Origin of the sequence: Paenibacillus sp. EKM301P (genome assembly GCF_011800295.1) — a bacterium.
In the GTDB taxonomy this organism is placed as follows: Bacteria; Bacillota; Bacilli; order Paenibacillales; family Paenibacillaceae; genus Paenibacillus; species Paenibacillus polymyxa.
The window spans coordinates 230,686-346,028 of sequence record NZ_JAALFM010000002.1 but is presented as its reverse complement, the minus strand read 5'-3'; the positions used below and the strand labels follow the sequence as shown (position 1 = coordinate 346,028).

The window sequence follows — 115,343 nt, the reverse complement described above, 5'->3', positions numbered from 1 at the left end:
ATGCCTACAGCTATGTACCTGTTCAAGATTTTACAGATTGGACACCGCCTACATTGCTGGCAAATGAACGCAGCTATATTCAGTCCACCGCTCGCTATGTGGGCAACATTCGTGAAAATTATATGGATTTTGAGGGGAAAAGTCCGTTTTCTGAAATTGATATGTGGCTGGAGTTGATGGAGGCTCCCTACAAATATTTTGAAAACTCCTTCTGGATTAGAGGTTTTTATGAGAAAGCACAGGAACATAATGTCGGAGTTCTGTTGACTGGGGCACGGGGCAATTTTACCGTATCGTGGGGGCCTGCACTGGACTATTATGCCCGTCAGTTTCGCCGTTTGCATTGGCTGCAATCTTGGCAGGGAGTGAGGCGGTATAGCAAGCTTACAGGCAGTCGTATGTCTCATTTACTGCCCGTGATGTTGAAAAAAGCCACCTCACTTGACGCTCGCACATGGTGGGGACGTGGCAAGCAAAGTCCGATTCCTTCACTGATTCACCCGGAGTTTGCCAAGCGGATGAATGTAGAAGATATTCCCGTATTGAGTGGAACTGGCTGGAGAAAAAATGCCGATCAGACAAGAAAAGAGAAGTTTTCAAATTTGGCGATTGCCAACAAAAATGGTGTCATGGCGACCAAACTTTCACTCCGTTATGGCCTGTGGGAACGTGATCCGACCGGGGACAGCCGTGTCATTCGCTTTTGCTTATCGGTACCTTTTGAACAATATGTACAAAATGGCCGGGACCGTGCCCTCATTCGTAAAGCTATGCGTGATCATCTCCCCGATGATGTTCGGTTGAACCAGCGAGTACGCGGCGTACAGCCTGCGGATTGGCTACATCGTATGCTTCCTTGCTGGGACACGTTTATGGGAGAGCTGCAAGTGATGTGTCATGATTTACGAGCTGCCGAATATCTCAATATGGACTACATTAAGACGGCTATGGCGAAATACCGACATCCCCGTCCGGACCAGGCATCCGATCCGAATATACGACTATTCATGCACAGCCTGATCGTGTACCGTTTTCTCTGTGGTTTGAACTGATTTGGATCTAACCGATCAGACGGCGTGCCATTCGTGGGAGGGGAGGTGATGAGATGAGTAAAAAAGAATGGCAGGAACCGACGATTGAGGTGCTGGATATTAACCAGACTATGGCGGGTAAAGGCTGGAAACAGATTGATTGGGTGTCAGACCATGATGCCGATCTGTATAATCCGAGCTAACGGAAGATAATTATACATGAGCCGATGTTGGGCTGAGATCCAAATAGCTTACTGATCATGAGCCGTCTTTATTTCATTCGGGTTAGGTTGGACCGGAAGAAATAAAGACGGAATTTTAAGAACAGGGAGTGAGTCCTATCGCGCATGACAGGAGTGCCCATAACAGTTGGGTGAAATATACAGCCTTTGGACTCAGGATTGCCAGTGAGCTGACTCTGCCTGAGCTGATCCCAGCAGAACCGGGATTGGTAGAGGATGTGGTCATCCGGCAGGTTGATTTGTCAGCATGGAGGGACCAACTGGAGCAGGCCAATTTTGTAATGCAGGGTGAACGCTTTATGTTCCTAATACCGGACACGGCCATTTATGCCATCAGGGGAGGCAAGGAAATCGAGGTAAGTATGTTGCCTGGGGCTGATCCTGACACCGTGCGGTTGTTTGTACTGGGCACATGCATGGGTGTTCTACTGTTGCAAAAACGGGTTTTACCTATTCACGGAAGTGCGGTCGTCATCGGAGGTCGGGTCTATGCATTTGTAGGTGAATCCGGCACGGGAAAATCGACGCTGGCTGCTGCCTTTAGACAGGCTGGCTATCAGATGATCAGTGATGATGTGATTGCTATAAACGTGACAGCTTCCGCAGCCATCGTATATCCGGCATATCCGCAGCAGAAGCTGGGACTGGAAAGCTTGCTTCAATTGGAGGCATTACGGGAGAACAAGCATGTACGGCAAAGAAAGCATGTTCTTTCCCTAACTGACGGTAATCCTGTAAGGGCACAATACCAAGATTTGCGTAGGATTGCAGGTGAGCTCAATAAATATGCCGTGCCTGCTGTGGACGAATTTTATAACGATCCGCTTCCCCTGAGCGGTGTATTCGAGCTTGTGAGCGATTCTCCCAACCGTGAGTCGATGCGTGAAGGGGAGCCAGTGGTGGTTACGGAACAGCCCTTGAACAAACTGGAGTGCTTGCATACATTACTACAGCATACATATCGTAGGGCGATCATTTCGCGAATGGGTTTGGGTGAATGGTATTTTGATACAGCGGCCCGGATGGCTCGGAAAGTGGAAGGCTGGCGGCTGCTGAGGGATAGCTCCTTTTTTACGGCGTCCGAGGTTGTACAACGCGTACTTGAACTCATTCATAAGGAGGAAAAGAGTTATGGCAGCCATTAATCCAGCTAAGGATCATTATCGCATCACGTATGGTGAAGAGGTCTATGTAAGTGATATGGACGGAGAAAAAGTGATGATGAGTATTCATACGGGAAAGTATTATAATTTGGGCTTCACAGGAGGACGGATTTGGGAATTGGCAGAATTCAGCCCTTCAATTGAAGATATTGTAACTGTCCTGACGAATGAATATGAAGTGGACGAGGAACAGTGCAGACAGCAGGTGCATACCTTTGTAGCTGAATTGGAGCGGGAAGGATTGCTGAGGCTCCTACGGGAGTTGGACTAACATGCGGATACAACGGCTTCTTCTCTTGTCTCCAGAGGTCAGGAGATTGTTGCCGGAAGCCTGGCTGGAGCTGGGATGCGCGAGATTTCGCCAGCGTCGTTCTTTTGGAGATTACTCAGGGGCTTGGGGGACATGTATGGAAGAAACTTCTTGGCAGTGCGAGGTCGGGCAGGAGAAGTCTATCCGTCACATTTCACAAGCTGTGGATGTAGCCAGCCGTTATACTCCTTGGCGCAGTAGCTGTCTTGTACAAGCCGCTGCCGCTATGACGTTGCTGGTACGCAGAAAACTGGACTGTACACTGTATCTGGGCACAGCCAAAAATGCTGCGGGACAATTGGCAGCACATGCATGGGTACGGAGTGGGCCGATCTATGTTACGGGAGAACGGGAGATGGGAGCGTTTACCGTGGTGGGAATATTCGGGAGACGTGCTGGGACAGCTACAAATACGAGGACAGCGGATAAAGGCAGTTCTCTGTTTTAGTTTTAGTGCGATATAAAAGGAACAAAGAACGTTCAAAGAATCGAAGGAGAAGAATCCATGACCACCAAGTCTATTTTGGAACTTGCGAATTGGAATGAGGATCAAGAATTAACGTTGTTACTCTCTCTACTTCGTAAAGACGTCAATCTATGGCAGAATACGATGACTGCTTTCCAGTTGCAGGAGATCGATTGGTCCCGCTTGCTGCGTCTGACAGAACACCATCGTGTGATACCTACGGTGTATCTCCAGCTGAAAACGTTGAATCACCCGTTCATTCCCGCAGAATTGCTGCGAAACCTTCAGGCGCAATATCATCGAAACACGCTGCGCATGCTCCATCTTCAAGCAGAAGCCGAGCGTCTGACCAGGCTGCTCACAGCTCATGGAATTCGTGTGCTGATGTTGAAGGGTCCTGCTCTGGCGCAGCAATTGTACGGGGATGTTTCCCTGCGTACCTCTAAAGACATTGATTTACTTATTGCCCCGGATGACATGGATGAAGCGGAGCACTGGATGAAGGAAGCTGGGTATGCGTCCAAAAGCGGAGAAGTGCGCGTCCTTGGCAGCTGGAAGTGGAAGGATCATCATGCCTCCTTCTTACATCCGCAAAAGAGGGTCGAAGTCGAGCTGCACTGGCGGCTTCACCCGGATGGGGGGCGGGAGCCCTCCTTTGATGAGCTTTGGGACTGCCGGCAAATGGGTAAAGCCCCAGCAGTTCGAGCCAGTCAGATGGCACCAGCGACTTCTGCCGACAGCAGGAATGTGACGACATCCTGCATGTATACGCTTGGCAGCGAGCATCAATTTCTGTACCTCAGCGCACACGGAGCGCGTCACGGCTGGTTCAGGCTGCGCTGGTTGGTTGACATCGACAGGCTTGCGGTACGTGCTGTCGATTGGAGGGCGCTACTGCCGCAAATGCGCCGTTACGGAGGCCTGCCCGCGGGCGGGCAGGCTTGGGCACTGGCCGCTGCGCTGTTCGGTACGCCGATCCCGGAGCCGATGCGTCCGATATCGGCTACCCGGCAGGCGCACAGGCTTGCGCTGAGCGCGCTGGCTTTTATGCAGGCCAGCGTCCCTGCGCCGTACCCGGTTGCCAATGGGGCGGGTACAGGCAGACTCGCTCGGTCAGAGCTATTGCCCAGCGTAGCTTTGACCGAGTCAATGAATACCGCCCCTTCGGATGGCGGTATTTCAGCTAACGGAACCTCGGGCGAAGCTGTTCTGTACGCCGTCAGTAGTGCTGCTGGCATATCGAAAGATGCCAGCAGCATCCTTGGTGACCCGGTGAATATAGTGAACACTGCTGTAAGTAGCCTTGCCAAGCCTGTAGGTGCTGCTACAGTCGCCTCCAGTCCAGCCATTGCTGGAGCTACAACAACAGCGTTTACTCCTCTGCCGGTTAGCCGCGCTTACTTGCTTTCCTTAAAGGAGCCAAGACACAGACTATGGTATCTCATCAGCCGTTTGTTTCCTTCTACGAGGGATTCAGTCATTTGCCCACTGCCTCGCCAGCTGCATTTTTTGTATATTCCTTTACGTCCATTTCTTTGGCTAAAACGTCGATTTTCAAAGCACTAACCCGATAAGGAGTGTACATGATGACTCACCTGCGATTATATATGACCAAGCTGTATAGCGTGAACGGCGGGGCGTTATTTCTTAATATTGGATGTATGATGATCGTCAGCCTACTGGAGGGTGTCGGCATTTATATGCTTGTTCCTATGCTGGCGGCCATCGGCGTATTTGGCGGTCATTCAGAGATGCCATTTCTGTCGGATGGATTTGATTATTTTTTGCCGTACATTCCTAAAAGCTGGCTGTTGCCGGGGATGCTAATGTTTTTCGTCATGCTGCTTACCGGGCAGGCTTGGCTTCAGCGTTACCAGTCCATTCTTAACTCACGGATTCAGCAGCGTTTTATGCGCTCCCTTCGAATAGACGTATACACTTCCTTTATGAAGGCGCAGTGGGCTTTTTATTTGCGTCAGCGTAAATCTGATTTTAGCCACGTGATGACGACCGAGCTGGCGCGTGTCAGTCAGGGAACGAATTTGCTTCTTCAACTGACCACGGCCGTCATGTTTACGCTAATCCAGATTGCGCTGGCTTTTTGGCTATCCCCTTCTTTAACCGGGCTGGTGTTTCTGAGTGGCTTGGCGCTGTTTGTCGTGTTCCGTCGCTCCATCCGAAATGCCAAACAATTAGGTGACCGTACCACTGAGCTGTCACAGATTTATTTTGCCGGAATTACGGATCATATGAACGGGATGAAAGATATTAAAAGCAATCTGCTGGAAGCAGCGAATATTCATTGGTTTCGCTCCCTGACGCAGCGCATGGAGGATAATACGACTCAGTTTGTTCGGCAAAATGCGACCACACAGTTTTTTCATCGCATAGCGGCAGCTGTTTTTGTCGTTAGTGTCCTATTTGTGTCGCTCCAGTGGCTGCATGTTACACCTGAAAAACTGATCGTGCTCATCCTTATATTTTCCCGCTTATGGCCCAGGTTTGCCCTTATTCAAGCGAGCCTGGAGTATATCATGTCTATGATCTCTGCTTTTGAGAGTGTAACTAAAGTGCAACGGGAATGCGAGGCTTTCTCAGATCCTTCTATAATTGGGTTTACATCCTCTGAGAATCATGTCCCATTCGATTCATCCGTATATCATTTGTCATCTACATCTGCACGGCAACCCCTATCCTTTCGTAATGGAATAGAATGCTGCCATTTGGATTATTGCTACGAGGGTGCGGCAGAGCCTGCCCTACGGCATATTAATTTGTTGATACCTGCCCGGGGAATGACTGCCATTGTAGGGAAATCAGGAGCAGGCAAAAGCACAATGGTCGATGTTCTAATGGGTTTTTTACGCCCAACGGGGGGACAGATTAAAATCGATGGTCATGTGCTGGATGACGAATTGCTGCCGCGGTGGCGGCAGTCGTTTGGTTACGTGTCACAGGACCCATTTCTGTTCCATGCGACCGTCCGCGAAAATTTGAAGCTGGCTGATAAGGATGCCAGTGAACAGCAGCTATGGGAGGCGCTACATTTTGCAGCCGCAGACAACTTTGTATCCAGACTGCCTGAAGGGCTGGACACGGTCATTGGTGATCGCGGGATCCGTCTTTCCGGGGGAGAGCGTCAACGGCTGGTATTAGCGCGGGCTATTTTGCATCATCCTCCTGTACTCATCCTGGATGAAGCGACAAGTGCACTGGATGGTGAGCACGAGGCTGCAATTCAGGCAGCATTGGAACGGATGAAAGGTCAAATGACGTTGATCGTGATCGCTCACCGTCTGTCAACGATCAGACATGCAGATCAAATTGTTGTTCTGGATCAAGGCGAGGTCATACAGCAGGGGAACTACCACCAACTGGTAGAAGAGGAGCGAGGGGCGTTCAGTCAGCTACTTTCGTATCAAAGCACTGTCAGCGCCGCCCCTTAGTCATAAGAGAGTCACCCTCCATAAATATACTAAAAATTTTGCAACAAAAAGGCGCTAATATTTTTTATTCTGATCCTTATGTTCCAGAATATAAAGTAATACAAAGCTTCAGTTTGAAGAGTACTGAAATTAACGAGGTCAAATCTTTATCCATTTTGGCATACCCATGTCTAATCCGTAAGCCTCACGGGGATCTTTTCACACAAGAAATGAAGACGACTTATAAAGACTTGATAAATGATTTTGAAATACGGAAATGACAAAAAGCTAAATAACAACCCCCCTTTTTAACAAATGGCGTGCATCGATATTAATATCGATGCACGCCTTTATTGATGGTACTGCTCCATACTAACCGCACAGCTGTCATCTTTGTCATCAACATGTCATCATTTTCTTTGTGACATGTTGGCGCTGATCATTACGTTAGCGAGCATTGCATGTCACATGAAATAGTGAAGATTTGTAACTAGCTTAAATGATAGCGAGTGAGTGACAATTGGATTACTGAAGACGACCCAATATGCTTGTATGCAGAAAGAGTCGTACTTCAAAAAAATCCATGAGGTGAATGCCGAATTTTAAATTGATGGTTAAAGGGGATTTTTAGAGAATTTAGAAAAATAATAAGTAAGTATTTCAGGAGGTTTTTATGAAAAAGAAAATGATTATTGCACTTGGTGCTTCTGCTATAATGCTGGCTAATTTTGTAGGAAGTACTTATGCAGATTCGAAAACAGTAGTTTCTGTTACAGCTCCCTACAATACAAATCAAATAGCAGAATGGTTAGAAGCGCATGCAAAGCCTTTAAAAACAACGAATCCAACTGCACCTCTTAATGATTTAAAACCACTTAAGAATATGGTAGGTTCAGCTTCAATTGTAGGTTTAGGTGAAGCTACACATGGGGCTCATGAAGTTTATACAATGAAACACCGCATTGTTAATTATTTAGTATCTGAAAAGGGCTTTACCAACTTAGTTTTAGAAGAGGGATGGGACAGAGCTTTGGAACTTGATCGATATGTTCTTACTGGTAAGGGAAACCCAAACCAACATCTATCACCTGCATTTAAGACGAAAGAAATGTTACATCTACTTAGTTGGATTCGGCAATATAATGCTAATCCAAAACATAAATCTAAAGTGCGTGTCATTGGGATGGATATTCAATCAGTAAACGAGAATGTTTATAATAATATAGTAGAATATATAAAAAGAAACAATTCAGATCTTGTGCCTAGAGTCGAAAAGAAGATAAGAGGGCTTATTCCTGTAACAAAGGATATGGATACCTTTGGCAGCCTTACGCAAAAGGAAAAAGAAAAGTATATTTCAGATGCTAAACAAATCAGTGCTTTATTAGAACAAAATAAAAGCTATCTAAATGGAAAATCCAGAGAGTTCGCATGGATAAAACAAAATGCCCGTATTATTGAACAATTTACTACAATGTTAGCGTCACCACCTGATAAACCATCCGACCTTTTTTTGAAACATGATATTGCAATGTATGAAAATGCGAAGTGGACTGAAGAACATTTAGGAAAAACCATTGTTTGGGGACATAACGGACACGTTTCGAAAACAAATATGATTCCTTTTATATACCCTAAAGTAGCTGGGCAGCATTTAGCGGAATATTATGGAAAATGGTATGTATCTATTGGAACATCAGTTTACGAAGGGCAATATAATGTCTACAATAATGACGGTGAATTTGGCCCATATGGAACATTAAAATCAGATGATCCTAACAGCTATAACTACATCTTTGGACATGTCAAAAAAGATCAATTTATTATAGATTTACGTAAGACGAACGGAGTGACAAAAACTTGGTTAAACCAACAACATCCAATTTTCGCTGGAATAACTACGGAAGGCCCTAATATACCAAAAACTGTTGATATATCATTAGGTAAATCGTTTGATATACTTGTTCAAATTCAAAAAGTGAGTCCATCTCAACTACATCAATAAATTTGTAATAATGTGGCTCAACGAAGTGTAGTATTGATGGTAGTGTTAAGTGTCAATAGAGTTGATTAAAAATGTCAGTCATGTTATTCCATTAAAGGGTCATTAGATGGAATAAGTGTTTTCAAATTAAAGGGGATGTGGGGTAGAAACACATCCCATCCCCCTAAATGAAAATTTTCTGTCTCTACATTTAGTTATTTCCTTTCCTGTAAAGCTCACGTTTCTTTACGTTTAGCAGGGCTCCTTTTCTTTTTGACTGGAGTCGGAGTGAGGGCGTCGCCTGCCACAGCCTGCTGTGCTGTCACGGCTGCTGGTTTACGCGAAGGACGTTTTTTCGCAGCAGGACCAGGATCGGTAACGACAGGCTTCACTGCCTCAATACTGGCTTGGAGGGCAGCCATTAAATCAACCACATTAGTCTGAGGCTGTGTTGGGGCAATTCGCACCTCTTCGCCAGCTACTTTATGCTGGATAAGATCCAGCAGACGCTCGCGGTACTGATCCGTATACTTTGCTGCATCAAAAGGGGTAGATAGCTGCTCAATCAGCATTTTTGCCATGGTCAGCTCTTTCTCTTTAACCTCCTCCTGTCCAGGTAAGTTGGGAACTTGAGCAATGGGACGGATTTCGTCTGGATAAAACATGGTCTCCACCGCCAAGCATTCATCCAGCACGCGAATGGCTGCCAGACTACTTTTTGAGCGGATGGAGATTTGGGCAATTCCGATTTTCCCGGTATCCTTCATTGCATTCATGAGTAGCTTATACGCATTCGAGCCAGCCTGATCCGGGGACAAATAATACGTTTTTTGAAAGTAGATCGGATCAATTTCCTGTAAATCCACAAAGTCCAAAATTACGATATTTTTATCGGCTTGTCCGCTAACTTGCTCCAGTTCTTCCTTGTCGAACATGACAAATTTGCCTTTTTCATATTCGTACCCTTTTCCAATTTCCTCCCATTCAACCTCCTTATCACAAACAGGGCATTTCCGTACGTAGCTTAATGGGCTCCCACACTCCTTGTGAATATAACGCATGGAAATGTCCTTGTCCTCAGTTGCTGAGAACATTTTAACTGGCACATGAACCAGCCCGAAGCTGATCGCGCCTTTCCAGACCGTATGCATACCGCCAGTCCTCCTTTTTTTAATCCGCATATTTCATATTTCGATTCCGGGCACCCGGGCTGTGAGCATTTCATTTTTCACTTAGTATGCTTCGTACAAAAGATTGTATGAGATGCAAATGAAGGCTGCGAATTGCTTTCACTTGCGCATGGTTTCGGTTTTTTTGGTGAATGTTAAGCCATATCCGATTCAAAGGAGGTATACAACTGATGCCTAGAAAACCCTATCCTCAGCAGATCAGTCATCGTGTGGGACAAAGTCACATTGCCTTTCGAGGGCCTGCTGGAGGCGAACAGGATGCATTGCCGCCCGAGTTTGCTCTTTCACATGGAACGCCGCCGCCTTTTCCCGTAGCTGTTGCTCATGTGGATATGGAGGCTGTAGTTTCAACATCGCCTTCTCATAGCTTTCCTTCATTGGATGTGGAACGGATTATAGACGAAGACTAGGTGACCTATATTTTGAATTTTGCACAAAAAAAAGAGGAGGAGAACAGCATGAACGTGGAACGAGCAAAAGCCATTTATGATTCATCCGAAACGATTGCCGTCCAATTGGATGGCAAACCGATTTGGATTGAGCATGTAGATGAAGCGAATGGTATGGCAACGGTACAGATCGGCAGCAGACCTGGTGATACACAAACCGTTCGTGTAGATCGACTGGAAGAACAATAGAAGAGAGGCTCCAACCTAAAAAGGCTCGCAATTGCTCAATGAGCAATTAGCGAACCTTATTTTATATAATGAATGCGATTGTGAAGACAAGTTAAACGCCAGACAAGTTAATTTGAAGGTGGAACTGATTTTTTACACTGCAATGGTCTTCAAATGTGGAGAAACCATCAACTCAGCCTCTGTCGCCATTTGAACATCTTCCACCGACAAACCTGGAGCAATTTCCTTGAGCATCAGCCCTTTACCCGGAATAACATCAATGACACCTTTTTCGGTTACAATGGTCTTTACCACATTTACAGCGGTTAGGGGCAGCTTGCATTGTTTCAGTATTTTCGGCGCCCCATTTTTGTTCACATGCTCCATGGCTACAATCACTCTCTTGGCTCCAACCACCAAATCCATGGCCCCACCCATGCCCGGCACCTTTTTCCCGGGGATCATCCAGTTTGCAAGGTTGCCTTTTTCATCGACCTCCAGGGCACCCAAAACGGTGACGTCCACATGCCCTCCACGTATGATGGAAAATGAAAGCGCACTGTCAATAAAGCAGGCTCCTTTCACGGTTGTAACGTAGTTTCCGCCTGAATCGATACAATCGAGTCTTTCTTTTCCCGGAGCTGCTTTGGGGCCAACGCCGACGATTCCGTTCTCCGCCTGCAGCATAATATTAACGTTTTCGGGGATGTAGTCCACCGCCATGGTAGGCAATCCAATACCAAGATTAACCACTTCACCATCTTTGAATTCTTGGGCTATTCTTCTAATAATCAATTCTCTATTATTCATTGTCTCCACCCACCTTTACAATCGCGTCGACAAATATTCCGGGAACGTTGATATGATTGGGGTCGATTTCCCCCGCTTTCACGTATTCGTCTGTCTGAGCAACTACATACTCGGCTGCGGTAGCCATCACCAAATTGAAGTTGCGTGAAGAGCCGTTGATGACAAGGTTCCCTGCTTCATCAGCTTTATGGGCTCTGATAAGCGCCACATCGGCTTTGAGCGGTAGTTCGAGCAGATATTCTCTTTCGTCAATTTTGATTTTCTTTTTTCCTTCCTCTACAATGGTGCCTACACCTACGGGGGTTAAAATACCACCCAAACCAGCTCCGCCTGCGCGTATTTTTTCAGCGAGCGTCCCTTGCGGGAAGAGTTGAACATCCGCTTCTTTCGTCATCAGGAGTCTTCCCGTTTCCGGATTGGAGCCGATATAGGATGCAAAAATCCGTTTGACTCTGCCACTTTTCACAAGTCTATAAATAGATAATTCCGGTGTGCCTGTGTCATTGGAAATGATCGTAAGATTATCAGCGGAATTTGAGTCGACAAGCGCACGCACCAGCTCCTCCGGAATGCCTCCTTGCATAAAACCTCCAACCATCACCGTGTCTCCGTCTTTAATTTTCTTAACTGCTTCTTCAGCGGAGTTTACTTTTTTATTCATGGTTCCGTCTCCTTATCTATTTTTAGGAAAGCAAACTTTATTGGAGATAATCGTATAGGACTCTTCCATATGGAAGCGTTAAATCGGCAATAAAATGTTTTCCGCCAACATAAGTTTTAACCGGCAAATCTGCCACAGGAGCATTGACATGGGGGATCAAGCTTAATCTGGCAGGCCCTGACCAGGCTCCTTTTACAGTAATATCTTCGAGATTATACGCCACTAACTGAGCAATTTTAGGGGTGCCGTCCACATCAGGAATTAATTTTAAATTAACTTGCGTTTTTGCGATGGCTTTAGCCGTTTCGTTTTCATCAAGCACGTTATATTTGAAAGGGGTGGTTCCCATAGCTACCAGGACGTTATTGTAATGCAATGTACCCGTCAGCGTCTCTGTATCCTCAACGACCAGGCGAGGCTTCGCCCATTTTTTCGGAAATCCCCAGATTTCACGTCCCCCCAGAATAGCAGGTGCATTATCCAAATACATTTGGGCAACAAAATTACACGGTTCTCCCTGAAAAGTACACGGAATGACAATACCGCTTTCCTCATAGCTTCCCAAACCGGATGAATCGGGCATTTTGATCCATTCATAGGAGACCGTATTACTTCCATCTGGCTGAAGTGGTTCCGGGACCGCCTGTCTTATCGCAGCGGGATCGGATTCATAGGTAATAATGAAGAATTCCCGGTTGATGAAGCGGCATGGCGGGCGTCCATAACTGCCGCTGGCCGCAGGCATGGATTGAAGTGAAAGTACATCTTTTTGATTCATAGCGATCTCCCTTCCTTTTTAAGAGGTATTTCAACAATCATTGAACACGAACTTTAAATGAGTGCATTTTCAACCAGCATTGCTATTCCCATTCCCGTTCCGATGCATAATGAGACTACGCCGTAACGTGAAGATCTGCGCACCATTTCATGAACTAACGTAACCAATACCCTAGCACCGCTTGCACCAACAGGATGACCGATTGCGATCGCGCCGCCATTGACATTGACCTTTTCCGGACTGACTCCCAGCTCTTTTTGCACCGCTAGTGCTTGTGCAGCGAACGCTTCATTAATTTCAAAGAGATCAATGTCATCAATCGACATTCCCTGTTTCTTCAGCAGTGACGAAATGGCTTTTACCGGTCCCATTCCCATATATGCAGGGTCAACACCAACAAGCGAATAACCCTTGATATATGCCAACGGCTTTAACGCATGTTCCTTACATTTGTCTTCCGACACGACTAGCATAGCCGCCGCACCATCATTGATGCCCGAAGCGTTTCCCGCAGTAACCGTTCCGTTCTCTTTAAACGCAGGTTTTAACTGAGAAAGTTTTTCTTTCGTCGTATTTCCTCTTATGTGTTCGTCCTCTGTGAAATAAGTAGTTTCTTTTTTGTTTTTGATCATGACCGGAACAATTTGCTCTTCAAAAACCTTGTTGTTTTTTGCTTCGACAGCCTTTATCTGGCTTTCATAAGCAAATGCATCTTGCTCAAGTCTTGAAATTCCATATTTTTCGGCAACATTTTCGGCGGTAATTCCCATATGGTAATGGTTGATCGGGCATGTTAGGCCATCGGCCACCAAGGAGTCTACCAATTCACCGTTACCGAGCTTGTAGCCGTTTCTAGCATTTTTTAGCAGATAAGGGGCGTTCGACATGCTCTCCATGCCACCGGCCAAGACGATGTTTCCTTGTTCTGCCAATATGGAATCGTAAGCTAACGCGACGGCATGGAGTCCTGAACCGCAAACCGTGTTTATCGTTGATTCGGGTACATCAATGGGGATACCGGCTTTTAGTGCCGCCTGTCTGGCAGGATTTTGACCATTGCCCGCTTGAAGAACATTTCCCATAAAAATTTGATCAATCAAAGAAGGCTCTAATTTACTTTGCTGAAGGCATGCTGTCATCACGGTTGCTCCCAGTTCAGGAGCGCTCAGGGGGGCAAGAGCTTTATTAAATGAACCGACCGCTGTTCTCAACGGGCTTACTATAGCTACTTTTTTCATAAAAACTCACATTCCTTTCGCTGTGTTCAAGGACACAATACATCCATGACTGCACTTCCATTCGTAATTCCGGTCCTAACCTACGAAACGTAAAAACTGCAAGATACATTTACATGCGGGCATATCATGGTGCCTAAGACAGTGAGTATGACGGTCCGATCGCCTTCTTTCCTTTCTGGAAATTAAAACCAGAATTATCATAGTTCTAATACAGATTTTGCTCAATGTTCAAATCTTTACATAGATCCAAATACAGATGTTTATAGAGCCATATCGTCCACAATAAGTAGGTCATTCTAATGTTTTCTGTTAATTTCTTGATTTTTCTGAAAATTGTGATCAAAAATTGAATTTTATGTTAAATAAGAAAGTGCAAATCAATCTGTGAAAAAAATTTCTTGGTAAATTTCATTTAGCTCATCGCAGGGGGGAAACTCCCTCTATATGTAAATTTGCAACCGACTTATAGCATCTAAAAAAGCAAAGTAGGTTGCCAATCCAAATGAATACACTTGGAATTCGGATAAATATCAATTCGTATATGTCTGGGCCACCTATAGCAATGACGTTATGACGTCAGTGTTTTTTTATTTGCTCGTGTGAACAAAAAAGAAGCCGACTGCTTGAAAGCAATTGGCTTGGAACGTAAAAATTTTACTTCAACAGCTCACGAAAAATGTACGTCTGCCGTCGTGAGCAAACGCGCAAAACGATTACCTAGCACTGCATTGTGATGAGCTACGATTTGTTCGCCGCTTAGTACCTTGCTATCAAATGTACTATGCGCATCCGATACGAGCACGTTGTTCTGGTATCCCAGACTATAGGCACTTCGGCAAGTCGTGTCGAGACAAAATTCAGTCTGCATTCCGGCAATAATCAGCTGGCTTGCCCCCAATCCCTGAAGCACATCACGCAATTCAGTTTGGTAGAAGCTGTCCCAGGATGATTTTCGGACAATTCGTTCCTGAGGAAGAGGACGCACCACGTCTGCGATGGCCCAGCCTAGACTGTTTTCCCGGAAATCCTCATCCGCTTCATCGGTATGCTGCACGAAAATGACCGGTGTACCAGAAGCTCTGGCTTCGGTTAAAAGCTGCTGCAAATGCGCTACAACTTCCTGTTCACGATACAGCTTCTCATCATACATGAACATAGCCTGCTGAACATCAATCAAGAGTAAAACGGTTTGTCCCATCAGTTCGATTCCCTCCCTATGTGTAACACTTAACTTACAATAGCATGTCTTCATGCCTTGCGGCGACATAAGGTGAACTATATAATAAAGAACAAGTTGGAACGGTCCGATTCGGACGAAAGGTGATTAAAAGAGATGACAATTTCGCAGGAACAGTTTGTATTCCGTTCTGTCTCAGAGGCACAGACCGGGACATTAGCAGGCTTTTTGGCAGCCCAAGCGGTTCCCGGAACCGTGATTGTGCTGGATGGAGATCTGGGAGCGGGCAAGACTGCTTTTTCCAAGGCTTTTGCCAGCCATTTAGGGGTGCCGGGTATCGTAAATAGTCCAACCTTCACCCTCATTAAGGAGTACGAGGGCCGATTGCCTTTGTATCATATGGATGTATACCGTATCTCTCAGGACGAGGCGGAGGATCTGGGGCTGGACGAATACTTTTACGGGACAGGAGTATGTCTGGTGGAATGGGGTAGTATTATACCGGATATGTTGCCGAATCAGCGGCTTCACATGTATATAGAAACAACGGATGTAGGGGAGCGCTTGATTCACCTGACCGGGTACGGCGAGCCTTATGAACAATGGTGCCGCAGCTTGCGGGAGAATGGAGTTTGAACCATGCAAAGAGAGCATACAGATGTAAATGAAAAGCCGCGTGAGCGGTTTTTGACGTTAGATACAGCGACGACTGTAATGGCGGCCGCCCTGATGAACGGAAAAGAGCTGCTGGGAGAAAGTAATGTTTATGGCGAACGCAATCACTCGGTGCATGTCATTACTGAGCTGGAACGGCTTTTGAGCGAAGCAGGACTGACACGCGATGATGTGGACGGTCTTGCAGTAGGTGTTGGACCGGGATCTTACACTGGCATCCGAATCGCGGTGACCGCAGCCAAGACACTAGCTTGGGCCTGGGGGGTTCCGGTGACATCCATTTCCACTTTGCAGGCTTTGGCTTGGGGTGGATGGAATCATGGTATCGAAATGAAGGGGCAAGAAGGTAAACATGAGTCTGCGAATAACGACTCGTCTGGGGCGCAGGCAGCAGATTGGATTGTGCCTGTGCTGGATGCCCGCCGTGGTCAGGTGTACACGGGGCTGTTCACTGCGAATTCAGTTAACGACAGCGGTAGCCCGCAGCGGTTAGAGGCGGATGCTATCCGGTTGATGACTGCGTGGACCGATGATTTGCTGCAACGTTTGGAGGTTTTGCCTGCCGAGGAGCGTCCTGCGGTTATTTGGCTCGTTGGTGAAACGGCGGTTCACGCCGAAACAGCGGAGCGCTTGCGTGCATGGAGCGAGCTTCGTGTCGTGCCTTATGAGCTGGAAGGAAAATGGGTTGGCCGCCTTGGGGCGGATAAGCTGCTTCGTCAGGAATATGACGAGCTACATACGCTGGTTCCGAATTATACCCAGCTGGCGGAGGCGGAAGCCAATCTGCTTCGTCAGCGCTGAAGAGGCGGTGAGCAACATGGCAAAGAACATACAGCGGGAAGAGAAACTTGAGTTTCGCTTAATGCAACTGGATGACATCCCCGATGTGCTGGAGATTGAGCATGAAGCGTTCACGCTGCCGTGGACGGAGGAAGCCTTCCGCAATGAACTGACGATGAATCATTTTGCTAAATATATGATTATGGAGCTTAATGGACGAGCCATTGGTTACGCAGGCATGTGGACGATTATGGATGAGGCTCATATTACGAATATTGCGGTTCGTGAGGCTTATCGTGGACGCAAGCTTGGAGACAAGCTGTTGGATGAGCTGATGCAGACCGCATCTTATTTAGGGATGGAGCGTATGACCCTAGAGGTACGGGTAACGAACCGGATCGCTCAGGGCTTGTATGAGAAAAAGGGCTTTAAGCCCGCAGGTGTGCGCAAGGGCTATTATTCGGATAATAACGAGGATGCCGTGATTATGTGGGCGGATATTCCCGCACACGGGGCATCCGGTGAACAGGAAGGAAGCGTGCAGGAGCAATGACGCAAGCGGAAAAAGCAGGTACAGGCTCTGTCTCTAGCGAGCCTTGCTATATACTGGCAGTGGAAACGAGTTGTGATGAAACAGCTGTTTCCGTCGTGAAAAATGGCACAGAGGTGCTTTCGAATCTGATCTCCAGTCAGATTGAAACACACAAAGCCTTTGGCGGTGTTGTGCCAGAGGTAGCGTCGCGCAAACATGTAGAAAGCATTACCTATATGCTGGACGAGGCTATGCAAACATCGGGAATCAGCCCCCGTGAGATTTCAGCGGTTGCCGTGACGCAAGGACCAGGACTGGTTGGCGCATTGCTCGTTGGTATAGTCGCCGCCAAGAGCGCTGCTATGGCGTTCGGCAAACCGTTAATCGGAACGCATCACATTGCGGGACATATTTATGCAAATCAGTTGGAGCATGATATTGTATATCCATGCATTGCTCTCGTGGTGTCAGGAGGGCATACCGAGCTGGTGCTGATGGAATGCGAAGGCCATTTTCAACTTATTGGTCGTACAAGGGATGATGCGGTTGGAGAAGCCTACGACAAAGTAGCGCGAGCCATCGGATTTCCATATCCGGGCGGTCCGCATGTGGATCGTGTAGCCCATGAATCGGAGGAAGTGGTTACTTTGCCGCGTGCATGGCTGGAGCCGGATTCTTATGATTTTAGCTTTAGCGGCTTGAAATCGGCGGTGCTAAATGTAATTAACCAGACGAAAATGCGCGGAGAAACCGTTCATGCGGGAGCGATTGCAAGAGGCTTTCAAGAGTCGGTCGTAGAGGTGCTGGTGGAAAAAGCGATTCGTGCTATGCGTGAATACGGTGCGAAGCAGCTGCTGCTTTGCGGCGGTGTTGCTGCTAATCGTGGACTACGTACAGCATTGCGGGAACGCTGTGAGCGTGAAGGCATCGAACTGCTTGTACCCTCCATGAAATACTGTACAGATAACGCAGCGATGATCGGTGCCGCGGCATACGCCAAGTGGAAGCGCGGAGAATTCACCTCATTGGACATGAAAGCTGATCCAGGGCTGTCTCTGGAAGAGTGGTCTGTTCAAACTTAATTGAGCGAATAGGAAGGACACGACACATTCAGGGTCGTGTCTTTTTTTATTCCGCGCTATACATATATATAAATAGAATTTCAAGAGGATAAAATACAGGAGTTTGAGCGAATGATTGCCAGCATCTTATTTCCTCGCATGATTCGTCACAATTGTTCACGAATTTTCATGTTCCACCAAAAAAACATGAAAATTTTATACTGCCCGAATAATGATGGGATTTGTCAAGTTGTGAACAAAGTTATCCACATATACCGTTCAAAATGTGGATAAACAGGCTCGAAGCAAGCAGGCTAAGACTTTTAGGTGATAGTAGGATGGGGGATATTTCATAGCTATATTGATTGTGAAATCTGTGGATAATGTGGATAAAAGAGTGGATAAATTTGGTTTTCATTTGAAGGTGGCGTTTTATCAATAAAAAAATGGCCTAAAAGGCCATTTTTCAATATCGTCCATACATAAAAGTTGTGGATATTCTTGTGTACAAAAAATAGAAGAGGGAAATGTGAAATTTTTATGGCTAAGATTTTATGCAGCAGCTTTATGCCTCAAGCAGTTCCTCCCAGGATGCATAGGTTTCAGTCAATTCCTGTTTATGGGTGTCGAGTTGTGCCTGAATATCCTGAAGTGCCGTGTAATCCTGATAAATTTCAGGCATGGTCATTTGTTCCTCCAAGCCTACAATTTGTTCTTCCAGCGTTTTAATCTTGTTTTCCAATGCCTCCAGCTTGCGTTGACGACTACGTTCCTCGCTTTTGGCTTGTTTGTCTGCCGCGTAGGTGGCCGCGCGTGATTTTGGAGTGGCCTCGTCTGCTACGGACGCAGAGGCAGATGGGGCCTTGCCACGATTGCTCTGATTTGCCTCGAGCGCTTCCTGTGCGATTTCCTCCAACTCTTGTTTCTTGGCTACATAGTCATCATAATTCCCCAGGAAATGTTCTATTCCTTCAGGATGAAGCTCAATGACACGTTCAGCCATTTTGTTAAGGAAATAACGGTCATGGGAGATGAACAAGAGCGTACCGTCATAGTCCATCAAAGCCGCTTCCAGCACTTCCTTGCTAAATAGATCCAGATGGTTGGTAGGCTCATCGAGAATTAATACGTTGGCTTCGCGCAGCATTAGCTTGGCCAGGGATACGCGGGCTTTTTCTCCTCCGCTTAATGAAGCTACCTTTTTCAGTACATCGTCACCGCTAAATAGGAAATTACCCAGCACTGTCCGAATCCGTGCTTCTTCCATATGAGGGTATTCGCTCCACAACTCCTCCAGTACGGTATTGGCGGGGTTCAGGTTTGTCTGCTCCTGGTCATACAGACCGATTTTGATTTTCGTACCCCAGTGGATGGACCCAGCAGCAGGTTTAAGTGAGCCAGTCAGACATTTGAGCAAAGTCGATTTTCCGATCCCGTTCGGACCAATCAGTGCCACCGTATCTCCACGTTTTAAGTCAAAGGATGCATGCTGAAATAAAGGCTTTTTCCCCTCATACGCTACGGAAAGGTCACGCACCTCTAATACTTCCTTACCCGACATATAGGCAGTTTCAAAAGAAAAGTGGGCTTTTTTTAAATCGCCCATAGGTCGATCCATGCGCTCCATTTTGTCCAGCTGCTTGCGGCGGCTCTGGGCACGTTTGGTTGTAGAGGCTCGCACGATATTGCGTTGTATAAATGCCTCCATCCGTGCGATTTCCTCTTGTTGCTTTTCGTAATGCTTGATGTTTGTTTCATACTCGGCAGCCTTTAGTTCCATATAGCGGCTGTAGTTGCCTGTATAGCGGGTGGAGCGATGGCGCTCAATTTCAATAATCGTCGTCACTAGTCGATCCAGAAAATATCGGTCATGTGATACGACCAGCAGCGAGCCGGAGTAGCCGCGCAAATAGTCTTCCAGCCACGTCAGTGTTTGAATATCCAGATAGTTGGTAGGCTCATCGAGCATAAGGACATCTGGAGCGAGCAGTAGGATGCGCGCTAGCGCAAGTCTGGTTTTTTGACCTCCGCTTAGGGTGGCTACAGGCGTTTCGGGTGCAAATGAACCAAAGCCCATGCCGTGCAGCACGCTGCGAATACGGGTCTCCATTTCATAACCACCGTGATCCTTGAACCAATCTGAGCGTCGTGCATAGCGTTCGAGCAGATCGGCATAACGCTTTTCGTTCTGCGCATTGGCCGGATCGGCGATTTCCTGCTCCATTTGCCGGAGTTCTCGTTCTGCTTCAATCAGCGGTGTGAACACCAGCATCATTTCATCCCAGATCGAACGGTCAGAATTTAAGCCACTGTTTTGCGCCAAATAACCGATGCTGGTTTCCTTCGCTTTAAAGATTTGTCCACTGTCATAGGATATTTCACCAGCAATGATTTTGAGCAGGGTCGATTTGCCTGCACCGTTCACACCTACCAGCCCAATACGTTCACGTTCCAATATTTGAAGGTTAATCCCGTCCAGAACGGGCTCAATTCCATAGGATTTAGTAATTCCGGTTACTTGCAATAGCATAGCGTATCGTTCCTCCATTACATTTTGCACAGTTCTTCCTGCCTTTTTCGCAGGTACCTTCCTTCCAGTTTACATGAAATTACCCACTATTGCACTGCTTTCACCCCCGAAACCCTTGAGCCTCGTATAGTCAATTTGTATAAACAATGATAAACTTAAACGAGAAGTGAAAAAGAATGAAAAAAACTTGCAACGTACAGCACTTACTGACAAATGGGACAATTGTAACGTTTTGATGATTATCGACGATTGTGCGGGAGGGCGGATGTGTGGATGTCTGTAATGTGAAGAACGCGCTGCGTGTACAGCAACGGCAAGCGCGTGACTCCATGGACCCGCTGACAAGGCAGAAGGCATCGGCTGTGGCCTGTCGGCATGCAATCGAGGCATGGGAGCAGCTTAGAATAGACAGAAACGGGGATAAGCTAACATTATTTAGTTATCTCTCTTTTGGCAGCGAGATTTCTACGACTCCCCTCATTGAGCATTGCTGGTCACAGGGAGATCGTGTCTTGGCCCCGAGAGTGGATTCGGTAACCCGAACCATGGAGCTGAGGGAGATGGATCAGTATGAAAATATGGTGCCCGGCGTATGGAACATCCCTGAGCCTGCATTGACATGTAAGGAATGGTTGCCTGAAATGTGGACGGGAATCGACTGGGTTGTTGTGCCCGGCTTGGCCTTTGATCGTCGTGGAGGCAGAATCGGCTATGGCGGAGGCTACTATGATCGCTTTACCGCACAGGTAGAGGCAGAGAAGCGTAATAACGGCTCTGTAGGTCCGCTTTATGTCTCGCTGCTGCTGCCGGGACAATTGTTGGCACAAGTACCCATGGAGCCAGGAGATTTGCGAGTGGACGTGCTGTTTACACCTGAAGGACGCTTAGATTGTAACCATGCAAAATCGACAAATGATGAATGAAGTAAAGTTGGGTATGTGAAAGGAGCTGTGAGGGAGTCGTGGATTCCTTTACTCATTTTAACGAACAGGGACGAGCTCGTATGGTAGATATTTCGGGCAAAACGTCTACGGTTCGTACAGCAGTCGCCGTGACTCAGATTACGATGAACCCGGCTACATTGACGGCTGTAAAAGAAGGCAGAATCGGCAAAGGTGATGTTCTTGCTGTGGCCCAGGTCGCGGGGATTCAAGGCGCGAAAAAAACGTCAGACTGGATACCGATGTGTCATCCGCTGGCTCTGACAGGCGTGAACATTACTTTTTCCGATAATGGACATGATGTACTTCATATTGAAGTTGAAGTGAAGACCGAGGGTAAGACGGGTGTAGAAATGGAAGCTTTGACAGCGGCTTCAGCCGCAGCGTTAACCGTGTATGATATGTGCAAGGCGCTGCAAAAAGATATGATCATCGGCCCTACCATGCTGCAATCCAAAACGGGTGGCAAGCATGGGGATTTTCAAAGGGAGGACCACCGGAAACCTTGACATAGACAACATTGTCGCCGAGAGGGTACTGTGATGTGATGGAGGATGCAGCGTGGCTGTTTCTGATTTTCAGAAGAGAAAGTATTCTTTCATGATAGGAGAAGGGTGATCTTATGGTGTGGAAAACGGCGATCCTAACAGCCAGTGATAAAGGGGCAAGGGGAGAGCGTGAGGATACAAGCGCACAGGTCATCCGGGAACTCGTCGAAGAAGAACTGGGCGGAGAGATTGTGGAATACCGGATCGTTCCCGATGAACCGGATGAGATTATTGCGGCTTTAATCGAAATGACCGATTATTTTCATGCAGACTTGGTGCTAACTACGGGCGGAACCGAACTGGCGATCCGTGATGTGACACCTGAGGCGACCAGACGGGTCGTGGAGCGGGAAGTGCCAGGTATGGCGGAAGCCATGAGAATGATCGTGATGCAGAAAAATCCGGCGGCCATGCTTTTTCGTGGAATCGTGGGGATACGCGGACGTACATTGATTGTTAATTTGCCAGGAACGCCCAAAGGCGTGCATGAAAACTTGGCAGCAATTATGGATCAGCTCCCGGAAGCGCTGCTCATGGTGACAGGCCAGTTCCGGTAGAAGGTAGCCCGTGTGTGTGGTATGATACCTATAAGAATTTATATGGCCGTATATGGACAGAGGTTCTCATTTTGTCCGTCAACATAAGGAGGATTACTACACATGCCCAATATTGGAGCACCGGGTTATATTTTGTTAATTATTCTGGCGCTGCTGCTATTTGGTCCGAACAAGCTGCCTGAGCTGGGCCGAGCTGTGGGGCGTACATTCCGTGAATTTAAAAACGGGGCACGCGATATTTTATCTGAAGATGAACGGACTGGGCGTAAAGAAAGCAAAGATAGTGTGGTCCAAGCATCACAGACGACGTCAGAAGTTCAACCTCAGCCTGAGGATAAACGCTTGTCATAGATTTAGTTATTCATTTTTGCTGCTTGTATAACAAACATGAGCCTCTTCTTCAGTGAAGGGCTTTATTTTTTAGGAGGCGCTGCTGCGTTCCGTTCAGAAAGGAGGAATAGGCTTGACCCCATCAGAGCATGAAATGCCGCTAATGGAACATCTGGGTGAGCTTCGTCGACGAATAATTTATGTGCTGATTGTATTTGTATTGGCGCTGGTTGGTGGATTGTTCGCGGCGGGTTCTGTCTATAACTGGCTTATTCGCTCCGGTTCGGCGCAAGCTTTTCAGTTAAATGCATTTTCCTTTTGGGACGGAATCGGTATCTACATGAAGATCGCCATGATCATTGGGATTGCAGTGGCGTTACCATTTGCATGCTACCAATTGTGGAAGTTTGTCAGCCCGGGATTAAGGCCGCAAGAACGGAGTGCAACCTTGCGATATGTGCCTTATGTGCTGCTTTTGTTCATTATTGGCGCAGCTTTTGCTTATTTCATTATTTTCCCGATGGCGATTCAGTTTACATCGTCCGTCACCAAAAGTATGGGATTGCAGGAAACGTACGGTATTGCGCAATATTTCACCTTTATGTTTAATATTGTGTTGCCTGTAGCGTTGCTGTTTGAACTCCCCCTGCTGATCATGTTTCTGACAGGGATTCGTGTATTAACCCCGATGAGGCTTCGCAAATGGCGGAAGATTTCTTATTTCCTGCTTGTTTTTGTCGCTGTTGTTATCACTCCGCCGGATTTTATATCCGATTTTTTGGTGGCGATTCCGTTGCTGGTGCTGTATGAAGCGAGTGTATACTTGTCATCAGTCGTGTACCGCAAGCAACTGCGTGCACAGGAGGAACGGGAGGCCCAATTGCGTGTAGCTGCGGAATAATAAGCAGGGCCTGAACGGCTCAATAACTAATTTCTCTAAAATTGATCAACATAGCTGTCTTAAAAATAACCATTAGCCTTGAGTTAACGGTTATTTTTAGGATAGGTGGATATAATCGTGAATGGCTGCCCATAAAAATTCCCATAAAAAATACATTAGGGACTTGAAATTCAATCTCAAGTTGAGTATCATAAAGTTGGTTGTTAGCACTGACGACTGTTGAGTGCTAATACATACAACATAACAACCAAATTACAGGATAAACACTTAATAAGGAGGCTATTTTTCATGATCAAACCTTTGGGTGAACGCGTATTGGTGGAAGCAATTGAGCAAGAAACAACGACTTCCTTCGGAATCGTACTTCCTGACTCTGCCAAGGAAAAGCCGCAAGAAGGCAAAATTATCGCGGTTGGCGCAGGCGCATTGAAAGACGGTGCCCGTATTCCTCTGGAAGTAAAAGAAGGCGACCGTGTCATTTTCTCCAAATACGCTGGAACGGAAATCAAATATGAAGGTAAAGAATATTTGATTATGAAAGAAAGCGATATTCACGCGATCATCGGTTAACCGGGACCCGGACAAGACCTAAATATAGGAATTGAAACAAATCATTCATAATCCATAGGGAGGTTTATCACAAATGGCTAAAGACATTAAATTCAGTGAAGACGCTCGTCGCTCCATGCTGCGCGGGGTAGATGCATTGGCTAACGCTGTTAAAGTAACACTCGGACCGAAAGGCCGTAACGTTGTACTGGAGAAAAAATTCGGTAGCCCGCTCATCACTAATGACGGTGTAACGATTGCAAAAGAAATCGAGCTGGAAGACGCGTTCGAAAACATGGGCGCTCAACTGGTTAAAGAAGTAGCAACCAAAACAAACGATGTAGCTGGTGACGGTACGACTACGGCTACTGTTTTGGCTCAAGCCCTCATCACTGAAGGTTTGAAAAACGTAACTGCTGGCGCAAGCCCAATCGGTATCCGTAAAGGGATCGACAAAGCGGTTAAAGCAGCAGTTGCTGAACTGCAAGCTATCTCCAAACCAATCGAAAGCAAACAATCCATTGCTCAAGTAGCTGGTATTTCCGCTGCTGATGATGAAGTAGGCGAACTGATCGCTGAAGCTATGGAAAAAGTGGGCAAAGACGGTGTCATCACTGTTGAAGAATCCCGCGGTTTTGCAACAGAACTGGAAGTAGTTGAAGGTATGCAGTTTGACCGTGGCTACATTTCTCCGTACATGATTACAGATACGGACAAAATGGAAGCTGTACTGGACAATCCATATATCTTGATTACTGACAAGAAAATCACAAACACACAAGAAATCCTGCCATTGCTTGAAAAAATCGTACAACAAGGCAAGCCACTCGTTCTGATCGCTGAAGACATCGAAGGCGAAGCGCTGGCTATGCTGGTTGTCAACAAGCTGCGTGGTACATTCAATGCTGTAGCTGTTAAAGCTCCTGGCTTTGGCGACCGTCGTAAAGCAATGCTGCAAGATATCGCTGCCCTGACAGGCGGCCAAGTAATCACAGAAGAACTCGGTCTGGACCTGAAAACAGCTTCTGTGGACCAATTGGGTACAGCACGTCAAGTGCGTATTACAAAGGAAAACACGATTGTGGTTGACGGTGCTGGAAACAAAGCCGACATCGACGCTCGTGTTAGCCAAATCCGTACGCAATTGGAAGAAACTACTTCCGAGTTCGACAAAGAGAAACTGCAAGAGCGTCTGGCTAAATTGTCCGGCGGCGTAGCAGTAATCAAAGTCGGTGCGGCTACTGAAACAGAATTGAAAGAACGCAAACTGCGCATCGAAGATGCTCTGAACGCAACCCGTGCTGCGGTTGAAGAAGGTATCGTATCCGGTGGTGGTGTAGCGCTCCTGAACGTATACAATGCAGTTGCTGCTGTTGAGCTGCAAGGCGACGAGCAAACAGGCGTCAACATCGTGTTGCGCGCTCTGGAAGCTCCAATCCGTACAATTGCTGCTAATGCAGGCGAAGAAGGCTCTGTTATCGTTGAGCGTCTGAAACGCGAAGAAGTAGGCGTTGGTTTCAACGCAGCTACTGGCGAGTGGGTAAACATGATTGACGCAGGTATCGTTGACCCTGCGAAAGTAACTCGTTATGCATTGCAAAACGCTGCTTCCGTAGCGGCTATGTTCCTGACTACTGAAGCAGTGATCGCTGACAAGCCAGAACCAGAAAAGGCTGCAATGCCTGACATGGGCGGCATGGGCGGAATGGGCGGCATGATGTAATAAGGGCCTCAAAACCCTGTAATCCCGCTATTTAAAGGGCTCCCGAGAGGGAGCCCTTTTCTATACCATTGCTACACCATGAGTGCTCATGTAGCTTACAGCAGAGTTTATGTAATTCAGCAGTTTACATTACATTCAATCATTTGCTCTAATAGCTTCTATACATATTGTGGTGTAGTATATATGCAAATTATCCAAAGGGGGAAGTTGTGTGGAGCTTCAAACTATATTAGCTTTTCTGGGAGCAGCAATTGTTCTCACCATTATGCCGGGTCCCGACAACGTGTTCACTCTGACACAGAGCATAGCAAAAGGTAGGAATGCAGGGATATTTACTACTTTAGGCCTTTGCACGGGATTGTTGGTTCATATTTTCGCAGCAACCTTCGGCCTCGCGGCAATAATTTATCAATCTTCCTTGGCATTTGCAGTAATCAAATACGCTGGAGCAGCTTATCTATTATTTTTGGCGTATAAGTCATTTAGAGCAAAAGATATGAGTTTTGAACTCAAGAGTGGTGATATCTTGAATTACAAATCATTGTATAAAAAAGGTGTCATCATGAATGTGTTGAATCCAAAGATATCACTCTTTTTCTTGGCTTTTCTTCCTCAGTTCGTAAACCAGGAAAGCGGTAATGTTTCTATTCAAATGCTAGTTCTTGGAGTGGTATTTTTAATACAAACTTTAGTGCTTTTTATTTTGATAAGTATTTTTGCTGGAAAAGTAGGCTCCTTTCTACGGAGAAATCCATCCTTTTCTAAAAAAATCAATTATATTCAAGGCTCGTTATTTACACTCATCGGCTTAAAAATCGCATTTACCCAAAAATAATAGAAGGTAGCACTTTTTAAACTAACCATTAAGGACTAGCTGTTGAGCTAGTCCTTTTTTTGTTGGAAAAGCATACAACACACGCCGAGAACAGGTGGGCGGTCACAGAGGTTTAAGATCATGACCAACGAGTTGGAGCATACGGACAGGCCTATGCCTATCTTTTCCTAGATGAAGTCAACAGCCCAATCTTTTTGGTTAATTGCACAATAAGCTAATTTGACTAGACTTTGGAGGTGACCATTAATTATGTTTAGACATTATTGTTGGCAAAAGAAAATGCATCGTAGAAAATTTAGAAGATGTTCAGTTAAAAAATTCAAAGTTTTGCCGAAGGTCATTGTTAAAGGAATTCAAGGGCCTCAAGGACCTCAAGGACCTCAAGGATCTCAAGGACCGCAGGGACCCCAGGGACTGCCAGGTCCACAGGGAGTTCCAGGTGCTCAAGGTCAGCAAGGGCTACAAGGTTTCCAAGGAATTCCTGGCCCTGCAGGGCCAGTAGGAGCAACGGGACCGGCAGGAGCAGTAGGACCAGCAGGACCGGCAGGAGCAATAGGGCCAGCAGGACCAGCAGGAGCAACGGGGCCAGCAGGGCCTGCAGGCGTCGGGATATCAGACTTCTTAAGTGTTTTCAGAGCAGATCCTGGTACGGGGACTGACACAGTTCCGGGTAACTCACCCATTACCTTTACTGGGGTTTTAGCGAATGTTGGTGGTGCATTTACTTTTACTCCTCCATCTCCAACGATAACGATTAACGAGACGGGGAGCTACTTCATCTCATTTTCTATCCACAACCAAGGTGATGCGGACTTCAATCTCACTGTTAACGGAACTCCTATAACACCCTTACCTTTTTCAGGCAATGGTGGGGGACCTACCGCAGCTGAAGTTATTATAACCGTTACAACAGTTCCAACTACAATACAACTGGTAAATGCCAATGCAACTCCTGCTCAGTTGCACAATAATATTAATACAACTATGACAATATTAAAGTTGACGCCTTAATATTGTTGCTTAGTAGTAGCTTATTCAGTAAAAGGTTTAAGGTTTATGTCTTTTATCCGGTCAGTTTGTCTAATTATTCAGAGACCTGAGATATGGAAATGCCTAGAGAGAGAATCCCTGAACGGGACAAAGCCAGACAGATGTGGTTGGAGAGCAGCGGGGCGATGCGACTTAAGGACATCGCCGCTGCTCTTTCTGTTCCTGAAAAGTCTGGTTCGCAAAGGGAAGTCTATGAACCGCTGGTAGGATACTTTGATTATTTTCTGTTTTTAAAAAAACATTATTTACAAAAAAACATTATTTACAAAAAAGTCTTATTTTCAGAAGATTCTTAAAATCGTACGAGTGGCGCATTAGCTTCAAAAGGATGAATGTTAGGTATTGAAATATAGCTGATAACGCGTTAGTATTGTGTATCTAAAATTTCATCTGGAGGCACATTATGAATGATATATTGGCATTTACGATACTGCTCATCTTTATTGTCATGTCACCAGGGATTGATTTTGCATTAATAACGAAAAGAACTCTCACTGATGGCAAGAAAGATGGTTTCAAAATTGCACTAGGTTTAACTAGCGGAGCTCTCGTTCATACATTGGCAGCCGCATTGGGGCTTTCTTTCATATTAATGAAGTCGGCTGTAGCATTTGAGGTAGTCAAATATGCAGGGGCAGTTTACTTGATATATATGGGACTGTCTTCCTTTATAAAAAAAGGAAAGAGTAACTTGGTTCAAGAGAAGCAAGAGAATTCTAGAAAATCAGCGTTTACCCAAGGATTGGTTTCCAATGCACTCAATCCGAAGGTTGCTATTTTTTTTCTCACGTTCTTACCGCAATTTGTTCTACCAGGCTATAATCCCAGTTTGCAGTTTTTACTGATGGGCTCTCTTTATGCTCTACTTTCGATTATATGGTTTACTACAATCGTATTATTGTTAAGTTACATAAGAAGATGGTTAATGTCACCCAAAGTTCAAAATATGATCGATAAGGTCACGGGACTCGTGCTGATTGGTTTTGGTTTAAATATGATCTTCAAAGTTCAAAAAACAGGATCATAAATAAAGGAACGGGCTATGGAAGCTCGTTCTTTTTTGTTAGGGGAGACGACCAGAAAGAGATACCGAGCGGCATAAGGCAAAACAGATGTGGCTGGAGAGCTACGGGCATATGAAGCTAAAGGACATCGCCGCTAGTTGAGGGTTAAACGCCTTAAGTGAAAGCGTTGACATAAATTTCAACCCTCTATATACTTAGCTTAGTTAATTGAAAATGAATAGCACTGGGATTGTTACTGTTACGCAGGCAAAACCTAAGGAACCAAATGCTAAGATCCAAGGATCTTATGTATTTTGTTATCTTAGGTTTTTTTGTTTATAGAGACAGGAAGGTTAAATATGGCGGTTTAGACAACCTGTCGAAGCCGTTTCTTCTATTATGATGTTCACATCTGAGAGGAGCGACAAACTTGGAATACAAATATGAGCTAGTTCAGGCAGACAATCATTTTCCATTAAAAATTATAGCTCATTCCTCCAATGAACCAGCATACATACCTAGGCATTGGCACGACAGCATCGAAATATCCTATGTACTCTTAGGAAAAATCGACAATATCTATATAGATGGCATGAATTATAGCTCCAGAGAAGGAGATATTGTGCTCATTAATTCGAATGCTATTCATTCCTTTTCTGTGGCTAAGGGCCAAGGTAGACAGGCTATAACCGTTCTGATTCCTTCAGGATTTATTCGAGAAAATATAAAGGATAGTAATCCCATTTTATTTGATTGTATATCCATTTTCGAAACCAACGAGCAGAGATTACAGCATTTTGAAGAGCTGCGTGATCTGTTAAACACATTATTTGTGGCTTACCTCAACCAGCACAATGACCCTTTAGTACATATTCACTTAACGTCCCTATCTTATAGATTGGTGTACCTTTTATTAATGCATTTTAAAATTGACGACGAATCGCTCCCTGGCTTTAGCACAAATAAATATTTGGAGCGGCTGACATTGATAACTGATTATATCAAAGAAAATTACGATCAGAGCCTATCCCTGGATTCCATCGCTCAGGTTTTTGGATTGTCTCCCGAATATTTGTCCCGTTTTTTTGTAAAGCATGTAGGGTTGACGCTCTTTCAATATATCAACGCCATCCGTCTGGAGAAATCTTTCCGTGTTCTTATGAGTACAGATCATTCTATTATACAAATTGCGCTGGAACACGGATTTCCGAACGAGAAGTCTTTTGCCAGGGTATTTAAAAAGGTTTATCACGTGACGCCTCATCAATATCGTAAAAAGCACAAGAGGCTTTCTGAAGCAAGGAGTCAGTAATTGACCTGAATTAGGCTAATAAAAGGCAGGATGCAAATAAAAAAATCGTTAAAATTAATAATGTAAGCGTTTTATTAATGGATCTAGGAGGTAAGACATCATGTTTAAACAGTTTAAAAAGGTTGCTAAAACATCTATGTTATTCACTTTAGCTGTCAGTACGACCTTTGCTTTCAGTTCCGGTGCATGGGCCAAGGATGCCAAGATACAGCCCACCTCATACCGGACGGTTGCGGAGGTGAAGGATTGGGGAGCAGCCATTACGAAGATCATTGTTAACCTGGGTAAGCCGGTACCCAAAGATGCGATAACAAACGATACATTTAAGGTACATGTGGAAAGAAGCGACAATAGGTTGGTAAATTCCTTTATTGAAAAAGGTAACAGGAAGGTCACCAAGGCCTATGTATCGGACAAAAGCGGCAACCCTGTAAAGAAAACCGGAAGCTACGTTGTGCTGGAAATGGAAATCGGTCCGTCCTTAACATTGGGTTCCGCTATTCATTATGATGCAGGTTCCGGGTTTAACGGATGGAATGATAACAAATATACGATCACGCAGCAAAAGGCTATTAAAACCCAATCAGGAACAATTTCCGGATTGAAGATTGATACTTCCTCAGGTGAAATCCGGAAGCTTGTTGATCAGTTTACAACTGGCAAAGCTACATTTGATGGGGTTACTTTAACTTACGCGAACTACGTACCAGCAAAAGACAAAGTGAAGAACCCTTTGGTGATCTGGCTGCATGGTATGGGAGAGGGAGGTACAGATCCGACGATTCCAATTTCGGGAAATAAGACAGCGAATTTTGCTTCTAAGGATATTCAATCTTATTTTGGCGGGGCTTATGTGCTGGCACCTCAGACCCCAACCTACTGGATGGATGGTTTTACAGGCTTTGGAGACGGAACCTCGAAGTACGAGCAAGCATTGATGTCCTTAATTAAGGAATACGTGGCCCAAAACAAAGACATTGATACAGATCGAATCTACATTGGCGGAGACTCCAACGGCGGATACATGACTATGCTGCTGATCCGTGATTATAAAGACTATTTTGCAGCAGCTGTGGTGGCGTGTGAAGCCTTGAAGGATAGCCTTATCACCGATGAACAAATTAATGACATGAAGGACCTGCCGATCTGGTTTGTCGCCGCCAAAACCGACACCGTAGTTCCACCCAACGATTACATGATTCCGACCTATAACCGTTTGGTGAATGCGGGAGCAAAGGATGTCCATATGTCGTTGTTTGATAATGTAGTGGATACTTCTGGTTTGTACAAGAAGAGCGACAAAACACTGTATGAATATAATGGCCACTGGTCCTGGATTTACGTATATAACAATGAAGTATCAAAGCTGATTAACGGAAAGAAAACAACAATGATGCAATGGCTGGCCTCCAAAACATTGAACTGAGAGGGCAGGTACAGCTTTGGAAAGCTGTTGAGGATAAGAACATGAGATTCTTGTATACCTCATATACAAGAATCTCATCCCCAGGCTACACAGTGGATAACCCTGTTATTCGAAGCTGTATTTAATTCCCCATTGCTCTCGTATCTGACTCATGATATCCATTACGTCGAGGGAGAGCGGTAGGGTATTCCGGTTACTTTTTCCGGAAATATGGCTCTCTATCTCTTCAATCTCATACTGCAGGGCTTTAGCACTATCTCCTATTTCAATCAGTTCTACAGTTCCGTCCAAATATTGAACAGTAGCGCTGGAGGCCCGAGGGAAATTATCCACGGTGATATATCCTAATTCCCCAGCCACTATGCCCCGCTTGGGCATTTTAGATCTCATCGCCAGAGAGATGACGGCCATTTCCTCTACATTGTTGTTCAGAATGATTCCAGATTGTTCATCGACACCTGTCTCAAAGCGTTTGACAGTCGATAGAATTTCTTGCGGCTGCTCCGAAAGAAAATAACGGGCAAATGATAGGGCATATGTTCCAATATCCAGCAGCGCCCCTCCCGCCAGATCCTTACTGAAAAAGCGGTTATTCACATCGTACTCTTTATGACTGCCGAAAGAGACTTGAATCATTTTCAAACGGCCGATGGCCCCGTCGTCCAGAAGCTGCCGTAGCTTTTTATAAAGTGGCATGTGGTAGATTGTCATCGCTTCAGCCACTACTAATTGTTTTTCTTCGGCAAGACGAGCAATCTCGCGTAACTGTGCGCTGTTTATCGTGATGGACTTTTCGCAGAGGACATGCTTTCCCATCGAAAGGCTGTCTATCACGTATTGGTAATGGTGGCTGTGCGGTGTGGCGATGTAGACCGCATCCAGCTCAGGGTCCTGCAGCATTTCGCTGTGTCCGCCGTAAGCCTTCAAGGCACCGTGTCGGCTGGCAAATTCCTCAGCTTTCTCTAGTGTGCGTGAGGATACTGCATACAGTGTTCCGCCAAGCTCATTTAGGGCGACTGCGAATTCTGCAGCGATCGATCCTGGTCCGATAATACCCCACTTCAAATGATCCATGGTTAAGCCCCCGTTCTTATTTTGGTGTGTCTATTTTTTGGGACATAAATCGGACTCCATGCTCGCTCCCAACGAGCACTCCTGTCACTTCCTCCGTGAACAATGATGTCTCGATTACTCCGCTAATCTTTTTTAGGCTGCTCTGAATCTTCTCGGTATCTATCCTTTCCCGAAAATAAACATCCATTAATAAATGCCCGTAATCGCTAATGGTATACCCATCTTTAGTTGGACTGCTGCGGACCATTCCGTTGCCGCCCAGGCTGGTAACCGATTTTTGGACATAAGATAGCGCATCCTCAAGAATCTCAAGTACGACAGGATGACTAAAGGTTAGCTCCTTTACCACCTTGCTCTCATCTACCAGTAATATGTAGTGCTCCGCCATCGTTGCGACCAGTTTCTCCCTGGTATGAATGCCGCCGCCGCTCTTCAGCGCCCGTAGCTGTTCATCGACCTCATCGCAGCCGTCAAAAGCAACGGAAATCTGCTCTACAGACCATAACGGAAGCAGCGGCAGACCATGCTGGATACAAAGGGCGGCTGTAGCACCGGAAGGGGTTATTACCTTAACGCGCCGACCAGATTCTTTAATCTGCCTGATTAAATAGGAGATGGTGCTTCCACCTCCCAGTCCAATGACTGTATCATCTCGGATATAAGTTAGAGCTTCTTTGGCACATTTGTTTTTTATCGTATCCGTGCTCAAAGTAATCATCTCCCCGTATTATTTGATTCTCTGCACATTTGTGCATTATAATAAAATATGTGCAAAATGATCGCCTACAGTATATCGACGGTTTTTTTATCTGTCAAATGCAATATGCGCAAAGGGAGGGCGAGATGATGAATTTGCAGGAAGACCGAAAACTTTTAATTAAGGTTGCCCAAATGTATTATGAGCAGGATATGACGCAGAGCGAAATTTCTAAAGTGCTGGGCATTTACCGGACGACTATCAGCCGGATGTTGAAGCGGGTACGAGAAGAGGGGATTGTGAGTATTACAATTAATTATGGGACAGCCGACCAGCTTCCACTGGAGCAGAAGCTATGCGAATGTTTTGGACTTCAGGAAGCTATTGTTGTTATGACCGATCCAGCTCAGCCAAGCCATCTTAAGCGTAAAGCCATAGGCCGGGCTTGCTCAGATTGGCTACAGCATAAGGTTCAGTCTAAGGATGTTATCGGTTTTTCTTGGGGAAGCAGTCTAGCAAGTGTAGTGGATGAATTCTCCACCGACAACCGCCCTTTTGTAACGTTCATTCCCATGGTCGGCGGGCCCTCAGGAAAACTAGAGAGCCGCTACCATGTGAACACTATTTGTTATCAAGCAGCGTTTAAGTGGAACGCCCGTTCATTAATGATTGATGCACCGGCGATTACAGAGCAGAGGGAAACCAGAGAGCAATTGATAAATTCCCCTTACTTCAAGACAATCTCTGATTATTGGGATAAGTTGGATATTGCGTTATTTGGCATTGGCTCAGCCAAATTGCAGGGGCGCGAGAAGTGGAGAGGATTTTATGGCGATGCATTTATTACAGAATTGGAAGATGGGCGGGCGGCCGGAGATATTTGCTCGCGTTTCTTTGACGAAAGCGGTACTTCGATCAAAACAAGTTTGGAAGATAGGACCCTTACCATTTCGCTGGAGCAAATCAAAAAGGCGAAGCTTTCTGTCGGTATAGCAGAATCATTAGAAAAGGTTCCAGGAATCCTGGGTGCATTGAATGGGGGTTACATGAATGTGCTCATCACAACGGAAGAAACAGCATTAAAACTGCTGGAACAAGCTACTGAAAACAAATCCCCATGACATGATATGAACGATTATTTGCGTACACATGATAACATGGGGCTAGTTTCTGATCCATCATCTTAGGTCACAAGTACAACATTGCTCTTTCACTTATTCACTTCAATCAGCCCATCCGGCTTTTCTCGATTAGAGAGTAATTCAGATACAGTGACGAAGGAATAACCTCTTTTCTTGAGCTCAGGGAGAATAATCTTCAAGGCATCAACGGTTTGTGTACTTTGATGTACATAATCGTGCATGAGGACAATATCACCGTTACGGGCATTGCGAAGCACCTTATCAGCGATACGGTGTACACCGGGCTTTCGCCAATCTAGGGTGTCCTGATGCCAGGACCATAAAATAATTTTCAGTCCCTTCTCTTTGGATAGCTTGACCAGTGTATCGTTATAGGAGCCGCCTGGTGGTCTAAATAGATGGGTCCCTGCTCCAGTTGCCTGAACGATGCTCGCCTGACCTTGATTCAATTCGGACAGAGCTTTATTGCGGGAAATATATTGAAAGGATGAATGAAGGAAGGTATGGTTGCCAACTTCATGTCCTTCCTCTCGTTCCCGTTTTACAAGGTGTGGCAGCTTTTCTACGCGGCTGCCGACGACAAAAAAGGTCGCTTTCGCATCATATTTCTGAAGTAAATCAAGAATGGCAGGCGTATTGCTTTCGTCCGGTCCGTCATCGAATGTGAGAGCGATAAGCTTACGATGGGTAGGAACTTCCCATACAATGTCGCCCCGTTCTTCGTAATAGGCTCTTCCCTTTGTAGGAGCGGGAGAGGCGTATGATGTGTCTTGTGCATTCGTATATGGAATGGGACAAGGACTAATACTCAGCAAAGAAACAGCGATTCCAGCGCATAGCAAACGGTTATATTTCATCAGGCTTCTTCTCCGTTCTGACGTATTCTCACATTAGCTTGCCAAGAAGAAGCGCATACCATTCCTCATTTTTTAAAATTATCTTCAGCATATTAGAACTCATGAAGAGAAGCATAGTATGGAAGATATAAGCCCCAGAACAGGTCTTAAGGGTAAATACGGTAAATTAATGAGACTAAGTTCAAGAGTGTAGCATAATGTAACAGGGGAACTTCTGCTTTTGCTCTCTCTGAATTAGTTCAAGACCTCTCATGAGTTAAAACTTGTGAGAGGTCTTGTTGGCGATTTTGTAATAAAAGGATTATTACATCCCTCAAGATTCTAAGTTAAACTTTTCAAGGTAGCTGAATAGCATCTAATATTAGTAACCCGTCTTGCATATTAATATTTTTTTTTAAGCTGTTCTCTTAATATTTCTAAATGCTTACTGAGCAGCTCTATTTTTCTTTGGAATAATTTATTTGTTTTTCTTATTTTAAAGAGGTAGATCAACGCACATGAACATATAAAAATATGAATAAAGCAGAACCAGTAGATTATGGTTACAGATATAGTCCAGGTCCCTATCAGAATCCTCTCCTTACTTCGATTTTATTAGGTGGGTTGTTTCTGCCAAAATCTCATCCAAACGATGCATTGCTTTGTTTTGTTTAAAAGTGCAAATAATAAAAATAAGAGCAAAAGAGAAGAGCAATAATTCACTTCCTAAAAATAAAAATATAGACATTTCATGAAGAAATAAATTGTCAAACATAAATTTTCCTCCAAATTTTAATAATATTTGACATATAAATCTATAATATGTTAATTTTCAATAGTATCATACCATATTATAGGAGGAAGAACATGAAAAAAGTTGTAGCGTCTGCAATATTGTCCGTCTCTCTTTTACTTTCAATGGCACCCGCTAGTTTTGCAAGTGAGGTTTCTTCAGTTACATTTTCAAATCAAGATTTCGAAAAATTATCTAGTCATTTAAATGATTTGGGTCTTTCGGAAAAAGTGCAACAAAGCCTAATAGAAAAGATTAAGGCAGGAGAACTCCCTGATTCTGACAACCCAGAGAAAAAAGATACTGGTATTACAAGTGAAGTAGAATCATCAGATGGTATGAAAATTCAAAAAACTACGTTTCCTGATGGCTCCGTAATTCAATCAACCATAGATCTTACAAACGCGAAAATAAAGGAAGAACATGTTATAACTCCAAATGATGTTTCAGGGGGATATGCCTCAGGAGGAACTGGTTATAGAACATTTACAAATGCAACAGTGAGAGAAGAAACTTCTTTTGTTAAAGCGAGATTTTTTGCTGATTATACATTAGTTCAAGGTGGCTACAGCTACATTTCGGACGCTTATGATCCTTATATTGATATAATTGGGGGGTACTCAAGTGGAGAAAATTTGGTAGTCGACCAACCTAAACAGACTGATTCAAGACCCGCTCGTGCAACCTTGACATTTACTTGGGTTAAAATAAATGGTTACTTTAGCTCTACATACAAATTATTTCTATATGTTCACAACAGTTCAGCTAGCTCACAATTACAAACATATTAATTTAATAATTTGTTAGTGTTTTACCTAAATATTTCATTTACAAGCGAGATAGATAAAAGGGCTTCCTCCAAGTTAAATAAACTTGGGAAGCCTTTCTATGAAATGATAAGCGAGTTTAATACAGGAAGCATGCGGAGGAGCAAGAGATTAGTTTTGCACTCGATCTTATACGATGCAGGCTTGGCACTGATCGATTCAGACAAAGCTTGTTTTTGCTCTCTCCATTCCGTCGTGTAAGAACAGGGTAATTATACCTAAATATATTAAATTTTACATACTATATCTCTTCATTGTATCATTCTTCCAGGCAGGAGGAAGTTAATACGGCCTGCTATTAATAGTAAGTGAGGTAAAGGCTAGCATATAAAAGACGCACATCGCCGAATTTTGCTCAATAACAGTGCTCGCTTGCTTGTTGATAACATCCTGTGCCCATGCTAAGTTGTACATATCCATCCTTGGTTTTAATGTGCAGTGGAGATCAGTCATTGTCCAGTTCTTATTCTGACGAAAAATGGAAGAGGTCGACGGGGCAAGCCGCAAAAGCTGATTTGAGGTCATGGAGCTGCGACTCGTTCCTGAACTTCGAACAGGAGATGAGACGGGATGAAAACAGATGAAAAAGAGCTACGAGCCATTAATCTGACGTTAGAAGCCGGCGAACACATCCGATCCTTTATTAGGTGTACGTATGATTTGCAGCAAAGCTCCGAGAAGATACCGCTCTGTGGAATGCTGGCAGTAACGTCCCAACGAATCATCTTTTATTCCTGCACTATGGGTATTCCTTGGATCAAATTCATTAATTATCACCATATTTCGCTGGCTAAGCTGGAAAAGGAATTGTCGGATACTAAGGAGAGCATCCTGCTGATCAATCAGGGGGTAAATGAGGTGTTCTGCCACCTGCCGAATGAAGAACGTATAGAGCGTTTTATAGCTGTACTAGAGCAGGAAGCAGGCATCTCCTGTGAGAACTAATGATTATAAGAACACAAATAAATAAAACCTCCAACTTCGTAATGTGCCAAGGGTAGGCTCCTTACGGATTTGGAGGTTTTTTTGTCTTTTAGTTAGACAGACTGCATGGATCGAGCGCTAGCTCAACAGGACTATAACCAACAAATTAAATAGCACCAGCGGCAGAATGACATTGTTGTAGGCATAGGAACGATCAGGGGTCGGGGTTCCTAAGGAGGATGAGTGATACTGCTGAGGCACTCTCAAATACAAATGATCCGCATCAATATGCGCAATCGTTCCTTCATATACCTGATGATCCATCGTTTGTACCCTAACCGTGTGGTTCATGTAGGGACTCAATTGATAATGCAAATGATCGTGGACTTTTTTGAGTTCTTGTTGGAATTCCGGTCTAGCTTGATATAAGGTTTGCGGACTGACGGTGTTGTACGACATTCGCCTCTGACCTCCATACTCATATAATGATATATCGTATGCAGGAGCCTGTGCCCTTGTGCAAATACCCAAGTAAGACAGGTTTTACAAAGAGTCAAAACATTAACATTTTACTCCAGTTCACTTGATGTTCCCTTTACATCAAAACGATACACTTACTGAGGTTGGTTTGAAAAGAAAGGGGCGTTCCGTTTTGGGTGAACTTAACAAATCTTTGGGACTGGGGACGAGGAGCCAGCAACGGACATCGTCTAAAGCTCGCATACGCACGGGTTCGCTAAAAATTCAAAGACTGCGCGAAAACGCGCTGGCGTATACCTTTTTGGCTCCATCGCTTATTTTGTTTGCTGTATTTATGTTTTATCCGATGATAAAGTCCGTTTATCTCAGCTTGCATTCTACAGATCCCGCAGGAAACGTTGCAGATTATGTGGGGTTAGATAACTTTGCTATGCTGTTCAGCTCAGGTCAGTTTCTACAGGGGATTAAGGTCACGCTGCTTTTTGCACTATTGACGGTACCTGTGGGTATTTTACTGGCGCTGGTACTCGCTGCCCTTACACACAGTAAATTACGTGGAATGCGTATCTTCCAGTTTGCCTTCTCGCTACCGATGGTGTTATCGGTGGGTTCATCTGCGGTCATTTGGAAATTCCTTTTCCATCCTACACTGGGGATGTTCAACTATGTGCTTTCCCTATTACATATCAATCCAGTTCCGTGGTTGACCAGCCCAGATTGGGCGTTGTTCTCCGTAGCCATAATGACCATCTGGATGAATCTTGGCTTCAATTACATTATCTTATCAAGCGGACTTCAAGGGATTCCAGATGACATGTACGAAAGTGCCAAAATGGACGGAGCCGGACCGTTGGTCACGTTCTGGCGTATCTCTATGCCGCTGCTATCACCGACGATCTTTTTTGTGACCGTAGTTTCCATCATTGGTGCCTTCCAGTCTTTCGCTCAAATTAATATCTTGACCAAAGGTGGTCCGGTGAACAGTACGAATGTATTTGTATATTCCATTTATCAGGAAGCTTTCGTTAATTTCCGGTTCGGAACAGGGAGTGCGCAGGCCATTGTCTTGTTTGCTGTCATTTTGCTGCTTACGATGATTCAGTTTAAGTGGGTGGAAAGAAAGGTGCATTACCAATGAAACAACACCTGAATTCAACATTATTGTATGTGCTGCTTACGATTGCAGCCGCTCTGATTTTGTACCCAGTTATTTATACATTTTTTATGGCGGTCATGTCACCGGAGGAAGCGAGCGCTTACCCACCAAGCTTTTTCCCGCATTCCTTTCATATGGCCAATTTTTCTGAAGTGTTTGAAATCGTTCCGATTGCAGCCTTTATCGGCAACACCTTTCTCATTTCGGGTCTGACAATGATCGGACAACTGATTACAGCCAGCTTGGCGGCCTATGCCTTTGCCAAAATGGAATTCAAGGGAAAAAACTTCATTTTTAGCATGTTTGTCGCGACGATGATGATCCCTTGGGAAGTTACTATTATTCCCAACTATCTGACGGTACGAAGCTGGAACTGGCTTGATACATATCAAGGGTTGACGGTTCCATTTCTGGCGACGGCGTTCGGAACGTTCCTGTTAAGACAATTTTTTCTCCAGCTTCCCAAGGAACTGTTCGAGGCTGCTCGTATGGATGGGTGCGGACATATCCGATATTTCCTGTTTCATGTGCTTCCGTTATCGCGCCCTGCGCTCGGAACACTGGCTGTGTATTCGTTCCTGAACATGTACAATTCATATCTCTGGCCTTTACTGGTCACAAATAGCGAGAATATGCGTACCGTACAGATCGGCATATCTATGCTGGAGTTTCAGGAATCGACTTCATGGAATCTGGTGTTTGCGGGTACGGCACTTGTCATTTTACCGTCTCTACTCCTGCTGATCTTTGGATTAAAACAGCTGGTGCGTGGAATGGCAGCGGGTGCGCTTAAAGGCTAATTATAGAAGCAAAAGACAGCAACACCTGCGCAAGCAGCCTATATACAAAGCTTTAACACACAAGAGTACAAACATTTCATTCAAGAATCATTTAATCAAAGGGAGAGAAGAGAGATTATGAGATTTTTTCGTTTGAAAAGTGCTTTGACCCTGCTTATTCTGACTGCTATGGTCGTTGCAGCAGGCTGTAGCAACAATACAGCGGCGGAGAAGCCGAGTAATGGTAATGATACAGGGGTAGCAGCAACTTCACCTGTAAAGCTGACTTGGTGGCATTCAATGTCCGGCAACGGTGAAAAAGCGATCAAGCAGATTGCTGCTGACTTTAACGCTAGTCATAAGGACATTCAGGTAGAGCCAGTATATCAAGGTAAATATGATGACAGCTTGAACAAGCTGAAAGCGTCGCTTGGTTCTAATAGCGGACCAGACATCATTCAAGTATACGAAATCGGCAGTAAATTCATGATCGACTCCAAAATGATCACGCCTGTACAACAATTTATTGATGCGGATAAGTTCGATTTGTCGCAGCTTGAACCGAATATTACACGATACTACACGATTGATGGCAAATTGAACGCCATGCCGTTCAATACGTCAAACCCGATTTTGTATTACAACAAGGATGCTTTCAAAGCCGCAGGACTTGACCCAGCTAATCCTCCGAAAACGTATGATGAATTCGAAAAAGCTGCCAAAGCCTTAAGTAAGGATGGTAAATCTGGTGCATCCATTGCCATTTACGGCTGGTTTATGGAGCAACTGTTTGCCAATCAGAACGCGGACTATGTGAATAATGGCAATGGACGCGAGCAAGCAGCTACGGAATCGTTGCTGAATTCGGATGCCGGTGTAAAAACGCTGACATGGTGGAAGAAAATGATCGATGAAAAGGTCGTATCCAATCTGGGACGTAACTCGGACGATACAGCGAAAGCCTTTTCCGCAGGACAAATTGCGATGACGCTGGATTCTACCGCTTCGCTGCGTAATATTGTGGAGCAGGTTGGCGATAAATTCGAAGTAGGCACAGGGTTTCTGCCAAGAGCCAATGAAGCAAAAGAAGGCGGCGTAGTTGTGGGCGGCGCGAGCTTATACATCATGAACAACAAACCTGAAGCCCAGCAAAAGGCAGCATGGGAGTTCATTAAATTCGTCGCTTCTCCAGCAGTACAGGCACAATGGAGTGTGAATACTGGGTACTTCCCGATCACGAAGGCGGCCTATGACGAGAAGGTTCTCAAAGATAACATGGTAAAATATCCGCAATTCCAGACAGCTGTTGACCAATTGCATGCATCGGCACAATCTACTGCTACACAAGGCGCAGTGATGGGCGTATTCCCAGAAGCGCGTCAGATCGTCGAAGGTGCGATTGAGGCTGTTCTGAGTGGCCAGCAACAGCCAAAACAGGCTCTGGATCAAGCTGCACAAGAAATTACAGGCAAAATCGCGCAATACAATCAAACGGTGAAGAAATAGTCGGCCCTCCCTTAAAATCGGCTGATAATTCGTAGATGTGCCTCCTTATTAGCCGATTTTATGAAATAACGGATCGAATGAGTGACCCCCTCACTTATTCGATCCGTTTTTGCATTTTTATTTTAGAATAATCGTTTAGACGAAGTGTCTAAAATGGTCATTTTTGCACATTTCCTATTGCTGGATAACTGAAAATGGGCTTATAATAAATACATAATTTTTGTACTGGACGGTCAGTTCAAAAAAGGAGGAAGCATGAAACAGCAAACGAAGGAAATTATTTTTAACGGCGCACTCAAGGCTTTTTCCGAACGAGGATTTAATGATACAAATATGGAGGAAATTGCCAAGGTGTGTGGCATAGCTAAAGGAACCCTGTACTACAATTTTAAAAACAAGCAAGAATTGTACATTTACATTTTGAAGATGGGAATGGAACGTTTTGTCCAGGATATCCATGAAGCGATGGCTCAAATTCCTATGGATCAGGTAGAAGTGAGGGTTCGCAAGCTGATCCAAGTACATATTGAGTTCATTGGAAGAGAGCCGGATTTTTGCCGTCTACTGGTCAGTAAGGGTTGGGTCTCGCAGGAACAGCATTTTAATATTAGGCAGGTGCTGGCAGACTATTTTGATTTTATGGAGGCAGAGATTGATTCCGGCAAGTTCTATGGAAAAATTTCGAGTAAGCTGGATGCAAAAACGACTGCAAATTGTTTATTCGGCATTTACATTTTTACTCCAATGCGGTCGATGGTATGGGGCGAAACGATGAATCTGCAGGAAGTTCGTGAAAGTACCGAAGTATTTGTATGTAACGCGCTGGGTATGCAACATTAAATAGACAAGTGGAGTGATGAGAACATGAAAGCCAAAAAATATGCGATTTACATCGTACTTATTATTTTAATCGCTGTAGGAATCTATGCTTTGACTGCTTTCCCACGAGGGAGCAGCAGCTTATCCGCAGATGAGTCTTCTTCTATCCCTACGGCTTATGTAGAATCCGATACGCTCAATGCCAGCTTTAAGATGGCGGGACGTATTGATCAGATGCTGGTGAATGAGGGCGACAAGGTAAAAAAAGGGCAGGTGATAGCCCATCTGGAAAGCCGTGAGCTGGAAGATAAGGTGAAGCAAGCACAGGCTGCTTTGCTGGCAGCCAAGAGCAATGTGTCCAAAGCGAAAGCCAGCGTATTGCAGGCTCAAGCAGGCGTAGGCCAGGCACAGGCTACCGTGAGCGCCGCTCAGGCCAAGAAGAGCCAAGGTACGACAGCGGTCAGTGTGACTGCTGAGGCTTCCTCCAGCCAGATAGAACAGGCCCAAGCGGCTGCGAACGCCGCCAAAGCGAAATTGGATGCCCTCAAGAGCGGGGCAAGACCGCAGGAGATTGAGCAATTGCAAGCATCTGTGAAGGTAGCGAAGGAAACGCTGGACCTGACTGTTAAAAATCTGGAGCGTGCCAAAAAGCTTCAAGAAGCCGGTGCAGCAACTCAGGCCTCACTGGATCAAGCGACATTGGAACATCAACAGGCAGTGGCCAAGTATAATGCTGAGTCGCAAAAATTGGATATGGCGCGGGAGGGAAGCCGTAAGGAGGAAATTACGGCGGCTGAAGCCCAATACCGTCAAGCCTTGGCTGCAGTGAAGGAAGCACAGGCAGGAGCGGGCAAAGTGGCTGTGCAACAGGAAGATGTCAAAGCTGCTCAGGCTTCGGTAGAGCAAGCGCAATCCGCTGTGAAGGCGGCGCAATCGACGGTAGAGCAGGCACAATCTGCGGTTGAAGGTGCCAATGCACAGGTAGCCCAGGCGGAAGCTGCACTTCAGGAGGCTCAGACCTATTTGGGCTATACTACGCTGCGTGCGCCTGAGGATGGGATCGTAAAATCCAAGTCGCTTAGCTTGGGTGAGATGGCTAGCGCAGGATTTCCTGTCTATACTATTGAAACATCCACACAGCGTTGGGCTAAATTCTATGTACCGGAAACGTCTCTGAACGGTCTTCAAGCAGGGGATACAGTTCAAGTTAAATTACTGTCAGGCGGTAAGGAGCTGAAGGGCAAAGTCATTCTGTTAGAATCGGCTGCGGACTTTGCCATTCAAAAACCGAGCCAAAGCTCAGGTGATAAGGATGTCCGTTCCTTTGGTGTGAAGGTAGCATTACCGGATCTTGCGGCTTCCGTTCCAACAGGCTCCACGGTTCTGTTTACAGGCAAAGGGGCGCAGTAATATGCAGGGTTCACAGGAAAGACTTCGTATCCGCGATGTGTTTCGCGAGGAATGGCTGAGTATCTTCCGGGACCGCCGCTTTATGGCTATTCTGCTGATTACGCCAATTGTGTATACGATACTGTTCGGCTTCCTGTATTCGCATCAGCGGATTACCGAGATGCCTGTTACGGTGTATGACGGAGATAATTCGCAGCTTAGTCGCCAAATCATTCAGGCGTTCGACGCGACTGATTCATTTGCCGTTACACGGCAAGTGACCAATCAGGATGATGTAGTCCGCCAGGTAGAGACTGGGGAAGCCAAGGTCGGAATTGTCATTCCAGATAACTTTACCACTCGGCTTAAGCATGGGGAAAATCCACCTGTGCTTACGCTGATTGACGGCAGTAATATGATGTATTCCAATAGTGCCAGTCGGATTGCCAATCAGGTCATTAGTAGCGTGAGTGCCGGAGTATCACTCAATTCCATGAAGCAAAAGGGAATGAACGCCGATCAGGCCGCTTCGACGCTGACTACCATCCCGTTCCGATCCAGAGTGCTATTTAACCCGGTATATGATTATAAGCTTTTCATGCCGTTGGGGGTTATTTCTGCGGCTCTCCAGCAGTGTTTGCTGCTAGGTATTGCGTTGTCTTGCACGCGTGATAAGGAAGCTGGGACTTGGGGAAGATTTGGCGCATGGAAAAACACCCCTTGGCGCTTGGCTATTGCCAAGCTAGCACCCTATTATGCGGCGGGAGCTTTTAATGTGCTGACTGTATTCAGTATTAGCGCTTTATGCTTCGATATTCCGTTTAGGGGACAGGTACTGCCATTGATTTTGGTTTCGCTGGTCTTTAACTTTGCTTTGTGTGGATTAGGGTTCCTGTTCAGTCTCTTTTCCAAGACCAGAGTGGATGCAACACAAACTCTGATGCTCATTGCTGTTCCTTCCTTTATGCTGTCAGGTTATACGTGGCCATTAGAAGCAATGCCCGGCTTCTTGCGAGGGCTTGCTGAAATATTGCCGCTGACGTATTATTTGGACGCAGTACGGAACATTACGCTCAAGGGTCTGGATATCACATACATCTTTAAGGATTTGATTGCTCTGGGCGTCATTGGTTGTGTGAGTCTGCTGGTGGCCTTCGTGATCTATCCGTTATTCTTTAGACAACATCAGACGACAGCACAGCATGCCGATGTGCCCGCTCAAGAAGGGTTCACAATCAAAGGCTGAGAGCAATTTTAAATTTGGATATCAAAAAGGCAGATCGGGAGTAGTCCTGATCTGCCTTCTACTTATTAGTAGCAATTAAAATTGGAAGAAGTATTATTGCGTTTTGAGATCCTCAATAGAATCAATGGGTACATAGGATGGAACGACAAGTCCGGACATAACGCCAGTCATGCTGGTTCCGATGTCATCTACTTTATCCTTGTATTGAGCCCAATAATCAGCATGCGTCAATGGAAGCCAGGCGGCTGCGGTAGCATCTACACTTCCGCCAGCCACGCCTGTCCACATTGGGCCGATTTCCACTTGCAGCGCGGTTACTTTATAGCCCAATTTTTGTTCTAATACATATTTCAATACGTTCGTACTGGCAATTTCCGAATCCCAAGCAGCGTAGCTCAGCTTCAGAGGATCGCCGTTGACGGGCTGCAAACCCTTGATCCATTCCTGTACTTTATCAGGATGCTTATCAGCCCAGTTCTTGGCAGCCTGCTGTGGGGGAGTACCATCTTGAATTGCGATCATCACTTCACCCATATCTTCAGCAGTCCACTTGAAACGGCTTAGAAATTCATAAGCCACAGGAGCATCCTGTTTCAACCCTTTGCGGGCAATGGTATGAATTTCTTCTTTATCACCATAAGCCTTTTTAGGATCTTTTAAGTATTTCAAATCATACTTGTTAAACATCCAGTGAGGAGTCCAACCGGTTACAACGATAGGCTGCTTGGCTTTGATAGCTTTATCCAGTGTAGCGGTCATTGCAGCTCCAGAGCTTTCAAGCAGTTTCCAGTCGGACAATCCATAGTCACTGATAGCTTTAGAAGTCAGCTTCATCAGTCCGGCACCAGGGTCGGTACCGACAATGCGGTAGCCGACCTCCTTGCCAAAGTCCCCAGTAGCGGCGGAGGCTGGAGCCGCTTCGGCTCCGTTCCCCTGCAATTCAGTAATTGATTTAACATTCATGTAAGCTGGAACGACCAACCCGGTTTTAACACCAGTCATATTTGCACCTAGGTCGTCGAGTTTATCTTTGTATTTAGCCCAGTAATCCGCATGCGTTAACGGCAGCCATGCAGCCGGTGAGGCATCTACATCGCCACTAGCGACACCCGTCCACATAGGACCTGCTTCAACTTGCAGTGCGGTTACTTTGTAACCCAGATTATTTTCCATAATATATTTCAGCAAATTCGTACTCGCAATTTCCGAATCCCAAGCTACATAGCTTAGCTTAAAGGTGTCGCCATTGACAGGTTGCAGTCCTTGAGTCCATTCCTGAACCTTGTCGGCATGTTTCCCTGCCCAATCCTTGGCAGCTTGCTCTGGACTGGTCCCTTCTTGGATAGCAACCATCATTTCACCCATATCTTCAGCTGTCCATTTGAAACGTTTTAGAAACTCATAAGCAGTAGGAGCGTCCTGCTGCAAACCTTTACGGGCAATCGTATGAATACCCTCAGCTTCACCATAAGACTTTTTAGGGTCTTCCAAATATTTGAGATCATACTTGTTGAACATCCAGTGAGGAGTCCAACCGGTAATAATGATCGGTTTTTTCGCTTTGATGGCTTTGTCCAATGTGGCCGTCATGGCTGCACCGGAACCCTCGACTAGCTTCCAATCAGACAAATTGTAGTCTTGAATTGCTTTAGCCGTCGACTTCATAATGCCTGCCCCGGCATCAATACCAATAATTTTATAATCAACCTCTGCGCCAATCGGATTGGCAGCAGCACTACCTTTACCAGCAGCGGAATGATCTGTTCCAACAAAATATTGAGATGCGCCAGCGATCAGAATAACCGCTGTAACTGCAGAGGTGATCCATACTTTTTGCTTGCTGGATACACGACTTTTGCTTTTTTTTGTCGGTTTGAACAGATTTTGTGTAAAGCGGTCAAGTACAATAGCCAGAACGACCACAGCCAAGCCGGCTTCAAAGCCTTTACCAATTTGCAGCTGGGTCACAGCACGATACACAACTGCACCGATACCTTCCGCACCGATCATGGAAGCAATAACAACCATGGACAGTGACAGCATAATCGTCTGATTAATACCAGCCATTAAGGTAGGCAATGCCAGTGGCAGCTGTACTTTAAACAGCTTTTGCGCCGATGTTGAACCAAAAGCATCAGAAGCTTCAATCAGTTCATCCGATACTTGCATAATCCCCAGATTGGTCATGCGAATGGTTGGGGGAATCGCAAAGATTACAGAGGCGATAACACCTGGTACAACACCCAAGCTGAAAAAGGTAACCGCCGGGAGCAAGTACACGAACGCAGGCATCGTCTGCATAAAATCAAGTAAAGGCGTGATAATGCGTGATGCTGATTTACTGTATGCACACCAGATTCCGATCGGAATCCCGATAACAATGGATACAAGCGCAGACGTGATGACCAGTCCGAGCGTGTTCATCGTTTCACTCCAATAGCCGAGATTATCAATCAGCAGGAAGCCGATGACAGTGAACAGTGTAAGCTGCACCCGCCCGATCATAAAGGCGATAATCCCGATGATCACGATGAACACCAGAGGGTGCGGAAGCATGAACAAGCCAGAGAAAAAGCCTACTACCGCTTCAATTACCGAAGAAATAACATTAAACAATCCAGCCAGATGAATACCCATCCAGTCTACAATGGATTGAATCCACTCAGCGATTGGCAGTTTCGGTATCATGGGCATTCACCTCCTTTGTAGTAGGTACATCTCCACTTAGTGCACCCAGTAAAGCTCCACGGACGATAACGCCCAGCAATTTCTGCTTGTCATCGACGACAGCCAGTGGCACCTTGGACGAGCTTGTAATTTCAAACAAATCATTAATAACAGTTTCAGCAGGAACCTGCGGTCCGTCCGTGATCAAAATATCTTCAATCTTCAAATTGTTGCGCAGTGCATGGACAGCATCCTCGGCATTAATAACACCCAGTAGCTTTTTGGTGCGGTCAATGACGAATAGATTGGAAATCCCACGCTCCCGCATCAATTCCAGAGCTACACGCGGACCGCGGTCCATTGTGATGGTTTCTGGACGAAGCATGACATGAGCAGCCGTCAATACTTTGGACAGATCCACATCCTCGACAAAGCGGGCTACATAAGAGTTAGCTGGTTGGATCATAATTTCTTCCGGTGTACCAATTTGTACGACCACTCCATCCCGCATCAATGCAATCCGGTCACCAATCCGCAGCGCTTCATCCAGATCATGGGTGATAAAGACAATCGTTTTCTTCATTTTATCTTGAAGCTCCAGCAGCTCATCTTGCATGTCACGGCGAATGAGAGGGTCCAATGCGCTGAATGCTTCATCCATCAGGAGAACTTCAGGGTCATTTGCCAGTGCACGTGCCAGGCCGACACGCTGCTGCATACCGCCACTCAGCTCATCGGGCATTTTATCGCCCCAGTTTTTAAGACCAACCAGTTCCAGCGCTGTTTGTGCCTTTTCCTGGCGTTGTGCTTTATCTACCTTTTGAATTTCAAGACCGTATTCTACATTTTCCAATACAGTTCGATGTGGGAACAGGGCGAACTTTTGAAAAACCATGCTGATGGTTTTACGACGAACCTCGCGGAGTTGTTCTTTGTTCATCTTACGGAGATCTTTGCCGTGGACCAGAATTTCACCGGAGGTAGGCTCAATCAAGCGATTTAGCATTCGCACCAAAGTGGACTTGCCGCTACCTGATAACCCCATAATTACGAAAATTTCACCTTGCTTAATTTGCATGTTGGCCTTGTTAACACCAACAGTAATCTGTTTTTCTTTGGCCAGCTTTTCTTTGCCCCAGCCTTGCTCCAGGAGCGGAACACCTTGCTCTGCGTGAGGACCAAAGAGTTTGCTGACATTTTTGACTTCCAAAATCGTCATACATACACCTCTTCTTTCTATACTTTGCTTGGTATTAACCCCATGTTGCATGATGGATTGAGTATAAAAATCATAATTCTGTACATCCTGAACGGTTAATGACAAAATTAATTGTAACAGAAGCATCACTTACATTTCAAACAAAAAAACTGTTCGTAAAGTACGTACAGAAAAAACTGTACAAACTTTCCTTCGATATGCTCCTTCGTTCTTTAGAATGCTCAAACATTCGGAACTTTACAACCGATAGTGCTTTTTTTAAAATAGACAATGAAATATGACCATAACAAAAAGATTTATGTATATCCATAATTTTAAAAGTTTACTATCATTAGCAATTTTGCGAATTATGATTTTGAACGATCATGCTGTTGTAATATAGACAGAAGCTTTGCTTTTGAAACATTTCATTCAGTATTGAAAGATTTCATATATTGCGTCAAAGCTAATCCTTTACGGGTAAGTCGTTCATACTAGGTTGTGCAAAATGCTCTAAAATTAGGAGGTTGCAAGCATGAGCTTGTACCAGTTAGGTGATGAGCAGCAGGCGTCGCTGCAAAAAATTCGCAAACGTGTCATAGAAGCTATAGGTAAAAACATGGACCTATATGGGATCACTCTGTCTGCGGGGCATTTGTACGGTTTGCTTTTTTTTGCGGATAAACCGATGACGCTGGACGAGATGGGCCGTGAAATGGAAATGAGCAAAACGAGCATGAGTACAGGAGTTCGAACGTTGTTGGATCTGAAAATGGTGAACAAGGTATGGAGCAAAGGCTCACGCAAGGACTTGTATGAAGTCGAATATGACTGGTACCAAACTTTTACTGACTTCTTCGCTATTAAATGGAGAAAAGCAGTAGAAACAAATTTACTCGTACTGCGCAAAGCCATTGACGAACTGGACAAATTGATGGCGCAGGGTGAAGAATACGAGGAATTTAAGACCATTCTTCAGCAAGACCGTATGAAAATGAAGCAGGCCGTGGCTTATTACAAGTGGCTAGACCGATTGATTGATTCGATGGAAAGCGAAGAAATTTACAAGCTGATTCCGAAAGAAGAGGTTCGGGATTAAGCAAGATCCACTCATTCTGTCTACAAAATGCCGGAGCGCAAAAGCGCTTCCGGTATTTTTTGGTTTGGTCCTGCGCAAAGGGTATAATAGAGATATGTAAAGATTGATAGTATACCGTTATGTTGAACATACAAAATAAAGGAGGGTTCATGATGGAGAGTAATACAGTACATACTCGTCTAGGTCAATTACGTGGAGAAACGGGGAATGGATATCATGTGTGGAAAGGTATTCCATATGCGCAGCCTCCTGTTGGAAAACTTCGTTTTCACGGACCACAGCCTTTGGAGCCTTGGGAGGGGGTACGGGCTGCGACGAGTTTCGGACCCATCTGTCCGCAACCCATGCCCTCCGCTGAAAGTATGACCGGAAATCTGGTGGAACCGCCGCAGCAGTCCGAGGATTGCTTGTATCTGAACATTTGGACACCGGCTTCGAAGGCTCCTGAGAAGGGACGTCCGGTGCTGGTGTGGATTCATGGCGGTGCCTTTGTCACCGGGTCTGGGATTATACCTTTATATGACGGGGAACGCATGGCGAAGAATGGCAATGTTGTTGTAGTTACGATCAACTATCGGTTAGGACCGTTAGGATTTTTGCATTTGACTCCAAAGGGGAATGGGCTGACCTCAAATGCCGGACTGTTGGATCAAATTGCTGCGCTGGAATGGGTTCGGGATCATATATCTGCCTTTGGTGGCAACCCGGATGAAGTAACGGTGTTCGGTGAATCGGCAGGCGCGATGAGTATTGCCGCTCTATTGGCGATGCCAGCCGCTGAGGGGCTGTTCCAGCGTGCAATTTTGCAAAGTGGAGCATCGCAGGTGTTGCCAGCTGCACAGGCTGAGCAAGTGGCGGCTGTGTATTTGCAGCAACTGGGTGTGGACACTCAGCATCCTGAGCGATTGTTTACGCTGCCGACAGATGCGTTGATGCTCGCTATGGCTAAAACACATGAAGTCATCGGACCAGGAATGGCGATGATTTATCAACCCGTTGTAGACGGGGTGACCTTGCCGGATCTACCCCTGTCGGCAATCGCCCAAGGTTCAGCAAAACAGGTATCTGTTATGATTGGAACGAACTTGCATGAAGGGAACTATTTTATCCGCAAAGAATCCCATCTGATGAACAAGCTAACAGCACGTCAGGCATTGGAAATGATGACAGGTATGTCCGACATTGGCGACCTGATAGAACCTTTTCCAGTTACCATTGAGGGACAGGCACAAATGTTGACCGATCTCATTTTTTGGCGTCCCGCGTTGGCTCTTGCCGCTGCACAGTCGGTGTATGCATCGGTATGGATGTACCGTTTTGATTGGACACTGCCGGGCCATCCTACCTTTGGACAAGCGGTTCACGGTGCAGAAATTGCTTTTGTTTTCGATAATCTGAAGCTGCTGGATAAGCTGGGATTAGAGATTCAACCTTCTATGGAGAAGCTTGCTCATGATATGCAGCAGGCATGGGTTGCTTTTGCACGGGATGGGGAGCCTATGCTACCTGAGAGAGCATGGCCGATGTACGACAGGCAACAGCGAGCTACAGCCATTTTTCATCAGGATATTATGGTGGAACATGATCCAGAAGGGGATAGACGCCGCCAGCTAACGGGGCAGATGAGCATATAGGTAAGTACGAGGCATCGTCTAAAGGAATCAACGAAAAAGCCTTCACCCGTATTTTGTATGCGGGCGAAGGCTTTTGTTAGTAAACAGATACAGTACTGCTGAGCTTTCGTTGGTGAAAATTTCAATAATAGCTGTGGAAGCTAAATCTTAAATCGCTTAACAAGCTCTTGCAGATCCTGTGCCATGTTGGACAACTCCTGTGAGGAAGATGCGATTTCCTCCATGGCTGCCATTTGCTCTTGAGCAGCAGCGGAAGTTGTTTGTGAACTATCTGCCGAAGTGCGGGATAGGCTTGCCAAATGGGTGACAGTGGCTGAAACTTCCTCTGTACTGGCAGAGATTTGTTCAGCAGCAGCGGACACACTTTGAATTTGTTCCACGATATGAGAAGTAGAGCGTTCAATATTCGTAAAAGCACCTTCTGCATCTTGGCTGATTCGTAATCCTTCACCTACCTGATTACGAACATTACCGTTCATCGTAGCGGTAGAGCGTTGAATCAAATCGAGCATCTGCGTAATGATCTGACTGATGGAATCGGCGCTTGCCTTGGACTGTTCCGACAGCTTGCGTACCTCTATAGCGACTACAGCAAATCCACGTCCAGCTTCGCCTGCTCTGGAGGCTTCAATAGATGCGTTCAGGGACAATAAGTTAGTTTGCTTGGCAATGGCAACTATAGCCGCATTCATTTGCTTCGCATCGTCCGAGAGCTGGGATAGCTCATCCATCAGGCTAGCCGTTTGGCTTACAGCTTCCAAAATGCGGTCCATTTGTGTCCGCACATGGCTGATCATTTGACTGCCTTGAGCTACGTCCTGCTCGGTTTGTCCTGCTGAATCCACGATGGAGCTTGCCGATTCGGCAATCGTGCTGACACCCTTCGCCATTTCTTCAACAGCATTGGCGGTTTGCTCGGATGCCTCGGCGCTGGTCACTGCATTTTCCGCGGATTCCATAACTGTTTCCGCTACGTGTTGTACGGACTCCGTCGTTTGCTCTGTGCTCTCCTTGATTATCAGGGAAGAGGAAGCAAGACGGGAGGAGGTTTGGTTGACTTCGGAGACCATTGAATGCAAGGAATGCGTCATCTGGTCAAAATTCTGTGCCAGCTCGCCGAACTCGTCCTTTCTAGACAGATTAACACGTTCGGTCAGATTTCCATCACGGACGATCCGTGTTCCTGCTTGCAGCTTTTTGAGTGGGATCAGGAATGAGCGGACCATAAGCACTATGATGATCGCAGCGGCCAGTATGGAAATAACAATTACAATCAGGCTTTGCTTCAGAATCGGTTGGGCTGCATCACTGTAATCCTCCAGATCCGATAGTGCAACAATGTTCCAGCCAGTGAGAGGGTCCTTAAGTGTAAAGGCCAGTACGTCCCGATTCATAAATTGAATTTGCGACACGGAAGGAGTATCATTTTCACCGGTTGCCGCCACTTCGGGAAGGCCCTCCATGGTGTCAGCCGGTTTTTTGCCTGTCTTGGTAAAGGCTGTTCCAGTCCCAGATACAACTTTATGATCAGAATCAACAATGATGAGTCCTCCGCGTTCACCTATCTTCACAGATTGGAGACTTTCACCCATCTTGTCCAGATTCAAAGCCAATGCAACAGCTCCTTCACCGTCCTTGAGCGTTGCCGATACATTAACCACTAAGTTTCCTGTCGTAACGCTGGCAACTGGAACGCCGACGAATACCTTGCCCTTATGTAGCATTGCGTTTTTGTACCATTTTCTCTCCCTAGGATCATAATCAGCCTCCTTTTTTATCGGAGAACGGATATATTGTCCTTCCATATTGCCAAGGAGCGCGGCATCTAACTCAGGATGAGCTTTGACGATGACGTCCAACTTTTTCTGAAGTGCTTCTTGGTTGGAACCAATGGAATCAGATTCGATCTCACTGGTAAGCACGTCTACGTCTTTTATAATCGGTGCTACATACTGATTAACATTGCTTCGGATCAGATACAGATTCGTGTTTACGGAAGCAGCCATCTGCTGACTGAGCTGTGTCGTGGCCCCCTGGTAAGAAAAGTATCCAATAAGTACGCTTGGAATCAATAACACAGCCAAAAAAGATATTATTAATTTTGTCCTCATTAAATAAAACTGCTTGAGAAACCTGTTCCACCACGGAACTGTTTGTTTTGCTTTAGTCATAGTTTTTTCTCCTCTGTGTCAGATGATCACTACATAGTTTTATTCGACATAAATCGACTAATTTTATAGATGTATTCTTTAAAAACAAGGAATAGTACACTTTTTTTGAAAAAATAGGTCTTAGGAACTAATGTTAATATGAATATGAATACATAAAAAGCCAAATCAGAGATGCAAAAGCATCTTCACGATTTGGCTTGGATGAGCATGAAAGAAGATTAAGCTATTAATTTTTCTGCTGACGAGAAATCATAAAGAGTGTAATCCAGATCAGCATAAAACCAGTCAATTGCGCTACGGTAACGATTTGCTGGAAAGCGATCCAGTTAATTACGACACCAACCATGGGGAAGCTCAATTCTGCCATCGTAGCATAAGAAGCTTTGGTTGTACTTAAGCCTTTGTAATACAGTAATAAACTGAGAAGACCCGGAAGCAATGCTTGCAGCAGCAAGTTGATCATTACAGCTGCGCCCGCCCATGTACCTGTAGGCATATTCCACGGAGCATGCTCCACCGAGGTGAGAACAATGAGCAGAGGGAGCGCCACCATGAAGCGGAGGGAGGTTACTGTCTCATATTTCATCGAACGAAGCAAGTAGCTACCCATAACGGTCGAACCGCCCCACAGAACCGCTGCACCTAGTGCGAGCAGACTACCAATGTGAACAAAATCATGAACATGCCCAAAGGGAAGCGACCAACCGAAGGTTAGAAGATACGTTCCGAACAGAGCGATGACAATTAATATTCCAAAATGACGCGGTAGCATTTCCTTCAATATAACGCGGGCCAGAATAATGGCGACCAAAGGCTGAAGCTTCTGAAGCAAAAGAACTGCATTCAGATCACCGTTGCTGAGTGCCATGGTGAAAATCACACTGGCCAGTGCCGAGCCGCCCCACGAGACGAACAAAATAGCGAAAACCTGACGAAATCGTATCGTTTTGAGCTCCTCGCGATGCTTCCACAGCATCGGCGTCAGAGCGATAAAGAGCAGCACATGCTCCATCAGTACGATTTGTGCTGAGGTGAATGACTTTAACAAAATAATACGAAACAGCGGGTCTGCACCCCACAAGGCCGCTCCGATCGCGACTAGCCAAAAACCGCTTTTCATGTGGGAGCTACGATCAAAACCTTTGGATGATAGTACAGTTGATGATTGACTCATACTTATTTAGCTCCTTGCGAATACAGGACCGGTGGCACAAAAACCCCCGTCCATGGCGAAAGCCATGCAAGACGGGGGTTGATCAAATAAACTTGCCGTTTGATACAAGTTAAATGAAGTTACTGCAAAAACTATAGCGCAGCATTCATTCACTTTGCGGCATGTTCATACTTCGATCTTCTTCCATCCGGACTTTACCGTCGGCTTTGGCATCTCACCAAATCAGTCCGTATCCTGTTGCCAGATACAGAGTCGCGGGCTTAGCTCCATGAGCCATACCGCCGGTTGGGAATCTCACCCTACCCCGAAGATCCTTATTCCGTTTTTTAATTTCTCCTATAGGATATACCTGTTTTAGAATGAAGTCCAGTGAAAAATGTGTGTATATCTAACAAGGATTTTCATCTTTTTTTGAAAGCGTTTCACTAAAATCTATATTACTAAGCAATATCCTTATACTCAATGCGCCGAATTGCCGCATAAGCCACAATCATTCCCAGCACAGAGAAGCTGATTTGCACGGGGGCAATGGAGCTAAGTGTAGCGCCGTTATTATTGGAGAAAAGCAAGGCTACAACCAGAATTGAGGTCACAATAGTCGTGGGTACTGAGTATCTTCGCATTCCCATATACAGCGGAACCAATCCCATAAAGCTGGCGGCCACGGCATTGATTAGCGTCCGCGCGGATTGTTCGGCCAGTATGGAAAGAGTAAGCTTATCCGGTACAATCATGACAAACTGGTTGAGCAAATGAATCGCAGCCGTAATGATGATTTCCGATATAACAACAGACAAGAACGTAAACAGCAGCACAATCAAGAGTTTGGCGATCATCAGCTTTTGACGATGAATCGGATACATGAACAAGATTGTAATCGATTTGGACTTAAATTCTCCTACAATAAAACGGCATAGCAGAACGGAGGCAAATACAATAAATGTGGCTCTCACCATATTGTCCATGAGATCAAGAAGCTGAGCGTACTGTGTAAATTCGGGTACTCCTTCATTTTGGCTATCCAGCGCAATAATACAGAGCAACCCCAAAATACAGGCGTTGGCGATCAGTGCTGAACGGATATAACCCGCCAGATGAAGCTTTTTCATCTCCAACTGTATTAATCTAAGCATGGGGCTCACCTCCATGTAACAGACGTAAAAAGTAGTCTTCCAGCGTACTGCTTTTCTGATGAATGGAATCGACTTCTACATCATTTAAAATGAGCGTTTTCGTAATTTGCTTCTGCGGTACACTCATATCGTAAATACGTATACTCTGTTCATTGAGTACCTTTATATTATTCAGACTCAGATGATGGGAGAGGACGTAGGCCGCTTTTTTACAATCGTTGGTCGTAAATTCGATGTATTCTGTATTGGTATCCCGTACCTGTTCCATCGAAACTTCCTCAATCAGCCGTCCGTGATTAATCACGCCTATTGTATCCGCAATCTGCTCTATTTCCGCTAAAATATGACTGGATACGAGCAGCGTCATCCCATATTCCTTGCATAACATGTGGAATAACTGCCGAATTTCCTTAATTCCCACTGGGTCCAGACCATTAATTGGTTCATCCAAAATGAGTAGCTCTGGCTTGGTCGCAATGGCCCGGGCAATCCCGAGACGCTGCTTCATTCCTAGTGAAAAGTCTTTTACTGGCTTGTCACTCGCATTCCGCAAGTTCACTAATTCTAGCGCATCCCGGACAGCCTGTTTATTATAATAGCCCATGTATTCACAATGAAGTTCGAGATTTTGCTGAGCCGTCAGTCTATCATAAAAAATTGGGTATTCAATAATCGAACCCATCCGTCCGAGCAGATGATAAGAGTTTGGCGTTAGCTTTTCACCGAACAGTTCAATCTCACCCGATGTCGGCTTGAGCAGGTTGGTAATCATTTTCATGATCGTTGTCTTGCCCGCCCCATTGGGACCGAGAAAGCCATAGGTTTCCCCCTTGCGCACATTCATACTGACCCCTGCTACAATTTCATTGCCCTTCATGGCTTTGGTCAGCTGATGTGTACGTAATATGTAAGTCATGGGTGTTCTCCCTTCGTGTGCTGTTGATAATTCAAGAATAAAGGGCGAAATGTTCATTTTTCTTTCGTAATCCTTACAAATTTATTAAGTTGAGCAGCTCGCTTAATAGTTGATCTTCTTCAAGGTAAAAGAGAAGACGGTCTGCTCATAAGGTTTGCTGGTCAATTGCATCTCTCCATTCATGCATTCAACCAGGCGCTTGGCAATCGTAAGACCCAGTCCACTGCCCTGTACCGCCTTATTACGGGAATCCTCAAGTGTGTACATGCGTTCAAAAACCTTATCCTGCTCCGGCTCCTGTATGCCTTTTCCACGATCCCACACTTCTATACGCACTGTATCCTGCTGTTCTGACAGCGTCAGGCCTAGCGTTCGACCCTCTGCCCCGTAGCGAATGGCATTTGAAATCAGATTGCTCAGCACCCGCCCAATGGCTCCTTCGTTCCCCAAGGCATAAATGGGATGCTCCGGAATGTCAATATGTACCGTAAAACCCTGAGCCGTCAGCAGATCATAAAACTCCAAAATGCTGCGTCTGCACAGTTCTCCTATCTCCAGTCGGGTCAGTGGAATATCCGTATCGTTGGCTTCCAGCTTCGCCAAACTAAAAAAACTTCCGATCAGCTCAATCGCTTCGCTTGTCTTTTGATGAATTCTGGATAGCAGCTTTATACGTTCTTCTGACGAAATATCTGGATCGCCATCCAGCATCTCGGCATAACCAAGCACAACGGTAAGCGGGGTCTTGAGATCGTGAGAAATATTTGAAATCATTTTGCGCATAGCGATTTGGCTCCGGTTGTAATCGGCTGATACCCTCAAATTTAAGTCTAGTAGCCGGTTGATCTCCGTCATGAGTCGCTGCAGTTCAACGTCACCTGTGACATATAGCAGCTTTTCCGCATGATTCACGGTCACGATCCGCTCAAGTAGGGTTCGGACATTCTTGATTTTGCGCTTATAGGCTACACGTTCCCGCCAAAGCCATATGATAACGACGGACATCATGAGGACGACAATCCATTCGAAAATGATTTCGATGCTCATATCAACCATTCTCCCATTTGTAGCCGATGCCCCACAGCGTCTTAATGTGGACAGGGTGAGAGGGATCTTCTTCAATTTTCTCACGTAGGCGGCGAATATGGACGTTAATCACATTCTCATCACCCATATAATCGTCTTTCCAAATAAATCCGTATAATTGAGCTTTCGTAAAAACCCGGTTCGGATTGGATGCAAACAGCTTCAGAATATCGGATTCTTTGGCTGTTAGCTGAATTTCATTTCCATCGCGTATGACTGTAAAATGATCAAAATCAATGCGCAAATTTCCATAGGTCAACACTTGTGCTTGCGGCTGTTCCTCCTGCTGTTGCAGACGAGCATAGGTAGTCGATCTGCGGATTGCGGATTGAATACGCGCCGTCATCTCAAGCATCGAAAAAGGTTTGGCAACATAATCGTCTGCCCCGAAGCCCAGTCCAAGCGCTTTATCCACATCGCTGTCCTTAGCCGACATAATCAGAATTGGCACGGCGCTGCGGGTACGAATTTGCCGGATTACCTCCATACCATCGACCTTCGGCATCATCAGATCCACGAGTACCAGGTCGTAAGTGTGACGTTCAAAGGCAATAAGTCCTTCTTCTCCGTCATAGGCGGTGGTTAAATTGTAGCCCTCCTTGGTGAGTGCTTTGAGCAGCATTTCAGCAATAGATAGATCGTCTTCAATAAGTAAAATATGCTGTGGCATAGGTGTGGAACACCCCTAATTTTCAGATTAAGCTCGTGTGACGAACTGTACCTGAATTATATAGAGCGGTGAAGGGGATTTCCATAAAAAATATCCACTAAGAAAACGAAAATGCCCTGGATTGTCCCGAAGGAGCTACGTTCAGCAGTGTCAGGTAATTAATCATTCCCCTATCCTATACTGAAATAGTCTATAATCCGATGTTTGGAATACGGTGTTATAATTTCCGGGGCAAGCCTAGTGTGAGAGATTAGGGATGTCAGATCACGAGCTACGGTACAGAACCGTCAATAAAGGAGAGCAATGATGTTTGTTATACGGGGAACCCAAAAACTGCTGAAGGAATGGGAGACTGAACCACTTCAAGTTGATATTTATCCGCCTTTGAATAGTTGGCATGCCAGCTTGTTTTTATTGAACCGGAGAAAAAACATTGTGTTTATGCATGATATTTCCCGCTTAAGCGTCACGCTGTTTGGGATTAAAAAATCGCAGTACAAAAACCTGCCGTCTCTTTTTGTACAAACCTTGATGGAATTAATGATCAGCGAAGGGTTTGATGAACAGATCGTTAAGGCATACATACAGGAAGGCGAGCAGATGCTGGCGACTACGACGAATAGACATAGTGTGATGGTAACCTTAGATGAGATTATATTTATTATGAAGGAACTGGACATGGAGCATGGATGCGAGTTGGAAAAGAACCAGTGGAATAACCGGATTGTGTTCAAAACGGATCAATACAAGTACCCGATTGACGTTTTTAAAGAACTGCTGGAAAAGCATTATAAAGTGGAGAGTAGTTGAGAGTATAAGTGCTTACATATGGATAATTTGTTGTTCCAAGCTGTCCTGATTTCTAAAGGATTTCTGCTGATTAGGACATGCCAAAAGAGTATCCTCAAAGTTCATGCAGGCAGGGGATGCTTTTTTTATAACTCACAGGATAGTCATGCTTGCGATGAAATGAATCATAGCGCAATAAACCGTACACTTTGGTAGAATAAAATGATAAAGGGTTCGACACCATGGGTCAGACTTATAAAACGGGGGGTACATAACGAAAGATGAAGAGGATTATTGATATAGCCAAAGAAGCAGGAATTGAAGAAGAGCATCTGGAGACGTATGGCAAATATAAAGCGAAGCTGAATCCATCTCTGTGGGAGGAACTGAAGGATCGCCCGAATGGAAAGCTGGTGCTGGTTACGGCGATGAATCCCACTCCGGCTGGAGAAGGAAAAACGCTGACAACCATCGGGCTGTCCCAGGCACTCAACGCGATGGGGCATAAAACCGTTGCTGCGCTGCGTGAGCCGTCCCTTGGACCTTGCTTTGGGATGAAAGGTGGAGCCACCGGGGGAGGACAGGCCCAGATTGTTCCGGCGGAAGACATTAATCTGCATTTTACAGGGGATATACATGCGATTTCGGCAGCACATAATTTGCTGGCAGCGATGATTGATAACCATTTGTTCCATGGAAATGCTTTGCGGCTGAAGCCAGACCGAATCGTGTGGAAACGGGCTGTCGATATGAATGACCGGAGCTTGCGAAGTATTGTGACTGGATTGGGAACGGGGAATGGAGCGGTAAGAGAAAGCGGCTTTCTGATTACCTCGGCCTCGGAAGTCATGGCGGTGCTATGCTTAAGTGAAAATATGAACGATCTTAAAGTACGGTTGGGTCGGATGGTGATTGGATATAACGAATCCGGTGAAGCGGTAACAGCAGAGGATCTGCACGCGGTGGAAGGAATGGCTGTGCTGCTTCGGGAAGCATTAAAGCCTAATCTAGTGCAGACGTTGGAAGGCACTCCGGTTATTGTGCATGGTGGACCTTTTGCTAATATTGCCCATGGATGTAGCAGTCTGATCGGTACAAAGCTGGCGTTGAAGCTGGGAGAGGTCGTCGTCACAGAGGCGGGATTTGGGGCTGAGCTGGGAGCGGAAAAGTTCTTTGACATCAAGTGCCGTCAATCCGGCTTGCAACCTGATGCGGCTGTGCTGGTTGTAACCGCCAAAGCGCTGAAATATAACGGCGGTGTAGCTAAACAGGAGCTGGATGCGGAAAATTTGGAGCAATTGCAACTCGGATTAGCCAATATGAGCCGGCATGTACGGAATTTGCAAAAGTTTGGTGTGCCTGTCTTGGTGGCGATTAACCATTTTGTAACAGATAGCGAAGCTGAGTTGGATTTGATTTTCTCAGAATGCCGCAAGCTGAGTGTACCCTCAGAGCTTTCACAAGTATGGGCGCAGGGAAGCCAAGGGGGAGAAAAATTGGCCCAAAGCCTGCTGAACTTACTTCAGAAGGATAAAGCCCATTTTGCGCCGCTATATGATCATACGCTTGATTTACAAGCGAAAATTAGTGTCATTGCCAAGGAGATTTACGGTGCGGCAGAGGTGGCTTACACGCCTGCAGCCAAACGGGCGTTGGCTGGTATGGAGCAGCTTGGTTTTGGACAACTGCCTGTATGTATGGCCAAAACGCCGTATTCTTTCTCAGATCAACCTTCCTTGCTAGGTGCGCCGGAGGGGTTCACCATTCACGTGTCCAGCGTATCATTGTCCGCAGGCGCAGGCTTTGTAGTCGTGGAAACAGGTAATACCATGACGATGCCAGGATTGCCCAAATCTCCAGCAGCTGAGCATATGTCGCTGGAGGCAGATGGGACTATTCAAGGACTCATGTAGCTTTTGAAAAATAGCAGCATTTCAGCATCAATGAACGAGCAGTTTGGGCAGTGCAGTGAGCAGCTTTTGCCGAGTCATGGCATCGCTCCAGTTCCAGCGGTCTGCTTCTACGAAATATACCTGGCCTTGACGCACAGCAGGGAGGCTATGCCAGAGAGGGCTGTTGAGCATGCATTCCAGCGTATGCTTGGAGTCTGGTGCCGTAGGGACGAGCATAAATATGCGATCGCCAGCGTAATCAGGCAATTCGTTTGGATTAATTTCTGCGAAGCCCAGTCCCTCATCAAGCATCTTTTGGATTGGCTCGACAGGCTGGAAGCCGTGCGGGTGGTAGAGGGCCGATGAGAATCCGGACATGCCCATGACAAAGAGCCGATCGCCATGGTCGAAGATAAAAACAGAGGCGGTTTCTCCGGCTGTGATATGCGTGCTGAGCTGCTGCCACATCGCCAGATTACGAGCGGTGAAGGTCGCTAACCAGCGTTCGGCCTCTTGTTCCTTATCGAGCCATGCGCCAAGTGTACGCAGTCGTTCCTCCAGGGCGGCAAAGGAGTTGAAGGTGAGGGTGGGCGCGATGCTTGCAATACGCTCGTATTCCTGTTCATCCGAGTTAGCGATGATAATCAGATCAGGATCAAGAGCGCTGGTCAAGCGGGTATCCAGCGGAAGTCCCACGTCAGTTACGTTCTCAAGACGATGCTTATAGACGCTGTATTCACTGAGCCGCAGGCTTCCGCCTATGGCTGTGGCTCCTAACGCGAGCAAATCGCCCATCGTTTCTCCGTGGTAGATGATGCGGCTCGCTCGACGAGGGATATGAATATGGTGGCCAGTCCAATCCTTAACGCACACAGAACTGGGAGCGGAAAGCGCATATTTACCCGGCGGAACCCCGGTTATTTGCCTAAAACGCCGATTAAAATAATATTCGTCAGAGAAACCCACCTGACGGGCAATTTCACGTAAAGGCCGTTTGCATTCCAGCAGCAGCCGCTTGGCATGGTTCAAGCGCAGCTCAGTGAGGTAATGCAACGGCTTTTTGCCCGTTATTTTGCGAAACAGCTGGGAGTATTGCCATATGGAAACGTTGGCCTGTTCGGCAAGCTGCTTGACGGTAATAGGCTTTTCGTAGTGGTTTTCCATATATGCAAGGGTGCTTTCCACCGATGCAGGCAATGTCGGATTAAAGCCCTCGTTATGCTTAATAGGGACGTGGGCTTCCTGCCACAGTAAGAGCAGCTCTTGAAACATGATTTGCTGACGCAATGCAGTGGTTTGTCTATGCGGCTGTATTGTTTGTTGGGTGCTATAAAATAACTCTTCGGCCAACTGAATAGGCTTGAAGGAAGAGGAAACGATGTATTCACGCGGTTCTGGCAGGACAGATCCATGATATATGGATGGCATGCCCGTTGCGTTTTCAACCAAGGTCGCGTCCGATTGTGGATCCAACGGCATGGTAATGACCTTGAACGTGATTTTGTAGTATTCAGGAACAGTTCCATCCAAGGGAGCGATGCGATAGGATTCGCCAGGAGTTAACCAATACCCATAACCTGAATGGAATACATATTGTTCTTGACCCACATCCACCCTACCAGCCCCGCCGATGAACATAAGCAGACAGTGATCGGAATTTGATTGAGATATTAGTCCAACGGTAGGCTCACTAACCAACACAATTCCTTTAAAATGAAAAAGCAGTGTGTTGGGTGGAGGTGAATTTACAGACGACGAAGGCTGATTCACGGTGTAAAGCTCCTTTTACTGAGAATGGTTATCATATATGCATAAGTATACCTCCTTTAAGTTCAACAAAAAAGAAGCCTATCAACAAGGACGATAGGCTTCTCCAATCTTATTTTATGAGCTTGGGCATTTCCTCCAGCAACCATTCCCGAGTAGATGCATCACTTTCGGTTTTGCCAATGTCCTGCATGTACACATGTCCCTGCTTGACAGCAGGGAGCTGAAGCCACAGCTTGCTTTTCATTAATTGTTCGGTGGATTGCTGGGCTTCTGAACTTGGAGTGCTTAGTATGAAAATCCGATCTCCAGCGTATTGTCCGATTACTTCCTGTGATAATTGCACGAATCCTTTGTCCTCATCCAGCGCTTTCTGAATAAGAGAAGTAGGCTTGAGACCATTCTCTTCATATAGTATCTGTGACAGGCCTGTCCGTGCCATGACGAACAAACGGTCACCGGGATAGTAGGTAAAGACCGAAGCTGTTTCATCCGACTTAACACCTTGCGCATGAAGTTTGGTCCACATCTCTGCTTCCTTGATTTTATATTGGGCAAGCCAGTCCTCAGCAGCCTTTTTCTTGTTCACAATGTCTCCGAGATGTAGCAAACGATCGTTCAGTGGAGCGAAGGTATCGAACATAATTGTAGGTGCAATTTTCGTTAACGCTGCGTATTGTTTTTCATCCGTATCGGCGGTGATGATTAGGTCTGGTTGTAGAGCCAATGTTTTTTCTAAATCAATGGGAAATCCTAGGTCCGATACATTCTGAACTTTTTTCTCATATATCTTTCCCTCGATCATAGAAGTCGATGTACCAACAGCCTGTACGCCTAAAACCAATAGATCCCCATAGTTTTCTCCGAAGTAAGCAATGCGCCCAGGAGTCGTGGGAATGTTTACTGTATGTCCCTTATAGTCTGTGTAGGCACGAGTTGTGGCAGCTTCCGAGGTTGTAGATGCTGTTGTGTTGCTGCTTGCAGTCTGCTTATCAGATGCGCCGCATCCTAGTAGCAATGCCCCCATAAGAGAGAATAGACAGATCAGAGCAGTGTATTGCCGAGTAGATTTTTTGTTGGTCATAGCAGCCTCCGTATAATATAATAGTTCATAAATTTGCAAATGAGAATTATTATCACAAAAGCAATGATAAGTGCTGGAACCTCAATACTCAATGGACAAACTTGGTCAATGAATCCGATTTTGTACAAAATAAGTCTCATGTGTTTTAAGCTCATACAGGCTTCAACATTTTATTGATTTGTCTTTTTTTATAATATAGAATAACGTTTTTATACATTTGAAAGGGGTTTTGAAATGGCATTGTTTATTACATATGTTTTACTAGGTTTCTCCATAGCATTACCTTTAGGTACCATTACGGTTGAAATGACGAAGCAAGGGCTAAAGAATGGATTTATGCATGGATGGATTGTGGGGCTCGGGGGGATGACCATCGATTTGTTATTAATCATTGGTTTATATTTTGGTCTGGCCTCTGTTCTGTCCTTACCTGTTGTACAGGTGATCATGTGGCTCGTTGGAGCCATATTTCTGTGCTACGTGGGGTACGACAGCATTAAAAATGCGGATCATGATATTGCACTAGAAGGAGAGAAAAAGACGAAATCATTATTTTCTTCCTATAAAAATGGGCTGCTTGTAGCTGTTTCACCAGGGAATTTAGTGTTCTGGGTAAGTGTTTTTGGGACTGTGCTGGCAAGTTCATTTGATCGGTCAAATACAAGTCAATTTTTGATTGTTGGCTTAGGTATTTTGTTTGGTATTCTTATTCATGATTTAGGTTTGATGACCCTCGTAGCGACAACACGAAAAGCCATGAACCGAACCGCCATCAAGTGGGTTACAATCTGTGCCGGTGTGGTTTTGATTGGTTTTTCAGTTTATTTCTTGTATGAATTTATGATCAGTCTCCAAAAGATTTTATAGCATGACACAAGGATACGCTCAAGCTTGTCATGCCAGTCTGCATAAATCGAACAAGTCCTTCATAGACATGTACTAATTCATTTAAAACATGTGCTGAAGGGGTTGATGACATGCGCCGGATTTCATGGATGCTTGCCATGGTCATGTGTGTAACGTTGCTGCTGGCCGGGTGCGGCAAGAAGAGCGCAGACGATGTGGTTAAAGATTTGAGTGACGTGGTGAGCGACCTGAACAGCTACCACGGTACAGCTTTGATGACGCTGCATACCGGCGACACGCCGCAGGAATACAAGGTGGATATTTCCTATCGCAAGCCGTCCTATTACCGAATTGCCATGACGAACGAGAAAAAAGATGTTACGCAAATTGTGCTTCGTAATGATGAGGGTGTATTTGTACTGACCCCCAGCCTGAACAAAAGCTTCCGTTTCAAGAGCGACTGGCCAAACAATCAGGGTCAGGTATATTTATATGAGACGCTGGTTCGCAGCATTATCGGTGATGCTTCCCGTCAGTTGGCTACCGACGATAAATCCTATGTGTTTGATGTGGCCGCGAACTACAATAGCCATGCGCTGGTAAGGCAAAAGATTTGGCTATCCAAAAACAACTATGCCCCTACTCAGGTACAGGTATCTGATGCGAATGCCAAGGTGGTTGTCGATCTGAAATTCGATCAATTTGCTTTTGATACGAAGTTTGACAAGGATTCCTTTGATATGGAGCGGAACATGGCTTCCGGAAAAACGAATGCAGGTAGCGAGGGATCGCCATCTTCAGGGGCAGTGGATTCCAGCGGTCCGCTTGATACGACCGGTACGTTAGAAGGGACGACTGGCGTGACGTCCGGTGAAGCCGGACAAGAGCAGGGAACCGTAGGGGGCGATGTCCAGCAACCGTCTGGTGAAGCGAAGAGCGACGGAGCTGTCACTGGCGATACGTCCAAGCCGCAAGCAGCAGCTAACGCAGAGGAGCAGCAACAGACACCGGGCACAGCGGATGCTGCAACTGGAACGTCAGCGGGAACGGATGCCGCAGAAGCTGTGTTGGGTGAGTTCGGCTTGATTGAACCGTCCTACACGCCAGCCGGAGTACAAATCAAGGATACGCCGGAGCTGGAGGATAATGGTACACATGCAGTGATGCTGCGGTATAGCGGAACGTATAACTATACCATTGTAGAGGCGCGTCCAAAAGATCGGGCGGTCGCATTGACGGCAGGCGAACTGGTTGATATTGGAGGAAGTTTTGCCGTGCTGACAGGAAGTGAACAGCAGACGATGACCTGGATGAATGATGGAATAGAGTTCAGAATCACCAGTGCTGACTTGCCTGTGAGCGAAATGATACAAATTGCCGCTTCTATACAGGAACAATCGGGTAAATAAAATTTTATAGACGGATGCAGACGGTCTAGAGTGTAAAATGCTCTGCTACCGCCCGTATCCGTCTTTTGTTCATTCGCAGTCTAAGATGTGCATCGCTTGTATATCTTGTTCTATTGTAAAGATGGTAGAGGAGGCTGCAGAGCCCCCTGCCATTGACAGCCACGTCTCTGAACATTACCATTAACCTTTGGAAGCAAGGATTTTGCTATATCCAAAATGGTAAAAGGTTACGTTACAGGCTAACAATTGAAGAAGGTGACTGGATTTTGCAAGCACAATACAGATCGACCCGGGCCGAAATCAACCTGGATCACCTTGGCGCCAACTATGAGGCCTTTCGCAAGGCATTGCCTGCGGATAAGCTGATGCTGGTCTGTGTCAAGGCTAATGCCTACGGTCACGGTGCCGTAGAAATTTCAAAGGAAATGGAACGCCTTGGTGCGGATTATTTGAGCGTCGCTTTTCTGGATGAGGCTCTGGAGCTTCGTCATGCGGGGGTTGGACTGCCGATCCTGGTGCTCGGCTACACCTCACCTGAAGCTGTCCAAACAGCTTGGGAGCATGATATCTCATTGACTGTGTTTAGTGAGGAAGTGCTGGAGGGTATCCGCAGATTGGACCGCCAAGGAAGCGAACGCAAGCTGAAGGTGCACATCAAAATAGACAGCGGTATGGGAAGACTCGGTTTGCTGCCTGGAGAAGCAGCTTTGGCTTTTGTCCGGCAGGTTCACGAATTAGAGCAGGTGCTGCTGGAAGGCATGTACACCCATTTTGCCCGTGCGGATGAAGAAGATAAAAGCTATACACTGCTACAATATGATCGGTTTCGGGGCGTGGCGGATGCGCTAAGGGAACAAGGTATTTCTATTCCCATTATACATACGGGCAACAGCGCGGCCACCATTGATACCCCTTCCCTTTCCCCCAATATGGTGCGGATTGGCATCAGTATATACGGTCTGTATCCGTCTGATGAGGTTAACCGGCAAGTCATTGAACTGTTGCCTGTATTGTCATTAAAGACGGCGGTGGTTTATACCAAGACGCTTCCTCCCGGCTGGGGGGTTAGCTACGGCACCCGGTATGTGACCTCTGATGAAGAGCGGATCGGCACACTGCCAATTGGTTATGCGGATGGATACTCCCGCATGCTAAGTGGGAAGGTCGAAGTGTTGATACGCGGTCGTCGCGTCCCTGTACTCGGTACGATCTGCATGGACCAGTGTATGGTATCCTTACAATCTTTCGCAGAGGATGCGGAAGAAATCCAAACCGGCGAAGAGGTTGTTCTCATCGGCCAGCAGTCCGGCGAAATCATTGCGGCGGATGAGCTGGCATCCAAGCTTGGTACAATCCACTACGAGGTGATCTGCATGATCGCAGACAGGGTACCGCGTGTTTACACGCGAGATCATGTTCCTGTCGTTCGGGTGAACTCGCTTCTTCCAACCCGCTGGAATTAATTTCATAACGCAAATTACCGGATAAAAGCAGGAGTTTTCGTAGAACGTCCCGAAATATGTACAAAGGAAAGAAAAGAGCGCTATAACTGTCAAAAGACGCACTAGGCTCCGCTGACACTTGTATTTCGGGGATCAAACGCCTGTACGAAAACGAACTGCGTAGTTTATAATGGAATGCAGCATAGATGATATACGCATATCATATACATTCTCTTATATTCCGTTTGAATAAATTACCGGGAATAACGTTATAATGGTACAATGGCGACAAGGTTTTGGGGGTGGAAGAGAAGTTGGCCAATTTGCAGAACACCAAAAGAATAATGATCAGTTTGCCAGATCATCTCTTGCAGGAAGTGGACGGGATCGTAGCTATGGAGAATTCCAACCGCAGTGAATTTATCAGGCAGGCAATGAAGCTTTATGTAGGTGAACGTAAAAAACGTTACATTCGTGAAGCTATGCAGCGTGGATACATGGAAATGGCTAAAATTAACCTGACCATGGCATCTGAAGCCTTTCACGCGGAGGAAGATGCAAACAGCACCTTGGGCCGTACAGTTAGCGGGGTGTAATCCATATTGATCGTAAAGCGCGGCGACGTTTTTTTTGCAGACCTTTCACCCGTAGTCGGTTCCGAGCAAGGTGGCGTCAGACCTGTGCTGATCATTCAAAATGATATCGGCAACCGGTTTAGCCCTACCGTGATCGTAGCAGCCATCACAGCACAGATTCAGAAGGCAAAGCTGCCTACACACGTGGAAATCGACGCGGCGACGCATGGCTTTGATCGTGATTCTGTTGTTCTTCTGGAGCAAATCCGGACGATCGACAAGCAAAGGCTTACCGACAAAATCACCCATTTGGATGAAGAAACCATGCGCAAAGTGAGCGATTCGCTACAGATCAGTCTCGGTTTGATTGATTTTTAGTATGATGGAACGACGAGTGAAACGGGAAAGGACAGCGCTCTAGCGCTGTCCTTTTGCATGTCCGAAGAAAAATACAGGTAGGGCTTGCTTTTACGTCACCTGCTGGCGCTTTGAATCATTTTTTGTGATAATAAAAGACATGATGTATGACAAGAGCTGTGAGGAAGAAGGGATAGGTTTGTCTAACGAGGAAATGAAGACGGAAATTGGGCAGGAGCCGAACGAAGCAGAACGCCAAGAACGGATTGTCAAACAAGTGGCGAGAGAGCTGTCGCTGGCACTCAAGCAAATCCGGACAACGATCAGTTTATTGGATGAAGGAAATACAATTCCTTTTATCGCGCGTTATCGTAAGGAAATGACAGGAGAGCTGGATGAAAATCAGCTGCGTGAAATTGAAGATCGTGTGCTGTATTTACGTAATCTGGAGGATCGTAAGGTAGAGGTCATCCGCATTATTGATGAACAGGGCAAGCTGACTGAAGAGCTGCAGGCTGCTATCACCTCTGCGGTTAAACTTCAGGAAGTGGAAGATCTATACCGTCCATATCGGCAAAAGCGCAAGACTCGCGCCAGTGTGGCAAAGGAACGGGGGTTGGAGCCGCTATCCATCTGGATTTGGGGTCAGCCGAAGCAGGGTGATGTTTTGAAAGAAGCTGAATCCTATGTGAATGCTGAGCTGGGAGTCGAAACCCCTGAGGCAGCTATCCAAGGAGCTATGGATATTTTGGCCGAAAATATAGCTGATGATGCGGCTATTCGCCAATGGGTGCGCCGATACACGCTGGATCATGGGATGCTGACCTCTGAAGCGAAGGATACCGAGCAAGAGTCTGTGTATGAGAATTACTATAGCTATCGTGAGCTGGCTAAAAAAATGCCGCCTCACCGTATTCTGGCGATTAATCGCGGGGAGCGGGAAGGCATTCTTAAGGTTGGTCTGGAGGTAGCACCAGATTCCATCTACAATTATGTGGCTGGCCAAGTGATTAAAGGATCGTCTGTGGTGGAAGACCTGCTACGCAGTGTCATTGAGGATGCGTATAAAAGACTTATCGCGCCATCTATCGAACGTGAAGTGCGCGCTGAAATGACAGAGAAGGGTGAACAGCAGGCCATCTCTATCTTTGCAGGCAATTTGCGCAGCCTGTTGCTACAGGCTCCGATCAAGGGGCGTCGTGTGCTTGGAGTCGATCCGGCCTATCGGACAGGCTGCAAGCTGGCAGTTGTCGATGACACAGGCAAGCTGCTGGAAGTGGCTGTGACATATCCAACACCGCCGAACAACAAGAAACGTGAGGCTGCCGAAACGTTCAAGCAGCTGATTGCCAAATACGACATCGAGTTGATTGTCATTGGTAACGGAACCGCATCACGCGAGACAGAGCAATTCGTAGCCGAAGTTATCGCGGATATTGGTGACAACAGCCTCGCGTATCTGATCGTCAATGAGGCAGGTGCGAGCGTATACTCTGCCTCCAAGCTGGCACAGGAAGAATTTCCTGATTTGGACGTAGCTGAGCGCAGTGCGGCGTCCATCGCGCGTCGTGTGCAGGACCCGCTGGCTGAGCTGGTCAAGATTGAGCCGAAGGCCATTGGTGTAGGTCAATACCAGCATGATGTGTCGCAGAAACATCTGGATGAGAGCTTGAAGGACGTTGTGGAATCGGCTGTTAACCACGTCGGTGTGGATGTGAACACGGCTTCCTCGGCGCTGTTGTCCTACGTAGCAGGGATCAACGCTACTATTGCTAAAAACATCGTTAAGTATCGTGAGGAAAACGGTAAATTCAGCAACCGTCGTCAGTTGCAGAAGGTGCCGCGACTTGGCGCAAAAACCTACGAGCAATCCGTTGGCTTTATCCGTATACCGGGTGGAGAAAATCCACTGGATCGCACACCGATTCACCCTGAATCGTATGCTGTCGTAGACCGTCTGTTGGCGGAGCTAGGTATCAGTGCCCATGATCTGGGTTCGAAAGTTGCAACAGAAGCGCTGAATGTGTCTAATATTGATCAGCTGGCTGCGAAGCTGGAAGTTGGTGTACCAACATTGCGGGATATTTTGGACAGCCTCCAGCGACCAGGTCGTGACCCGCGCGACGAGTTGCCATTGCCTGTATTCCGCAAGGATGTGTTGAAGATCGAGGATCTGGCACCGGGTATGGAACTTCAGGGAACGGTCCGCAATGTCATTGATTTCGGTGCATTTGTGGATATCGGTATTAAAAGTGACGGGTTGGTTCATATTTCACAGCTGCGCAGTGGTTTTGTTAAGCATCCGATGGATGTTGTATCTGTTGGTGATAACGTAACCGTGTGGGTGTTGAATGTTGATTTGAAAAAAGGCAGGGTAGGTCTGACTATGAAACCTCCCGCAGATGCGCAGTCACAGGCATAGTGCTTTAAATAAAGCTGTATAACCTTTTGTGAGAGTAAAAAAAGCCGGAATCTCCGAATCATATTGGAGACTCCGGTTTTTCATTTCTGGAACTGCTTCTACCCGTTGTTGGCGTCAAATTCTATACCAGGTGCTTTATGATAAAAAAACCAACAATCGTTCAACAGTTTAATTTGGCGTCGGTCCTTTTTGTAAAAGGCCCGCATGAGCTGGTTGCTGAGCCATTGAGGCAAGCCGATCTCCTCCTCTGCGTTACATCTGTATGTTTAGCATATGGGGTGGATACCTAAAGTGTGCTTATGAACCAGGGTTAGACTTCGGCCGTCATTTTATAATATGCTTGTCAGTATGAAGCAAAGGAGGGAAACCGTAAGGATGGAGTCCAAGTCTCTGAGCAATTCAATGAACCCTTCCATGAGTAATAAAGAACTTCAAGAATGGGTAGAGCGCATCTCGCTGGAGAGCTTTGGCGTGCCGTTTCAACATCAAGCCACCTTTAATGCGCGCCTGTCTTCTACAGGCGGTCGATATTTTATGAAAAGTCATCATATTGAAATTAATCCACATCAACTCGCAGCTTATGGACGTTCTGAGGTGGAAAAAATTATAAAGCATGAGCTGTGCCATTATCATCTACATCTGCGCGGAATGGGCTACCAGCATCGTGATGCTGATTTCAAAGCATGGCTGGCTCGCGTAGGAGGAAGCAGGCATTGTCAGACCCTACCGGGAAGAGTGGGAAGAAAGCCTCAGCCTTATCGTTACAAGCTTGTGTGTGTTTCCTGTCAACAGGAGTATATGCGTAAGCGTAAAATGAATCCACAGCGATATCGCTGTGGGAAATGTGGAGGTAAACTTCGCTTGTTGGCACTTGACGAGGCCCCCTGATTCATGGTAAATTAACCATACTGTATGATAATCTACAGTAATATTCCCTGATAGCTCAGTTGGTAGAGCACTCGACTGTTAATCGAGTTGTCACAGGTTCGAGTCCTGTTCGGGGAGCCATGGAGAGATACCCAAGTGGCTATAAGGGGACCCTCTGCTAAGGGGTTAGACTGCGTAAGCGGTGCGAGGGTTCGAATCCCTCTCTCTCCGTTGGTATTTCAAACAGAAAAGGACGCTCGTATGCATGGTAACCATGCTTGCGAGCGTCTTTTTCGTCTAGATCTGCTTTTTAAGAATTGTTATATGTAAGACGGACATGTTGCGTACAGCATGAAACAGCGTTAGCCTGAGTTGTACGCAGTACGCAACTAATCCCTTCTATTTTACAGTGTCAGCCTCGACGGTGTTGAGGAGGTTCAACAGAGCATGAGCAACGCCATCTTCCACATTGGTCAGGGTAACTTCGGAGCAGACAGCCTTAATGTCGTCATTTGCATTGCCCATGGCAATACCTCTTCCGGCCATCGTCAGCATGGAAATATCGTTATAGCTGTCACCGATCGCTACGGCTTCCTGCATAGGGATGTTCAGATAATTCGCGAGATAAAGCAATGCATTACCTTTAGACGCATCCTTATGCTCGACTTCAAAGTTGCGATCTGAGGAGATGACCATGTTTAGACCTTGAAAATCTCGGTAACGTTTACGCCCCCGTTCCAATTTGGCGTGATCAAAGGAGAAACAGAGCACATTATATATCTCTACATCCAGTGGAATCTGCTCATATGAAGCGATGCGGGTATGCCCGGTCTGTTCATATTGTTTTTCAGCTGCATGTAATAAAGTATCCAGCGAAATATCTGGGTTGGCGCTCAGCAAGCGGTCCATTTCAACAGCAAGTAGCTGATGCCCCTTTTGTGGAGAATAAATAGCCCGGTCTGTCATGACCTCATAGTAGAAGTCGTTACCCTCGAGCCAGCTTAGCACTTCAAATGTTTCGCTCCGGCCCATAGGAGTAGAGGTTAGCTGGCGACGATGCACATCGTGCACAGTGGCGCCGTTTGCCCCGATGACGGGAGTAACCAGCTCTGCTTCCTCTAGCTTTGTCCAGGCATCATAAGCGGCTCTGCCAGTGGCAATCGTCACTTGAACACCTTGCTGCTGTGCCTTGCGGATTGCCTCTGCGTTGGCTTTGCTTATTTTTCCTTCCTCGTTCAATAGCGTTCCATCCATATCAATCGCAAACAGTTTCATTTCTCTCCAGCTCCTGTCTTCTGATATCTCTGTTATACATATTGCGCCTAGTTAGAGCGATTGGTTTCAAGTTTATGAGGGGACAACAACTTCGATATCATGGTGTTGCAAAATTTCCAGCATCGCCGGTTCTGGTAAGCGATCTGTGATCACGATATTAACCTCAGACAAATCAGCAAAACGATACGGGAAATTGATTCCGAATTTCGAATGGTCCGCAAGGATGATCACCTGATCTGCCTGTTTCATCATCTGATGCTTCAGCATACCGTCCTCTTCATGAATCAGGCTTAGTCCGTGAGCTGATATGCCTCCAATCCCGATAAAAGCTTTGTCTACAAAATAGTGAGACAAAGTGGCGATTACGGACGAGCCGTATACATATCGGTGTTCTTTTTGGAGGCGGCCCCCCAATAGATGAATGGAGACACCATCTTTTCCAGATAGTACGTCAGCCTGATTGATTGAATTGGTGATAACCGAACATTCCTGCACATTCAGTCTTTCTGCACACGCCTGTACGGTGGTAGAGGAATCCAATATAATACGATCCCTATCTCGTACCATACTGGCAGCCAATTGTCCGATCACTTGTTTCTCCTCAGATACAGTAAGCAGTCTTTCGTTATAATTTCCAATTGGATCGTGATGCAGTTTAGGGAGAAGGGCACCGCCGCGGGTACGAATAATTTTTTGGTGCTCCTCAAGTTTTACCAGGTCTCGGCGGGCCGTATCCCGTGAAACATTAAAAATTTCGCAAATATCATCCACCGAAATACGCTTGTGAAGCTGTAAGTAATCAACGATTTTTAACATTCGTTCTTCCTGATACATAGAAAGCTCCTCTGATATATAATCATTTCGGTATCTCGTAAGTGATTATAAGTAAATGTAAGTGATATTGCAATCATTTATCGTGATTATTCAGGGTTTAGATGATAATAAATAAGTTAATGTAAGTAAATATGCATTTTACAATTATATAAAATAGCTTTTTTGAAAATTTTAAAAATAAGTATTGCCATTTACTATTCTATTTGATATACTCTTTCTTGTCGCCAAGTTGGTGTACATTCATAAGGCCCGTTGGTCAAGGGGTTAAGACACCTCCCTTTCACGGAGGTAACAGGGGTTCGAATCCCCTACGGGTCATTGTTGTCTTTACAGACTACATGTTGCATGCTTAAGGGGAATTCCTGAGGTCTGATCTAATGGCGGACAGCTAGGATGAACAGCATGAGCCATTAGCTCAGTTGGTAGAGCACCTGACTTTTAATCAGGGTGTCGAAGGTTCGAGTCCTTCATGGCTCACCATTTATATTTTGTTATGCGGTCGTGGTGGAATGGCAGACACGCTATCTTGAGGGGGTAGTGAGCGTACGCTCGTGGAGGTTCGAGTCCTCTCGACCGCATCAATGGAATAAACGGAAAAGTCTCTCGCGTTAGAGGCTTTTTTTATTTGTGCATGGATGCAATTAAACAATGATTATGATGAAATAATGATTCCATAGTATAATATAACGCCATAATGTTATAGAATAATAAATATATAAACTTATGAAGTGACGGTGAAAAATATGGACACTCAACTGTTAGGAAATATATCAGAAAATATTTTGGGCTTGTTTCCGATTGTGAAGAAGAAATTTTTCACCTACGGTCCGCTTGATTTTCCGTTGCATTTGTCGCCTAATAACTTTCAGGTACTCTTGCTTCTGCGTGAAGTGCGTTCGTCTACGGTATCCGATTTGTCCAAACAACTAAATGTCTCTCGTCCAAACATGACTCCTCTTCTGGATAAGCTGGTGGAGCATGGGTTGGCTGACCGTCAATCGTGCGACTCGGATCGTAGAGTCGTGAACGTAGCCATTACAGAAGAAGGCGACGCTTTTTGTGAACAGGTGTTTCATACCTTCTCTAATAAAATTCAAGAGAGACTGGTGTATCTGCCGGAAGAAGATTTATTGCACTTAAGTGAAACGTTGAACGAATTGAAGCGGATTTTACTTAAAATCGACAACTCTGCTACGTGATTGGCGTAAGCGAACTGACTTAAAGACCGCCCTTTCTTCGGAAAACAGGCGGTTTTTGTTGCATATTGTGGTATAATGAAAACCAACATACATAATTCGGTAATTTTAGCACACGTGATCTTTGAAAAGGGAACAAGGGACATGATATCGTTATTTGGAGAGCCTGCTAGGGAGGAAGGAACTTCTATGCAATCTATTTACCAACGCATTGAGGAGCTCATTAAGGAACGAGGTATGACGAAAAAGGCGTTTTGCCAGCAGTTGGGCATTAGTACAGGGAACTTTGGAGATTGGAAAAGAGGAAAAACGACACCAGGCACGAATAAACTCATAGAAATCGCTTCTTTTTTTGACGCTAGTCTGGATTGGATTATGCTGGGTCGAGACGTGCAGAGTAAGGTGCTGAAGGAGTCGCAGGACCCTTATTTTTTTGGAGCTTCAGGGCAACTGAATTGCCAGGGGGGATCGCTAAGTGAGGCGGAAAGAGATTTTATACTTGAGTATATTGAATTTACCCGCTTTCGTAAAGAGAAAAACCAGCCCAATTCAACTACTGATTAATGTTTGCTGTGGGATTTGATAAGGACATTCTAATGTGACAATTGAAAATTAATTAGAAAAAGCTACAGTGTCGGAGGGGAAACGTTGTGGGAGATCAAACTATTTATCAGCGGATTGAAGCTTTAATTAAGGATCGAGGAATGACCAAGAAGGCATTTTGTGAAAAGCTTAAAATTAGCTCAGGGAATCTCGGTGATTGGAGAAGGGGAAAAACAACGCCAGGTACCGCCCATTTGATTCAGATTTCGGACTTTTTTAATGTATCGCTCGACTGGTTGATGAAAGGGATTAAGCCAGGGGAAGGCGTGCTTCAGGAGCAGAAGGCTGCTTATTTTTTTGGGGTGATGGGGCCACTGAATTGCCAGGCTGAAGATCTTGAGACAGAAGAACAGAACTTTATTTTAGAATACGTTGAATTTGCGAAGTACCGTAAGCAAAAAAGAGAGAAGGACAAAACAAAACTTGAATAATCTATGGCTAAACGCCTGGGTGATAACCCGTAAAACGAACTGAGGGTTCGGTTTACGGGTTTATTTGGTTTCCTGATAATATGGCGACGCATTGGTTGCTGAAATGCTTGTTCGGTTTAGTGTGGTGTCGCCTCCTTATAATCGTTATCGTCGATATTCAGAATTGCAGCAACTTGTTTTCTGTACCTTTGTGCTTTGCGGGTGCCGTGAATCAGATTGGACAAGCGTGAAGGCGGAATATTATGTGTCTCGCAAAATGTTTTCTGATCCAGCCGAAGCTCGACAAGCCTTTGTTTGATGGCCCACCCGAAGGAGGTGACAGGCATTTTGTTGTTCAAGAGAAATCGCCCCTTACGGATTCTTACGGAATAATTGGTGTGATATAATAATCATCAGTAAACATGTTAGAATTAACCATCTAAAACTATGATACACTTTTATACGTGTTTATACAATCTTAAATACGGTATTTCGTTAAAATAATTACTTAATTAAGTGCAAAAAGTGAAAATAATCCGACTATGGTCTGTTATTGGTGTGAATTTGGGATACATGAATAAAAATACTCTGCCGCTTGAGAAAAGGGCAGAGTATTTTTATTGTGACTGCTAGATTGGTAAACGACGCATCAGAGGGATGCTGGAAGGTGTTTAAATAGGACGGAGGAGGAAAAGGGTCTGGATGCATTCAATTGGCTGCTATGGCTCATATAGGGTGGCTGAGTGATATAGGAGCTGGTCCGATGGCTGTGGAAAAGATGGCGCTGATATGAGCTTGGCGTAGGTTTGTTAATCTTCTTCCAGGTGGTAAGCAACTCGCTGGTCATATGATCGATAAGAGGATTTTTTTCCTCATAAGGAGGATTGAGCAGTCTAAAGGCATCTTCGATACAGAAGGATACCGCTGTGGCAAAATAGCCGTGAATGGTCTGTTCTATATCGCTTCCGAGGAGGGAGTTAATCCAAGTGTGGACAGTAGCGAGTGTGCCAATTGCATTGTATTGAGTGAGTGTGTCTTCCAGTTGGTCAAATGCGAGCCAAGGATAAAGAGCCTTGGTGAGCTTGAGCAGTCGCTGGCCAGAAAGTCGCGACTCTTTTACATGCTGCGAGGAAGGATGTTGGGTGTGCAACATTTTATCAATAAGGGCGATCCGCCAACCGTCATTCTGCTGGATGGCTGCATACAGACTTTTAATGGCCATGCCGTCAAGGGTTGTGATTTGAGGATACCAATCGTCTCGCATGTAATGTTTCAGATCCTGAAGACTGTTCAGGTGTCCGGCGCGGAAACGCTCCTCCAATCCGTAGAAACGGGTGAAACCACCAATAGGTAAGGAAGGGTCCAACAATAATGCGTAGTTTAGCAACCGGTTACCTTTATGCAGGACGGTTCGCCTCCTTGAAGTGAATATTTGTGTGATGTTATTTGACTTGAATATTGATTTGTAATAAGAAATCGAACATTTATGTAATGTATTTTTACACTTAAAGCTCTATTGTGTCAAATTAAATAATTTTATTGCTTATATATGTTATATAAAGTTACATTAAAAATAATTATAATATTCTTGTTTACAAATTGTTGCTGAGAGAGTATAATAAATCTGTTGCCTCAATACATTATGACATGCGGTCGTGGTGGAATGGCAGACACGCTATCTTGAGGGGGTAGTGGGCGTACGCCCGTGGAGGTTCGAGTCCTCTCGACCGCATTATATGCAGTACCCAGTTGAAAAAGCATCCTGACACGTTTTACGTGAAGGGATGCTTTTTTTGTTAAATACTTTTCGTCATATCCTCCCGTCACAGAAGCGGTCGTATGGACAACGGACCGCTCGTTAACTGTAATGCATAAAGATTGTCAGTTTTTCTGCAAAAGCTTCTTAATATCTCCTACAAGCTTGTCTGGAGTGGTTTGCGGCGCATAACGCTTAAATACGTTACCTTCTCGTGTAATTAAGAATTTAGTAAAATTCCATTTGATCGCTTTGGAGCCTAATACGCCTGGAGCAGTGTGGGTCAGGTAGCGAAATAGAGGATGTGCCTGATCACCGTTAACATCTGTCTTGGCGAACATGGGAAAAGTCACTCCGTAATTGAGTTGGCAAAACTCGGAGATCTCCTCGCTGGAACCCGGCTCTTGTTTGGCGAACTGGTTGCTGGGAAATCCCAAAATTTCGAGCCCCTGTTCATGATACTGGTCATATAGCTCTTGTAGCGCCTTGTACTGGGGGGTTAACCCACATTTGCTGGCAGTATTCACGATAAGAAGAACTTTCCCTTCGTATGTGGATAACGGAATTTGTGCCCCTTGTAGGGTCTGTGCATCATATTTATATACGCTCATGATATCCCTCCTAATTCAATATTCTACAATTAAATTGTGAACCATTCAACAAGGGGTTGCAAGTCCAGAAGAGTCTACAGACATTGTGCATTGTAAAATCGTCTTTTGTTCAAAACGGTAAATCGCACTTCAAATGGAGCAAATTGAGGTGTTTCTTCTTATAAAAGAGGGTTCATTCGATAATTATCTAGTACATATAGCGCATTTTCTTTCTTTTTTATAAATAAAGGGCAACCGTACCATACCCTACGCCAATATTGACATGCCTTTCATTTTCAAAAAGAGGTGAAATACAGAGTTTTAGAGAGATACGAGAAGCATAGGTTGGTTGTAAGCGTTATCCTTAATCTTCTATGCTCTAAAGGGTGATTTATAGCCTTGCCGTTGAGCTTTACAGTCTTCCTTGCACGGGTGTATGATTCAAGACGTAATTTCAAATTAACAACAATGAAGCAACAACGAATTGTCTAAAGCGCTGAATTTTGCAGTTGCAAAAGCGGGGGAACCAACGAGTATATACGGCTTTGCAAGCCGTGTGTCTCATGGGGTGAATTTTCCGGCCAAGTGCCGTAAATAGGGCGACTCTCACGTCCGAATCCGACAGCTAACCTCGTAAGCGTACAGGGAGAGGCAACAAACCGCCGTGTGCAGCCATGGTTTATTTTATCATGGAATGTATGAAGCCGGAGGAAGCCTTTTTCCTTCGGCTTCTTTTTGTTGTCTTTTTATACCGGGAGAGGAGCTACTGATGGAAGGTCGGTTAATTATTGTCACTGCACCGAATGAAGCGGGCAGAAGTTTTGTGAAATTGCTTATGTTCAAAAAATTGGCGTTTGCAGTTCTCACAAATAGCACCCAGGAGGAACGACAGCTCAAAAAAATGGGTGTGGAGCACATTGTGCGCATCAATACGATGCAAGCGGGAAAATGGAATTTTCCTAAAAAAGAAATTGGTAGTGTGTATTTGTTTGAAAACAGCTTGAATCTAACTTGCCGTTTCCTGCAAATATGTCGGCCACTAACATCAGAATTGATCTATGTTATTACGCACGGCTGTAATCCACAAGGAATTTATCGGGGATTGGGAGCGGACCATGTGATCTACACATTGAACGGAGAGGTGGGTTTCCTGCTGAACGGATAAGCACTTATAACATAGCTGGTTTATGATTTTATGATGGAATCAAAAGGGCAATCTGAAAAGCGATACGGAGGGTATGAACATGATGGATTTATACATGCTGCTCGTAATGGCTGTGAGTTATGGAGTGATACTGCTGTTTGTACGCTGGTGTGATGCGCAGACCTCAAAAGGAGGGCGAAGAGGATGATCGTTGTGCTAGGACTTACGGCTATTGTGTTCGTGTATTTAATCTACGCACTCCTGAATCCTGAAAAATTCTAGTCAACTATAGGATCGAGCAGGCGGGAACAGCAGATCAAGAATGCAGCATCAGAGATGCAGATTTTCGCAAACGTGTGCACTCAATGGATGGTCTGAATCAGGTCTGTTGTTCCAAATGCAGGAGCATTTTAAGGAGGAATAGAGGATGGAGCTACTGCAAATTGGGATTGTGATCATCATATTGTTGCTCTTGGTAAAGCCGATGGGCACCTATATGTATCACGTATTCTCGAATGAACCGAATCGGACGGATCGGATTTTTGGTGGAACGGAAAAGCTGATTTATAAGGCTGTAGGCTTGAAGAAACAGGACAGCATGCATTGGACCACGTACGCTATGAGTTTCATTGCAACCAATGTGGTGCTTGTGGGGATCAGCTACCTGCTATTGCGCTTGCAGGCTATACTTCCGGGCAATCCGGTTGGGAACAGTAATATGGAAGCATCATTGGCATTTAATACAGTAATCAGCTTTATGACCAATACGAATCTCCAACATTACAGCGGAGAAAGCGGGCTTACGTATCTGACGCAGATGGCGTTCGTCACGATGATGATGTTTACTTCGGCTGCTTCGGGGTTTTCGGTTGCTGCGGCTTTTATGAGGGGATTGACGCGGCGCGGTGAAGGGCTGGGTAATTTTTTTCAAGATTTTATTAAAGCCAACATACGGATTTTCCTGCCGCTTGCCTTTGTACTTACGCTGGTGCTGGTGGGATTAAAAGTACCACAGACGCTACAACCCACGGCGGATATTACGACTTTAAGTGGTACACAGCAGCAGATTGCTATGGGACCCATTGCCTCATTGGAATCCATCAAGCATTTGGGCACGAACGGGGGCGGTTTTGCGGGAGCTAATTCTGCACATCCTTTTGAAAATCCAAATCCTTGGACGAACGTACTGGAAATTTTGGCAATGTGGGTAATGCCGGCTTCGCTGCCGTATACATTTGGATTGTTTGCCCGTAATCGCAAGCAGGGCTGGATTATTTTCAGCTCGATGATGGTCTTGTTCCTTATTTTTCTATCCATAACGTATGTGTCGGAGAAAACAGGTAATCCGTTAATCCAGGCACTGGGTATGGATGCATCTCAGGGAAGCATGGAAGGGAAAGAAGTTCGTTTCGGTATTGGCCAATCGGCATTATTCACTGCGGTCACAACGGCGGCAACGACAGGTTCGGTCAATAATATGCATGATACATTGACCCCGCTAGGTGGTATGGCTGCTTTGGGAGAAATGATGCTAAACGTCATTTTTGGCGGCAAGGGCGTCGGGCTGATGAATATGCTGATGTATGCGATTCTGGGAGTGTTTATATGCGGACTGATGGTCGGAAGAACCCCGGAATTTATGGGTAGGAAAATTGAAGGCAAGGAAATGAAACTGATTGCAATTGCTATTTTGGTACATCCGTTTCTTATTCTTGCTCCCACTGCGCTTGCGTTTATGAGTCATTGGGGATATGATGCGGTCTCTAACCCCGGATATCACGGGTTGACTCAGGTGCTCTATGAATATGCATCATCTGCGGCAAATAACGGCTCGGGATTTGAAGGTCTTTCGGATAACAAAGTGTTTTGGAACGTTACAACAGGAGCGGTTATGTTCTTTGGACGATATGTATCCATGATTGCATTGCTGGCTGTGGCGGCTTCGTTGAATGCCAAAGCGCCGACCCCGGTGACGATGGGTACACTGCGCACGGACAACAAGCTGTTTGGAGCCATCCTAATCGGAGTGGTCCTGTTGATTGGTGCGTTAACCTTTTTGCCGGTGATCGTACTGGGTCCTGTAGCTGAATTTTTGACCATGTGATGAAGAATGAGCATAGAAGGAAAATGAGAATGGATGAACGGGGTGCTTGATCATGAAGGAACAACGCAAACGCATGCTGGATAGAAGCATCTTGAAGCAGGCGGTCAAGGATAGCTTTATCAAATTAAATCCGATGATCATGATGAAAAATCCTGTCATGTTCGTAGTGGAGATCGGTACATTGGTCGTACTGCTCATGCTACTGCTTCCCGGTTATTTTGGAACCGGCAAGGAAATGGGCTTTAACTTGGCTGTATTTATTATTTTGTTGTTCACGCTGCTTTTTGCTAACTTTGCTGAAGCGCTCGCGGAGGGACGGGGGAAAGCACAAGCTGCTTCCTTGAAAAAATCCAAGCAGGACTCACAAGCTAATAAGCTCGTCGGGAATGAGATTCAGGTGGTCAGCTCAACAGCATTGCGTAAAGGTGACGTGGTAATCGTCTCTCAGGGCGAAATGATTCCAAGCGATGGTGAGGTTATTGAAGGCCTGGCCTCAGTGGATGAATCTGCAATTACGGGAGAATCAGCTCCGGTCATTAAGGAATCGGGCGGTGATTTTTGCTCGGTAACCGGCGGGACGCGGGTAGTCAGTGACCGCATTAAGGTGCGGATTACGACTGAGCCGGGTGAAACGTTTATTGATAAAATGATTTCGCTCGTGGAAGGTGCACAGCGGCAAAAAACGCCAAATGAAATTGCGCTGAATACATTGCTGATTAGCTTAACGATTATTTTTCTCATTGTGGTGGTGACACTGGCCCCGATAGCCCGTCATTTTAAGATTGATTTGCCTGTCCCCGTGCTGATTTCGTTGCTGGTCTGTCTGATTCCGACCACGATTGGCGGGCTTTTGTCGGCCATTGGAATTGCTGGTATGGACCGAGTTACCCAGTTTAACGTGCTGGCCATGTCAGGCAAGGCGGTAGAAGCATCCGGGGACATCAATACGATGATTCTAGATAAAACGGGTACCATCACCTTCGGTAACCGGATGGCGAGTGAATTCGTGGTTGTAGATGGTATAGAAAAGGCAGAGCTAGCGAAATGGGCAGCGATGAGTTCACTAAAGGATGAGACGCCTGAGGGACGCTCGGTACTGGAATTGATGCGTAAGCAGGAATACACGCTGGATGAATCCTTGGCAGCAGGTGGAACCTTTATCGAGTTCAAGGCAGAAACCCGGATGAGTGGTCTGGATCTCGCTGATGGACGAAGAGTACGCAAAGGCGCCGTGGACTCTGTCCGGCAGTGGATTGTATCGCAAGAAGGCAGTGTTCCGGCCGATCTGGAGGAAAAAGCGAATCAGGTAGCCGCAGAAGGGGGGACACCGCTAGCAGTGGCGCTGGATGATCGGATATACGGCATTATTTATTTGAAGGATACGGTGAAGCCGGGCATGAAGGAGCGTTTTGATCAGCTCCGGGAAATGGGCATCCGCACGATTATGTGTACCGGTGATAATCCGCTGACCGCTGCTACCATTGCACGTGAAGCAGGGGTGGACGATTTTGTAGCTGAAAGCAAGCCGGAAGATAAAATTGCGGTTATCCGCCGGGAGCAGGAACAGGGTAAGCTGGTGGCTATGACCGGAGATGGTACCAATGATGCGCCTGCGCTGGCGCAGGCAGATGTCGGTCTTGCCATGAATAGCGGCACAGTCGCGGCCAAGGAAGCTGCTAATATGGTGGACCTGGATTCTGATCCGTCCAAAATTATTGAGGTGGTCGCCATCGGTAAGCAGCTGCTTATGACACGTGGGGCATTGACAACGTTCAGTATTGCGAACGATGTGGCTAAATATTTTGCCATTATCCCGGCGATGTTCATGCTGGCTATTCCGCAAATGGGTGCATTGAACGTCATGAGGCTGGGCTCCCCGTTATCGGCTATTTTATCGGCGCTTATTTTTAATGCAGTCATTATTCCACTTCTGATTCCGCTGGCAATGAAGGGTGTAAAGTATAAGCCAATGAGCTCGGATCGGCTATTGGGACGGAATTTACTGATTTATGGTCTGGGCGGTATGGTGGTACCGTTTGTCGGGATTAAGGCCATTGATTTGCTGGTACATTTGTGGATTTAGTGCAGAAAGGGTGAGCGACATGAGTGGTTTTTATCGGATGTTGTCTGGACGCAGATTTGCTGCACATGAGAAAGCCGGGTCTGGCGGACAAGGTCATAACGAGCGTACAGGGACGGAGGCAGTGCCGGAAAATCAACCGGAGAGACAAGAGATGCGAGGAAGCACGGTTATTGGAGTGGCTTTGCGAACTTCTGTGCTAATGATCCTATTGTGCGGTTTGGCATACCCGCTGGTCAGCACAGGAGTGGCGCAAGTCCTGTTTCCGCAGCAAGCAAACGGCAGTATGCTTCGTGACACGGAGGGGCGGGTAATTGGCTCTGAGCTGATTGGGCAGTCCTTTACCAATCCAGCGTTTTTCCAAGGCCGGGTATCAAGTATCGATTATAATGGAGCTGGTTCAGGCTCAAGTAACTACGCACCCTCGAACCCGGCATTGGTGAAGCGGATCAAGGATTCTATTGCGGATTGGCAGAAGCATAACCCGGATGTATCCATCAGTCAGGTTCCATTGGACCTGATTACGAACTCCGGCTCTGGTCTGGACCCGCACATCTCGCCACAGGCGGCACAGGCTCAAATTCCACGTATTAGCGGCTTGACGGGGATTAGTCAGGACCAGCTGAAGGCGCTGGTGCAGGAGCAGACAGAAGGCCGCAGCGCCGGTGTATTCGGCGAGCCGCGCGTGAACGTGCTCAAGCTGAATCTTGCGCTTGAAGCGCTAATGAAGGTAAAGCCAGTTAAGTCATAGATGGTGAAAAAGGTATCCCTGAGCGATAAGCTTGGGGGATACCTTTTTCTATGGATTAGGATGCTCTGGGATGGATAGCTGCAAAGGAAGCATTTTATTTCTTATAGGTGATATAAATTTGTTGTTCACTTATTTACTTAGCTTTACATTGTTTGATGAATTTTTGGTTTTCCTTAAGGCTGAAGCGAGTACCAACATGTATATTAATACAATCATACCAATGACTAAGTAAGATAATTGAATATTCATTAAATCGGTGAGAGTACTGCTCAAAATAGGGCCGATCATTAGACCAATCGAGTATGCCGTGTTATAGAGTGCAAAAGTAATTCCATAAGAATGAATGCCACTTCGTTGAGAAATATCAGCAAGTTGAGGTAAGCAGGGAGCAAGAACCATACCCATGCTAACTCCTAAAACAGCTAAAATAACAGCTTGAAGTGATAATATTGCTGGAAGTGCAGTTAGAGGAAGAGCAATGGATACCATAAGTAGACCGAGGAGAATTCCATTTTTATAGCCGATCTTGCTGGAGAATTGACCTATAAAGGGTGTTGCCAGGCCATAAGCAAGTGTGGGAATAGCAAATAACAATCCGATAACTCCTGGATTAGCGCTAAAATTGTGCTGCAGGTGTAACGGTAATGTTGGCTCAAGTACGCTTGGGACAGATGCCCCGATAATTACAACCCCGATAACCAAAAGCAAATCTTTATTTTTCATGAACGAAAAAGGAGATACGTACTTTTCATTTTTCTCTTCCGGAATATCGTGCAGGAGTACTAATCGAAGTATAGCATCAACGACAGCCAATGCGATGGCAAAGTAAAAAGGGAGTTGGTAACTTCCCCATTGATACAACCAACCGCCAATTGTCGGTCCGAGAAGGGTTCCAGCGGCTTGCCCAGATAACGCCAAGCCCATGGCTTTGCCGCGTTCTTCAGATGGGTATAGCTCAGCCAGCAGAGCGAGCCCTGCTGTCCAGGTCATTGCGGCTGCGACCCCTTGAAGAGCACGTGCCAGTACAAGCAGCCAGAAGGTGTGGGCTATGGCGAACATTAAAGTGGAAGCTATGAGTCCAATTAACCCCCATAACAGAGGAGTCTTTCTCCCAATTCGATCCGTTAACAGACCAAAAATAGGAGTAGCTATAAATAGTGCAATTGCATAACTACTGAACAAAAATCCGATTTCGGTTTGAGTGGCTCCGAGAGAATCTGCGTATCTTGGCAAAATGGGTACGACTAATCCATAGATTAACATGTCAATGAATACAGCTAATCCGACAACGATTAGAGCAGCCTTTTGCTTATTGTGTACCCCTTTACTCATTTTCATTACTACATCCTCCTTATGAATTTCTTCTGATTTCCTCTTTAATTTGCTTAACAAATTTTAATTGAAGCTCGCATTGATCATAAATATTTTTGAAAATTAGCATGACGTTTACAGGGATATCCATAAGTTCAGCTTTTTGCTCTTGCCCTAGTTTCATTTCTTTATAGATTTTTTCAATGGCTTGATGCTGAAAACTTAAAGCTTCTTCTATTTCATGGAGGCCAGCCTCATCCATAAAAGTCAAAGCTGTGTACAGGGCTGTTGGAAACACAACAGAAGTTTCTTTAAATGATTCGATTAAAAGCCGACTAAACTCGCTTTTCCCAGCCTCCGTAATAGCATATATAGCTTTAGACCGATTCCCTGTCTGTTCCAATGTTTCTAAACGCACAATACCTTCTGAGTCCAGTTTTTTTAAGGCGTGATATATGGAAGCTGGTTGCACATAAGCCCATTTATCCGTTTGTGCTGATTGCATTTTCTGTTGTATTTCATATCCAGACATTGCTCCGTATTGTAGCAAGAGCCCAAGAACCATTACACGTGTCGTACTCATGATGATATCTCCTCCATAACTTTATTGCTAAATGTTTTATACTAAATATTTAGTAAAGGATTATAGTCGGATTATATCATTACAATCCAATGATGTATAGGTTTACAAAAACAGAGAGCTGTAAATATACGAAAGAAACGATAGACCTTATGTTAGAAAAATATTCACACTTGCAAAGGGAAGGAGAACTTTTTCATCTCCATGTTGGCGAGAAGATTCAAAGATACGATGCTTATTTGGATAATTTAATGAATTCTGGGAATCCGAATGTGGGAGCATTCGACAATTGGGGAGTATTCTCTTTGTAATGGATACGGGGATCATGAATAAAAAGAGGTATTCCGGGGCTATTTTGGACTCCAGGAATACCTCTTTTTTTATTGGTTACTTGCAAACAGTCTGTCAACCTGTAATCGTCTGAATAATGAGGACTACATTCAAGATAATGATGACAGCAGTCACGATCCAGGTTATTACTTTTTGCCACATTTTATTTACAAATTCACCCATAATCTTTTTGTCACTGGTAAAGAGCAGTAATGGAATGATGGCAAAAGGGAGCTGGATGGATAAAATAACCTGACTTAGCACAAGCAGCTCTTCTGCACCTTTTTCACCTGCAATCGCAGTGACGATGACTGCCGGAATAATTGCAATAAGGCGGGTCACCAAACGACGCAACCAAGGTGAGAGACGAAGGTTCAAGAAGCCCTCCATCACGATTTGTCCGGCTAAAGTACCTGTCACGGTCGAGTTTTGACCTGAGGCGAGTAATGCCACTCCAAACAGTATGCTCGCAAGTGTGGTTCCCAGTAATGGCGAAAGCAGATAATAGGCATCACTAATCTCTGCTACATCTGTTCTTCCTGCTGTATGGAACACGGCAGCTGCTACGATCAAGATGGCTGCATTAATGAATAGAGCGAACATGAGCGCTATACTGGAATCCCAAGTTGCAAATGTAATAGCTTCCCGTTTACCTGCTGATGTCTGCTCATATTTGCGAGTTTGTACAATAGAAGAATGCAGATACAGGTTATGTGGCATTACAGTAGCTCCCATAATACCGATGGCAATATACAGCATGCTTGGATTCGTCAATATTTGTGAGTCCGGTACAAAGCCACCCAATACGCCGCCCCATTCCGGTTGTGCCAAAATGAGATTAATGCCAAAACAGCCGGCAATCGTGGCCATTAATACAATGACGAGTGTTTCCAATGCCCGGAAACCTTTATTTTGCAGCAGCAAAATGAGCATAACATCAAATGCGGTAATGATGACTCCGTATAGCAACGGGAGACCGAACAGCAGCTTCAGTGCAATGGCTGAACCGATGACCTCGGCCAAATCCATGGCTGCAATGGCAATTTCGCATAAAAGCCATAAGCCGATCGCGACAGGACGACTGTAAGCATCACGGCACATTTGAGCCAAATCTTTACCTGTAGCAATACCGAGCTTGCCAGATAAGGCTTGCAGCAGAATGGCCATCAGGTTGGAGATTAGAATGACACTAAGCAGTGTATAGCCGAATTTTGATCCCCCAGCGATGTCTGTAGCCCAGTTGCCAGGGTCCATATAGCCGACAGCGACCATATAGCCTGGTCCAGCAAAGGCAAGAAACTTCCGAAACCAGGTGCCATCCTTCGGGACGCTCAAAGAACGATTCACTTCCGATAGTGAAGCGATTTCCGCGAAGTTGCCCTTTGAATTTTTCATACGCTTCACCTTCTTTGTTCATATTGAAATATATTATTAGTGACATAGCGATTGCGTTATCCCTATTGTACACCCACAATAGTTTTTGTCTAGTGCAACTTTTATGTGGTTAAGCAAATTTATCGTATTTTTGAAGCAATTGGCCATCTTAATTAAAACTAAACAATGGAAAAAACCAAGCTATATTGCTCTCAATGGGCAGCTTGGTCGTTTTGAATTTTCTAAGTGTAGGCGGATCATCAAGTTAGGGGCTTATAACATATAGTGTAAACATAAAAGAAGTGGAACTAAACGGTAAATAAAAGGGTTATTATCCCTTTTGAAATGATTCATTTTGCGTGGCTCGTTTAAAGTACATACGAGAAGGAAATCATGTATTAACATGATGAGGATTCCTGCGGAATGCAAATAAGATGGAGAAGGAGAGATGAAGTCATGGAAGCGTTATACACAGCATCAGCAACGGTACATGGTGGAAGAGATGGTTCAGTGGCTTCTTCAGACGGGGTATTGAAGCATAAGCTGAGCACACCGAAGGAACTGGGTGGCGCAGGTGGAGATGCTACGAATCCGGAGCAATTGTTTGCGGCAGGCTATGGCGCATGCTATGAGAGTGCGTTGGCGAATGTGGCCCGCAAAGCCAAGGTAAAGGTGGACAATGTAGAGGTCACCAGCCACGTATCGATCGGTAAGGACCCAAGCGACGGCGGCTTCCAGTTGGCAGTGCGTCTGGATGTAAAGATACCGGGGATTGAGCGTTCTCAGGCGGAAGATTTGGCACGCCAAGCACATGATTTTTGTCCGTACTCCAAAGCCACTCGCGGTAATATTGATGTTGAACTCAACGTCATTTGACCGCATTTTTTGAAGATTTCACACACGGCCGCCGATGGATCGGCGGCTTTTGCACCTAAATCTTGATCCGCTGATATGTGCAACCATTTGACATCACCGCCAAAATTCATTAAGATGTCATAGGTGATTCTGGTCATCAGGTACGAAACAAATTTGAAAAATACGGGTGATATGATGTCTTACAGACCGAATATTGTTAATTTCACGCTGGCTGGTAGCAACGAAAAGGAAGGGCTTTATGAGTTTAAAATGAGTTTGGCCGATGGAACGGAGTGCCGCGTTTTTTCTCAACGTAATCCGGAGTGGACTTTGACGAATATTAGTCGACTGCTAACGACACCTTGCCCGGTATGCCATAAGGATTTTATCTGCAAGTGTATGGATCAGTTCCATGAAGAGTTTTTAGAGCAAATTAATGCTAAACAGCTGTTTGAGAAAGCATTGAGCTAGTTTTTCGAACAGGTAAGGATTATACAGTTCTAGACAAGCGTCGGATATTTTCGACGTTTTTTTGTTTATAATTAAATCGTTGCGTTTTCATGCCGTTGATTTCTCTGTGGAGGTGAAGTACGTTGATGAACCAGTCTAGTCATATCCATATCGAACATTCCATAGTATTGGTGGATGGGGTATGCCACTTTTGTCAGGGAGCAACCCGCTTCATTATCAAACGTGATCCTAAGGGAATATTCCATTTTGGTTCCCTGCAATCCGAGGCAGGACAAGAATTTTTACGTGCAGGTGGACTGTCTACAGATCAACTGGATACATTCGTGCTGATTGAAGACGGTACGTATTATACAAAGTCAACCGCAGCTTTACGGATTGCCAAACGCCTTCGTTTTCCATATCCGCTGGCTTATGTATTCATCTTGATTCCCCGCTTTGTGCGCAACGCAGTCTATAACTGGGTAGCTCGTAACCGATATCGTTGGTTTGGCAAGGATGAAGAGGACCAATGTCAGATCCCCCCACCAGAAATTAGGCAACGATTTTTTTAGTTGCTTTTTTTGTGTTTATTTTTGCGGCGATCATTACGAATCAGTAATATTACAGCTACTGCGATCAGTAGAAGACCCGTAACCGATACATACACGATATGGCGTACATTGGGTACGTTGACCGACAATTTTAGCTCGTTAGACTCTAATGGAGCAATGTCCCAATAGAGTGTCTTTCCGTCATCCGACACACGGTCCGCATTACTGGAAGCAGGCTGGATGGGTAGGGATAGGCTGAAGTTAAGATCCAGTTGCCGCTCTAGTAATTTGCGTGCGAACACATTCATTTGTTCTAATTTATCACTCAGGCCACGAGCTTCTTCAGGAAGCATCCGAGGTAGATCGAGCTTAAGCGTAAGATCCATATTGGTTGTGAAAAAATGCTGGCTCACTGCGCGATTTATTTCTAATCCCTCAGGCAGATTTGAACCCTGATCGGGATTTTTTTGGTTTGTACTCCAATCCCCTTGATAATGCCCCTTTATTTGATAACCCTTTCTCCCCTGCTCCGATAGCGGCTGTACGTCTACATTGTTGCTTTGTATACGTTGAATTAATCGATCGAGCAGCCCCGGATTGTCCAACATCATCAGTGTCTGGTTGTTTACGCTGAACGTTGCATCCATATCTACACTTTGATCCAGATGAACATCTACATGAATGTCACCCCGAGCACAGGAAGTTAGGGTAAGCAGACAACATACCAACATAAATATGAGCATTATTTTTCGTAACTGTATTTGCCGACGTTTGTTCCGATAAGGGCTGTATCCTGTTGGGTCCATGACCTGCACCTTCTTTGTATGGTTTCTTTGGTATAACGACTGGATATCTTCTATATATTACACATTCAGAGAGCCAAAATCGAACGATATAAAAGAATAGTTAAGATTTATATCTCAAAAATGTTTCCTTAGGTAAAAACTTTAGTGTATACTCTAAAATATAGCGTAGTTAAAAAATAATTGTCTCAAGGAAATAGTTTGTCCCAAAACAAATATTAAGAGGAGGATTTTAAAACATGAACAAGCAGTTTAAGAAGACTTTGCCGCAATGGGTAGCGACGGTTGGAGTGTTGTCTCTGGTTCTGGTTCTAGCGACTGCATGTACAGATGCCAAGAAGACAGAGCAGGGAGCTGCGAGAGGGGCTGCGCAAAAAATAAAGGCTACGACTACCATCGGTATGATCTCTGACATTGTCGGGAAGGTCGGCGGTGATCATGTGGAGGTCACGGGAATTATGAAGTCAGGTGTTGACCCACATTTGTACAAGGCTTCTCAGGGAGATATGCGTAAGCTGGATGAAGCCGACATCATTTTTTATAACGGGTTGCATCTGGAAGGAAAAATGCAGGACATTCTGGAGAAAATCAGCAAGCAAAAACCCGTTATACCCGTGTCCAAAAACATTGCTCAAAATCTATTGCGTGCAGCTAGTCCAGAAATGGGGTCTGAGTATGATCCGCATATTTGGTTTGATGTACAAAACTGGGTGTCTGCGGTAGAAACGGTCAGAGATGAATTGTCGGAACTGGATGCTGCTCATGCGGAGGATTACAAGGCCAATGCCGAAGCTTATCTCGCTGAGCTACGAGAACTGGACGATTACACGAGAGAGCAGATTGCCAGTATACCGAAGGCTCAGCGCGTACTTGTCACAGCACATGATGCCTTTGGCTATTTCGGAGACGCTTACCAGATTCAAGTAAGAGGCCTTCAAGGTATGAGTACCGAGTCAGAGGCAGGCTCACAAGATGTGACCAAGCTGAGAGATTATCTGGTGGAGCATAAAATTAAAGCCATATTTGTAGAATCGAGTGTGCCGAGAAAGGCCATCGATGCCGTTATCCAGGGTGCAGCTCAGCAAGGTCATACCATAAAGGTTGGCGGCGAGCTGTATTCGGATGCTATGGGTGAAGAGGGTACAGAAGATGGAACATATATTGGAATGGTCAAGCATAACGTGAATACGATCGTTAGAGCTCTTAAATAAGGAGGCGTAGACACATGGGACATTCACCACTTGTTGTTCGTGATTTATCGGTAGCATATCAAAAAAAGCCCGTTTTGTTCGATGTTTCCTTTGAGGTGCCGGAAGGCAAGCTGATTGGTATTATTGGTCCCAACGGAGCTGGCAAATCTACACTGATCAAGGCCGTGCTTGGGCTAATTCCAAAGCTCAGGGGTGAGGTGCTGGTCTACGGCAAGCCCTATAAGCAACAGCTACTCAAGGTTGGATATGTACCGCAGCGGGAGTCGGTGGATTGGGATTTTCCGACGAATGCCCTGGATGTGGTTATGATGGGACGGTACGGCAGACTGGGCTGGTTTAAGCGTCCGGGAGCAGCAGATCGTCAGGCTGCGATGGAGAGTTTGGACAAGGTTGGAATGAGCAAATTTGCAGACCGGCAGATTAGTCAATTGTCAGGCGGGCAGCAGCAACGTGTTTTTTTGGCGAGAGCACTTGCGCAGGACGCTCAGCTTTATTTTATGGATGAACCGTTTGTCGGTGTGGACGCTGCAACAGAAAAAGCTATTATTTCATTACTTAACGATCTAAAACAGCAGGGGAAAACCGTGCTTGTCGTCCATCATGATTTATCTACAGTTACGGATTATTTTGACCAGGTTATGCTGTTGAACGGGCATCTGATGGCGTTTGGAGAGACCGCAGATATTTTTACCGAGGGAAATCTGCAACGTACGTATGGTGGACGTCTGAGTATACTCAAAACAGGCTCGGAATCCGGCACGATACTCGGAGTGAGGTGAGCAGTATGACAAGCTTGGTGGCGCTTTTGACAGACCCGAACATGCAGTGGATTCTGTTAGGATGCATTTTACTCGGTTTAAGCAGCGGGGTGATTGGCAGTTTCATGTATTTGCGTAAGCAATCGCTTATGGGAGATGCTTTGGCCCATGCGGCTTTGCCGGGGGTATGTGTGGCATTTATGATCACAGGCACAAAATCCATATTTGGATTTATGATTGGGGCAGCCATTGCAGGGATTGTTGCCACCTTTGCCATCAGTGCGTTAACCCGGTATTCGCGAATTAAAAGCGATTCGGCGATTGCAGCGGTGCTGTCCGTGTTTTTTGGCTTCGGCATTATGTTGTTGACCGAAATTCAGCATAGTGGTGCAGGCAACCAAAGTGGGTTGGATAAATTTTTATTTGGCCAGGCTGCGGCAATGGTGTTGTCTGATGTCTATACGATGGCGGTAATTTCGGTGGTGCTCATCGGAATATGTATATTATTTTTCAAGGAATTTAAGCTGCTTAGCTTTGATCCCGGCTTTGCCCGTGGACTTGGTTTTCCGGCAGGTTTACTGGATAAGTTATTGATGCTGTTGATTGTTATTGCGGTGGTGGCTGGTATTCAAGCTGTGGGCGTCATTATGATGGCTGCTCTGCTAATTACCCCGGCCGTGTCGGCAAGATACTGGACAGAGAAGCTGGGTGTTATGGTATGCCTCTCAGGCTTGTTTGGTGCTATAGCGGGTCTGGGTGGGACCGTTATTAGCTCTCTGGGACAAAACCTGCCTACAGGACCATTGTGCGTGTTGTGTGCGACTGTGGTATTTGGTGTAAGTCTGATCTTTGCACCACAGCGCGGAATGATTTCCAAGGCTATTGTTCGGTTGAACGCCAGAAAAAGTCTGGAGCAGGGAGTCGGAGCACAGCCAAGGGAGGAGCGTGCCCTATGAGTTCATTTTATGTGATTCTGACGGGAATGTTAGTGGCAGGGGGATGTAGTATCGTCGGATGCTTTCTCGTGCTTCGGAAAATGGCTATGATTGGTGATGCAATCAGTCATGCGGTACTGCCTGGTATTGTCATTGCCTTTCTAATCAGTGGATCGAGGGATTCGGTGTGGATGATGTTTGGTGCAGCCGTGCTGGGGCTTCTAACAGTGTATCTGATTCAGCTATTCCAACAAAGCGGTCTGCAAAGTGATGCTGCCATTGGCGTGGTGTTTACGACATTGTTTGCTATTGGTGTACTGCTGATCAGCGTGTTTGCTTCCAATGCCCATCTGGATATGGACCACGTTTTGTATGGGGAAATTGCTTATGTCCCGTGGAATACGATAGAGATTGCTGGCTTCGATATAGGTCCGAGGGCTGTGTGGATTACGGGCGCGATGTTTTTGATCAATCTGCTCGTGGTAGGGGGCTTTTTCAAGCAATTTAAAGTCACTTCCTTTGATCCTGCATTGGCAGCTTCATTAGGCATTCCGGTTGTTTTTTTTCATTATCTGCTAATGAGTCTTGTATCGTTAACAACAGTGGCGTCATTTGAGAGCGTGGGTGCAATTCTAGTGGTTGGCATGCTCGTTGTACCGCCGCTTACCGCTTATTTGCTGACGGAGAAGCTGTCCCGTATGATTGCATACAGCGTGGGAGTTGGAGCCATTAGCTCGATCGTAGGCTTTTATACAGCAACTGTATTGGATGCATCTATTGCGGCTTGTATGCTGTGTGTGTCGGGTGTGTTGCTGCTTTTGGCTTTTCTATTTTCCCCGTCTCATGGTGTGGTATGGCGAAAGTTATTTCAACAGCGAGGAATCGTTGGCGAAAATAGCAAGTGAGTCTCGTAGGAAGTGATCCTATATGAATTACTCAAAATAGCGTGCAGACGGGCATAAAGTGCCTGAATGCACGCTTTTTTACGCTTATGCTAAATTGTGCTGCTTTTTTTGAAGCAAGCTTGTTGGGTCATCTTGAATTAACCGGGACACGGGAGTACATTCTTTACAACCACACAAAAGGGTTCGGAACGAGCTGTTACGCTGCGGGGAGGAACGAAATTGGAGAGCTTCAAACGTAAATCACCAGAGGAAATACTGGATTCCATTAACAAACTGCATCGAGGCAGACTCAAAATATACATTGGTGCGGTCAGTGGCTCGGGCAAAACGTATCATATGCTGCAGGAGGGACAATCGCTGCAGCATGAAGGGATTGATGTTGTAATTTGTGCGGTATCGACTCTGCAGCGGCGTGAGACCGTGGAACAGGTCGGTTCCCTAGAGCGAGTACCCAGTATTCATTGGATGAAGGATGGCGAGGAGCAAAAGGATCTGAATGTGGAAGCTTTGGTGGCACGAAATCCTGAGGTGGTGCTGGTGGATCATTTGGCACATCATAACCGAAAAGAGGCCACATTTCCAACAAGGTTGGAGGATATTCGGTATTTGCTGGAGATGGGAATTAGCGTCATTACGACGGTCAATGTTTATGAACTCGAAGGGATCACGGAGTGGGTATATCAGCTGACAGGCTTTGAAGCGGAATATACGGTTCCGGTTGATACATTGGAGCTGGCGGATGAAATTCGTCTAATTGATGCCACCCCGGAGATGATTCTGGAACGGCTGGCGAAAGGTTACATGCATACGCCCAATCCTGAGATGTTTCACCGGGGAAATCTGGGTAAATTGCGTGAGCTCGCTCTGCGATTGGTGGCAGAGGATGTGAATGATTCGCTGGAACGGCATCGGGAGGAGCTAGGCTTGCACGGGGCGTCAGGAGCAGCAGAGCGTATTTTGGTGCCTGTCCAGTATCATTGGAATGGGTCCATTTATGTACGCAGGGGGGAACAGGTGGCCAAGCGGTTGGGTGGAGATATGCTGGTGGTCTCCTTTGTCAGCTCGAAAAGCAAGTTGTCCAAGGAATCAGCAGCCTTCAAGCGCTCCATTGAGCAGTTGGCTGACAAGATCGGATCGACATTTGAAGAAATCCCGCTCCTTTCCCGTAGAAGGCTACCACGTCAACTTATCCATTATGCGGTGACTCACAATGTTACCCGAATTGTTATGGGTCATTCTCGTCAGACTCCATGGCAGGAGCTGGTTAGAGGATCACTGGTGAACGGAATTTTAAAACGAATGAAAAATATGGACCTGCTGTTGATTGCGGACCGAGCCGAGCAGGAGGGTGAACGGATCCTGCCAACGATGAGACAGGAGGAAGGAGATACTGACCCGTATCATCGTTTGAGTGTTGAGGAAGTACAGGCTGAGGAAGCCAAAATCCTGAGGGGCAAGCTCAAGGTATACATTGGTGCTGCTCCGGGGGTCGGCAAAACATACACCATGCTGAGAGAGGGAAATGATCTGCTGGAAAGCGGGATTGATGTGGTGATCGGATTGCTGGAAACGCACGGAAGAGCAGAAACACTAGCCCAGGTAGGCTTTCTGGAGATGATACCCCGCCAGTCCATCGAGCGTCATGGTGCACATTTGGAAGAGATGGACACTGAAGCCATTCTCAGGCGTAATCCTGAGGTAGTGCTAATTGACGAGCTGGCACATACCAATGTTCCGGGAAGTCTGAAATCTAAACGTTATGAGGATGTACTGGCCATTTTGGAGCAAGGTATTTCTGTTATATCCACAATGAATGTGCAGCACCTGGAGAGCTTGAATGACGCCGTAGAACAAATTACTGGCATTCGGGTGAGAGAGACTGTCCCCGACCATATGATGCGTCTGGCCGATGAAGTACAGCTTGTGGATGTGGCTCCCAAATCGTTACAGCAGCGTATGCGTGAAGGCAAAATTTACGATCGTGCAAAGGTGGAGCAGGCACTTAGCCACTTTTTTAAGCTGGGTAATCTAATTGCGCTGCGTGAACTTGCTTTGCGGGAATTGGCAGATGATGTAGATGAGCGGCTGGAATCCTGGGATCGGCATGAGTCACTTCGGGGACCGTGGCGCAGGGAGGAAGTGATTTTTGTAGGCGTGACGCTAAGCGAAAATGCTGAAAGGTTGATTCGCCGCGGTTTTCGGATCGCCTTTCGCCTAAAGGCTGTATGGATTGTGACTTATGTTCATGTTGGTGAGCGTATACCGGAGAGGTTACTCCCTCGTCTGGAACAACTAAAGTTGCTGACCCACCGACTGGGGGGAACCTTTGAAATTCGGCTTGTTTCCAGCCGACGCGAGATTGCCGACATTTTGATTGCTCCAGTGGAAGGATATTCAGGCACGCAGCTCATTGTGGGGCAGTTTTCCCGAAGTAGCTGTTGGGGGAAGAGTGCGGTCGTGCCGAGGATTCTCCGTCAAGCACGTCATATGGATGTTCTTATCGTGGCGGATTATGATCCGGATATTAAGCTGGAGACAGATTATTAAAATGCCCAATCCATTCATAAATAGTCATATGCTGGTTACCGGTTGTTCACTGCTTCCATAGTATATTCTATCTCAAAGAAATGGAGGCGAGTTTGAATGTATAAACATCGTAAACATGATTGTCATTTTCCAAAGCCAAAAAAACGTGTTTTTAAGAAAATCATTAAGGTGACTGTCATTAAGTTTAAACCAAAATTTAAACGTGATCACTGGAAACATGAAGACTTTGATAAGAAATGTCATTGCCGGAAACGTCGTCATCATCGTCATCATCGCCATCATGACTGTCATCGTCGTCACCACAAATTCTACTAAGTTGAAGATCGTAGGAGGCGGGGCTAGACTTGCCCGCCTTCTCCTAGTACCAGGATTCTAGGAAAATACGTGCGCAAAAAATACTTGCTCTAACATAGGTGCTATGCTATTCTACCAGTAAATAGATTGCACGTGACGGAAGCACCGTTCACCAACCGTATGTACTTACGGATGGATGAACGGTGCTTTTTTGCGTTGTTGTGTTGGGAAAGGGGATGAGCGTATTGGTTCCGGTAAAAGTGGTATTAGCCGTAGAAGGTCGGGATTATATTGAGCCTCTGCTGAATTATGTTCATGGAAGCGAGTACGCCAGAAGGCTCAGAATAACGGCTTTTTCGCAGCCGGAGGCATTTCATCAATACATGATGGAAACCAGCGGAATGAAAAGACCAGATGTGGTAGTAGGTGAAATGTCTTTTCTGAGTCTATGGACAGCTCGGGAAGATGCAGATATTCCTTGTTTGGTATTACATGAGGGAGAACAAGTAAGCGAATATGGGCAGCCTGTATTAAAATATCAGCCTTTATCTGAGCTGGTCGGTTTTATTTTGGAAACGGCGAGACAGAGGTCGAATGGTCGGAAAAGCGTAAACAGTCGGGAAGGTGGAATGATTATCGGCATGGTGGCAGCTTCAGGCGGATTGGGCAAGACAACGGCCGCGCTCAATCTGTCCAAGCAACTGGGGAATGAGGGATATTCGGTATTTTATTTGAATCTGGAAACGGTGGATTCAAGCTCGTTGTTTACTGGTTCAGACAGTTCTAGCGGAGCACAAGGAGAAAGAGAAGGACTGTCCAGACTACTGTATGATCTCAAGTCGGAGGGAAATGAGGGTGCTTCGTTATCTGTGGCTTCCTATTGTGTACGTCGTCCTGAAATTCAGGCTGATACGTTTCAACCTGTCTATAATCGCAAGGAATTGACGGATATGACTTGTGTTGAAGCGAAAGAGCTCATTCGAACGATTGGTGAAAGCGGGCAATATGATGTAGTGATCGTAGATAGCGATTCTGAACATGGTGAGCGGGCTCAAGCCGTGCTTGAAGCTAGTCATAAGGTAATCTGGTTGCTCGCTGACGATTTAATGAGTATGCACAAGTGCGGATTATGGCTGGATGTTTTAGAAACTACGCAGCCTGAGGGGCTTGAAGCCATGATATGCAAAACCAGCTTTGTGGTGAACCGCTACATGGGAACTATGATCAACTCGTTACCTCGTGACTTTATGGAGCTGAACGGTGCGTTACCCTATATACCTTCATGGAAACAGATGCAGCATCGTGAACTGCTGCTAAGTTCACCGATTTATCAGCGGGAAATCCGCCATTTGTGCCGCGAGCTGCTGGATATGGAGAGCGCTGCACAGTCGACGGCTGCTTGGTCTTAAGGGGATGATGAACATGAATGAGGAACAATTTAAGGCATTGCGCGCAGATATTCGTAACGGGCTGGACGTAACGTCCTCAGTAAAAGATACAGATCTAGTACGGCATATCGAAAAGCGAATTTTACACGACGTAGAGCTAGCGAGCTTAACTTCCCGAGAGAAGCATGCACTTGTCCGCAAAATTTTCAACTCTTTCCGTGGGTTGGATGTGCTCCAGCCATTGATTGATGACCCGACCGTTACGGAAATCATGATCAACAGTCATCGGGAAATCTTTGTAGAGCGGGCAGGTGAGGTGATTCAGGTGTCCGATCAATTCGAATCCCGCGAACGACTGGAGGATTTGATCCAGACAATTGTAGCCGGGGTGAACCGAATTGTGAATGAGGCTTCTCCCATTGTGGATGCCCGATTAAAGGACGGATCACGTGTAAATATTGTACTGCCGCCAGTTGCTCTCAAGGGGCCGACAATGACCATACGGAAGTTCCCCGAGCGTCCCATGACGATGGATGATTTGATACGAATAGGTGCGCTCAATACAGAAGCCGCGGCTATGCTCAAAGACTTGGTACGCAGCAAGTACAACATTTTTATAAGCGGCGGAACGGGTTCTGGTAAAACAACTTTTCTGAATGCATTATCCCAGTTCATCCCTTCGTCTGAACGGATTATTACGATTGAAGATTCGGCAGAGTTGCAAATTGTGACTGTCCCCAACCTGGTTTCCATGGAAACACGGAACGCGAACACCGAGGGGAAGGGAGAAATCACGATTCGTGATCTGATCCGTTCCTCCCTGCGTATGCGGCCCAATCGCATCGTGGTGGGTGAGGTCAGAGGGAGTGAGGCGTTGGATATGCTGCAAGCGATGAACACAGGACACGATGGAAGCTTATCAACTGGGCACGCGAATAATATCCGCGATATGGTCAGCCGGCTGGAAACGATGGTACTCGGAGGAGCAGAGCTTCCGCTTGGAGTAGTACGGCAACAGATCAGCTCGGCCATTGATATATTCGTTCATCTGTCACGACTACGTGACAAATCCAGAAGGGTGCTGGAAATTAGCGAAGTGATTGGCTTTGAGAATGGTGAGGTAAGATTGAATCCCCTTTATCGCTTCCAGGAACGCGGAGAAAGTAAAGGACAAATCGTAGGGGAACTGGAGCGTTGTGGTGTGGGGCTGCAACATACATTGAAGCTGCAAATGGCCGGAATCAAGCCGGAAAGCTGGCACAGAGAAGGAGTATCGGCATGAGAACAGAAAAGGCGACTGGCAAGCAAGTGTCGCGTGAGGTCCCTTCTCTGCCGGATTATACGGTGTATACCTTATCGACTGTACAAAAAAGTATGTGCATTCTCTTTAGTGGAGTGTTGTTCGCGATGATCGGATATCTATTTTATCACCAATGGATATTATCGTTGCTGTGTGCTGCTGGTGCTGTGGTGATGCCTCGTTATTTTAGAAAGTTTTTGCTGCAACGACGTAGGTCTGCTTTAAGCATTCAATTCAAGCAGGCTTTATACTCGCTTTCTTCTTCTCTTTCAGCGGGAAGGTCGGTGGAGAATGGGTTTCGTGAGGCTGTAGAGGATTTGAGGTTGCTTAGTCCGGATGGAGATCACGATCTGATTTTTGAATTTAACATTATTACAGCCTGCCTTGAAATCGGACAGCCTGTAGAGGCTGCTTTGCAGGATTTGGCTCGTCGGGCCCAGATGGAGGATATTACGAATTTTGCGGACGTATTTGCGGCTTGCAAACGAACCGGAGGTGATCTGGTGGAAGTCGTACGACGGGCTTCAAGTGTCATTGGGGAGAAGCTGGAAATTCAGCAGGAGATCGGTGTAATGATTGCGCAGAAGCGCTTTGAATCGAGGGTTATGTTTGCAGCACCTTTTTTGTTTGTTTTGTTTATGACAGTGACAGCGGGAGACTACATGATGCCGTTATACAGCGGTACAGGTAGGATTTTATCAACCTTTTGTCTTCTGGTGCTTGGTGGCTGTCTCGTGTGGATCAACCACATTATGAAGATTGAGGTGTAAGGAGTGATGGGTGTGTTGATGTTGGTTTGTCTGGTCATGCTGGTTCTGCAAGTGGGAGGTTGGGTGGTGCTGAACCAAATGTACGCTGCTAAGTATGCACATTTTCGCCATATGAAACTGGAAGGAATGCGGCTGCAAAAACTTTCGGTGCCTTTTGTACACATGCTTCATGTTTCACGTGCCACTCATAGGCTGCCTTTGCTGATGTTCAAGCTACAGCGTTCGATACAGAAGCTGTATGGTATGCGCCACAGCGGAGAAAAAACGATGCTTTTTCTGGCAGAAATGTTGGGTTACGGATATATGGTGGCTGCTGGTGGAGCTTTAATATCGCTTATGATGGGCGGAGAAGCGACTGGGCTGGTGCTTGGATTGGGGCTCGGTATTCTGGTGCCAGTTGCGCTGGTCAAGGATTTACATGGGAAAGTACAGAAGCGGGATCAGCAAATCTTAATGGAATTGCCTGAATTGTTGAGTAAAATGATGCTTCTAGTTGGTGCGGGAGAGACGGTACAACGGGCTTTGCTTCATTGCGTGGAACGTAAAGGGGCGGATACGGTACATCCATTGTATCGGGAATTGCGGCAGACAGTGGGGGAATGGGAAAGTGGCTATTCCTTTCAACAGGCATTTGAACATCTGAGCAAACGTTGTGGTATTCAAGAAGTGACGATATTTACAACGACAGTTTTATTGAATATGAGGCGTGGTGGGAGCGATTTTGTAATGGCTTTACGTGAGTTATCTCAGACGTTATGGAGCAAGCGGACTTCAATTAGCCGCACAAGAGGGGAACAGGCTTCTTCAAAGTTAGTCTTCCCGATGGCACTAATTTTGCTAACGGTCATTGTGCTGGTGGGTGCTCCGGCTTTAATGATGATGAATATGTAGGAGGAATAAAATGATGATGACAATTGTAGCAGGTAGTATTCGTAAATTGTACAAGAATGAGGATGGTTTGGGGACGTTAGAAATGATCTTGATCATTGCGATTCTGATTGCGGTGGCGATTATCTTTAAAGATCAGATTAAGAAAATTGTAGAAGGGCTGTTGAAAAAGGCAGATAAAAAAAGTAACGACTTTATGGATTCATAATGCTGCGCAAATTGGTACAAAAAGAGGACGGGAGCTTCTCCTTGGAGGCTTCCCTCGTCTTTCCCATTCTGCTGTTGGTCATTTTTATAATGTTATTTTTTTGCCTGTATATATATCAAAAATCTATATTGGTGCAGGTTGCTTCTACTGCTTCGGAAAGAGCCGCTTACAGTTGGGATAACAGCTTTAAGGACCCACGTACGGGAGCATTTGCGCAAGGGCAACGGGATTCTCTCTATTGGCGCTTGAAGGATGATGTTATGTTAGGCGCCCTGTTTGGCTGGGCCGGAGCCAATAATCAGGAAACTGTACAGGTACCGGGCGGCAATGAAGGAGGCTCGTTACCTGCTCAGAAGTTGTCCAATGCAGAAAATAGAATGCCTGCGGGCATGCATGGGCAGATGACATATGAGAACAGTATGATTCACCGTAAGGTGACCACAGAGCTAAATAAAATCGTGGAGGTACCTTTGTTGAATCAGTTTTTAGATCATACAGATTTACAAGGAAAAATGAGCTCGGGTGTGGTGGAACCTGTGGAATGGATTCGTACAGTGGAGTTGGTCCGTTATTATGGTGCGAAGTTTATGGGGAGAGGCTCAGGTGAAAAGGTAGATCCGGCAATTGTAGGGAAAGTATTGATGCAATATGGGCAAAACGGTCAGTAAGGAGTAGGTAACGGGAATGTAACTGGAAAGGAGGAAGCGGGTGTTTGGTAAGGGACGTAATACAAAGGACAGGGAATCAGGGGCTGTCACGGTTTTCCTCATTCTGATTTTGGCGGTCATGTTTGGTTTTATTGCTGTATTTATTGATTATGCGAGAATTGCTGCGCTGCATGTACAGACTGAACGGCTGACCTATGCGGCGGTTCGGTCAGTGATGTCTGCTTATGACCCGGCATTACAGCAGGAATACGGTTTGTTTGCTTATGGTGAAGGTGGCGGAGAACAAATAATGGTCAAAGTGCTGAATGACAGTACACGGCGTACGGCGCGCGCGGAAACGCTGCCGCTAATGAATATGAAGCTGGATTCCAGTTCACTGCAAATGGAAAGGGAGCTTGGTAAATATGCCATATTTAACGAGCAAATCCGTGAAGAGATGAAGTATAAAGCACCTGTCGATTTTACGATGGAAGTGCTAGAAAAGCTAAAGCCGCTCTCTCAAAATATGAAAGAGGCTTCACACACGGTAGATTTGCTGAAACGGCTGCAAAAGCTGTACGACAGACGAGAGGCCAAACTGGATGACATGCTGGAGAAACAGCGTAAGGCAGGAGCTTATATGGAAGAGGTTCGCAAACGGATTATTAAACAGAGGGGGACATATATGCCCAATCAGTATATATGGGACCCACTTGAAGTTGTAGCCGACATTGCTGCTCAATATAAGCATTACGTGCATGTATATGAGGACAACAAGAAGAGTGTGGACGATGTTAAAATCATGCAGATGGAGAAATATGCAAGAAGGGCAAGGATAGCGCTGGATCGCCTGCGACAGGTCATGGTTCAGACTGGAGAGGAGCATGATAAGCTGCTTCTGGAAGCCAAGGAACCTTTGAATGAAGCTCGGCAAATTAATGAAGAAATGCGCAAAGTCATTGTCCAATATAAACAGAGAGCGGCCAATGCAGGTTATGACGAGGTTTCCGCAGCCCCCACCCCAAGCGGAGCAGGCTCCAACGCCGATCCGTCTGTAGGAAGTGCCCGGCAAAGGGCAGAGGATTTGTTGGTTCCGAACAATGAATTTGAGCAATGGGAAGCAGAAATCGAAAAGCAACGGACTGCAATAAATGCTGCTAACAATAGAGTAACGAGTATGATGCGTACGCTATCTTTCTATACAGATCCATTTTTGAATGCAGACATGCTCAAGCAAGAAGTTGCTTCAACGCTCAAGGAGATAGATAAATACTTAAATACGTATGCTTGGGCGGGACCCGCCAATGTTCTCGACGGTGAGGCTAGAACGATGGATACGCGACGCGGACCGGACAAAGAACGCAAGAAAATGGAAAAAGAGGCGAAAAACAAGCTCAAGCAAGCTTATCGGATCATTGAGGTTCTTTCTAAAGGTAAACAAAGTGCTGAGCAATTCCGAGTGGTGGAGCAGTATTACAATGAAAGTATTTCTTTTAATCAATCTTCATCCAGTCCATCTGTATCCGCTGATTTGTCCTATGACACCTATGATGCAGCGGGGGATTCCATGGATAGTATGGATGGTCTATACGAGGCGGCATCCAACTTACTGACTCAACTGGGAGACGAGTTTTACCAGAATGAATATGCGCTTTCTTACTTCCATCATGTGGATTTCAGCCGATTTGGCAATTTGGCTGGATCAGGTGGAAATGTGGGTAATGCTGCACAGATTTTAGGGGACCAGTTGGAGGTGAATAATCAGGAAGTTGAGTACATTTTGTATGGGTTTCATAATCCGACAGGTAACCTGGCATCTGCCTATGGGGAAATTTTTGCTATGAGGCTTGCCATTCGAACGATGGAGGGACTGGTCAAAAACAGTTCAAAGGGTAACCCGTTGGTCGTTTTGGCGGCAGCTTTGTTATATGGAGTAGAGAAGGCGATTGAAGATATGATCATGCTGGCACAAAAAGGGGATGTGCCTTTGTCTGACTTTCTGAAATTTCGAATGACTTACAAGGATCATTTGCGATTGTTCCTGATGCTTCATAGCAATAATGAACGAAAAATGTCTCGTATGCTTGCTTTGATTCGCTTGAATACAGATGTCAATCCCGCTGAGCGACGGACGTATGCAAAGGGTGAGGTCAAGAATGGGATGAGGCTGTGGTTTCTACCTGGAGTAATGAAGATGCTCGGAACCGCCTCCAAAGAAGGCGAGAGTATTAAGGGAAGTGTGTACTATGTCACGAAAACAGCGCATTTTTCCTACTAATCAGTATCTACAACAGGTGTGTGGACAGAAGCAGCGTGAACAAGGAAGTATTGTTTTAGAAGCGTCATTGGTGCTGCCATTGTTTTTGTTTTTTATTATTTTTCTCATTTATATGGTCCAAATGACACTGGTCTCCACAGCTTTGCAGACTACTGCTTCAGAAACGGTTAAGCAGGTTTCGGCTAAAATCTACCCAGTGTCTCTAGCCGTGGAGACGACGTCCGCGAAAATAGATGCAGTCCGCGAACCGCTGGATGAACTGCCCAAGTTATCTGTGAGTGAATATGCAAGCCAATTCGCTGCCCAACTGCCACCTCCAATCGGTGATTGGGTAGAAACTGCTATTCAAGGCGGCAAAAAGCCGCTGGAGGAGTTACAGGGACGCTTGACGGAGGCTGCACTTGATCCTGTTCTGAAGCCGATGCTAAAGCCTTTTATGGAGAAAAGTATTCTGGAGTATGACCGTATTCACATAACGAGCGTACATGTACCCTCTCTTACAGAAACTAAGGACCCTTATTTTAGAGTAGAGCTATCGTATGAACTGCCGATGAAGGTTCCCTTTTTGTATCGCAACATTGTGCTCCAAGCGGCAGCTGAGGAACGTCTTTGGATTGGTGATACAGGAGAGGGAGCAGGTACAGGTGATGCAACAGGGGAGAAGGATGCGCAGCATTCCATACAGTTGCTCGTCAAGCCTGAACCTGCTGTGAAGGGTGTATACAATTTGATCAAGGCCAAGGTTGAACCTGGGACGAATGCTGCCCTTTCTGTACTCTATAAGTCAGGTGAAAGCACAGCTCAGCACTTGGGCTGGACCTCGGCCGATGCAGACGGGATTGTTGAATGGAACTGGTTTGTGGGAACAAACACAACACCAGGTCAATGGAGCTTTGTAATTGAAACGGAGGATGGCCAACGTATTGAGGTTCCGTTTTCTGTGCAGAAGACAACTGATGGATAGGCTAGATATAGATGTATAGAGATAACTACAATGAAAAATGATTTAGCAGGCCTGTTAATTTTCATTGTTATAAGGGGGAAGATCGCATTGACGTGGATGTATATTGTGTGCGGAGTTCTGCTGGCGATCGCGCTAGTGACAGATTTACGAAGCATGAAAATACCTAATAAGCTTACATTGCCCGGCATAGCGGTAGGCTTGCTGTTCAATACTCTGTTCGGAGGTTGGCACGGTTTTTTATTTGCTATTGCTGGTCTTGGCACCGGCTTTGGATTCATGCTGATTTTGTACTGGATGGGAGCAATTGGTGCAGGAGATGTAAAGCTGTTCGGCTTAATTGGAGCCTGGACAGGAGCTGCTTTTGCATGGCAATCGGCTCTATATTCGATTTTTTTTGCAGGCATTATTGGTATAGGGATTTTGCTATGGAGGAGGGAAACCATCATGAGATTGCGACGCGTGGCGTTTAATTTGGGAGGATTTTTCCTGTTTCGCAGCGGCAAAGCGCTGACAAGCGGGAGAGAAGCACACCTCAGGTTTCCTTTTATGACAGCAGTTATTCCGGGAGCGGTCAGTGCTTATCTTTACTTCTTGTCATGACGTGTCCGATTCGTGAGATCATGCTACCTCAGGGAATAAGAATTTGTAAGGAGGTCATGAATTGTTTGGTTTAAGCAGGGATTTTGTTCGTAATGGCGGAACGTTTATGATACTAAACAAGGATGGCGGGCTCAAGACCGATGATTTAAATTCTGTACAGACCCGAATGATGACTGGCAATCGGATTCCCGGTCTACTGGAACTTAGAATCAAAGAAGTCGATTTTCAGATCGAGTTACATTACGATATTTCGGGGCGACGTATGTTTTCCCAAGTATGGAAAGGTGGGAATGTGTCGATTTCTGATTTCTACCGGATTCTTTATGAAATAGTAGATGCTCTTCATCGTAGCCCACAATATATGTTAAATATCCGCCAGTTTATTTTGCACGAGGATTACATTTTTATAAGCGGTTTAGGTACAAGGGAAAGCGTCAGTTTGACCTATGTTCCTTTGTGCAGTGTACAGTATACGGAACAAACAGGTAGTTATTTTAAGCAGATGGTTATTCGCTTGATGACTCGTGTGGCTCACCCTCAGGGAGAATCTATACAGCGCATACTCGATCTATGCGAGAGAAATGAATTTGAGTTGGGCGCGTTGAAGGAACTACTGTTGCAAGGGATGACGGCCAGTGAACAGAGCATCGGGGGTCTGGATAAAGGTAGATCATCTGTTCATTCCTCTCATACCATACAGGGTAACGATACAGATCGTGGAGGAAGAACGTACGGGCAAGAACATCGGGAGACTCTGCAGGAAATTCAGGAGCTTAAGCGAGTCAATCGACTCAAGCAGTCCACAAAATCAGAGGAGAATGTCGAGTTAGGAGCCGACAACGAAATGGAAGATGAACAGGCGGAGCCTAAATTACAAAAATATAAAACATACATTGCTCTCGGATGTCTGCTCGCTTCGGCCATTGTTTGGCGTTATATTTATTTGGATCATCCTGAGACGGTGTCCTTGCTTATTTCAATTGTGCTGACTTCGGTACTTGTCGCTGTTGCTTATATAAGCTGGACGGGGAAATTAGAGCGCAATCGAGCTTCATCTCATTTTTATAGTGAAGCAGTACCTGTATTGGATTCGGAATGGTTAGGAACTACTCCTCCAGCACAACGAAAAAATGACCGTTATCAGGTAGATAAGCTGACTGGGTTTGTAGCGGGACGCCATCATCAAGACAAGCCATCAACTGATTCAAGTGATCAAGCACAGGAGAGCTGGCGTTGGACTTTTCCAGACTTAGAACCTAAAAGCATGGGAAGCCGAACGACGGAGGATAGAGGGAAAGTAAGTACAAATTATGACTTGCACGAGCCTTCGAGGAAAGGTTCCGCGCCGGGAAATGAATTGGACGACAGCGATACCAGCGAGGCTTATTATAAGTCCTTGTCCGGGGTAACGGAGCTACTCAATACGGTATCCAAGCAGGAAACCGTGCTGCTTCGTCCAGATCAAGACATACAGAGTCCAACTGTTCAGCACTCGCCAATTGCTTGCTTGGATCGTAAGTTACCTGGGAGTGGAGAAACCGAGCGCATACGGTTGCAGCCCGACCAATTCGTTGGAGGCAGCTTTATCATCGGTAGAGATCCGCAATTGGTCCAGTTTGTAGAGCATACGGATGGAGTTTCTCGTTCTCATATTGAGATTTGTATAGTTACAGGAGGGAAAAGCCACATTGTAAAGGATTTATCCTCGACGAACGGAACTGTGCTGAATGGCGAGCCTATGGTGCCTTATAAGGAGTATACCATGCAGGATGGAGACACTTTTAAAATCGCTGGAGTCTCTTATACTTATCGATTGGACTCTTTTAAATCCTCTAATGCATCTTGAGTAAACGTTAAATGGATATATGTTAAGAAGAGGCCTGTTATATTCTGGGCTTCTTTTTTATAAATAGAAGATTATTCATAGGTCTGAAGCAAGGCAACTCAAAGATCTCAAGTTTAATTGATAGATTATGTCTAAATCAAAAATGAACCCTAAGCTAGTAGAGATACAAAAATACTATCTATTCTCCATAGAGTTCATTTTTTTTTAATTCAACGCTGCTTGTGAGGAGAATGAAGTTCCTCTAGCGCCTCCTTCAGTGAAGAATACTTAAATTTAAATCCGTGCTCCAGCGCTTTACGCGGTATTACCTTTTGGCCGTCTAATACAAGCGTACTCATCTCACCCAATAGCTTTTGAACTAGAAAGCCAGGAACGGGAAACCAGTGTGGACGACGATATACCTTAGCTACTGTTTTCCCAAATTGGTCGTTCGTCATAGGGTGTGGTGATGAAGCGTTCACTGCCCCGGAAATCTCTGGTGTATGAATGCAATACGAGATCAGACGAACGATATCGGCAATATGAATCCAACTCATCCATTGATGGCCGCTACCTATTTTTCCACCGAATCCGAAGACGTAAGGCATCTTCATGAGTGAGAATGCTCCTTTTTTTCTGTCCAGCACTAGGCTGATGCGTAACTTAATTAGACGGACATCGGCAGGGTAGGCATTGGCAGCTTCCTCCCATTGCTCAACCACCTGAGACAGAAAATCTTCCGAACGGCGCGGACTTTTTTCGTCAAATGTTTCGGTCAAGGAGGTACCATAGGCGGCAACAGCCGAAGCCTGAATGATAACTTTCGGTTTTTTTTGCAGAGCATTCAACGCTTGAGCCAACCGGGCAACGGAAAGCAGTCGTGATTGAAGAATTCTTTGTTTGGACTTGTCCGTCCAGCGCTGATTCAGCGTCTCACCTGCTAAATTAACGACCGCATCTGTACCTTCTAGTAATTCAGGCTTTTGTTTTAATTCGTTCCAGCTCATATACTGCAAGCGGGGGCTCGCTTCGTGTCCAACCAGCGGCTTGCGGGTAATGACTTTCACCGTATATCCGTCATCTAGCAAGCTTTTGACCAGCGCACTCCCCACCAATCCAGTTCCTCCGCATACGATGATGTTCATGGAGTCAGTTCCCCTTCCAATTCGAAAAAATAGTTCTGTTATAAAATATAACCCTTTTTGATACAAAAGCTTCATATTGAACATATCTGTGTACGCTGAGAAGGTCCATTCACGCTTTAATCTACCTACATTTCAATAACATATATTCTGATGTGCACTATGTCTGTATGTTCCATAAAGGGAGTCATTTAAAAAAGTTGCCATAAACGCTATGTTGTTTGATTTCAATAATCACGTTAAAATGATTAAATTAAAATAAGACAAGCATATCAGGATAGGGGGATGAATCAAAATCATGCTGAAAATTGGTTCTCATGTGTCCTTCTCGGACAAGGGTCTGCTCAGCGCTACAAAAGAAGCGTCTTCTTACGGGTCCAGCTCGTTTATGATATACACGGGGGCACCTCAAAACACGCGCCGTAAGCCGATGGAGTCCATGTATTTGGAGGAAGGCAAGCAGCTAATGGCGGAAAAGGGAATGGAAGATATCGTGGTGCATGCTCCATATATCATCAATCTCGGTTCCTACAAAGAAAATACCTATGAGCTTGCAGTCAGTTTTCTACAGGAGGAAATTCGGCGCACACATGCGATTGGTGTGAAAAATATCGTGCTGCATCCGGGGGCTTTTACAGATAAAGATGCAGAGTACGGAATTGGACGCATTGCTGATGGTTTGAACGAGGTACTGAACGGTGTGAAGGAGACAGATGTCAATATTGCACTTGAAACGATGGCAGGCAAGGGCACAGAAATGGGTCGTAGCTTTGAGGAAATTGCCTCCATTATAGATAAAGTAGAGCGCAACGAGCGTCTAACGGTTTGTATGGATACCTGTCACATTCATGATGCGGGTTATGACATTGTCAATGATTTGGACGGTGTACTGGAGCAATTTGACCGTATTGTCGGCTTGGATCGCATCGCAGTTGTCCACATTAATGACAGCAAAAATCCAGTTGGTGCGCATAAAGACCGCCATACACCGATTGGATCGGGCTGGATTGGTTATCAAACTATTCATAACGTGGTACATCATGAAGCACTTCAGGGACGTCCGTTTATTTTGGAGACGCCGTGGATCGGGAAAGAAGCCAAAACTCAACGACCAATGTATGAGGTTGAGATTGCCTTGCTTCGCGGAAATGTAAAGGAACGCTTTGGAGATGAGTTTTTGAGTCAGGTGGAACAGTTGCATTCGTTTTTCAAAAAACAGGATGTGGATGTCCGTGAATTTGTACTGGATACCTGGACTCTGCTGAAAAATGATGCTAAAGCAAGAAAAGCAGATCCACGTGAGCCGCTGGAGCGTCTGTATGACATGATAATGGAAGCAGCACTCTTTCCAGAGATGAGCGAAGAACACATTAATCAACGGTTGATTGCCTGGTTTGCCGGTAGTCATCTGCCTGTGACGGTATAAGATAAGGGGGACTAATAGCCACATGGAAATTCACGTAAAACATCAGCCAAACAGCACTGTATCTACACATGAAAACCGTGCGCGCATGCTTGTATCTTGTCCAGATGGGCCAGGTATTGTAGCGACCGTGTCCCGCTTTTTGTACGAGCATGGGGCCAATATTGTCCAATCTGACCAATATACAATGGACCCGTCCGGCGGTATGTTTTTTATGCGGATTGAATTTGATTTGCCTAATTTGAGTGCAGCTCAGTCACAATTGGAGCAGGACTTTGTCGCTGTTGCCGAGCAATTCCGTATGGAGTGGACGATTTCTGCGGTCAGCCGCAAGAAAAAATTGGCTATTTTCGTTTCCAAAGAAGATCACTGTTTGGTAGAATTGCTGTGGCAGTGGCAGGCAGGGGACCTGGATGCGGATATTTCACTGGTGGTTAGTAATCATCCGGATATGAAGGAGTATGTGGAATCCTTTGGCATTCCGTATCACCATATACCAGTGACAGCCGACACGAAGCCAGAGGCAGAGCGTCGTCAGCTAGAGGTCATTGGCGAAGAGATTGACGTGATCATTTTGGCCCGGTATATGCAGATTATTTCGCCTAAGTTTATTGAGCATTACCGCAACCGGATTATCAATATCCATCATTCCTTTTTACCTGCATTCGTGGGTGGCAAGCCGTATGCCCAAGCTTATAATCGCGGTGTGAAAATTATTGGTGCTACTGCGCATTATGTAACCGAAGAATTGGACGGTGGTCCGATCATTGAGCAGGACGTGCAGCGGGTGAGCCACGGAGATGATGTAAATGAGCTAAAACGGATCGGTCGCACGATTGAACGGGTCGTGTTGGCAAGAGCCGTGAAGTGGCATACAGAGGATCGTATATTGGTTCATGAGAACAAAACGGTCGTTTTTAATTGAACTTAACAATTTCAAATTCATGAAAACTTGTGAGTTTACATGTCAGATTAAACAAAGCCCATTGCATAATGGGCTTTGTTTTTTTGTGTGGGGTAGGTATTTGCATTATATCTGGAACCTATAAAAATTTTTTTGCGATTTCTTTATTTTTTAAATGATGTTAATACATAACGGGTATATTGATATGAGGGCTGTACTACAATTCGACCATTTCGACAATCATTTTATAAACGATCTGGCAAACTTTCACGGCAAATGGTACAATACTTAAGAATGTATAAGTCATATTGAAACATTCAAGCAGATTCACTCACTTCGATAGCCCTGTTTCTATATCGGACGGGAGCATTGGAGAGTATGACGGAATGCAATTGACATACTTTATACAATATGAGGAGGCAAACCATGACTGACCAGAATCAAGCGATTCAAAAGGATGAAAACTCCACCATTGACAATTTGTCCATCACAACGATCCGTACGTTGGCAATTGATGCCATCGAGAAAGCGAATTCGGGACACCCTGGTATGCCGATGGGCTCCGCGCCAATGGGCTACCAACTTTTTGCTAAAACAATGAACCATAACCCAAATCACCCAACATGGGTGAACCGTGACCGTTTTGTACTGTCTGCAGGACACGGTTCTATGTTGCTATACAGCCTTCTTCACCTGAGCGGATATGATCTACCTATGGAAGAGCTGAAGCAATTCCGTCAATGGGGCAGCCTTACACCGGGTCACCCTGAGTTTGGACACACTGCTGGTGTAGATGCTACAACTGGACCTCTGGGACAAGGCTTGGCAATGTCCGTAGGTATGGCTATGGCAGAAGCACAACTGGGTGCAACATATAATAAAGATGACTTTAAAGTTGTGGATCACTTCACATATGCTATTTGCGGCGATGGCGATCTAATGGAAGGTATTTCGCATGAAGCTGCTTCGCTGGCTGGTCGCCTTCAACTGGGTAAGCTGATCGTATTGTTCGATTCCAATGATATTACACTGGATGGCAAGCTTAATCTGTCCTCTTCCGAAAGTGTTGCCAAACGCTTTGAAGCTTACAACTGGCAAGTGTTGCGCGTAGAAGATGGTAATGATCTTCCAGCGATCCAAAAAGCAATTGAAGAAGCACAAGCCGATTCGACACGTCCTACATTGATTGAAGTAAAAACAGTTATTGGTTACGGAAGCCCGAACAAACAAGGTAAAGGCGGACACGGTGGTACTCATGGTTCCCCGCTGGGATCAGAAGAAGCTAAACTGACTAAAGAATTCTACAAATGGGTATACGAAGAGGATTTCCATGTACCACAAGAGGTTCGCGAGCACTTTGCTAAAGTAAAAGAGCGCGGTATCGCAGCTAACAAAGCATGGGATGAACAATTTGCGAAATACAAAGCGGCTTACCCTGATTTGGCAGCTCAGTTTGAAACTGCTGTAAACGGCGATCTTCCAGAAGGTTGGGATCGTGACCTTCCGAAATACTCTACAGAAGACAAAGCGGTTTCAACTCGTGTAGCTTCTGGGAATGCACTGAACGGATTGGCTCCAAACGTTCCTTTCCTGACAGGCGGATCTGCTGACTTGGAAAGCTCCACAATGACACACTTGAACAACCTGACGAACTTTACGCCAGAAGACTACGCTGGCCGTAACATTTACTTCGGTATCCGCGAGTTCGGTATGGCTGCTGCGATGAACGGTATGGCGTTGCACCAAGGCGTAAAAGTATTCGGCGGTACATTCTTCGTATTTACAGATTATCTGCGTCCAGCCGTTCGTCTGGCAGCTCTGATGGGATTGCCTGTAACCTACGTTCTGACTCACGACAGTATTGCTGTTGGTGAAGATGGCCCGACTCATGAGCCGATCGAACAATTGGCTTCTCTGCGTATTATCCCGAACCTGACGGTCATTCGTCCGGCTGATGGTAATGAAACTTCTGCAGCTTGGGCTTACACGCTGGAAAACAAGAAAAACCCGGTTGCACTGGTATTGACTCGTCAAAACCTGCCAATCCTGGCTGCTACTGCTGAGCATGCACGCGAAGGTATCAAACGCGGTGCTTATGTGGTTGCAGATGCAGCAGACGGCAAACCGGTTGCTCAAATTCTGGCTACAGGCTCCGAAGTACAACTGGCTGTTAAAGCACAGGAAGCACTGGCAGAAGAAGGTATTCAAGTACGCGTTATCAGCTTCCCAAGCTGGGATCTGTTCGAAAAACAAGACAAAGCTTACAAAGATTCCGTTCTGCTGCCTGAAGTTAAAGCTCGTTTGGCTGTAGAAATGGCGTATCCACTGGGATGGGAAAAATATGTTGGCGACCAAGGCGACATTCTCGGTATCAGCACATTTGGCGCATCCGCACCTGGTGACCGTGTAATTAAGGAATACGGCTTTACAGTAGAGAATGTTGTTAGCCGTGTCAAAGCTTTGTTGAAATAAAACATTGGAGCATCAGCAATTAGGAAGAGTTTGTCCATAAAGCAATGATCGTGTATTGCTGGCAAACGACTTACCTGCTGTGGCAATCCATGTATCACAAACAGTCGTAACCTGAGTAAGGCTTACGGCTGTTTGTTTCATACATTTGTTTTTTGCGATAAAATGTCTTTGAATT

At 45.7% G+C, this 115,343-nt stretch carries 109 protein-coding genes, 6 tRNA genes, 1 pseudogene and 2 riboswitches (1 of these 118 running past the window's edge); of the genes and pseudogenes, 83 read left to right on the top strand and 33 right to left on the bottom strand.

The window, feature by feature from the left end:
• The 8 genes from HFD99_RS07085 to HFD99_RS07050 form a co-directional block, all read left to right on the top strand.
• A protein-coding gene (locus tag HFD99_RS07085) for an asparagine synthase-related protein (protein WP_025364272.1) crosses the window boundary here: on the top strand, window positions 1–1,052 show its 3' portion. Its footprint begins 874 nt before the window's first position; only the last 1,052 of its 1,926 coding nucleotides appear in the window; the start codon falls outside the window, past its left edge; it ends in the stop codon at window positions 1,050–1,052.
• A gap of 53 nt (window positions 1,053–1,105) precedes the next feature.
• Window positions 1,106–1,234: a paeninodin family lasso peptide gene (locus tag HFD99_RS07080; RefSeq protein ID WP_013369856.1), complete on the top strand. Its 129-nt coding sequence runs from the start codon at window positions 1,106–1,108 to the stop codon at window positions 1,232–1,234.
• A 128-nt stretch (window positions 1,235–1,362) separates the two neighbouring features.
• On the top strand, window positions 1,363–2,418 hold the full coding sequence (locus HFD99_RS07075; RefSeq protein ID WP_025364273.1) for a dephospho-CoA kinase: 1,056 nt from the start codon (window positions 1,363–1,365) through the stop codon (window positions 2,416–2,418).
• Entirely contained in the window at window positions 2,405–2,707 is a 303-nt protein-coding gene (locus HFD99_RS07070) for a lasso peptide biosynthesis PqqD family chaperone (RefSeq protein WP_017426480.1), read from the top strand. Before HFD99_RS07075 ends, HFD99_RS07070 begins: the two co-directional genes overlap by 14 nt.
• A gap of 1 nt (window position 2,708) precedes the next feature.
• Window positions 2,709–3,194 (top strand): lasso peptide biosynthesis B2 protein, encoded by a 486-nt coding sequence (locus HFD99_RS07065; protein WP_025364274.1) that lies wholly within the window; start codon window positions 2,709–2,711, stop codon window positions 3,192–3,194.
• 57 nt (window positions 3,195–3,251) lie between these two features.
• Entirely contained in the window at window positions 3,252–4,778 is a 1,527-nt protein-coding gene (locus tag HFD99_RS07060; RefSeq protein WP_167440846.1) for a nucleotidyltransferase family protein, read from the top strand.
• Window positions 4,779–4,798: 20 nt separating this feature from the next.
• The gene (locus HFD99_RS07055) at window positions 4,799–6,658 is read left to right on the top strand and encodes an ABC transporter ATP-binding protein (protein ID WP_167440858.1); all 1,860 of its coding nucleotides are present in this window, start codon (window positions 4,799–4,801) and stop codon (window positions 6,656–6,658) included.
• 652 nt (window positions 6,659–7,310) lie between these two features.
• The gene (locus HFD99_RS07050) at window positions 7,311–8,642 is read left to right on the top strand and encodes an erythromycin esterase family protein (RefSeq protein ID WP_167440845.1); all 1,332 of its coding nucleotides are present in this window, start codon (window positions 7,311–7,313) and stop codon (window positions 8,640–8,642) included.
• Window positions 8,643–8,857: 215 nt separating this feature from the next.
• Here HFD99_RS07050 and ku read toward each other — a convergent pair whose 3' ends face one another.
• Window positions 8,858–9,772, bottom strand: coding sequence for a non-homologous end joining protein Ku (ku, locus tag HFD99_RS07045; protein ID WP_167440844.1), 915 nt, complete (start codon window positions 9,770–9,772; stop codon window positions 8,858–8,860).
• Between the two features lie 209 nt (window positions 9,773–9,981).
• Between ku and HFD99_RS07040 the strand changes: the two genes are divergently transcribed.
• Both HFD99_RS07040 and HFD99_RS07035 read left to right on the top strand, forming a co-directional pair.
• The gene (locus HFD99_RS07040) at window positions 9,982–10,221 is read left to right on the top strand and encodes a hypothetical protein (RefSeq protein WP_013369863.1); all 240 of its coding nucleotides are present in this window, start codon (window positions 9,982–9,984) and stop codon (window positions 10,219–10,221) included.
• A 48-nt stretch (window positions 10,222–10,269) separates the two neighbouring features.
• Window positions 10,270–10,449, top strand: coding sequence for an H-type small acid-soluble spore protein (locus HFD99_RS07035; protein WP_013369864.1), 180 nt, complete (start codon window positions 10,270–10,272; stop codon window positions 10,447–10,449).
• 132 nt (window positions 10,450–10,581) lie between these two features.
• Here the strand turns inward: HFD99_RS07035 and HFD99_RS07030 are convergent, their stop codons facing one another.
• From HFD99_RS07030 to HFD99_RS07010, 5 genes are all read right to left on the bottom strand, one after another.
• Window positions 10,582–11,238: a 3-oxoacid CoA-transferase subunit B gene (locus HFD99_RS07030; protein WP_013369865.1), complete on the bottom strand. Its 657-nt coding sequence runs from the start codon at window positions 11,236–11,238 to the stop codon at window positions 10,582–10,584.
• Window positions 11,231–11,899 carry a CoA transferase subunit A gene (locus HFD99_RS07025; protein ID WP_102998565.1) on the bottom strand — a complete coding sequence of 223 codons (669 nt, stop codon included), beginning with the start codon at window positions 11,897–11,899 and terminating at the stop codon, window positions 11,231–11,233. Before HFD99_RS07025 ends, HFD99_RS07030 begins: the two co-directional genes overlap by 8 nt.
• Window positions 11,900–11,936: 37 nt before the next feature.
• Entirely contained in the window at window positions 11,937–12,677 is a 741-nt protein-coding gene (locus tag HFD99_RS07020; RefSeq protein ID WP_167440843.1) for an acetoacetate decarboxylase, read from the bottom strand.
• A gap of 53 nt (window positions 12,678–12,730) precedes the next feature.
• Window positions 12,731–13,915 carry an acetyl-CoA C-acetyltransferase gene (locus HFD99_RS07015; protein WP_167440842.1) on the bottom strand — a complete coding sequence of 395 codons (1,185 nt, stop codon included), beginning with the start codon at window positions 13,913–13,915 and terminating at the stop codon, window positions 12,731–12,733.
• Window positions 13,916–14,582: 667 nt separating this feature from the next.
• The gene (locus tag HFD99_RS07010; protein ID WP_016821206.1) at window positions 14,583–15,113 is read right to left on the bottom strand and encodes a cysteine hydrolase family protein; all 531 of its coding nucleotides are present in this window, start codon (window positions 15,111–15,113) and stop codon (window positions 14,583–14,585) included.
• A 135-nt stretch (window positions 15,114–15,248) separates the two neighbouring features.
• On the opposite strand from HFD99_RS07010, the gene tsaE reads away from it, so the two are divergent.
• From tsaE to tsaD, 4 genes are read left to right on the top strand one after another with little or no spacing between them, the layout of a single operon-like run.
• Window positions 15,249–15,728 (top strand): tRNA (adenosine(37)-N6)-threonylcarbamoyltransferase complex ATPase subunit type 1 TsaE, encoded by a 480-nt coding sequence (tsaE, locus tag HFD99_RS07005; protein ID WP_016821205.1) that lies wholly within the window; start codon window positions 15,249–15,251, stop codon window positions 15,726–15,728.
• Between the two features lie 3 nt (window positions 15,729–15,731).
• On the top strand, window positions 15,732–16,568 hold the full coding sequence (tsaB, locus tag HFD99_RS07000) for a tRNA (adenosine(37)-N6)-threonylcarbamoyltransferase complex dimerization subunit type 1 TsaB (RefSeq protein WP_167440841.1): 837 nt from the start codon (window positions 15,732–15,734) through the stop codon (window positions 16,566–16,568).
• Between the two features lie 16 nt (window positions 16,569–16,584).
• Complete coding sequence (gene rimI, locus HFD99_RS06995) at window positions 16,585–17,100, top strand: ribosomal protein S18-alanine N-acetyltransferase (RefSeq protein WP_102998560.1); 516 nt, start codon at window positions 16,585–16,587, stop codon at window positions 17,098–17,100.
• Entirely contained in the window at window positions 17,097–18,161 is a 1,065-nt protein-coding gene (gene tsaD, locus HFD99_RS06990; RefSeq protein ID WP_123796895.1) for a tRNA (adenosine(37)-N6)-threonylcarbamoyltransferase complex transferase subunit TsaD, read from the top strand. The genes rimI and tsaD overlap by 4 nt, the downstream gene beginning before the upstream one ends.
• Window positions 18,162–18,705: 544 nt before the next feature.
• Here tsaD and HFD99_RS06985 read toward each other — a convergent pair.
• The gene (locus HFD99_RS06985) at window positions 18,706–20,670 is read right to left on the bottom strand and encodes an ABC-F family ATP-binding cassette domain-containing protein (RefSeq protein WP_123796896.1); all 1,965 of its coding nucleotides are present in this window, start codon (window positions 20,668–20,670) and stop codon (window positions 18,706–18,708) included.
• Between the two features lie 269 nt (window positions 20,671–20,939).
• On the opposite strand from HFD99_RS06985, the gene HFD99_RS06980 reads away from it, so the two are divergent.
• From HFD99_RS06980 to HFD99_RS06915, 14 genes and pseudogenes are all read left to right on the top strand, one after another.
• Window positions 20,940–21,593: a 5-formyltetrahydrofolate cyclo-ligase gene (locus HFD99_RS06980; RefSeq protein WP_025364284.1), complete on the top strand. Its 654-nt coding sequence runs from the start codon at window positions 20,940–20,942 to the stop codon at window positions 21,591–21,593.
• A gap of 38 nt (window positions 21,594–21,631) precedes the next feature.
• Entirely contained in the window at window positions 21,632–22,120 is a 489-nt protein-coding gene (moaC, locus tag HFD99_RS06975; protein WP_017426496.1) for a cyclic pyranopterin monophosphate synthase MoaC, read from the top strand.
• A gap of 113 nt (window positions 22,121–22,233) precedes the next feature.
• The gene (locus HFD99_RS06970) at window positions 22,234–22,716 is read left to right on the top strand and encodes a MogA/MoaB family molybdenum cofactor biosynthesis protein (protein ID WP_013369877.1); all 483 of its coding nucleotides are present in this window, start codon (window positions 22,234–22,236) and stop codon (window positions 22,714–22,716) included.
• Window positions 22,717–22,818: 102 nt separating this feature from the next.
• Window positions 22,819–23,067 carry a twin-arginine translocase TatA/TatE family subunit gene (locus tag HFD99_RS06965; protein WP_016821198.1) on the top strand — a complete coding sequence of 83 codons (249 nt, stop codon included), beginning with the start codon at window positions 22,819–22,821 and terminating at the stop codon, window positions 23,065–23,067.
• A 112-nt stretch (window positions 23,068–23,179) separates the two neighbouring features.
• Entirely contained in the window at window positions 23,180–23,947 is a 768-nt protein-coding gene (gene tatC, locus HFD99_RS06960) for a twin-arginine translocase subunit TatC (protein WP_016821197.1), read from the top strand.
• 288 nt (window positions 23,948–24,235) lie between these two features.
• Window positions 24,236–24,517 carry a co-chaperone GroES gene (groES, locus tag HFD99_RS06955; protein ID WP_007429271.1) on the top strand — a complete coding sequence of 94 codons (282 nt, stop codon included), beginning with the start codon at window positions 24,236–24,238 and terminating at the stop codon, window positions 24,515–24,517.
• Window positions 24,518–24,590: 73 nt separating this feature from the next.
• Window positions 24,591–26,219 carry a chaperonin GroEL gene (gene groL / locus HFD99_RS06950; RefSeq protein ID WP_016821196.1) on the top strand — a complete coding sequence of 543 codons (1,629 nt, stop codon included), beginning with the start codon at window positions 24,591–24,593 and terminating at the stop codon, window positions 26,217–26,219.
• A gap of 211 nt (window positions 26,220–26,430) precedes the next feature.
• Window positions 26,431–27,054 carry a LysE family translocator gene (locus HFD99_RS06945; protein ID WP_123796897.1) on the top strand — a complete coding sequence of 208 codons (624 nt, stop codon included), beginning with the start codon at window positions 26,431–26,433 and terminating at the stop codon, window positions 27,052–27,054.
• 249 nt (window positions 27,055–27,303) lie between these two features.
• Window positions 27,304–28,065 (top strand): collagen-like protein, encoded by a 762-nt coding sequence (locus HFD99_RS06940; RefSeq protein WP_123796898.1) that lies wholly within the window; start codon window positions 27,304–27,306, stop codon window positions 28,063–28,065.
• A 92-nt stretch (window positions 28,066–28,157) separates the two neighbouring features.
• Window positions 28,158–28,400 carry a phage terminase small subunit-related protein gene (locus tag HFD99_RS25640; RefSeq protein WP_225164857.1) on the top strand — a complete coding sequence of 81 codons (243 nt, stop codon included), beginning with the start codon at window positions 28,158–28,160 and terminating at the stop codon, window positions 28,398–28,400.
• A gap of 107 nt (window positions 28,401–28,507) precedes the next feature.
• Window positions 28,508–29,131: a LysE family translocator gene (locus HFD99_RS06930; RefSeq protein WP_025364287.1), complete on the top strand. Its 624-nt coding sequence runs from the start codon at window positions 28,508–28,510 to the stop codon at window positions 29,129–29,131.
• A 64-nt stretch (window positions 29,132–29,195) separates the two neighbouring features.
• Window positions 29,196–29,270 (top strand): annotated as a pseudogene (locus HFD99_RS25915) (phage terminase small subunit-related protein); the annotation flags it as partial.
• Window positions 29,271–29,538: 268 nt separating this feature from the next.
• Complete coding sequence (locus HFD99_RS06920; RefSeq protein ID WP_123796899.1) at window positions 29,539–30,420, top strand: AraC family transcriptional regulator; 882 nt, start codon at window positions 29,539–29,541, stop codon at window positions 30,418–30,420.
• A gap of 100 nt (window positions 30,421–30,520) precedes the next feature.
• Window positions 30,521–31,846 (top strand): prolyl oligopeptidase family serine peptidase, encoded by a 1,326-nt coding sequence (locus HFD99_RS06915; protein ID WP_123796900.1) that lies wholly within the window; start codon window positions 30,521–30,523, stop codon window positions 31,844–31,846.
• A gap of 105 nt (window positions 31,847–31,951) precedes the next feature.
• Here the strand turns inward: HFD99_RS06915 and HFD99_RS06910 are convergent, their stop codons facing one another.
• Both HFD99_RS06910 and rpiA read right to left on the bottom strand, forming a co-directional pair.
• Window positions 31,952–32,920, bottom strand: coding sequence for a Gfo/Idh/MocA family protein (locus tag HFD99_RS06910; protein ID WP_167440840.1), 969 nt, complete (start codon window positions 32,918–32,920; stop codon window positions 31,952–31,954).
• 16 nt (window positions 32,921–32,936) lie between these two features.
• Complete coding sequence (gene rpiA / locus HFD99_RS06905; RefSeq protein WP_200879850.1) at window positions 32,937–33,638, bottom strand: ribose 5-phosphate isomerase A; 702 nt, start codon at window positions 33,636–33,638, stop codon at window positions 32,937–32,939.
• A gap of 125 nt (window positions 33,639–33,763) precedes the next feature.
• Here rpiA and HFD99_RS06900 point away from each other — a divergent pair, with 125 nt between their 5' ends.
• The gene (locus HFD99_RS06900; protein ID WP_225164858.1) at window positions 33,764–34,738 is read left to right on the top strand and encodes a sugar-binding transcriptional regulator; all 975 of its coding nucleotides are present in this window, start codon (window positions 33,764–33,766) and stop codon (window positions 34,736–34,738) included.
• Window positions 34,739–34,827: 89 nt separating this feature from the next.
• On the opposite strand, the gene HFD99_RS06895 is transcribed toward HFD99_RS06900, so the two are convergent.
• Complete coding sequence (locus HFD99_RS06895; protein ID WP_031463100.1) at window positions 34,828–35,616, bottom strand: polysaccharide deacetylase family protein; 789 nt, start codon at window positions 35,614–35,616, stop codon at window positions 34,828–34,830.
• Window positions 35,617–36,196: 580 nt separating this feature from the next.
• Window positions 36,197–36,370 carry a hypothetical protein gene (locus HFD99_RS06890; protein WP_017426507.1) on the bottom strand — a complete coding sequence of 58 codons (174 nt, stop codon included), beginning with the start codon at window positions 36,368–36,370 and terminating at the stop codon, window positions 36,197–36,199.
• A gap of 92 nt (window positions 36,371–36,462) precedes the next feature.
• Here HFD99_RS06890 and HFD99_RS06885 point away from each other — a divergent pair, with 92 nt between their 5' ends.
• Both HFD99_RS06885 and HFD99_RS06880 read left to right on the top strand, forming a co-directional pair.
• On the top strand, window positions 36,463–37,179 hold the full coding sequence (locus tag HFD99_RS06885; RefSeq protein WP_031463101.1) for a hypothetical protein: 717 nt from the start codon (window positions 36,463–36,465) through the stop codon (window positions 37,177–37,179).
• A gap of 606 nt (window positions 37,180–37,785) precedes the next feature.
• A complete protein-coding gene (locus HFD99_RS06880) occupies window positions 37,786–38,160 on the top strand; it encodes a hypothetical protein (protein ID WP_016821189.1) in 375 nt (124 codons plus the stop codon).
• A gap of 117 nt (window positions 38,161–38,277) precedes the next feature.
• On the opposite strand, the gene HFD99_RS06875 is transcribed toward HFD99_RS06880, so the two are convergent.
• Complete coding sequence (locus HFD99_RS06875) at window positions 38,278–38,598, bottom strand: hypothetical protein (protein ID WP_016821188.1); 321 nt, start codon at window positions 38,596–38,598, stop codon at window positions 38,278–38,280.
• A gap of 193 nt (window positions 38,599–38,791) precedes the next feature.
• Here HFD99_RS06875 and HFD99_RS06870 point away from each other — a divergent pair, with 193 nt between their 5' ends.
• The 6 genes from HFD99_RS06870 to HFD99_RS06845 all read left to right on the top strand — a co-directional run bounded on the left by HFD99_RS06870 (window position 38,792) and on the right by HFD99_RS06845 (window position 45,514).
• Window positions 38,792–39,757 carry a carbohydrate ABC transporter permease gene (locus HFD99_RS06870; protein WP_016821187.1) on the top strand — a complete coding sequence of 322 codons (966 nt, stop codon included), beginning with the start codon at window positions 38,792–38,794 and terminating at the stop codon, window positions 39,755–39,757.
• Window positions 39,754–40,575, top strand: a complete 822-nt coding sequence (locus HFD99_RS06865; RefSeq protein WP_016821186.1) for a carbohydrate ABC transporter permease — start codon at window positions 39,754–39,756, stop codon at window positions 40,573–40,575. The genes HFD99_RS06870 and HFD99_RS06865 overlap by 4 nt, the downstream gene beginning before the upstream one ends.
• A gap of 117 nt (window positions 40,576–40,692) precedes the next feature.
• Window positions 40,693–42,060: an ABC transporter substrate-binding protein gene (locus HFD99_RS06860; protein ID WP_016821185.1), complete on the top strand. Its 1,368-nt coding sequence runs from the start codon at window positions 40,693–40,695 to the stop codon at window positions 42,058–42,060.
• A 255-nt stretch (window positions 42,061–42,315) separates the two neighbouring features.
• Complete coding sequence (locus tag HFD99_RS06855) at window positions 42,316–42,900, top strand: TetR/AcrR family transcriptional regulator (protein ID WP_016821184.1); 585 nt, start codon at window positions 42,316–42,318, stop codon at window positions 42,898–42,900.
• Between the two features lie 24 nt (window positions 42,901–42,924).
• Complete coding sequence (locus tag HFD99_RS06850) at window positions 42,925–44,289, top strand: HlyD family secretion protein (protein ID WP_016821183.1); 1,365 nt, start codon at window positions 42,925–42,927, stop codon at window positions 44,287–44,289.
• Window position 44,290: 1 nt separating this feature from the next.
• The gene (locus HFD99_RS06845) at window positions 44,291–45,514 is read left to right on the top strand and encodes an ABC transporter permease (RefSeq protein WP_016821182.1); all 1,224 of its coding nucleotides are present in this window, start codon (window positions 44,291–44,293) and stop codon (window positions 45,512–45,514) included.
• A 93-nt stretch (window positions 45,515–45,607) separates the two neighbouring features.
• Here the strand turns inward: HFD99_RS06845 and HFD99_RS06840 are convergent, their stop codons facing one another.
• Window positions 45,608–48,202, bottom strand: coding sequence for a glycine betaine ABC transporter substrate-binding protein (locus HFD99_RS06840; RefSeq protein WP_016821181.1), 2,595 nt, complete (start codon window positions 48,200–48,202; stop codon window positions 45,608–45,610).
• On the bottom strand, window positions 48,177–49,400 hold the full coding sequence (locus HFD99_RS06835; RefSeq protein ID WP_017426515.1) for a quaternary amine ABC transporter ATP-binding protein: 1,224 nt from the start codon (window positions 49,398–49,400) through the stop codon (window positions 48,177–48,179). The genes HFD99_RS06840 and HFD99_RS06835 overlap by 26 nt, the downstream gene beginning before the upstream one ends.
• Window positions 49,401–49,914: 514 nt before the next feature.
• Between HFD99_RS06835 and HFD99_RS06830 the strand changes: the two genes are divergently transcribed.
• Both HFD99_RS06830 and HFD99_RS06825 read left to right on the top strand, forming a co-directional pair.
• Window positions 49,915–50,478 (top strand): GbsR/MarR family transcriptional regulator, encoded by a 564-nt coding sequence (locus tag HFD99_RS06830; protein ID WP_016821179.1) that lies wholly within the window; start codon window positions 49,915–49,917, stop codon window positions 50,476–50,478.
• Between the two features lie 152 nt (window positions 50,479–50,630).
• Window positions 50,631–52,112, top strand: coding sequence for a carboxylesterase/lipase family protein (locus HFD99_RS06825; RefSeq protein WP_031463102.1), 1,482 nt, complete (start codon window positions 50,631–50,633; stop codon window positions 52,110–52,112).
• A 140-nt stretch (window positions 52,113–52,252) separates the two neighbouring features.
• Here the strand turns inward: HFD99_RS06825 and HFD99_RS06820 are convergent, their stop codons facing one another.
• The 6 genes from HFD99_RS06820 to HFD99_RS06795 all read right to left on the bottom strand — a co-directional run bounded on the left by HFD99_RS06820 (window position 52,253) and on the right by HFD99_RS06795 (window position 59,262).
• On the bottom strand, window positions 52,253–54,283 hold the full coding sequence (locus tag HFD99_RS06820; protein WP_031463103.1) for a methyl-accepting chemotaxis protein: 2,031 nt from the start codon (window positions 54,281–54,283) through the stop codon (window positions 52,253–52,255).
• Between the two features lie 226 nt (window positions 54,284–54,509).
• Window positions 54,510–55,457 (bottom strand): DMT family transporter, encoded by a 948-nt coding sequence (locus tag HFD99_RS06815; RefSeq protein WP_016821176.1) that lies wholly within the window; start codon window positions 55,455–55,457, stop codon window positions 54,510–54,512.
• Window positions 55,458–55,628: 171 nt separating this feature from the next.
• Window positions 55,629–55,773, bottom strand: a riboswitch (FMN riboswitch).
• Window positions 55,774–55,897: 124 nt separating this feature from the next.
• Entirely contained in the window at window positions 55,898–56,590 is a 693-nt protein-coding gene (locus HFD99_RS06810) for an ABC transporter permease (RefSeq protein ID WP_016821175.1), read from the bottom strand.
• On the bottom strand, window positions 56,583–57,506 hold the full coding sequence (locus HFD99_RS06805) for an ABC transporter ATP-binding protein (protein WP_016821174.1): 924 nt from the start codon (window positions 57,504–57,506) through the stop codon (window positions 56,583–56,585). The genes HFD99_RS06810 and HFD99_RS06805 overlap by 8 nt, the downstream gene beginning before the upstream one ends.
• 102 nt (window positions 57,507–57,608) lie before the next feature.
• Window positions 57,609–58,553: a sensor histidine kinase gene (locus HFD99_RS06800; RefSeq protein ID WP_017426518.1), complete on the bottom strand. Its 945-nt coding sequence runs from the start codon at window positions 58,551–58,553 to the stop codon at window positions 57,609–57,611.
• A 1-nt stretch (window position 58,554) separates the two neighbouring features.
• On the bottom strand, window positions 58,555–59,262 hold the full coding sequence (locus HFD99_RS06795) for a response regulator transcription factor (protein ID WP_031463104.1): 708 nt from the start codon (window positions 59,260–59,262) through the stop codon (window positions 58,555–58,557).
• Between the two features lie 306 nt (window positions 59,263–59,568).
• On the opposite strand from HFD99_RS06795, the gene HFD99_RS06790 reads away from it, so the two are divergent.
• The gene (locus HFD99_RS06790; RefSeq protein ID WP_016821171.1) at window positions 59,569–60,072 is read left to right on the top strand and encodes a DUF6933 domain-containing protein; all 504 of its coding nucleotides are present in this window, start codon (window positions 59,569–59,571) and stop codon (window positions 60,070–60,072) included.
• Window positions 60,073–60,332: 260 nt separating this feature from the next.
• A complete protein-coding gene (locus tag HFD99_RS06785) occupies window positions 60,333–61,964 on the top strand; it encodes a formate--tetrahydrofolate ligase (RefSeq protein WP_025364300.1) in 1,632 nt (543 codons plus the stop codon).
• 27 nt (window positions 61,965–61,991) lie between these two features.
• Here the strand turns inward: HFD99_RS06785 and HFD99_RS06780 are convergent, their stop codons facing one another.
• Complete coding sequence (locus HFD99_RS06780) at window positions 61,992–63,713, bottom strand: ABC transporter substrate-binding protein (protein WP_031463105.1); 1,722 nt, start codon at window positions 63,711–63,713, stop codon at window positions 61,992–61,994.
• Window positions 63,714–63,822: 109 nt separating this feature from the next.
• Window positions 63,823–64,794 carry an ABC transporter substrate-binding protein gene (locus HFD99_RS06775; RefSeq protein ID WP_167440839.1) on the bottom strand — a complete coding sequence of 324 codons (972 nt, stop codon included), beginning with the start codon at window positions 64,792–64,794 and terminating at the stop codon, window positions 63,823–63,825.
• A 234-nt stretch (window positions 64,795–65,028) separates the two neighbouring features.
• Here HFD99_RS06775 and HFD99_RS06770 point away from each other — a divergent pair, with 234 nt between their 5' ends.
• The 6 genes from HFD99_RS06770 to HFD99_RS06745 all read left to right on the top strand — a co-directional run bounded on the left by HFD99_RS06770 (window position 65,029) and on the right by HFD99_RS06745 (window position 71,845).
• Window positions 65,029–65,661 carry a LysE family translocator gene (locus HFD99_RS06770; RefSeq protein ID WP_031463107.1) on the top strand — a complete coding sequence of 211 codons (633 nt, stop codon included), beginning with the start codon at window positions 65,029–65,031 and terminating at the stop codon, window positions 65,659–65,661.
• Window positions 65,662–65,771: 110 nt separating this feature from the next.
• Window positions 65,772–67,049, top strand: a complete 1,278-nt coding sequence (locus tag HFD99_RS06765; RefSeq protein ID WP_031463108.1) for an outer membrane lipoprotein-sorting protein — start codon at window positions 65,772–65,774, stop codon at window positions 67,047–67,049.
• A gap of 266 nt (window positions 67,050–67,315) precedes the next feature.
• Window positions 67,316–68,512: an alanine racemase gene (alr, locus tag HFD99_RS06760; RefSeq protein ID WP_031463109.1), complete on the top strand. Its 1,197-nt coding sequence runs from the start codon at window positions 67,316–67,318 to the stop codon at window positions 68,510–68,512.
• A 293-nt stretch (window positions 68,513–68,805) separates the two neighbouring features.
• Window positions 68,806–69,087, top strand: coding sequence for a CopG family ribbon-helix-helix protein (locus HFD99_RS06755; RefSeq protein WP_007429334.1), 282 nt, complete (start codon window positions 68,806–68,808; stop codon window positions 69,085–69,087).
• A 6-nt stretch (window positions 69,088–69,093) separates the two neighbouring features.
• The gene (locus tag HFD99_RS06750) at window positions 69,094–69,444 is read left to right on the top strand and encodes a type II toxin-antitoxin system PemK/MazF family toxin (protein ID WP_007429335.1); all 351 of its coding nucleotides are present in this window, start codon (window positions 69,094–69,096) and stop codon (window positions 69,442–69,444) included.
• A 178-nt stretch (window positions 69,445–69,622) separates the two neighbouring features.
• Window positions 69,623–71,845 (top strand): Tex family protein, encoded by a 2,223-nt coding sequence (locus HFD99_RS06745; RefSeq protein ID WP_017426526.1) that lies wholly within the window; start codon window positions 69,623–69,625, stop codon window positions 71,843–71,845.
• Between the two features lie 98 nt (window positions 71,846–71,943).
• On the opposite strand, the gene cmpA is transcribed toward HFD99_RS06745, so the two are convergent.
• Window positions 71,944–72,078 (bottom strand): cortex morphogenetic protein CmpA, encoded by a 135-nt coding sequence (gene cmpA, locus HFD99_RS06740; protein WP_016821163.1) that lies wholly within the window; start codon window positions 72,076–72,078, stop codon window positions 71,944–71,946.
• Between the two features lie 142 nt (window positions 72,079–72,220).
• On the opposite strand from cmpA, the gene HFD99_RS06735 reads away from it, so the two are divergent.
• The 3 genes from HFD99_RS06735 to HFD99_RS06725 all read left to right on the top strand — a co-directional run bounded on the left by HFD99_RS06735 (window position 72,221) and on the right by HFD99_RS06725 (window position 72,943).
• The gene (locus HFD99_RS06735) at window positions 72,221–72,733 is read left to right on the top strand and encodes a SprT family protein (protein WP_016821162.1); all 513 of its coding nucleotides are present in this window, start codon (window positions 72,221–72,223) and stop codon (window positions 72,731–72,733) included.
• Window positions 72,734–72,777: 44 nt separating this feature from the next.
• Window positions 72,778–72,853, top strand: a tRNA-Asn gene (locus HFD99_RS06730).
• Window position 72,854: 1 nt separating this feature from the next.
• Window positions 72,855–72,943, top strand: a tRNA-Ser gene (locus tag HFD99_RS06725).
• Between the two features lie 168 nt (window positions 72,944–73,111).
• Here HFD99_RS06725 and HFD99_RS06720 read toward each other — a convergent pair.
• Both HFD99_RS06720 and HFD99_RS06715 read right to left on the bottom strand, forming a co-directional pair.
• Window positions 73,112–73,987, bottom strand: a complete 876-nt coding sequence (locus HFD99_RS06720; protein WP_031463111.1) for a Cof-type HAD-IIB family hydrolase — start codon at window positions 73,985–73,987, stop codon at window positions 73,112–73,114.
• Between the two features lie 72 nt (window positions 73,988–74,059).
• Window positions 74,060–74,821, bottom strand: coding sequence for a DeoR/GlpR family DNA-binding transcription regulator (locus HFD99_RS06715; protein WP_017426528.1), 762 nt, complete (start codon window positions 74,819–74,821; stop codon window positions 74,060–74,062).
• A 246-nt stretch (window positions 74,822–75,067) separates the two neighbouring features.
• Here HFD99_RS06715 and HFD99_RS06710 point away from each other — a divergent pair.
• From HFD99_RS06710 to HFD99_RS06685, 6 genes are all read left to right on the top strand, one after another.
• A tRNA-Glu gene (locus tag HFD99_RS06710) sits at window positions 75,068–75,139 on the top strand.
• 86 nt (window positions 75,140–75,225) lie between these two features.
• Window positions 75,226–75,301 (top strand) — tRNA-Lys (locus HFD99_RS06705).
• 15 nt (window positions 75,302–75,316) lie between these two features.
• Window positions 75,317–75,399 (top strand) — tRNA-Leu (locus HFD99_RS06700).
• A 165-nt stretch (window positions 75,400–75,564) separates the two neighbouring features.
• The gene (locus HFD99_RS06695) at window positions 75,565–76,020 is read left to right on the top strand and encodes a MarR family winged helix-turn-helix transcriptional regulator (RefSeq protein WP_017426529.1); all 456 of its coding nucleotides are present in this window, start codon (window positions 75,565–75,567) and stop codon (window positions 76,018–76,020) included.
• Window positions 76,021–76,206: 186 nt separating this feature from the next.
• The gene (locus tag HFD99_RS06690) at window positions 76,207–76,581 is read left to right on the top strand and encodes a helix-turn-helix domain-containing protein (RefSeq protein WP_016818372.1); all 375 of its coding nucleotides are present in this window, start codon (window positions 76,207–76,209) and stop codon (window positions 76,579–76,581) included.
• A gap of 86 nt (window positions 76,582–76,667) precedes the next feature.
• On the top strand, window positions 76,668–77,051 hold the full coding sequence (locus HFD99_RS06685; RefSeq protein WP_016818371.1) for a helix-turn-helix domain-containing protein: 384 nt from the start codon (window positions 76,668–76,670) through the stop codon (window positions 77,049–77,051).
• A gap of 116 nt (window positions 77,052–77,167) precedes the next feature.
• On the opposite strand, the gene HFD99_RS06680 is transcribed toward HFD99_RS06685, so the two are convergent.
• Together HFD99_RS06680 and HFD99_RS06675 are read right to left on the bottom strand one after the other, a co-directional pair.
• A complete protein-coding gene (locus tag HFD99_RS06680) occupies window positions 77,168–77,389 on the bottom strand; it encodes a Rha family transcriptional regulator (protein WP_013369935.1) in 222 nt (73 codons plus the stop codon).
• Window positions 77,390–77,679: 290 nt separating this feature from the next.
• The gene (locus HFD99_RS06675) at window positions 77,680–78,417 is read right to left on the bottom strand and encodes an urease accessory protein UreF (RefSeq protein ID WP_031463112.1); all 738 of its coding nucleotides are present in this window, start codon (window positions 78,415–78,417) and stop codon (window positions 77,680–77,682) included.
• A 262-nt stretch (window positions 78,418–78,679) separates the two neighbouring features.
• On the opposite strand from HFD99_RS06675, the gene HFD99_RS06670 reads away from it, so the two are divergent.
• Window positions 78,680–78,762, top strand: a tRNA-Leu gene (locus tag HFD99_RS06670).
• A gap of 149 nt (window positions 78,763–78,911) precedes the next feature.
• Here the strand turns inward: HFD99_RS06670 and HFD99_RS06665 are convergent.
• On the bottom strand, window positions 78,912–79,397 hold the full coding sequence (locus tag HFD99_RS06665) for a glutathione peroxidase (protein ID WP_016820704.1): 486 nt from the start codon (window positions 79,395–79,397) through the stop codon (window positions 78,912–78,914).
• A 463-nt stretch (window positions 79,398–79,860) separates the two neighbouring features.
• Window positions 79,861–80,032: riboswitch (cyclic di-AMP (ydaO/yuaA leader) on the top strand.
• A 113-nt stretch (window positions 80,033–80,145) separates the two neighbouring features.
• On the opposite strand from HFD99_RS06665, the gene HFD99_RS06660 reads away from it, so the two are divergent.
• The 5 genes from HFD99_RS06660 (at window position 80,146) to kdpC (ending at window position 85,455) form a co-directional block, all read left to right on the top strand.
• The gene (locus HFD99_RS06660; RefSeq protein ID WP_016820703.1) at window positions 80,146–80,541 is read left to right on the top strand and encodes a hypothetical protein; all 396 of its coding nucleotides are present in this window, start codon (window positions 80,146–80,148) and stop codon (window positions 80,539–80,541) included.
• A 183-nt stretch (window positions 80,542–80,724) separates the two neighbouring features.
• Window positions 80,725–80,802: a K(+)-transporting ATPase subunit F gene (kdpF, locus tag HFD99_RS26045; protein ID WP_080561203.1), complete on the top strand. Its 78-nt coding sequence runs from the start codon at window positions 80,725–80,727 to the stop codon at window positions 80,800–80,802.
• A gap of 145 nt (window positions 80,803–80,947) precedes the next feature.
• Entirely contained in the window at window positions 80,948–82,624 is a 1,677-nt protein-coding gene (kdpA, locus tag HFD99_RS06650; RefSeq protein WP_031463113.1) for a potassium-transporting ATPase subunit KdpA, read from the top strand.
• Between the two features lie 52 nt (window positions 82,625–82,676).
• Complete coding sequence (gene kdpB / locus HFD99_RS06645) at window positions 82,677–84,707, top strand: potassium-transporting ATPase subunit KdpB (protein WP_031463114.1); 2,031 nt, start codon at window positions 82,677–82,679, stop codon at window positions 84,705–84,707.
• Window positions 84,708–84,726: 19 nt separating this feature from the next.
• Complete coding sequence (kdpC, locus tag HFD99_RS06640; RefSeq protein ID WP_031463115.1) at window positions 84,727–85,455, top strand: potassium-transporting ATPase subunit KdpC; 729 nt, start codon at window positions 84,727–84,729, stop codon at window positions 85,453–85,455.
• A gap of 129 nt (window positions 85,456–85,584) precedes the next feature.
• Here kdpC and HFD99_RS06635 read toward each other — a convergent pair whose 3' ends face one another.
• The 3 genes from HFD99_RS06635 to HFD99_RS06625 all read right to left on the bottom strand — a co-directional run bounded on the left by HFD99_RS06635 (window position 85,585) and on the right by HFD99_RS06625 (window position 89,071).
• Window positions 85,585–86,793 carry an MFS transporter gene (locus HFD99_RS06635; protein WP_031463116.1) on the bottom strand — a complete coding sequence of 403 codons (1,209 nt, stop codon included), beginning with the start codon at window positions 86,791–86,793 and terminating at the stop codon, window positions 85,585–85,587.
• Between the two features lie 13 nt (window positions 86,794–86,806).
• Window positions 86,807–87,349, bottom strand: a complete 543-nt coding sequence (locus HFD99_RS06630; protein WP_016820697.1) for a PadR family transcriptional regulator — start codon at window positions 87,347–87,349, stop codon at window positions 86,807–86,809.
• A 402-nt stretch (window positions 87,350–87,751) separates the two neighbouring features.
• On the bottom strand, window positions 87,752–89,071 hold the full coding sequence (locus HFD99_RS06625) for an Nramp family divalent metal transporter (RefSeq protein WP_038978112.1): 1,320 nt from the start codon (window positions 89,069–89,071) through the stop codon (window positions 87,752–87,754).
• A gap of 435 nt (window positions 89,072–89,506) precedes the next feature.
• Here HFD99_RS06625 and HFD99_RS06620 point away from each other — a divergent pair, with 435 nt between their 5' ends.
• The 3 genes from HFD99_RS06620 to HFD99_RS06610 all read left to right on the top strand — a co-directional run bounded on the left by HFD99_RS06620 (window position 89,507) and on the right by HFD99_RS06610 (window position 90,927).
• On the top strand, window positions 89,507–89,926 hold the full coding sequence (locus HFD99_RS06620) for an organic hydroperoxide resistance protein (RefSeq protein ID WP_013369947.1): 420 nt from the start codon (window positions 89,507–89,509) through the stop codon (window positions 89,924–89,926).
• A 123-nt stretch (window positions 89,927–90,049) separates the two neighbouring features.
• Window positions 90,050–90,376 (top strand): hypothetical protein, encoded by a 327-nt coding sequence (locus tag HFD99_RS06615; protein WP_017426537.1) that lies wholly within the window; start codon window positions 90,050–90,052, stop codon window positions 90,374–90,376.
• 125 nt (window positions 90,377–90,501) lie between these two features.
• Window positions 90,502–90,927 (top strand): thiol-disulfide oxidoreductase DCC family protein, encoded by a 426-nt coding sequence (locus tag HFD99_RS06610; RefSeq protein ID WP_123796979.1) that lies wholly within the window; start codon window positions 90,502–90,504, stop codon window positions 90,925–90,927.
• Here the strand turns inward: HFD99_RS06610 and HFD99_RS06605 are convergent.
• Window positions 90,924–91,712 (bottom strand): DUF3153 domain-containing protein, encoded by a 789-nt coding sequence (locus HFD99_RS06605; RefSeq protein ID WP_090887972.1) that lies wholly within the window; start codon window positions 91,710–91,712, stop codon window positions 90,924–90,926. The genes HFD99_RS06610 and HFD99_RS06605 overlap by 4 nt on opposite strands.
• A 236-nt stretch (window positions 91,713–91,948) precedes the next feature.
• Here HFD99_RS06605 and HFD99_RS06600 point away from each other — a divergent pair, with 236 nt between their 5' ends.
• The 15 genes from HFD99_RS06600 (at window position 91,949) to HFD99_RS06530 (ending at window position 109,248) form a co-directional block, all read left to right on the top strand.
• On the top strand, window positions 91,949–92,920 hold the full coding sequence (locus HFD99_RS06600; protein ID WP_123796914.1) for a metal ABC transporter solute-binding protein, Zn/Mn family: 972 nt from the start codon (window positions 91,949–91,951) through the stop codon (window positions 92,918–92,920).
• Window positions 92,921–92,934: 14 nt separating this feature from the next.
• On the top strand, window positions 92,935–93,699 hold the full coding sequence (locus tag HFD99_RS06595) for a metal ABC transporter ATP-binding protein (RefSeq protein WP_013369953.1): 765 nt from the start codon (window positions 92,935–92,937) through the stop codon (window positions 93,697–93,699).
• A gap of 5 nt (window positions 93,700–93,704) precedes the next feature.
• Window positions 93,705–94,634, top strand: a complete 930-nt coding sequence (locus HFD99_RS06590; protein WP_016820690.1) for a metal ABC transporter permease — start codon at window positions 93,705–93,707, stop codon at window positions 94,632–94,634.
• Window positions 94,631–95,518 (top strand): metal ABC transporter permease, encoded by an 888-nt coding sequence (locus HFD99_RS06585; protein ID WP_016820689.1) that lies wholly within the window; start codon window positions 94,631–94,633, stop codon window positions 95,516–95,518. Before HFD99_RS06590 ends, HFD99_RS06585 begins: the two co-directional genes overlap by 4 nt.
• Before the next feature lie 219 nt (window positions 95,519–95,737).
• On the top strand, window positions 95,738–98,065 hold the full coding sequence (locus tag HFD99_RS06580; protein ID WP_123796915.1) for a histidine kinase: 2,328 nt from the start codon (window positions 95,738–95,740) through the stop codon (window positions 98,063–98,065).
• Between the two features lie 530 nt (window positions 98,066–98,595).
• A complete protein-coding gene (locus HFD99_RS06575) occupies window positions 98,596–99,768 on the top strand; it encodes an AAA family ATPase (RefSeq protein ID WP_123796916.1) in 1,173 nt (390 codons plus the stop codon).
• 13 nt (window positions 99,769–99,781) lie between these two features.
• Window positions 99,782–101,029 carry a CpaF family protein gene (locus HFD99_RS06570; protein WP_123796917.1) on the top strand — a complete coding sequence of 416 codons (1,248 nt, stop codon included), beginning with the start codon at window positions 99,782–99,784 and terminating at the stop codon, window positions 101,027–101,029.
• Window positions 101,026–101,817: a type II secretion system F family protein gene (locus HFD99_RS06565; protein ID WP_016820684.1), complete on the top strand. Its 792-nt coding sequence runs from the start codon at window positions 101,026–101,028 to the stop codon at window positions 101,815–101,817. The genes HFD99_RS06570 and HFD99_RS06565 overlap by 4 nt, the downstream gene beginning before the upstream one ends.
• Before the next feature lie 6 nt (window positions 101,818–101,823).
• Window positions 101,824–102,708, top strand: coding sequence for a type II secretion system F family protein (locus HFD99_RS06560; protein WP_016820683.1), 885 nt, complete (start codon window positions 101,824–101,826; stop codon window positions 102,706–102,708).
• 10 nt (window positions 102,709–102,718) lie between these two features.
• On the top strand, window positions 102,719–102,913 hold the full coding sequence (locus tag HFD99_RS06555) for a Flp1 family type IVb pilin (RefSeq protein ID WP_016820682.1): 195 nt from the start codon (window positions 102,719–102,721) through the stop codon (window positions 102,911–102,913).
• Window positions 102,913–103,581: a TadE/TadG family type IV pilus assembly protein gene (locus tag HFD99_RS06550; protein WP_117288628.1), complete on the top strand. Its 669-nt coding sequence runs from the start codon at window positions 102,913–102,915 to the stop codon at window positions 103,579–103,581. The genes HFD99_RS06555 and HFD99_RS06550 overlap by 1 nt, the downstream gene beginning before the upstream one ends.
• A gap of 40 nt (window positions 103,582–103,621) precedes the next feature.
• Entirely contained in the window at window positions 103,622–105,838 is a 2,217-nt protein-coding gene (locus tag HFD99_RS06545) for a DUF5702 domain-containing protein (RefSeq protein WP_123796918.1), read from the top strand.
• The gene (locus tag HFD99_RS06540) at window positions 105,807–106,802 is read left to right on the top strand and encodes a pilus assembly protein (RefSeq protein ID WP_123796919.1); all 996 of its coding nucleotides are present in this window, start codon (window positions 105,807–105,809) and stop codon (window positions 106,800–106,802) included. Before HFD99_RS06545 ends, HFD99_RS06540 begins: the two co-directional genes overlap by 32 nt.
• Before the next feature lie 87 nt (window positions 106,803–106,889).
• On the top strand, window positions 106,890–107,402 hold the full coding sequence (locus HFD99_RS06535) for an A24 family peptidase (RefSeq protein WP_013369967.1): 513 nt from the start codon (window positions 106,890–106,892) through the stop codon (window positions 107,400–107,402).
• A 61-nt stretch (window positions 107,403–107,463) separates the two neighbouring features.
• Window positions 107,464–109,248 (top strand): DUF6382 domain-containing protein, encoded by a 1,785-nt coding sequence (locus HFD99_RS06530; protein ID WP_123796920.1) that lies wholly within the window; start codon window positions 107,464–107,466, stop codon window positions 109,246–109,248.
• A gap of 209 nt (window positions 109,249–109,457) precedes the next feature.
• Here HFD99_RS06530 and HFD99_RS06525 read toward each other — a convergent pair whose 3' ends face one another.
• The gene (locus HFD99_RS06525) at window positions 109,458–110,372 is read right to left on the bottom strand and encodes a TIGR01777 family oxidoreductase (RefSeq protein ID WP_025364332.1); all 915 of its coding nucleotides are present in this window, start codon (window positions 110,370–110,372) and stop codon (window positions 109,458–109,460) included.
• A 295-nt stretch (window positions 110,373–110,667) separates the two neighbouring features.
• On the opposite strand from HFD99_RS06525, the gene HFD99_RS06520 reads away from it, so the two are divergent.
• The 3 genes from HFD99_RS06520 (at window position 110,668) to tkt (ending at window position 115,168) form a co-directional block, all read left to right on the top strand.
• Complete coding sequence (locus tag HFD99_RS06520; protein ID WP_016820676.1) at window positions 110,668–111,795, top strand: deoxyribonuclease IV; 1,128 nt, start codon at window positions 110,668–110,670, stop codon at window positions 111,793–111,795.
• A gap of 22 nt (window positions 111,796–111,817) precedes the next feature.
• The gene (gene purU / locus HFD99_RS06515; RefSeq protein ID WP_025364333.1) at window positions 111,818–112,717 is read left to right on the top strand and encodes a formyltetrahydrofolate deformylase; all 900 of its coding nucleotides are present in this window, start codon (window positions 111,818–111,820) and stop codon (window positions 112,715–112,717) included.
• 405 nt (window positions 112,718–113,122) lie between these two features.
• Window positions 113,123–115,168 carry a transketolase gene (gene tkt, locus HFD99_RS06510; RefSeq protein WP_123796921.1) on the top strand — a complete coding sequence of 682 codons (2,046 nt, stop codon included), beginning with the start codon at window positions 113,123–113,125 and terminating at the stop codon, window positions 115,166–115,168.
• The last annotated feature ends 175 nt before the right edge of the window (window positions 115,169–115,343 follow it).

Excerpts from the sequence above, each read along its gene's own strand:
- HFD99_RS07080 (WP_013369856.1), top strand. The coding sequence starts at position 1,106 with ATGAGTAAAAAAGAATGGCAGGAACCGACGATTGAGGTGCTGGATATT.
- HFD99_RS07070 (WP_017426480.1), top strand. The coding sequence starts at position 2,405 with ATGGCAGCCATTAATCCAGCTAAGGATCATTATCGCATCACGTATGGT.
- HFD99_RS07065 (WP_025364274.1), top strand. The coding sequence starts at position 2,709 with ATGCGGATACAACGGCTTCTTCTCTTGTCTCCAGAGGTCAGGAGATTG.
- HFD99_RS07060 (WP_167440846.1), top strand. The coding sequence starts at position 3,252 with ATGACCACCAAGTCTATTTTGGAACTTGCGAATTGGAATGAGGATCAA.
- HFD99_RS07055 (WP_167440858.1), top strand. The coding sequence starts at position 4,799 with ATGACTCACCTGCGATTATATATGACCAAGCTGTATAGCGTGAACGGC.
- HFD99_RS07050 (WP_167440845.1), top strand. The coding sequence starts at position 7,311 with ATGAAAAAGAAAATGATTATTGCACTTGGTGCTTCTGCTATAATGCTG.
- ku (WP_167440844.1), bottom strand. The coding sequence starts at position 9,772 with ATGCATACGGTCTGGAAAGGCGCGATCAGCTTCGGGCTGGTTCATGTG.
- HFD99_RS07040 (WP_013369863.1), top strand. The coding sequence starts at position 9,982 with ATGCCTAGAAAACCCTATCCTCAGCAGATCAGTCATCGTGTGGGACAA.
- HFD99_RS07035 (WP_013369864.1), top strand. The coding sequence starts at position 10,270 with ATGAACGTGGAACGAGCAAAAGCCATTTATGATTCATCCGAAACGATT.
- HFD99_RS07030 (WP_013369865.1), bottom strand. The coding sequence starts at position 11,238 with ATGAATAATAGAGAATTGATTATTAGAAGAATAGCCCAAGAATTCAAA.
- HFD99_RS07025 (WP_102998565.1), bottom strand. The coding sequence starts at position 11,899 with ATGAATAAAAAAGTAAACTCCGCTGAAGAAGCAGTTAAGAAAATTAAA.
- HFD99_RS07020 (WP_167440843.1), bottom strand. The coding sequence starts at position 12,677 with ATGAATCAAAAAGATGTACTTTCACTTCAATCCATGCCTGCGGCCAGC.
- HFD99_RS07015 (WP_167440842.1), bottom strand. The coding sequence starts at position 13,915 with ATGAAAAAAGTAGCTATAGTAAGCCCGTTGAGAACAGCGGTCGGTTCA.
- HFD99_RS07010 (WP_016821206.1), bottom strand. The coding sequence starts at position 15,113 with ATGGGACAAACCGTTTTACTCTTGATTGATGTTCAGCAGGCTATGTTC.
- tsaE (WP_016821205.1), top strand. The coding sequence starts at position 15,249 with ATGACAATTTCGCAGGAACAGTTTGTATTCCGTTCTGTCTCAGAGGCA.
- tsaB (WP_167440841.1), top strand. The coding sequence starts at position 15,732 with ATGCAAAGAGAGCATACAGATGTAAATGAAAAGCCGCGTGAGCGGTTT.
- rimI (WP_102998560.1), top strand. The coding sequence starts at position 16,585 with ATGGCAAAGAACATACAGCGGGAAGAGAAACTTGAGTTTCGCTTAATG.
- tsaD (WP_123796895.1), top strand. The coding sequence starts at position 17,097 with ATGACGCAAGCGGAAAAAGCAGGTACAGGCTCTGTCTCTAGCGAGCCT.
- HFD99_RS06985 (WP_123796896.1), bottom strand. The coding sequence starts at position 20,670 with ATGCTATTGCAAGTAACCGGAATTACTAAATCCTATGGAATTGAGCCC.
- HFD99_RS06970 (WP_013369877.1), top strand. The coding sequence starts at position 22,234 with ATGGTGTGGAAAACGGCGATCCTAACAGCCAGTGATAAAGGGGCAAGG.
- HFD99_RS06965 (WP_016821198.1), top strand. The coding sequence starts at position 22,819 with ATGCCCAATATTGGAGCACCGGGTTATATTTTGTTAATTATTCTGGCG.
- groES (WP_007429271.1), top strand. The coding sequence starts at position 24,236 with ATGATCAAACCTTTGGGTGAACGCGTATTGGTGGAAGCAATTGAGCAA.
- groL (WP_016821196.1), top strand. The coding sequence starts at position 24,591 with ATGGCTAAAGACATTAAATTCAGTGAAGACGCTCGTCGCTCCATGCTG.
- HFD99_RS06940 (WP_123796898.1), top strand. The coding sequence starts at position 27,304 with ATGTTTAGACATTATTGTTGGCAAAAGAAAATGCATCGTAGAAAATTT.
- HFD99_RS25640 (WP_225164857.1), top strand. The coding sequence starts at position 28,158 with ATGGAAATGCCTAGAGAGAGAATCCCTGAACGGGACAAAGCCAGACAG.
- HFD99_RS06930 (WP_025364287.1), top strand. The coding sequence starts at position 28,508 with ATGAATGATATATTGGCATTTACGATACTGCTCATCTTTATTGTCATG.
- HFD99_RS06915 (WP_123796900.1), top strand. The coding sequence starts at position 30,521 with ATGTTTAAACAGTTTAAAAAGGTTGCTAAAACATCTATGTTATTCACT.
- HFD99_RS06910 (WP_167440840.1), bottom strand. The coding sequence starts at position 32,920 with ATGGATCATTTGAAGTGGGGTATTATCGGACCAGGATCGATCGCTGCA.
- rpiA (WP_200879850.1), bottom strand. The coding sequence starts at position 33,638 with ATGATTACTTTGAGCACGGATACGATAAAAAACAAATGTGCCAAAGAA.
- HFD99_RS06900 (WP_225164858.1), top strand. The coding sequence starts at position 33,764 with ATGATGAATTTGCAGGAAGACCGAAAACTTTTAATTAAGGTTGCCCAA.
- HFD99_RS06895 (WP_031463100.1), bottom strand. The coding sequence starts at position 35,616 with ATGAAATATAACCGTTTGCTATGCGCTGGAATCGCTGTTTCTTTGCTG.
- HFD99_RS06890 (WP_017426507.1), bottom strand. The coding sequence starts at position 36,370 with ATGTTTGACAATTTATTTCTTCATGAAATGTCTATATTTTTATTTTTA.
- HFD99_RS06885 (WP_031463101.1), top strand. The coding sequence starts at position 36,463 with ATGAAAAAAGTTGTAGCGTCTGCAATATTGTCCGTCTCTCTTTTACTT.
- HFD99_RS06880 (WP_016821189.1), top strand. The coding sequence starts at position 37,786 with ATGAAAACAGATGAAAAAGAGCTACGAGCCATTAATCTGACGTTAGAA.
- HFD99_RS06875 (WP_016821188.1), bottom strand. The coding sequence starts at position 38,598 with ATGTCGTACAACACCGTCAGTCCGCAAACCTTATATCAAGCTAGACCG.
- HFD99_RS06865 (WP_016821186.1), top strand. The coding sequence starts at position 39,754 with ATGAAACAACACCTGAATTCAACATTATTGTATGTGCTGCTTACGATT.
- HFD99_RS06860 (WP_016821185.1), top strand. The coding sequence starts at position 40,693 with ATGAGATTTTTTCGTTTGAAAAGTGCTTTGACCCTGCTTATTCTGACT.
- HFD99_RS06855 (WP_016821184.1), top strand. The coding sequence starts at position 42,316 with ATGAAACAGCAAACGAAGGAAATTATTTTTAACGGCGCACTCAAGGCT.
- HFD99_RS06850 (WP_016821183.1), top strand. The coding sequence starts at position 42,925 with ATGAAAGCCAAAAAATATGCGATTTACATCGTACTTATTATTTTAATC.
- HFD99_RS06845 (WP_016821182.1), top strand. The coding sequence starts at position 44,291 with ATGCAGGGTTCACAGGAAAGACTTCGTATCCGCGATGTGTTTCGCGAG.
- HFD99_RS06840 (WP_016821181.1), bottom strand. The coding sequence starts at position 48,202 with ATGATACCGAAACTGCCAATCGCTGAGTGGATTCAATCCATTGTAGAC.
- HFD99_RS06835 (WP_017426515.1), bottom strand. The coding sequence starts at position 49,400 with ATGACGATTTTGGAAGTCAAAAATGTCAGCAAACTCTTTGGTCCTCAC.
- HFD99_RS06830 (WP_016821179.1), top strand. The coding sequence starts at position 49,915 with ATGAGCTTGTACCAGTTAGGTGATGAGCAGCAGGCGTCGCTGCAAAAA.
- HFD99_RS06825 (WP_031463102.1), top strand. The coding sequence starts at position 50,631 with ATGGAGAGTAATACAGTACATACTCGTCTAGGTCAATTACGTGGAGAA.
- HFD99_RS06820 (WP_031463103.1), bottom strand. The coding sequence starts at position 54,283 with ATGACTAAAGCAAAACAAACAGTTCCGTGGTGGAACAGGTTTCTCAAG.
- HFD99_RS06815 (WP_016821176.1), bottom strand. The coding sequence starts at position 55,457 with ATGAGTCAATCATCAACTGTACTATCATCCAAAGGTTTTGATCGTAGC.
- HFD99_RS06810 (WP_016821175.1), bottom strand. The coding sequence starts at position 56,590 with ATGCTTAGATTAATACAGTTGGAGATGAAAAAGCTTCATCTGGCGGGT.
- HFD99_RS06805 (WP_016821174.1), bottom strand. The coding sequence starts at position 57,506 with ATGACTTACATATTACGTACACATCAGCTGACCAAAGCCATGAAGGGC.
- HFD99_RS06800 (WP_017426518.1), bottom strand. The coding sequence starts at position 58,553 with ATGAGCATCGAAATCATTTTCGAATGGATTGTCGTCCTCATGATGTCC.
- HFD99_RS06795 (WP_031463104.1), bottom strand. The coding sequence starts at position 59,262 with ATGCCACAGCATATTTTACTTATTGAAGACGATCTATCTATTGCTGAA.
- HFD99_RS06790 (WP_016821171.1), top strand. The coding sequence starts at position 59,569 with ATGTTTGTTATACGGGGAACCCAAAAACTGCTGAAGGAATGGGAGACT.
- HFD99_RS06785 (WP_025364300.1), top strand. The coding sequence starts at position 60,333 with ATGAAGAGGATTATTGATATAGCCAAAGAAGCAGGAATTGAAGAAGAG.
- HFD99_RS06775 (WP_167440839.1), bottom strand. The coding sequence starts at position 64,794 with ATGACCAACAAAAAATCTACTCGGCAATACACTGCTCTGATCTGTCTA.
- HFD99_RS06770 (WP_031463107.1), top strand. The coding sequence starts at position 65,029 with ATGGCATTGTTTATTACATATGTTTTACTAGGTTTCTCCATAGCATTA.
- HFD99_RS06765 (WP_031463108.1), top strand. The coding sequence starts at position 65,772 with ATGCGCCGGATTTCATGGATGCTTGCCATGGTCATGTGTGTAACGTTG.
- HFD99_RS06735 (WP_016821162.1), top strand. The coding sequence starts at position 72,221 with ATGGAGTCCAAGTCTCTGAGCAATTCAATGAACCCTTCCATGAGTAAT.
- HFD99_RS06720 (WP_031463111.1), bottom strand. The coding sequence starts at position 73,987 with ATGAAACTGTTTGCGATTGATATGGATGGAACGCTATTGAACGAGGAA.
- HFD99_RS06715 (WP_017426528.1), bottom strand. The coding sequence starts at position 74,821 with ATGTATCAGGAAGAACGAATGTTAAAAATCGTTGATTACTTACAGCTT.
- HFD99_RS06695 (WP_017426529.1), top strand. The coding sequence starts at position 75,565 with ATGGACACTCAACTGTTAGGAAATATATCAGAAAATATTTTGGGCTTG.
- HFD99_RS06690 (WP_016818372.1), top strand. The coding sequence starts at position 76,207 with ATGCAATCTATTTACCAACGCATTGAGGAGCTCATTAAGGAACGAGGT.
- HFD99_RS06665 (WP_016820704.1), bottom strand. The coding sequence starts at position 79,397 with ATGAGCGTATATAAATATGATGCACAGACCCTACAAGGGGCACAAATT.
- HFD99_RS06660 (WP_016820703.1), top strand. The coding sequence starts at position 80,146 with ATGGAAGGTCGGTTAATTATTGTCACTGCACCGAATGAAGCGGGCAGA.
- kdpF (WP_080561203.1), top strand. The coding sequence starts at position 80,725 with ATGATCGTTGTGCTAGGACTTACGGCTATTGTGTTCGTGTATTTAATC.
- kdpA (WP_031463113.1), top strand. The coding sequence starts at position 80,948 with ATGGAGCTACTGCAAATTGGGATTGTGATCATCATATTGTTGCTCTTG.
- kdpB (WP_031463114.1), top strand. The coding sequence starts at position 82,677 with ATGAAGGAACAACGCAAACGCATGCTGGATAGAAGCATCTTGAAGCAG.
- kdpC (WP_031463115.1), top strand. The coding sequence starts at position 84,727 with ATGAGTGGTTTTTATCGGATGTTGTCTGGACGCAGATTTGCTGCACAT.
- HFD99_RS06635 (WP_031463116.1), bottom strand. The coding sequence starts at position 86,793 with ATGAAAATGAGTAAAGGGGTACACAATAAGCAAAAGGCTGCTCTAATC.
- HFD99_RS06630 (WP_016820697.1), bottom strand. The coding sequence starts at position 87,349 with ATGAGTACGACACGTGTAATGGTTCTTGGGCTCTTGCTACAATACGGA.
- HFD99_RS06625 (WP_038978112.1), bottom strand. The coding sequence starts at position 89,071 with ATGAAAAATTCAAAGGGCAACTTCGCGGAAATCGCTTCACTATCGGAA.
- HFD99_RS06620 (WP_013369947.1), top strand. The coding sequence starts at position 89,507 with ATGGAAGCGTTATACACAGCATCAGCAACGGTACATGGTGGAAGAGAT.
- HFD99_RS06610 (WP_123796979.1), top strand. The coding sequence starts at position 90,502 with ATGAACCAGTCTAGTCATATCCATATCGAACATTCCATAGTATTGGTG.
- HFD99_RS06605 (WP_090887972.1), bottom strand. The coding sequence starts at position 91,712 with ATGGACCCAACAGGATACAGCCCTTATCGGAACAAACGTCGGCAAATA.
- HFD99_RS06600 (WP_123796914.1), top strand. The coding sequence starts at position 91,949 with ATGAACAAGCAGTTTAAGAAGACTTTGCCGCAATGGGTAGCGACGGTT.
- HFD99_RS06595 (WP_013369953.1), top strand. The coding sequence starts at position 92,935 with ATGGGACATTCACCACTTGTTGTTCGTGATTTATCGGTAGCATATCAA.
- HFD99_RS06590 (WP_016820690.1), top strand. The coding sequence starts at position 93,705 with ATGACAAGCTTGGTGGCGCTTTTGACAGACCCGAACATGCAGTGGATT.
- HFD99_RS06585 (WP_016820689.1), top strand. The coding sequence starts at position 94,631 with ATGAGTTCATTTTATGTGATTCTGACGGGAATGTTAGTGGCAGGGGGA.
- HFD99_RS06575 (WP_123796916.1), top strand. The coding sequence starts at position 98,596 with ATGAGCGTATTGGTTCCGGTAAAAGTGGTATTAGCCGTAGAAGGTCGG.
- HFD99_RS06570 (WP_123796917.1), top strand. The coding sequence starts at position 99,782 with ATGAATGAGGAACAATTTAAGGCATTGCGCGCAGATATTCGTAACGGG.
- HFD99_RS06565 (WP_016820684.1), top strand. The coding sequence starts at position 101,026 with ATGAGAACAGAAAAGGCGACTGGCAAGCAAGTGTCGCGTGAGGTCCCT.
- HFD99_RS06560 (WP_016820683.1), top strand. The coding sequence starts at position 101,824 with ATGGGTGTGTTGATGTTGGTTTGTCTGGTCATGCTGGTTCTGCAAGTG.
- HFD99_RS06555 (WP_016820682.1), top strand. The coding sequence starts at position 102,719 with ATGATGATGACAATTGTAGCAGGTAGTATTCGTAAATTGTACAAGAAT.
- HFD99_RS06550 (WP_117288628.1), top strand. The coding sequence starts at position 102,913 with ATGCTGCGCAAATTGGTACAAAAAGAGGACGGGAGCTTCTCCTTGGAG.
- HFD99_RS06540 (WP_123796919.1), top strand. The coding sequence starts at position 105,807 with ATGTCACGAAAACAGCGCATTTTTCCTACTAATCAGTATCTACAACAG.
- HFD99_RS06525 (WP_025364332.1), bottom strand. The coding sequence starts at position 110,372 with ATGAACATCATCGTATGCGGAGGAACTGGATTGGTGGGGAGTGCGCTG.
- HFD99_RS06520 (WP_016820676.1), top strand. The coding sequence starts at position 110,668 with ATGCTGAAAATTGGTTCTCATGTGTCCTTCTCGGACAAGGGTCTGCTC.
- purU (WP_025364333.1), top strand. The coding sequence starts at position 111,818 with ATGGAAATTCACGTAAAACATCAGCCAAACAGCACTGTATCTACACAT.
- tkt (WP_123796921.1), top strand. The coding sequence starts at position 113,123 with ATGACTGACCAGAATCAAGCGATTCAAAAGGATGAAAACTCCACCATT.